This window comes from Belnapia sp. AC561 (assembly GCF_979252845.1).
In genome coordinates this window covers 165337-276204 of sequence record NZ_CEEDBP010000002.1, presented here as the reverse complement: position 1 = coordinate 276204, position 110868 = coordinate 165337, and the positions used below count along the sequence as shown (strand labels likewise).

The following is a 110868-nucleotide window of genomic DNA, read 5'->3' as shown; positions in this document are numbered from 1 at the left end:
AGATAGGCATCCTGGCTGATCTTGAGGACCAGCGTGTCGCTGCCGCTGCCGACGGTCTTGATCACCGGCGTCGTGTCGATGACGGGCACGGGGGTGACGACAGGCGGCGGGGCGACGGGGGGCTGCGGTGTGCCGCCGGTGCCGGTCCACTGCGACATCACCACGTTGTCGATATGCGTCGTCACGACGCCCGGGGTCGTGCTGTTCGGCCCACCACCTAGCCAGTTCTCACCGGCTGCGGCGACATAGCCCATTGCTCCGAAGCCCATGGCGGTATCGGGAATGACCGACTTGTCCGTCCATTCCGCAACGACCACGCCATCGATCTTGATGATCAGGTCATTCGGCAGCCAGGTCATGGAATAATGATGGGTCTTGCTCGGGTCGATGCTGCTGAAGATCGAGCTGTACTGGTGATTCCCGCTGCTGTCGGCCCAATGCACGCTGTGCATCGCCTCGCCCTTCGGCGCTTCCAGGATATCGATCTCGCCGTCCTGCGGCCAGATGTCGGACATCGGCCACATCAGGATGGCGGCCTGGGTTCCCTGTGCCTGCTCGACCCGGGCATCGAACTCCACGGTGCCATAGGTGATCGTGAGGCCTGCCTTGAGGCTGGAGAAACCACCCGCGGTCCAGGACCCATCCGAGTGCCTGGTATCGGTCACCTGCATTTCGCCGTTACGAACGTTGACGTCGTTGGAACTCCAGGTGAAGGCGCCGTTCCAATAAGAGCCGCCGTTGTAGGCAGAACCCCAGTTGGACGTTTGGTACCCGTTGCTGAAGTCGTCAGACAGCACGACTTTATAGGTATTGCCGTTCGCGTCCGTGGTGGTCGATCCGATCGAGGCAACCATGGGTGAATACTCCACATCACCGTGAGGCACGCGTTTGTGATCGCGCTGTGCGTGGAGGAGATATGTCGTATGCAACCTACGATAGCAATCACGGAATCGTGTTTCCGGATTTCACATATGATGTACGGATTCTTAACGGCATGAGCCGTGCTATTTAAATATTTGAAAATGCTGTGTTTTCAGGTTTGCAGCGAGCTGAGGCTGTCGCCGAGAGCCAATATGCTCAACAAAATGGGCCCGCTGCGCGGCACACAGCGGACTGATCCATCACCCTTTGGTTGATAAAGGCGAAAGCGCTGGCTCCTAGCCGGCACGCTTTGCGGTGATGGCATCCTGCAGCGCCCGCAATGCCTGAGGCACGCCTTCCCCGGTCACGCCCGACAGCAGCAGCACCGGGCGGCCCACCGCCCGCTCCAGCGCGCGCAGCCGGCTGGTCCGGCCCTGGGGAGTCATGGCGTCCAGCTTGTTCAGCGCCACCAACTCGGGCTTCTCGTCTAGGCCATGGCCATAACCGGCCAATTCCGCACGTACCGTGCGCCAGGCACCCACAGGGTCCGGTTGGCTGCCATCGACCAGATGCAGCAGCACCGCGCAGCGTTCGACATGGCCCAGGAAGCGATCACCCAATCCGGCCCCCTCATGGGCGCCCTCGATCAAGCCCGGGATATCGGCAAGGACGAATTCCTCGGTCGCATTCAACCGCACCACGCCGAGCTGCGGATGCAACGTGGTGAAGGGATAATCGGCAATCTTCGGCCGGGCCGCGCTGACTGCCGCCAGGAACGTGGATTTCCCCGCGTTCGGCAGCCCGACCAGCCCCGCATCGGCGATCAGCTTCAGCCGCAGCCAGAGCCAGAGCTCCTTGCCCGGCCAGCCCTTATCCGCCCGGCGCGGCGCACGGTTGGTGCTGGTCTTGAAATGCGCATTCCCATGGCCGCCGTCGCCACCCTCGGCGATCACCACACGGGCGCCCGGCGAGTCCAGATCGGCCAGCAGGGTTTCCTTGTCCTCGGCGAGGATCTGGGTCCCGACAGGCACCTTCAGCACCACGTCGTCGCTGCCGGCGCCGCTGCGATCCTGCCCCGCGCCGTTGCCGCCCTTGCGCGCCTTGAAGTGCTGGGCATAGCGATAGTCGATCAGCGTGTTCAGGCCTTCGACGGCCTCGACCACGATGCTGCCGCCGCGGCCGCCATTGCCGCCGTCAGGGCCACCGAACTCCATGAATTTCTCGCGCCGGAAGGCAATGACGCCATCGCCACCGTCGCCGGCTTTCACCCAGACCTTGGCTTCATCGAGAAATTTCATCGGGTGTCGGACCCTAAAAACAAGAACGGGGGCCGCAAGGCCCCCCTTCGGATACAAAAACGGGGGCCTGAGGCCCCCGCTGGATCACCCTCAGGGGTGAGGGTTATTCGGCTGCGAGGGCAACCGGCAGCACGGAGACATGGACCCGGCCCTCGGCCTTGCGGTCGAACTTCACCGTGCCATCGACCATCGCATGCAGCGAATGGGTGCGGCCGACGCTGACATTCGTACCGGCCTTCATCTTCGTGCCGCGCTGGGTCACGATGATATTGCCGGCGCGCACGACCTGCCCGCCATACAGCTTGACGCCAAGTCGCTTGCCGGCGCTGTCGCGCCCGTTGCGGGAGGAACCGCCCGCCTTCTTATGTGCCATGCTAAGTGCTCCCTCTCGCTCAGGCCGCGGCGATGTCGCCGATGCGCAGGACCGTCAGGTCCTGGCGGTGGCCACCCTTGCGGCGGCTGTTCTGCCGGCGGCGCTTCTTGAAGATGATGACCTTCTCGCCGCGTGCCTGCTTCACCACCGTCGCGGTGACGCTGGCGCCGGGGATGGTCGGCGCGCCGAGGGTCAGGCCGCTCTCGCCGCCCATGGCCAGCACGTCGTGGAAGGTGATGGTGGCGCCGGGCTCGGCTTCCAGCTTCTCAACCGTCAGGACGGCGTTCGGCGTCACCCGGTACTGCTTTCCGCCGGTGCGGATCACTGCGAAGGTCATCGTGCGGTCCCAACTGGTCGCGCCAGGTTTGTCTGCCGGGGTCGGCGCGGCCCCGGGCGAGGTGTTCGATATGAATGTCGGCCAAGCATGGCCGCCGTCGGCGCAAGCTGCACCCCCGGGAGGCGAGGCGTATAGCCGCGACTCACCGCCGCCGTCAACGTCACGCTCAAGACTTTCGGGTTTGGAACAGCAAGGCGAGGCCTGCCAGGGTCACCGCCCCGCCTGCCAGGTCGGTCCAGCCCAGCGTTTCGCGCAACAGCGCCCAGCCGAAGATGGCCGCCAGCGGTGGCGCCAGAAGCTGCAACGCCGCCGCGGTCGCCGGCGGCAACCGCTTCAGCATGGTGAAATACAGCGCATAGCCGCCAATCCCGACCACCACCACGCCATAGGCAAGGGACAGCACCGCGACCAGGCTCGGCGGCCCAGGCAGCCGGTGCTCCACCAGGCTGGCAAGCAGGATGAGCGTCAATGCCGCCACCGTGGCCTGCATGGCATTGGCGGTCCAGGCATCCACCCGGCCACGGGCCGGGGCGAAGACCAGGATGCCGGCCGCCTGGGAGAGCGCCCCACCCAGCGCCAGCAGGACGCCCCAGATCTCGAAGCCCACGGCGCCCCGTCCGGCCCCCAGCACCGCCACCCCCAACCATCCCAGCGCGAGCCCGGCCCAGGCCAGCGGCGCCACCCGACGGCCCAGGAAAGCCACTTCCCCCATCGCCACGAACAGGGGTGCGGTCGAGGAGAGCAGCGCCACCAGTCCAGAGGGGAGGGTCAGCGATGCCATCCAGGCGCCGGCGAGATAGCCCGCCGAGCCGAAGACCCCCATCGCTGCCAACCGCCAGCCATCGCCCCGGTCGGGCCATCGCACCCCGCGCCAGAACAGCACCCCCGCAAGGATGGCTCCGACGCAGCTGAAGCGCACCGCCAATGCCCAAACCGGCGGCCATTCCGGTACCAATCCCTTGATCGCGGTGAAGGCAGAGGCCCAGATCGCCACGAACAGCAACCCCAGGCCGAACCCCGCCATGCCGGGATTATCCGGCTGGAACGCCCCGGCGGGCCAAGGCCGCCTCCAGCGTATTCTCCAGCAGGCAGGCGATGGTCATGGGCCCGACCCCGCCCGGCACGGGCGTGATGGCGGCGGCGCGGGGCAATGCCTCGGCGAAGGCGACGTCGCCCACCAGCCTGCCCTCGGCATTGCGGTTGATGCCGACATCGATGACGGTCGCCCCTTCGGCGATCCAGTCGCCGCGGACCAGCTCAGCGCGGCCCACGGCGGCGACCAGGATCTCCGCCCGGCGGCACTCGGCCGCCAGGTCCCGTGTCCGCGAATGCACCACGGTCACCGTGCAATCGGCCGCAAGCAGCAATTGCAGCATCGGCCGGCCGACGATCTGGCTCCGCCCCAGAACCACGGCCCGGGCGCCGGACAGCGGCGTTCCCGCGGCCTGCAACAGATGCATCACCCCCTTCGGGGTGCAGGGCACCAGCCCGGGCTGCTGGGTTGCCAGCCGTCCTGCGTTGACCGGATGGAAGCCGTCCACGTCCTTGCCCGGATCGATCGCGGCGATGACCATGTCCGGGCGGATCTGCGGCGGCAGCGGCAGCTGCACCAGGATGCCATCCACGGTCGGGTTGATGTTCAGGTCCGCGATCAGCATCAGCAGGTCGGATTCGCGCGTCTCGACCGGCAGATGGATCGTGGCGCTGTCGAAGCCGGCCGCGGCGGCGGCGCGATCCTTGTTGCGGACATAGACTCCGCTGGCCGGATCATCCCCGACCCGTACCACGCGGAGGCCGGGGCGGAACGACAGGTCGGCGATGCGGCTGGCAAGGCGGCCGCGCAGCGCTTCCGCCACGGCCTTGCCATCGATGATGCGGGCGCTCATGCCAAATCCTTCAGCTTCGGGGCCAGCAGATCCGGATCCCCGGTCACCTGCAGCAGCTTTTCCCGCGATCCGGCCCCCTGGAGCACGGTGACGGCGGAACCGGCGACGCCAAGTGCCTCGGCCAGTGTGGCACAGATGGCGCGATTGGCCCGGCCATCCTCGGCCGCCTCGGTCACCGCCAGCCGGAGCCTGGGCCCATCAAGCCCGGGAGCGGTGCCGCCGAGACCCGGGCGCCGCGCCCTCGGCTGCGCCTTGACCCGAACGGTGACCCCACCCCGGATCGCCCGCCACCAGCCTTCGCTCAAAAATACAGGCCGTTCAGCAGCAATGCATTGCGTGTCGCATTCAGCAGCATCTGGCAGGCGGTGATGAGCAGCAGCACGACCAGGGGCGCAAGGTCCACCGGTCCGAAGCTTGGCAGTACCCGCCGGATCCGGCCGAACAGCGGCTCCGTTACCCGATAGAGGAAATCCGCCACCGTCCAGACGATCCGGTTGCGGGTATCGAGCACGTTGAAGCTGATCAGCAGTTGGACGATCACCGCCAGCAGCACCGCCCACCAGAGCAGGTCCAGCACCGCGCCGGCCAGGAAGAAGACCACATCCAGAAACATGCCTTTGACCTTGCCTGGCGGAACCGCTCCCGCTCGGAGCGCGGCCGCAACCTAGTGACGGCCCGGCCGCACGACAAGCAGGCTCGCCACCCCGCTTGACTTCCCGACGCGGCGAAGGCATCTAGCGCGCCCTGCGGGCCCCCAAGCCCGCGCGGTTGGCCAAGTGCCCGCCAGGAGGGGCTGTAGCTCAGTTGGGAGAGCGCGTCGTTCGCAATGACGAGGTCAGCGGTTCGATCCCGCTCAGCTCCACCACCTTTCCCCACAGCGTTGACAGCAGGCCGCCACTGCCTGCACCTGGGCACCGAACCCTCCCCCCGAGGTCCCCTCAGACTGTGACCGTTCTCCCCGGGTATCCCGCCGATTTCGCCCTTCTTCGCACCGAACGCCTCACCCTTCGCCCCCTCCGGGCCGAGGATGCGACGGCGCTGCATCGCCTGATCAACGACTGGGAAGTGGCCAAGACCCTGGCGAGGGTGCCTTTTCCTTATAAGCGGTCGCTGGCGGATGAATGGATTCTCTCGACCTGGGCGCAGATCGCCGCCGGAGAGGCTTGGCACCTGGCCGTCATCGGTGAGGAGCCTGGTCCCGATGGTCCGGTCGAAACGCTGGTCGGCTGCGTCGCCCTGACCCTGGATACGGATCGTCAGCAGGCCGAATTGGGATATTGGGTCGGACGCAAATACTGGGGCCATGGCGTGGCATCCGAGGCCGCCGGAAGGCTCTGTCGCTGGGCATTGGCCAATCTCGAGATCACCGGCATCCATGCCAGCGCCTTGCGGGACAATGCGCGTTCGGCCGCAGTACTGCGGCGGCTCGGCTTCCGTCCCGCCGGCGAATCGATGCAGACCTTCCTGTCGCGGGGCGGGCCGATGCCGGTGCAACTCTTCCGCGGCGGAAGGGAGGAACTCAGCGGCGATGCCGGCCCCATGGCGCAGGCCACGGAGCCGGTTGATGGCCTGCCCATCATGCTGGTCGCCGCCGTCGCCCTGGTCGATACCGATGGCCGCGTCCTGCTGGCCCGCCGGCCGGAGGGCAAGCCCTTGGCCGGGCTATGGGAATTTCCCGGCGGCAAGGTGAAGGCCGGGGAGACGCCGGAAGTCGCCCTCATCCGGGAACTGAAGGAGGAGCTGGACATCGATGTCAGCGCGAGCTGCCTCGCTCCCTTCACCTTCGCCTCCCATACCTATGAGAAGTTCCACCTGATGATGCCCCTGTATATCTGCCGCAAATGGGGCGGGACGCTTCGGGCAGTGGAGGCGCAGACCCTGGCCTGGGTTCGTCCGAAGCAATTCGGCGGTTATGCCATGCCCCCGGCGGACAAGCCGCTGGTCGCCATGCTCCAGGACTTCCTGTAGCGCCCTGGCAGTCCTGATGCCGCGGTCCGCGGCGACGGTTCCTGACGCGGTCGCAAGCCGTGACGCGGTTACGTCACGGCTGGACGGACGAGGCCGGATCAAAGGCCGGCACGTCCCAGTCCTCGGACCTAGGCCAGAAGCTGCATCAGCTCCGCCACATCCGGCGCCTCCTCCAGCGCCCAGGCCGCCGCGATCTGCGCCGTGGCGCGGTCGTCGAAGCCGCCGATCGCCGCATTGTCGCGGAACTTGGCTTCCAACTCGGCATCGGTCAGCGGCTGGCCGGCGCTGCCGCGCGGGTCCGTCACCAGCGCCTCCGCCTCCTGCCCGTCGAGCAGGATCACCCGCACCCGCGCAGCGCCACGCGGCAGGCTGACATCTTCCACCGCCACCACCCGGGCGCGGAAGGCGGCCAGTGCCGGGTCCTGCGCCGCGGCCTCCTCGAAATCCACCACCCCGGCCCGTCCACGGACGAAGCCGAGCGCGGCGCTATGGTGGATGCTGACCCGCGCATCCCGTGCCGTCCGCACCACGCGGTCGCCGCGTGCCAGCAGCAGCGCGTCGCCCGAGACGATGACCTGGGCAATGGCCTCCGGTTCCACCCCCAGTTCCAGGCGAAGCTGCAGGCAGGCATCGATCACGGCATGGAAGACGATGCCGGCCGGATAGGGCTTGTAGGTATTGGCCCCGATCTCCCAGCGCTGCCCCAATTCACCGGTGATGGCGGTCACATCCGCCACGTCGCCGGTCGCCCTTGCCCAGCCTAGCGGCCCCTCGAGCGCCAGCGGCGCCGCCTGATAGCCCTGCTCGGCAAACAGCGCCGCCAGCATCCCCAGCCGGGCGGCATTGCCGACGCCGACGTTCTTGGCCGCGGTCGGCAGGTTCTCGACGATGCCCGCCGCCTGGCTCGCGGCGATGCCGATCGCGTGGCCCGTTTGCGCCGCATCCAGCCCGAGCAGCTTGGCGCAGCCCGCCGCCGCGCCGAAGGCCCCGCAGGTCGAGGTGATGTGCCAGCCCCGCGCGTAATGTCCCGGCGAGACGGCATTGCCGATCCGGCATTCCACCTCGCCGCCGAGCAGGAAGGCGTGCAGCACCGCCGCACCCGGCAGCCCCCGCTGTTCCGCGAGCGCGAGGACCGCCGGCACCACCGGCGCCGCCGGATGGATCACCGTGTTCAGGTGGGTATCGTCGTAGTCCAGCAGGTTGGAAGCGATGGCATTGACGAAGGCCGCGCTCATCGGGTCCAGCTTCACGCCCTGGCCGACCACCGTCGCCACCGGCGCCCCGGCGAAGCCCTGCACAACCCGCAGCGCCGTGGTCACCGCCGGGTCCCGCGCCACGCCCAGCGCGCAGCCGAGGTGGTTGAGGATGGAGCGCTTGGCCTCATGCCGCAGTGCCGGCGGGATATCGGCCCATGCCGAGCCGGTGACGAACTGCCCCAGAATGGCGGCGGCACCCTTGGCCTCGTCGCGCATCGACTATCCTCCCGATCGGCTGCTTCCTCGATATCCCTGGCCTCCTGCCCGGACAAGCGGCGCTGCGCTATCCTGGGCGCCAAGGCAGGGGAACTCGGGATGACGCAGGGATTGCAAGGGCGGGTCGCGCTCATCACCGGCTCCACCGGCGGCATCGGCCTGGCGGTGGCCGAGGCTCTTGCCGCTGGTGGCGCCGAGATCATCCTGCATGGCCTGGCAACACCGGAGGAAGCCGCGCCGGTGGTGGCCGGGCTTGCTGCGCGCTACGGCGTGCCGGTACGCTTCCATCAGGCTGAATTGGCCCAGCCCGCCGCCATCGCCACCATGGTCGCCGCGGCCGGCGACATCGATATCCTAGTGAACAATGCCGCCGCCCGGCATTTCGCCCCGGTCGAGGCAATGCCGCCCGAGGCCTGGGACGAGGATATCGCGGTCAACCTTTCCGCCGCCTTTCACCTTGTCCGCCTGACCCTGCCAGGGATGCGCCGGCGCGGCTGGGGCCGCATCGTCAACATGGCCTCGATCTATGGGCTGATCGGCGCGAAGGACCGAATCGGCTACGTCACCACGAAAACCGCGCTGATCGGCCTGACCCGCGCCGTGGCGCTGGAGACCGCCGAGAGCGGCATCACCTGCAACGCGCTCTGTCCCGGCTCCACCCTCACGCCCAATATCGATGGCCGCATCCGCGCCGCCATGGCCACCGAGGGCACCGACCGCCCCGCGGCCGAGGCCCGGTTCCTCGCCGGCAAGCAGCCGACCGGCCGCTTTGTCGAGGCGGAGGCAATTGCTGCCATGGTGGCCATGCTCTGCGGCCCAGCCGGGCGGGACATCACCGGGGCGGTGCTGCCGATGGACGGCGGCTGGTCGGCCGCCTAGCCGCGTCTTCAGCCCCCTGGCACGCCCTGGGCCTCGACATACAGGGCATAGACCGACTGGCTCGCGGTCATGAACAGCCGGTTCCGCTTGCGCCCGCCGAAGGCGAGGTTGGCGCAGCGCTCCGGCAGCAGGATGCGGCCGATCAATGTGCCATCGGGGGCGAAGACCGCGACGCCGTCCTGCCCCGGCCCGCCGGTGAAGCCGCACCAGACATTGCCCTCGGTATCGCAGCGGATGCCATCGGCCCAGCCCGGCGAGGCATCGAAGAACAGCCGGCCATTCGCCGGCATCCCATCCACCATGTCGTAGACCCAGGTGGTCTTCGGCGCGGCCGGGGTATCGACCACATAAAGCCGGCTTTCGTCGGGGGAGAAGCACAACCCGTTCGGGCGTGCCATGTCGCCGACCGCGATGGTCAGCGCCCGCGTCTCCGGGTCCAGCCGGTAGACCCGGTAGGGCATCTCCTGCGGCGCCTTGTCGCCGAGGTAATTGCCGCGGATGCCGGCGCCGTTGTCGCTGAACCAGATGGATCCGTCCGACTTCACCACCACGTCGTTCGGCCCGGTCAGCCGGGTGCCCTCGAAGTGGCTGGCCAGCACGGTGAGGGTGCCGTCCAGCTCGGTCCGGGTCAGCGTGCGGCTGCCCAGCTCGCAGCTGATGAGGCGGCCCTGGCGGTCCCGGGTATTGCCGTCGATATTGCCGCAGGGGCTGCGCAGGGTCACCGTCTGGCCGGTGATCTCGTCCCAGCGCAGCAGCGCGTCGTTCGGGATATCGGCAAACAGCAACTGCCGCGTGTCGCCGTAGTAGGAGGGGCCCTCGGTGAAGCGGAAGCCGGTGGCGACGCGCTCGATCGCCGCATGGCCGAGGATGATCTTCTCGAAGCGTGGGTCGAGGGCGATCACGTCCGGGTCCGGGTAGCGGATCGGCCCCGCCTGTTCCCAGCGCGAGGCGCCTGCCATCCCGGAATTGCCTTGGCTCATCGTCGTTCCTCCCATCGCCTTGCCGACGATTGGACACCGATGCGCCACCGGCTGCAAACCCGGCCGGGCAGGGGCCCTTAGCTGAAGACCCGCAATTCGGGGATGGCCGTGGCGAAGCGGCCGCCCCAGGCGCGGATCACCGCCATCTCGGCCATCACCTCGGCGGTCAGGTTCCAGGGCAGGATCAGCACCACATCGGGCCGCATCGCCAGCAGTGCCTCAGGTGAGACCACCGGGATGCGGCTGCCCGGCAGCAGGCTGCCCTGCTTGGCCGGGCTGCGGTCCGCCACGACGCGGACCAGCTCCGGCCCGATGCCACAGTAATTCAGGAAGGTATTGCCCTTGGCGGCGGCGCCATAGCCGGCGACGACGCGCCCGGCCCGGCGTTCGCCGATGAGGAATTCCAGCGCGTCGCATTTGATGCGGACCACCGTCTCGGCGAAGCCGGCATAGCCGGTCGCCTCGAACAGCCCCGCCGCCCGCTCCCCCTCGATGACGCGCCCGGCCGCTGCCATCCCTTCGTGTGCCGCATCCTCGTGGCAGGCGAAGACCCGCAGCGAGCCGCCATGGGTCGGCAGTTCCTCGACGTCGAAGACCCGGAGCCCATGCCCCTGCAGCAGCCCCGCCACCACGCCGAGCGACAGGTAGGAGAAATGCTCATGGTAGATCGTGTCGAACTGGCTCTCTGCCAGCAGCCGCAGCAGATGCGGGAATTCGAAGGTGACGACGCCTTCCGGCGCCAGCAGGCTGGCGAAGCCGGCCAGGAAATCATGCAGGTCCGGCACATGCGCGAGCACGTTGTTGGCAACCATGAGATCGGCCGGCCCGCCTTCGGCCAGCAGCCGCGCCGCCGTGGCCTGCCCGAAGAAGGCGACCTCGGTCGGCACGCCCCGGCCGCGCGCCACTGCGGCCACATTCGCCGCCGGTTCCACCCCCAGCACCGGGATGCCGGCCCGGACAAAATATTGCAGCAGGTAGCCGTCGTTGCTGGCGACCTCCACCACGCGGGAGGCTGGGCCAAGCCCGAAGCGCCGGGTCATCGCCGCGGCATAGGCCTCTACATGGGCCAGCCAGGTCGAGGAGACGGAGGAGAAATAGGCATAGTCGGAGAAGATCGCCGCCGGCGCCTCGAAGGCCTCGAGCTGCACCAGATAGCAGTGGCCGCAGACCAGCGCATGCAGCGGATGGAAGACCTCGCCCTGCCGCATCCGCGCCGGGGGCACATAGGAATTGGACAGCGGCGAGAGGCCGAGATCGACCAGCGTCCGGCCCAGCGGTGCGCCGCAGCCGCGGCAGGGGGGAGGGGTCATCGCGCTGCAAGCTCCGCATAGGCGTCGATCTGCGCCAGGGCCAGGGTCCGTGCCGCTTCGCCCTTGGCCTGCCCCGCGTACCAGCCGATGGTCCAGCCGATCGCCTGATGGATATCGAGGCGCGGCCGCCAGCCCAGCCGGGCCCTTGCCTTGGCGGCATCGACCTGCAGCAGCATCGCCTCATGCGGCCCGCCGCCGCTGCCCGGGTGCAGTGTCATGCCGGGGCCCCAGGCCGCGGCCGCGGCGGCGGCGACTTCGCCGACCGGCAGGGCATCCGCCGCGGCCGGGCCGAAATTCCAGGCCTCGGCGAAACCGTGCCCAGCCTCGCCCGCTAGGCATTCGGCCAGTCGGAGATAGCCGGCCAGCGGTTCCAGCACATGCTGCCAGGGACGGGTCGCGCCGGGGTTCCGCAATTCCACCGGCTGCCCGGCGAGCGCGGCCCGCACCAGATCCGGCAGCAACCGGTCCGCCGCCCAGTCGCCGCCGCCGATCACGTTGCCGGCCCGGGCCGTGGCGATGGCGGCCGCCCCCGGCGCCGCGAAGAAGGATTGCCGCCAGGCTGCCGCCACCATCTCGGTCGCGGCTTTGGAAGCGCTGTAGGGGTCGTGCCCGCCCAGCGCCTCTTCCTCCCGGTAGGGCCAGACCCATTCGCGGTTCAGATAGGCCTTGTCGCTGGTCACCACGACGACCGCCCGCAGCCCGGGCACCGGTCGCAGCGCTTCCAGCAGATGCACGGTGCCCATGACATTGGTGGCGAAGGTTTCGACCGGCTCGGCATAGGACCGGCGCACCAGGGGCTGGGCGGCGAGGTGGAAGACCACCTCCGGTGCCGCCGCGGCGACGCAGCGCGTAACGGCCGCCGCATCCCGCAGGTCCAGCAAATGGGAAACCGCATCGGCCTCGGTGACGGCCTTGGCAAACAGGCTCGGCGTGGTGTCCGGCGGCAGGGCCAGCCCCTGGACCCGCGCCCCCAGCCGGGCCAGCCAGAGGGTCAGCCAGGCGCCCTTGAAGCCGGTATGGCCGGTGACCAGCACCCGCCGTCCAGCCCAGAAGCCGGGGGTCACCACAGCTTCCACGGCGCCTGTCCGCTGGCCCAGAGCGCCTCCAGCTGCCGCCGGTCCCGCAGCGTATCCATCGGCTGCCAGAAGCCGCCGTGCCGATAGGCCGTCAGCTGACCCTCCGCCGCCAGCCGTTCCATCGGCTCGCGCTCCCAGGTGGTCGCGTCACCCTCGATCAGCTCCAGCACCTTGGGCGAGAGCACGAAAAAGCCGCCATTGATCGCCGACCCATCACCCGCCGGCTTTTCCCGGAAGGCGGTCACCCGCGCATCGTCCAACTCGAGCGCGCCGAAGCGGCCGGAGGGCTGCACCGCGGTGACCGTGGCCAGCCGGCCCGCCGCCCGATGCGCCGCCAGCAGCGCCGCCAGGTCGATATCGGCGACGCCATCGCCATAGGTCATGAAGAAGTCCTGGTCCCCCAGGTAGTCCCGCACCCGCTTGAGCCGCCCGCCAGTCATGGTCTGTTCGCCGGTCTCGATCAGCGAGACCCGCCAGTCCTCGGCGCCGGAGCGATGCACCTCGACCGCGCCGGCCGCCAAGTCCACCGTGATATCGGCGACGTGGTGGCGGTAATTGACGAAGTATTCCTTGATCACATAGCCCTTGTAGCCAAGGCAGACGACGAAATCCCGGACCCCGTAATGGCCGAAGATCTTCATGATGTGCCAGAGGATGGGCCGCCCGCCGATCTCGACCATCGGCTTGGGGCGCAGCTCCGTCTCCTCCGCCAGCCGGGTGCCGAGGCCGCCCGCCAGGATCACTGCCTTCATGCCCGCAAGGCGCATGCCGCGAGGCCCCCATCAACCGCCCGCAGCTTTAGGCAGCCCCACCCGGCGCCGCAAGCAACTCCTCCCGCCAGAGCCGAGCAAGGTCGGCATCGAGGTCGCAGGCTTCGGTGAAGCCGACCTCCCGGCGCAGGCGCGCGGTCGCGGCGACCATGCTCGGCACCTCGTCCGGCCGGTCGGGCAGGGCGCCGAGCCGGACCAGCTCCGCCCGCCCGCTCAGCCGGCCGATCCGCCCGACCAGCGCCCCGATCGGCAGTCCTTCTCCCGCCGCCACATTCACCGCGCCCTGAACCTCGCTGGCCGCCAGCGCCGCCAAGGCCCGGCCGGTGAACCAGGTGCTGGCGAAATCCCGCACCGGGCGGCCGGAGGCGCAATCCGCCGGGCGTCCTGCCCGCAGCGCCGCCATCACCGATGGCACCAGCCGTCCCGGCGCTTCCCCCGGCCCGAACAGATGGAACAGCCGAGCCCAGGCGGTGCTGATCCCGGTCCCGGCCAACCGTGTGGCGAAGCTCGCCTTCGCCAGCCCATAAAGCGTTGCGGGGGCGAGCGCCCGCGTTTCTGACCAGGGCGCCGTACCGGCGGGCTCGGTCCCGTATTCGGCACAACTGCCGAGGCCGATGAAGCGCCGCCCGCCCGCCCGCACGAATTCATCGAGCAGCCCGGCCGAGGCTGCCGCCCAGGCCATGTTCTCCGGCGCCATCCAGAATCTGCCATGCGCCACATACCAGGCGGCATGCAGCACCGTATCCGGCGCCACGGCCAGGGCCGCCCTTCGCCCCGCCGCCGTCAGCAGGTCCGCGACATGCCAGGTCACCCCGGGCAGCGGTGCGCCTGCCCGGGACGTGACGGCATGCACCTCGAACCCCAGGGCCCGCAGCGGCTCCAGCACCTGGCGGCCGACGAAGCCACCGGCACCGGTCACCAGAATTCGCCTAGCCGGCACGGTCGGGCCAGGCACGGTCGCGCGCGGAGATCACCTCGGGCTGCGCCGGCCAGTCGATCCCAAAGGCCGGGTCATCCCAGCGCGCGCCCCGTGCCGCAGCCGGTTCATAGGCGGCGTCGATCAGGTACTCGACCAGCGCATCCTCGGTCAGGGTCAGGAAGCCATGGGCGAAGCCGGCCGGGATGAACAGGGCGTTGTGCGCCTCCGGCGCCAGCCGCAGCGCCGTCCAGTGCCGGTAGCTCGGCGAGGCCGGGCGGAGGTCCACCGCCACGTCGAAGACCGCGCCGCGCAGGCAGCGGACCAGCTTCTGCTCCGCGGCCGGCGCCGCCTGCCAATGCAGGCCCCGCAGGGTGTGCCGCTGCCGGTTATCGGAAAGGCTGGCCTGGCTCGGCTGGAAGAGGATACCGGCGGCGGCGAAGCTGTCCCGGCACCAGGTCCGGGCGAAGCTGCCGCGTTCGTCCACCACCGGCTCTCCTACCACCTGCATGACCCCGGGAAGGCTCGTCTCGCTGATCCGCATCGCCCTGCCGCCTCCACGCCGCCGCGGGCGCAGTCTCCCCATTCCCGCCGTCGGAGGCCAGCCGCCTTCCGCCGCACGGGGAGCTGGACTATCACCGCGCCGCTGCCGCCCATGCCGGGACCGCGCGGCGCGGGAATGTCCATGCTCGAACTCAAGGTGACCGGCGAAGCCGGCGCCCATCGATTGGCCCGGCGGGCTCTCCTCGCCACGGCACTGGCCGCGGTGGCGAGCCCGGCGGCCGCGGCGCCGTCCCGGCGCCTCCAACTGGTGCCTGGCCTGGCTCCCATTCCGGTGGTCGCCCGAATCCTGACCTCGGCCGACCAACGCAAGACCTTCGAATTCCGCGCCACCGGCCCCGGCGCGCCGGCTGGCCGCATCACCGCCCCGAGCTGGTATGGCGGCGCCCGTCTCCAGGGCGTGGTGCACATCGCCGGCCGCGATCTCGCCCTGCTGGCCTTCGAGGGCAATACCGGCACCGGGGTCTTCCAGGAGCTCCTGCTCATCGCCGGCGTGGACAATGGCGGAAGCTTTCGCATCCTGGGCATCGAGACCCTGTCGTCCCGCGAGAATGGTGATTGCGCCCTTGCCGAGACCCTGGCGGGCCGCATCCATGCCGCCCCGGGTGGTGGGGCGTTGCGGGTCCACTACCTCGGTGCCGGCACCCGGACCAACGCCTGCCCGGCACGGCCCGGCGGCCGGCGGCCCTGGCGCGAAGACTGGAGCCTTGCCTTGCCCTGGACCGGCGACGGCGTGCTGCCACCAGCCAGCGCCACCGGCCGCATCGGCAGCGTTGCCCGCCGTCTGGACGAAACCCGGGCTCGGACCGCCCGCTGGCTGGCCGAGGCCCCGCGCCAGGCGATCGCCGCCGAGGACATGGATCGGCTGCGCCTTTACGACACCTTTGCATCTACCCCGGCCTGACCGCATCTCTTGTGGAGACTTCCATGCCCATCATCACCCGCCGCGGCCTGACTTCGGGCCTTGCCGCTTGGCTGCTTGCGACCCCCGCCCTGGCGCAATCCTTTCCGGCCCGCCCGGTCACCGTGGTGGTGCCCTTCGCCGCCGGCGGCAGCACCGACGTGCTGACCCGTCTCATGGCGGAGCGGATGGCGGAGGTGCTGGGCAAGCCCGTGCAGGTGGACAACCGCCCTGGCGGCAATACCATCATCGGTGCCGAATATGCCGCCCGCGCGGCTCCGGATGGCCACACCATCCTGATGGCCGCCGGGACGACGCTCACCATCAATCCGGTGATCTACCGGACCCTGCCGTACAAGCTGGAGGATTTCGCTCCGGTCACCCTCTGCTCGACCTTCCCCTTCGCGGTCATCGCCCGGAACGACGGCCCGGCCGATATCGCCGCCATGGTCGCCGCGGCCAAGGCCCGGCCGGGGCAGGTGACCTACGGCACCAATGGCCCGACCACGCTGACCAATGTCGCCATGCTGATGGTGCTGGAGCGGCTGGGGATCACCATGCAGGATGTCACCTACCGGGGCGATGCGGCCCAGTTGAACGATTTCCTGGCCGGGAACCTGGATCTGCTGGTGGTCGCCGGCGGCACCGCCCTGCCGGTGGTCCGCAACGGCCAGGGCCGGATCCTGGGCTGGACCAGCGCCCGCCGGGTCGGTTCCACGCCGGAGGTGCCGACCTTCGCCGAAGGTTCGCCCGGGCTGGTGGCCGAAAGCTGGTTCGGCCTGCTTGCCCCCGCCCGTACGCCGCCCGAGGCCCTGCAGCGCCTGAACGCGGCCGCCATCCATGCCCTGCAGGACGCCCGCATCCGCGAGCGCCTGACCAATGACGGGCAATTCCCGGTGGGGAGCAGCGCCGAGGAATTCGGCGGCTTCCTGCGCAGCGAAGCATCCCGCTGGAAGCCGATCCTCAGCCGCCTGGAAGTGCCGCAGAACTGAGACCGGAAAGGATGGGCCGGGTGGAGCGGACGACGAGGTTCGAACTCGCGACATTCAGATTGGAAATCTGACGCTCTACCAGCTGAGCTACGTCCGCGTACCGGTCCCGTCGGCGTTGACCCGGAACAGTGTTCCTGATAGGGCCAGCCGCGCCGGCCGGCAAGGGTGACGGCTGGCGCGACGTGAATTTGTCCTGGCCTGGCGCCCTGAAACCGGCTTCCGGCCTGGGTTTGAGCAGTTTGCCTAACTTGGCTCCGGCCTCGCCGGACCAGGCCTTGGTGGCGCCGTAAGCGCCGCCGACCGGCAAGGCGGATCCGTCCCCAGGCCCGGCCATCAGGCGGGGACAGACAGGTCCGGCAGCCGGCACGACGAAACGGATCAGACGGGATAGCGGAGCCGGGCAATGGCGAAGGCGAAGTTTGAGCGGAACAAGCCGCACTGCAACATTGGCACGATTGGTCACGTTGATCATGGCAAGACGTCGCTGACCGCGGCGATCACCAAGGTTCTGGCCAAGACCGGTGGTGCGACGTTCACGGCGTACGACCAGATCGACAAGGCGCCGGAGGAGAAGGCGCGCGGGATCACGATCTCGACCGCGCATGTCGAGTACGAGACGCAGAACCGGCACTACGCCCACGTCGACTGCCCCGGCCACGCCGATTATGTGAAGAACATGATCACCGGCGCGGCGCAGATGGACGGCGCGATCCTGGTGGTCTCGGCGGCCGACGGCCCGATGCCGCAGACCCGCGAGCACATCCTGCTGGCGCGTCAGGTCGGCGTGCCGGCGCTGGTGGTCTTCCTGAACAAGATGGACCTGGCCGACCCGGATCTGGTCGAGCTGGTCGAGATGGAAGTCCGCGAGCTGCTCTCGGCCTACAAGTTCCCGGGCGACGACATCCCGATCATCAAGGGCTCGGCGGTGGCCGCCCTCGAGGACAAGACGCCGGAGATCGGCGAGAAGGCGATCCTCGAGCTGATGGCGGCGGTGGATGCCTATATCCCGCAGCCGGCGCGTGCGCTGGACCGGCCCTTCCTGATGCCGGTCGAGGACGTGTTCAGCATCTCGGGCCGCGGCACGGTGGTGACCGGGCGCGTCGAGCGCGGCATCGTCAAGGTGGGCGAGGAAGTCGAGATCGTCGGGCTGAAGACCACGGTGAAGACCGTCGTTACCGGCGTCGAGATGTTCCGCAAGCTGCTGGACAGCGGGCAGGCGGGCGACAACATCGGCGCGCTGCTGCGCGGCGTGAAGCGTGAGGACGTCGAGCGTGGCCAGGTTCTGGCCGCCCCCGGCTCGATCACCCCGCACACCGGCTTCAAGGCCGAGGCCTATATCCTGACGAAGGAAGAAGGTGGCCGGCACACGCCGTTCTTCACCAACTACCGGCCGCAGTTCTACTTCCGGACCACGGACGTCACGGGCATCGTCAAGCTGCCGGAAGGCGTCGAGATGGTGATGCCGGGCGACAACGTGTCGATGGACGTCGAGCTGATCGCGCCGATCGCCATGGACGAGGGCCTGCGCTTCGCCATCCGCGAGGGCGGCCGCACCGTCGGCGCCGGCGTCGTCGCCAGCATCGTGAAGTAGAGGCCTGCGCGGCCCGGTGGTGGCCGGGCCGTTTTTGGCATTTGGCTGCCGGATCGTGCCTTGCACGTCTGGACAGCCTCCGCCGGCTCGGCTATTCCCGCCGTCCTGGCTGCGGGCATAGGGGCGTAGCTCAATTGGCTAGAGTGCCGGTCTCCAAAACCGGAGGTTGTGGGTTCGAGACCCTCCGCCCCTGCCAAGCCCGCTGACTATCCGCCAAGACCGCAGTATTCGGTCGGGTGGTGCCCAGGGCGGGCGCCGCCCGCGCAGCATTCCACCCGAGCCCAGAGGTTCTTCGCGTTGGCCAAGTTCGATCCCGCACTCTATGTCCGGGAAGTGCGGACCGAGGTGGCCAAGGTCACCTGGCCGTCCCGCAAGGAGACCCTGATCACGACCGGGCTGGTACTCGCCATGTCGGCGCTGGCGGCCGTCTTCTTCCTGGTCGTCGATCAGTTGATCGCCTTGGCGATGCGCGGCCTATTCGGAATCGGGTGAGGGAACCGCACAGATATGGCCAAGCGCTGGTACGTGGTCCACGTCTACTCCGGCTTCGAGAAGAAGATCGCGCAGCAGATCAAGGAACAGGCCGCCCAGAAGGGGCTGGCCGACCAATTCGACGAGATCCTGGTCCCCGCCGAGGAAGTGACCGAGGTTCGTCGCGGCCAGAAGGTGAATTCCGAGCGTAAGTTCTTCCCCGGCTATGTCCTGGTGAAGATGGATATGTCGGACGACGCCTGGCACCTGGTGAAGGACACGCCCAAGGTCACCGGCTTCCTCGGCAACAAGAACAAGCCGAGCCCGATTACCGAGGCCGAGGCTCAGCGTATCGTCAACCAGGTCAAGGAAGGCGTGGACAAGCCGCGCAAGCCCGCCGTGGTCTTCGAGATCGGCGAGCAGGTCCGGGTTGCCGATGGTCCCTTCACCAGCTTCATGGGCACGGTCGAGGAAGTGGACGAGGAGCGCGGCCGGGTGAAGGTCTCGGTCAGCATCTTCGGGCGTTCGACCCCGGTCGAGCTCGAATATACCCAGGTCGAAAAGGTCTGAGACGAAGCGGGCGCCGTCTCCGGCGCCCGTCCCAGGTTCTACCGTCGTGGCCAGGCCTACCGTCGTGGCTGGCCCTGGCCGCCGAACAGGCTGCCCAGCAACCCGCCAAGACCGCCGCTGCCAAGGTCCGTGTCTCGCTCGGGCAACCGGCCCTGCGGCGTCAGCTTGTCAACGAATTCGGGCAGCAGGCGGCTGACCTCCTGCATCAGCCCGCCGCGGTCTGTCCCGGCCTCGCGGGCGGCTGCATCGATGTCCTTCGGATCGAAGGCGCGCGACAACTCATCAGCCGACACGCTTTGGTTCGGCCCCGGCTGGACCCAGCTGTTCACCTTGTCTTCCATGCCATGGCCACGCAGGCCACCGAGCAGGCCGCCGAGCCCGCCGAGGATCCCGCCGCCGGCGGAGGATCCGCCGCCCAGCAGGCCACCAAGGATACCGCCGCTGGCCGCCGCGCCGGCGCCCCCGCCAAGCAACCCGCCCAGGATGTCACCGAGGCCACCGCCCTGGGCAGGCACGGCCTGGGTCTCGCCCGTGGCAGGAGCTTCGGTCGCTGTTGTCCGAGAGTGCTTCATCAACTGCTGCACCAGGAGAGCGATCGCCGCCATCTGCAGTCCGCCCGACATGCCGCCGGCCAGCCCACCACCCGTTTTGCCGAATAGGTTCTCGCTCATCGTCCGCCATTCCCTGTGTTGTCCGGGCCACCAACGCCGAGGACCGTCCGAAGTGGCGGGCATGCGCAGGGAATTGCCCGTTCCGCCAAGGAACCGGAGGGCGCCCGCCGCCTTTACCCCGCGCATTGGAAAGGATCCTGTCATGGGTATCATCGGCACAATCGTGATCGGCTTCCTGGCCGGCCTGGTCGCAAAATTCCTCCACCCGGGGCGTGACCCGGCCGGCTTCATCATCACCACCCTGCTTGGCATCGTCGGCGCCGTCGTTGCCACCTACCTTGGCCAGGCGATCGGCTGGTACCGGGCCGGCGAAGGCGCGGGCTTCATTGGTGCGGTCGTCGGCGCCATCATCGTGCTCTTTATCTACAACATGGTGACCCGGCGCTCGGCCGGCAGCCGCCTCTAGCCTGCGGCCAACGGGTGCAGCGCGGAGAGGCTTGACTCTCCCGCCGGACCCGCCCATACGCCCCCGCTCACTCGACCGAGACGCGGGAGGCGCTTGGCCCATCAGGAATGATCCTGGTTGGCCATGCGCCGTAGGCACCGCGGCTCCCTGATCGCAGGGACCGATTATGGCCAAGAAGATCACCGGCTACATCAAGCTGCAGATTCCTGCCGGCAAGGCGAACCCCTCGCCGCCGGTCGGCCCGGCGCTGGGTCAGCGCGGCCTGAACATCATGCAGTTCGTGAAGGAATTCAACGCGGCGACCCAGGGCCTCGAGCCCGGCACGCCGACGCCGGTGGTCATCACCGCCTTCTCCGACCGTACCTTCGCCTTCATCACCAAGACCCCGCCGAACACGCACTTCCTGCTGCGCGCCGCCGCCATCACCAAGGGCAGCACCACGCCGGGCAAGGGCGGCTCGGTCGGCCGGGTCACCAAGACCCAGCTGCGCGAGATCGCGGCGACCAAGATGAAGGACATGAACGCCAACGACGTGGAGGCGGCTGTCAGCATGCTCGCAGGCTCGGCCCGTTCCATGGGTCTCACCGTGGTGGAGGCGTAAGTCATGGCGAAGCAGGGCAAGCGTCTCAAGGCGATCTACGCGTCCATCGACCGTGACGCCATCCTTCCGCTGACCCAGGCAATCAGCCTGGTGAAGGCCAATGCCAAGGCGAAGTTCGACGAGACGATCGAAATCTCGATGAACCTTGGCATCGATCCGCGGCATGCCGACCAGATGGTCCGCGGCGTGGTCGGCCTGCCGAACGGCACTGGCAAGGTGGTCCGCGTCGGCGTCTTCGCCCGTGGCCCCAAGGCCGAGGAGGCCCTGGCCGCCGGTGCCGATGTGGTCGGCGCCGATGACCTCGCCGCCGCCGTCCAGGAAGGCAAGATCGAGTTCGACCGCTGCATCGCCACCCCGGACATGATGGGTCTGGTCGGGCGCCTGGGTAAGATCCTCGGCCCGCGCGGGCTGATGCCGAACCCTCGCCTCGGCACCGTTACCATGGACGTCAAGGGCGCGGTCACCGCCGCCAAGGCCGGTCAGGTCGAGTTCCGCGCCGAGAAGGCCGGGATCGTCCATGCCGGGATCGGCAAGGTGAGCTTCGACGAGGAGAAGCTTCTCGAGAATGCCCGCGCCTTTGTGGATGCGATCCAGCGGGCCCGTCCGGCTGGCGCCAAGGGCACCTATGTGAAGAAGGTCTCCGTGGCCTCCTCCATGGGCCCGGGCGTGAAGGTGGACATCACCTCGCTCAGCGCCGCGACCTGAGGCCTTGAAATTCGCCCATCCTTGAGGATGGGCGCGCAGGGGTGGCCCGCAAGGCCATCTCGAAACCTGTCCGAGACCACGGGTAGCCCCCAACCCTGATCTGAAGGGAGGGGGCCTTAAGGGAACTTCGGTTCCGCCAGCGGTAGACGGGGTGCGAAACCATCCACGCCGCCCGGGATGTTTCCCGGCGGCGCAATGGCTTGGCAGTCCGGCTCAGACAGGCGAACCGGGATCTTCGGCATTCCGCCGGAGGTCCCCGTGTGAACCGGCCGTAGCCCCTCCACCAGGCGCCGGCCACCGACGGAGACGGGATTTGGACCGCACGGAAAAGCGCGAGTTCATCGCCCACCTCGCCACGGTGTTCGCCGATACTTCCTTCGTGCTCGTCGCCCAGAACAAGGGTCTGACGGTCGCCGAAGTGAGCAATCTGCGCCGCCGCATGCGCGATGCTGGTGCGACGTACAAGGTCGCGAAGAACCGGCTGGCCATGCTCGCCCTCGACGGCACCCGCTTCCAGGGCATCACGCCGCTGCTGAAGGGTCCGACCGCGCTTGCGTGGTCGACGGATCCGGTGGCCGTGGCAAAGACTGCCGTGGAGTTCGCCAAGGGTAACGACAAGTTCGTCATCCTGGGCGGCGCACTCGGAACCCAGGCCCTGAACCCCGATGGGATCAAGGCACTGTCCGAGCTGCCGTCGCTCGAGACGCTGCGGGCGCAGCTGCTGGGTCTGATCCAGACCCCGGCAACGCGCATCGCCGGGATCCTGCAGGCTCCTGGTTCGCAGCTGGCACGGGTGTTCGCGGCCTTCGCCAAGAAGGACGCAGAGGACGAGGCGGAAGCCGCCTGACCTGACTGACTGGATTGTAACCGGGTGGAATTGGCGGGCAGGGCCCGGCGATGCACCCGGGGTGTTGCAAACGGCAAGCCAAGCCATTAGATCAAAGGGTACACAGACATGGCCGATCTCGCAAAGCTGGTCGATGAGCTCTCCAGCCTGACCGTCCTGGAAGCCGCTGAGCTCTCCAAGATGCTGGAGGAGAAGTGGGGCGTCTCCGCTGCTGCTCCGGTTGCGGCTGCCGCGGCGCCTGCCGCTGCCGGTGCCGCCGCGGCGCCCGCCGAGGAGCAGACGGAGTTCACCGTCACCCTCGCCAAGGCCGGCGACAAGAAGATCAACATCATCAAGGAGATCCGCACGATCACCGGTCTGGGGCTGAAGGAAGCCAAGGATCTGGTCGAGGGCGCCCCGAAGGTGGTGAAGGAGGCTGCGTCGAAGGACGAGGCCGCCAAGATCAAGAAGGTGCTGGAAGAGAACGGGGCGACCGTCGAAGTCAAGTAAGGTCGCTTCTGCTGCAATCCCAGCCCTGGGCGTCCGTCGCCGGGGCTGGGGCCAGACTATCGGAGGTACGGGCGGGAACCCTTTGGGTTGCCGCCCGTGCTGCCGTTTCATCCTCCCGGCATGGGGATGGGGCGGCCGACGGGCAGGAACACGGCACGCACCGGGTCGCGCGCTGGGCGAGAGGGATACGGGACAGGCATGAACGCTATCACGAAGTCGTTCACCGGGCGCAAGCGCATCCGCAAGAGCTTTGGGCGCTTGCCCGAAGTGGCACCGATGCCGAACCTCATCGATGTGCAGCGCGCCTCCTACGAAGCCTTTTTGCAGATGGAGGTCAATCCTGACGCGCGGACCCATACCGGGTTGCAGGAAGTTTTCAAATCCGTCTTTCCGATCGATGATTTCGCCGGCCGCGGGCGCCTGGAATTCGTCCAGTACGAGCTCGAAGAGCCGAAATACGATGTCGAGGAATGCATCCAGCGCGGGCTGACCTTTGCCGCTCCGCTCAAGGTGCGCCTGCGCCTCATCGTCTGGGACGTGGATGAGGATACGGGCAGCCGTTCCGTCCGCGACATCAAGGAGCAGGACGTCTACATGGGCGACATGCCCCTGATGACGGACAACGGCACCTTCATCATCAACGGCACCGAGCGCGTCATCGTCTCCCAGATGCACCGCAGCCCGGGCGTGTTCTTCGACCACGACAAGGGCAAGACGCATAGCAGCGGCAAGTATCTCTTCGCCGCGCGTGTCATCCCCTATCGCGGTTCCTGGCTTGATTTCGAATTCGACGCCAAGGACATCTGCTACGTCCGCATCGACCGCAAGCGCAAGCTGCCGGCGAGCACCCTGCTGCTGGCGCTGGATAGCGAGCGGACCGAGGCGTTGCGGGTCGAGAAGGGCGCGACGGCGCTGGAGCCGAATGAGATCCGCGGCATGGATGCCGAGGAAATCCTCAACTGCTTCTATGGCCAGGTTGCCTTCACCCGCAGCCCGACCGGCTGGTCGCGTCCCTTCGACCCCGAGGCCTTCCGCGGCATCAAGCTGTCCGAGCCGCTGGTCGATGCGATGACCGGGCAGGTGGTGGCCGAGAAGGACGCCAAACTGACCCCGCGTGCGGCGCGGAAGATCGCCGAAGGCGGCACGACCGAGGTGCTCGTCGGCCGGGCAGATCTGCTCGGCCGTTTCGTGGCCGAAGACCTGGTCAACATGGAGACCGGCGAGATCTGGGCCGAGGCCGGTGAGGAACTGACCGAGCCGAAGCTGGCGGCGATCGAATCGGCCGGCCTCGACCGGCTGCCGACGCTGGCCATCGACCAGAGCGTGGGTCCCTGGATCCGCAACACGCTGACGGTGGACAAGAACACCAGCCGCGACGAAGCGCTGATGGACATCTACCGGGTGATGCGCCCGGGTGAGCCGCCGACGCCGGAGACCGCCGAGACCCTGTTCAAGGGCCTGTTCTTTGACGGCGAGCGCTACGACCTCTCCTCGGTCGGGCGGGTGAAGATGAACATGCGCCTCGGCTTCTCCGCCGAGGAAGTGGCGGACACCGTCCGCACCCTGCGCAAGCAGGACATCATTGCCACCATGCGCGTGCTGCTCGAGCTGAAGGACGGCCGCGGCCAGATCGACGACATCGACAACCTCGGCAACCGCCGGGTGCGTTCGGTCGGCGAGCTGATGGAGAACCAGTACCGCGTCGGCCTGCTGCGGATGGAGCGCGCGATCAAGGAGCGCATGGGGTCGGTTGATATCGACACCGTCATGCCGCATGACCTGATCAACGCCAAGCCGGCGGCGGCGGCGGTGCGGGAGTTCTTCGGCTCCAGCCAGCTCAGCCAGTTCATGGACCAGACCAACCCGCTCTCGGAAGTGACGCATAAGCGCCGCCTCTCCGCGCTCGGACCTGGCGGTCTGACCCGCGAGCGCGCCGGCTTCGAGGTGCGCGACGTGCACCCGACGCATTACGGCCGCATCTGCCCGATCGAGACGCCGGAAGGCCCGAATATCGGCCTGATCAACTCCCTGGCGACCTTCGCCAAGGTGAACAAGTACGGCTTCATCGAGACGCCGTACCGGCTGGTGCGGGATGGCAAGATCGTCGGCGAGCCGCGCTACCTCTCCGCCATGGAGGAGGAGCGGCTGGTCGTCGCCCAGGCCGATGCCGAGGTCGATGCGTCCACCGGCCAGTTCATGTCCGAGCTGGTCTCGGTCCGTCAGGGTGGTGACTTCCGGCTGGTGAAGCCGGAGGAAGTCACCGCGATCGACGTGTCGCCGAAGCAGCTCGTCTCGGTTGCCGCGGCGCTCATCCCCTTCCTCGAGAACGATGACGCCAACCGCGCGCTGATGGGCTCCAACATGCAGCGCCAGGCGGTGCCGCTGGTGCGGGCCGATGCGCCGCTGGTCGGAACGGGCATGGAATCGGCGGTGGCCCGGGATTCCGGCGCGACCATCGTGGCCAAGCGCGACGGCGTGGTGGACAGCATCGACGGTGCCCGCATCGTGGTGCGTGCGACCGGTGATGACGGCACCACCCGTGGCGTCGATATCTACCGGCTGCGCAAGTTCCAGCGCTCCAACCAGAGCACCTGCATCAACCAGCGCCCGCTGGTGAAGGTGGGCGACGGCGTGCGTGGCGGCGAGATCATCGCCGATGGGCCGAGCACCGAGCTGGGCGAGCTGGCGCTGGGGCGGAACGTCCTGGTCGCCTTCATGCCCTGGAACGGCTACAACTTCGAAGACAGCATCCTGATCTCCGAGCGGATCGCCAAGGACGACGTCTTCACCTCGATCCACATCGAGGAATTCGAAGTCATGGCCCGTGACACCAAGCTGGGCCAGGAAGAGATCACCCGGGACATCCCGAATGTCGGCGAGGAAGCGCTCCGCAACCTCGACGAGGCCGGCATCGTCTATATCGGCGCGGAAGTGCAGCCGGGTGACATCCTGATCGGCAAGGTGACGCCGAAGGGCGAAAGCCCGATGACGCCGGAGGAGAAGCTGCTCCGCGCCATCTTCGGCGAGAAGGCTAGCGATGTGCGCGACACCTCGCTCCGCCTGCCACCGGGTGTGGCCGGCACCATCGTCGACGTCCGCGTCTTCTCCCGCCGTGGCGTGGATAAGGACGAGCGCGCGATGGCGATCGAGCGCGCCGAGATCGAGCGGCTGGCCAAGGACCGCGACGACGAGAAGTCGATCCAGGAGCGGTCCTTCCATAGCCGGCTGCGCGAGCGGCTGCTGAACCGCAAGGCTTCGGGCGGCTTCCGTGGCGTGAAGGCCGGCACCACCATCACCGATGAGGTGCTGGACCAGTTCGCCAAGGCCACCTGGCGCCAGATCGGCGTGCAGGACGATGCCGCCATGGCCGACATCGAGGCGCTGAAGCGGGAGTTCGACGCGGCCGTCGAGCGCCTGCAGAAGCGGTTCGAATCGAAGGTCGAGAAGCTGCAGCGTGGCGACGAGCTGCCGCCCGGCGTGATGAAGATGGTCAAGGTCTTCGTCGCGGTGAAGCGGAAGCTGCAGCCTGGCGACAAGATGGCCGGTCGGCACGGCAACAAGGGCGTGGTCTCCCGCGTCGTTCCGGTGGAGGACATGCCCTTCCTCGAGGACGGTACGAGCGTCGACATCGTCCTGAATCCGCTGGGCGTGCCGTCGCGCATGAACGTCGGGCAGATCCTTGAGACCCATCTTGGCTGGGCCTGCGCCAATCTTGGCAAGCAGGTCGGCGAGTTGGTCGAAGAGTATCGCCGTTCCGGTGCCATGCGGCAGGAGCTGCTCGACCTGCTGAAGGATGTCTACCGCGACAGCAACAAGGCGAACCCGGACGAGATCTTCGACGAGCAGATCGCGCCGATGAGCGACGACCAGCTGATCGAGATGTCGGAGAACCTGAAGAAGGGCATCCCGATCGCCACGCCGGTCTTCGACGGCGCCCGCATGGCCGATATCGAGGGCATGCTGGCCCGAGCCGGGCTGGAGAGCTCCGGCCAGGTCTGGCTGACCGATGGGCGGACGGGGGAAATCTTCGAGCGGAAGGTGACGGTCGGCATCATCTACATGCTGAAGCTGCACCATCTGGTCGACGACAAGATCCACGCCCGCAGCATCGGCCCCTACTCGCTCGTCACGCAGCAGCCGCTGGGTGGCAAGGCGCAGTTCGGTGGTCAGCGCTTCGGTGAGATGGAGGTCTGGGCGCTTGAAGCCTATGGCGCCGCCTATACCTTGCAGGAGATGCTGACGGTGAAATCCGACGACGTCTCCGGCCGTACCAAGGTCTATGAGGCGATCGTCCGTGACCAGGACAATTTCGAGGCCGGCATCCCGGAAAGCTTCAACGTCCTGGTGAAGGAATTGAAGTCGCTCGGGCTGAACGTCGACCTTGAGACCCGCGGCAACTGAGCTTGCCGCAAACATCCTTTCTGCGCGGCCGCCCCGGGAAACCGGTGGCGGCAGGCTGGACCAAAAGGAAGGCCGCATGAACGAGCTGATGAAGATCCTGGGCCAAACCGGCCAGGCGATGACCTTCGACCAGATCAAGATCTCCATTGCCAGCCCGGAGCAGATCCGCTCCTGGAGCTATGGCGAGATCAAGAAGCCGGAGACCATCAACTACCGTACCTTCAAGCCGGAGCGGGACGGGCTGTTCTGCGCCCGCATCTTCGGCCCGATCAAGGACTACGAGTGCCTCTGCGGCAAGTACAAGCGGATGAAGTTCCGCGGTATCATCTGCGAGAAGTGCGGCGTCGAGGTGACTCTGGCGAAGGTGCGCCGCGAGCGCATGGGCCATATCGAGCTGGCCTCGCCTGTCGCGCATATCTGGTTCATGAAGTCCCTCCCGAGCCGCGTCGGCCTCATGGTCGACATGACGCTGAAGGAGCTGGAGAAGGTCCTCTACTTCGAATCCTACGTCGTGCTGGAGCCGGGCCTGACCGATCTGAAGCTGCATCAGCTGATGACTGAAGACCAGTACCAGACGAAGATGGATGAGTTCGGCGAGGATGCCTTCACGGTCGGCATCGGCGCGGAAGCGGTGAAGCAGATGCTGTCGGGGATCGACAGCGGCAAGGAAGCCGTGCGCCTGCGTGCCGACCTCAAGGAGACCACCTCCGAGGCGAAGCGCAAGAAGCTGGTCAAGCGGCTGAAGCTGATCGAGGCTTTTGCCGAAAGCGGTGCACGTCCGGACTGGATGATCCTGAACGTCGTGCCGGTCATTCCGCCTGAGCTGCGCCCGCTGGTGCCGCTGGACGGTGGTCGGTTCGCGACCTCGGATTTGAATGATCTGTACCGCCGCGTCATCAACCGCAACAACCGCCTGAAGCGGCTGATCGAGCTGCGCGCTCCGGACATCATCGTCCGCAACGAGAAGCGCATGCTGCAGGAAGCGGTGGATGCGCTGTTCGACAACGGCCGCCGCGGCCGCGCCATCACGGGGGCCAACAAGCGCCCGTTGAAGTCGCTGTCCGACATGCTGAAGGGCAAGCAGGGCCGGTTCCGGCAGAACCTGCTCGGCAAGCGCGTCGACTACTCCGGCCGTTCGGTCATCGTCGTCGGGCCGGAGATGAAGCTGCATCAGTGCGGGCTGCCGAAGAAGATGGCGCTCGAGCTGTTCAAGCCCTTCATCTACTCGAAGCTCGAGAAGTACGGCCACGCCACCACCATCAAGGCCGCGAAGCGGATGGTGGAAAAGGAGCGTCCCGAGGTCTGGGACATCCTCGAGGAGGTGATCCGCGAGCATCCCGTGATGCTGAACCGGGCGCCGACGCTCCACCGTCTCGGCATCCAGGCCTTCGAGCCGGTGCTGGTCGAGGGCAAGGCGATCCAGCTGCATCCGCTGGTCTGCACCGCCTTCAATGCGGATTTCGACGGCGACCAGATGGCGGTGCACGTGCCGCTGTCGCTGGAAGCGCAGCTCGAAGCCCGCGTGCTGATGATGTCGACCAACAACATCCTCAGCCCGGCCAATGGCAAGCCGATCATCGTGCCGAGCCAGGACATCGTGCTCGGCCTCTACTACCTCAGCCTGGAGACGCCGGAATACCGGGTCGCCGATGAGCAGAAGGCGCCTGCCTTCTCGACCATGGGCGAGATCGAGCAGGCGATGGCGGCCGGCGCGCTGCAGCTCCACACCAAGATCCGTATGCGGCGCCAGACCATGGACCGCGACGGCAAGCTGGTGATGGAGCGGGTGGTGACCACGCCGGGCCGGGTGATGATGGGCCAGCTGCTGCCGCTGCATCCGCAGCTGCCGTACAGCCTCATCAATCGCCAGCTGACGAAGAAGTCGATCTCCGACGTCATCGATGCGGTCTATCGGCATTGCGGCCAGAAGGAGAGCGTGATCTTCGCCGATCGGCTGATGGGCATCGGCTTCCGTCAGGCGGCGAAGGCGGGCATTTCCTTCGGCAAGGACGATATGATGATCCCGGCCGAGAAGACCGGGATGATCGCCAAGACCAAGACCGAGGTGAAGGAGTTCGAGCAGCAGTACCTCGACGGCCTGATCACCGCGGGCGAGCGCTACAACAAGGTGGTCGACGCCTGGTCGCGTTGCACCGAGGAAGTGGCGCAGGCGATGATGAAGGAGATTTCCCGTCAGGAGATCGGCCGGCCGACGAACAGCGTCTGGATGATGTCGCACTCCGGTGCGCGTGGGTCGCCGGCGCAGATGCGCCAGCTGGCCGGCATGCGCGGCCTGATGGCCAAGCCCTCGGGCGAGATCATCGAGCAGCCCATCATCTCCAACTTCAAGGAGGGGCTGACGGTCCTTGAGTACTTCAACTCGACCCACGGCGCCCGCAAGGGCCTCGCGGATACGGCGTTGAAGACGGCGAACTCCGGCTACCTCACCCGTCGTCTGGTGGACGTGGCGCAGGACTGCATCATCGTCATGAATGATTGCGGGACCGAGCGCGGCATCACCGTGCGGCCCGTGATGGACGGCGGTGAGGTCATCTCCTCGCTTTCCGAGAGGATCCTCGGCCGCGTCTCGCAGCGCGACGTGGTCGATCCCGCGACCGGCGAAGTGCTGATGGTCCGCAACAAGCTGATCGAAGAGCCGGATGCCGAGCGCATCGAGGCGGCGGGCGTGGAGGAGATGTACATCCGCTCCGTCCTCACCTGCGATGCCGGCGTCGGCGTCTGCGGCCATTGCTACGGCCGTGACCTGGCGCGTGGTACGCCGGTGAACGTCGGCGAGGCGGTCGGCGTCATCGCCGCGCAGTCCATCGGTGAGCCGGGTACGCAGCTGACCATGCGTACCTTCCACATCGGTGGCGCGGCGCAGCGTGGGGCCGAGCAGTCCGCCGTTGAGGCAACCAACGACGGCACGGTCAAGATCGCCAACCGCAACGTGGTGGCGAACAGCGCTGGCGCGCCGGTGGTGATGAGCCGCAACTGCGAGATCGTGCTCGCCGACGTGGCGGGGCGTGAGCGGGCACGGTATCGCGTGCCCTATGGCGCCCGGTTGCTGGTGGATGAGGGGGCGACGGTGGCCCGCGGCCAGAAGCTGGCCGAATGGGATCCCTTCACCCTTCCGATCATCACGGAGCGGTCCGGCCTGGTCGAGTTCGCTGATCTCATCGAGGCGGTGACGCTTTATGAGGAAACCGATCCGGTTACCGGACTCACCTCTAAGGTGGTTCGTGAGCCGATCGACAAGGCCCGTAACGCCAACCTGCGTCCGCGTCTGCTGCTAAAGTCCGAGGACGGGCAGGTGCAGCAGTACTTCCTGCAGCCGGCCTCGGTGTTGAACATCGAGAACCACGGCACGGTGAAGGCAGGTGACGTCCTGGCTCGTCTGCCGCGCGAATCCTCGAAGACGCGCGATATCACCGGCGGTCTGCCGCGAGTCGCGGAGCTCTTCGAGGCACGTCGCCCGAAGGACCACGCGATCATTTCGGAGATCGACGGCCGTGTCGAGTTCGGCAAGGACTACAAGGCGAAGCGTCGCATCGTGGTGGTGCCGGAGCAGCAGGGTGACGAGGCCCCCGTGCCGCGTGAATATCTGGTGCCCAAGGGCAAGCACGTCTCGGTGCAGGAAGGCGACTACGTGAAGGCCGGCGATCCGCTCGTCGACGGCCCGCGCGTGCCGCATGACATCCTGCGCGTGCTCGGCGTCGAGCAGTTGGCGAACTACCTGGTGAATGAAATCCAGGACGTCTATCGACTACAGGGCGTGAAGATCAACGATAAGCATATCGAAGTCATCGCGCGCCAGATGCTGCAGAAGGTCGAGATCCTCGAGGCCGGTGATACGACCTATCTGGTCGGCGAGCAGGTGGATCGGATCGAGTTCGAGGACGAGAACGAAAAGCGGCTTGCGGCAAAGGAGCGGCCCGCACGGGCCGAGCCGGTGCTGCAGGGCATCACCAAGGCGTCCCTGCAGACCACCAGCTTCATCTCCGCCGCCTCCTTCCAGGAGACGACGCGGGTGCTGACCGAGGCTGCCACGGCAGGCAAGGTCGACGTGCTGGCGGGCCTGAAGGAGAACGTCATCGTCGGCCGCCTCATCCCGGCCGGCACAGGCTCTGTGATGAACCGTCTGCGGGCCCTGGCTGCCCAACGGGACAAGGGGCGCCTACCGGCCTCCCAGCCCGCCTTGCCGGAGCCTGCGGGGCGTCAGGCCGCCGAGTAATCAGCAAGGCTGCAGAAGCGAATGGGCCGGGTTCCGCAAGGGACCCGGCCCTTTTCATTTAAGCAGGGTTTTTCACGTGACCGCGCCTGCTTCGCTTGACTCTCCCTCATCCCCCGCGTAGGTAACCGGCCCTTGGCAAGGCTGGGCGCTGTGGCGCCGGACTGCCAAGACTTTGGTCCACAACGCTGCGCGTTCGGCACCGCATCCCGACTTTGGGTTGCTTAGGCCGAGTGCCGGTCAGGGCGCCTGCCGGCGAGCATCTTGCTCTGCCCGTGCGGGCACCTTGTCCTTGCGCGGTCGCGGGGCTGACGGACGGTACACGAAGGGGCGTCATGCCGACGATCAACCAGCTCATCGCCCAAGGGCGCGAGCCGAATGCGAAGCGGAACAAGGTTCCGGCGCTTCAGGGCTGCCCGCAAAAGCGTGGCGTTTGCACGCGTGTCTATACGACCACACCGAAGAAGCCGAACTCGGCCCTTCGTAAGGTCGCCAAGGTGCGCCTGACCAATGGCTACGAGGTGGTGAGCTACATCCCGGGCGAAGGCCACAACCTGCAGGAACACTCCGTGGTCCTGATCCGTGGCGGCCGCGTGAAGGATTTGCCGGGCGTTCGCTACCATATCCTGCGCGGCGTGCTCGATACGCAGGGCCTGCCGAAGCGTCGCCAGCGTCGTTCGCTGTACGGCGCGAAGCGGCCAAAGTAGGAGAGAGCAGGAATGTCTCGCCGTCATAGCGCTGAAAAGCGCGAAGTGCTGCCGGACCCGAAGTTCGGGGATCTCGTTCTCAGCCGTTTTATGAACGTGCTGATGTACGATGGCAAGAAGAGCACTGCCGAACGTATCGTCTATGCAGCAATGGATACGCTGAAGCGTCGCGTGGGCCCCAATGGGGATCCGCTGCGCATGTTCCATGAAGCAATGGACAACGTGAAGCCGGCCGTGGAAGTGCGCAGCCGCCGTGTCGGTGGCGCCACGTACCAGGTTCCGGTCGAGGTTCGCCCCGAGCGCCGCCAGGCGCTGGCGATCCGCTGGCTGATCGAATCCGCGCGGAAGCGTGGTGAGAACACGATGGAAGAGCGCCTCTCGGGCGAGCTGATGGACGCGGCGAACAACCGTGGCACGGCTGTCAAGAAGCGCGAAGACACGCACCGGATGGCGGAGGCAAACAAAGCCTTCAGCCATTATCGTTGGTAACATCGCGCTGACGCGCGGGGCGCTGGCAACAGCACGCCCGATCGGGGACAAAGACGATGGGTAAGGCGAAGTTTGAGCGGAACAAGCCGCACTGCAACATTGGCACGATTGGTCACGTTGATCATGGCAAGACGTCGCTGACCGCGGCGATCACCAAGGTTCTGGCCAAGACCGGTGGTGCGACGTTCACGGCGTACGACCAGATCGACAAGGCGCCGGAGGAGAAGGCGCGCGGGATCACGATCTCGACCGCGCATGTCGAGTACGAGACGCAGAACCGGCACTACGCCCACGTCGACTGCCCCGGCCACGCCGATTATGTGAAGAACATGATCACCGGCGCGGCGCAGATGGACGGCGCGATCCTGGTGGTCTCGGCGGCCGACGGCCCGATGCCGCAGACCCGCGAGCACATCCTGCTGGCGCGTCAGGTCGGCGTGCCGGCGCTGGTGGTCTTCCTGAACAAGATGGACCTGGCCGACCCGGATCTGGTCGAGCTGGTCGAGATGGAAGTCCGCGAGCTGCTCTCGGCCTACAAGTTCCCGGGCGACGACATCCCGATCATCAAGGGCTCGGCGGTGGCCGCCCTCGAGGACAAGACGCCGGAGATCGGCGAGAAGGCGATCCTCGAGCTGATGGCGGCGGTGGATGCCTATATCCCGCAGCCGGCGCGTGCGCTGGACCGGCCCTTCCTGATGCCGGTCGAGGACGTGTTCAGCATCTCGGGCCGCGGCACGGTGGTGACCGGGCGCGTCGAGCGCGGCATCGTCAAGGTGGGCGAGGAAGTCGAGATCGTCGGGCTGAAGACCACGGTGAAGACCGTCGTTACCGGCGTCGAGATGTTCCGCAAGCTGCTGGACAGCGGGCAGGCGGGCGACAACATCGGCGCGCTGCTGCGCGGCGTGAAGCGTGAGGACGTCGAGCGTGGCCAGGTTCTGGCCGCCCCCGGCTCGATCACCCCGCACACCGGCTTCAAGGCCGAGGCCTATATCCTGACGAAGGAAGAAGGTGGCCGGCACACGCCGTTCTTCACCAACTACCGGCCGCAGTTCTACTTCCGGACCACGGACGTCACGGGCATCGTCAAGCTGCCGGAAGGCGTCGAGATGGTGATGCCGGGCGACAACGTGTCGATGGACGTCGAGCTGATCGCGCCGATCGCCATGGACGAGGGCCTGCGCTTCGCCATCCGCGAGGGCGGCCGCACCGTCGGCGCCGGCGTCGTCGCCAGCATCGTGAAGTAACGTCAGGCTCAGTCAAGGATCGGTCCGCTTACCATGGACAGCCAGAACATCCGCATCCGCCTCAAGGCGTTCGATCACCGCGTGCTCGATGGCAGCACGCGGGAGATCGTGAATACCGCGAAGCGGACGGGCGCCCGTGTACGCGGCCCGATTCCGCTGCCGACGGAGATCGAACGCTTCACCGTCAACCGCTCACCGCATATCGACAAGAAAAGCCGTGAGCAGTTCGAAATCCGCACGCATCGCCGCCTGCTTGATATCGTCGACCCCACTCCGCAGACCGTGGACGCGCTGATGAAGCTCGACCTGGCTGCCGGCGTGGACGTCGAGATCAAGCTGTAAGGCCAGGGGGAGTTTACTGCCATGGCCGCCAAAACCGGCCGCACCGGCCTGATCGCCAAGAAGCTGGGCATGACCCGGCTGTTCAACGAGGATGGCAGCACGGTCCCCGTGACCGTGCTCCACCTCGATGAGGTGCGCGTCATTGCCCGCCGTACCACCGAGACCGACGGCTATGATGCCGTGCAGCTCGGTATCGGCGTGGCGAAGCCGAAGAACGTGACCAAGGCCAACCGCGGACATTTCGCGAAGGCCGGGGTTGAGGCGCCGAAGAAGGTCGTTGAGTTCCGGGTCGGTGCCGATGCGGCGCTCGAGCCTGGCGCGAAGCTGACCGCGGCGCATTTCGTGAAGGGTCAGATCGTCGATGTGACCGGCATCTCGCAGGGCAAGGGTTTTGCCGGTGCGATGAAGCGCTGGAATTTCGCCGGCCTGGAAGCCTCGCACGGCGTGTCGATCAGCCATCGTTCTCCTGGCTCGACCGGTAACCGTCAGGATCCGGGCAAGACCTTCAAGAACAAGAAGATGGCGGGCCATCTGGGTGTGGAGCGTATCACCACCCAGAACCTCGAGATCGCGGGCTATGATCTCGACAAGGGCCTGTTGCTGGTGAAGGGCGCGGTGCCCGGCTCCAAGGGTGGCTATGTGCTGGTGCGGGACGCTGTGAAGCGCGCGCGTCATGCCGATGCTCCTTTCCCGACGGCCGCGGCGTAAGGATTGAGTTCGATGCAGGTTCCGGTCATCACGCTGGATAACGGCACGGCAGGCGATATCGATCTGCCGGAGGCGCTGTTCGCAGCGCAGCCGCGCGCTGATATCATGGCGCGCGTCGTTCACTGGCAGCTCGCCAAGCGGCGGGCAGGTACGCATAAGGTGAAGGGCCTCGGTGAGGTTTCTGGCACCACGAAGAAGCCTTATCGGCAGAAGGGCACGGGCAATGCCCGTCAGGGTTCGCTGCGGGCGCCGCAGTACCGCGGCGGTGGCATCGTCCACGGTCCGGTCGTGCGCGATCACGGCTACAGCCTGAACAAGAAGGTTCGCCGGCTCGGCCTGATCAGTGCGCTCAGCCAGAAGGTTGCCGAGGGCAAGCTGGTGGTGCTCGACACTGCCGCCTCTGCCGCCGATACCAAGACTGCGGTTCTCGCCAAGCAGCTCAAGCAGCTCGGCTGGACCAGCGCCCTGGTGGTCGATGCGCAGGTGGACGAGGGTTTCGGCCGCGGCATCCGCAACCTGCCCCATATGCATGTGCTGCCCACCATGGGCGCCAATGTCTATGACATTCTGAACCACGATGTCCTCGCGGTGACCCGTGCCGGCATCGCGGCCCTGGCGGAGCGCCTGGCATGAGCGCGAGCACGGCGAAGCCGGTGATTTCCAAGGAGCGGATGTATCAGACTATCCTCTCTCCGGTTGTCACCGAAAAGGCAACACTCCTGACCGAGCGTAGCCAAGTGGTCTTCAAGGTTGCGCTCGACGCGACCAAGCCGGAGATCAAGGCCTCGGTGGAAGCCCTGTTCGGGGTGAAGGTGCTGGCGGTCAACACCCTTGTGGTGAAGGGCAAGGCCAAGCGCTTCCGTAATCGGCCTGGTCAGCGTTCTGACTGGAAGAAGGCCGTCGTGCGCCTGGCCGAAGGCCAGAGCATCGACCTGACGACGGGGCTCGCGTAACGTCATGGCACTGAAGAGCTTTAATCCGGTCACGCCGAGCCTTCGCGGCACCATCCTGGTCAAGCGGGATGAGCTGTGGAAGGGCAAGCCGGTCAAGCAGCTGACGGAGGGCAAGTCCCATTCCGGCGGCCGCAACAATCATGGTCGTACCACCGTTCGGTTCCGGGGCGGCGGACACAAACAGACCTATCGCCACGTCGATTTCAAGCGGAACGCCAAGCTGGGCGTGACCGCGACTGTCGAGCGGCTGGAATACGATCCGAACCGCACGGCCTGGATCGCGCTGGTGAAGTACGCCGATGGCGAACTGTCCTACATTATCGCGCCGCAGCGCCTGAAGGCCGGTGACTCCGTCATCGCCGCTGAGCGCGCGGACATCAAGCCGGGCAATGCCATGCCGCTGGGGTCCATCCCGGTTGGTACCATTGTTCACAACGTCGAGCTGAAGCCCGGCGCTGGCGGCAAGATTGCCCGTTCGGCTGGCACCTATGTGCAGCTGGTCGGCAAGGATGCCGGCTATGCACAGGTGAAGCTGATGTCCGGCGAGGTCCGTACTGTCCGCGCCGAATGCATGGCGACGATCGGTGCTGTTTCGAACCCGGACAACTCCAACCAGCAGATCGGCAAGGCCGGTCGTTCGCGTTGGCTCGGCCGTCGTCCGCATCAGCGTGGCGTCGTGATGAACCCGGTCGACCACCCGCATGGTGGTGGTGAAGGCCGGACCAGCGGTGGCCGACACCCGGTTACCCCCTGGGGCAAGCCGACGAAGGGCGCCAAGACGCGCAACAACAAGCGGACGGACCGGCTCATTGTCCGTCGCCGCACCGCGACGAAGGGCTGAGGGCGATGCCGCGCAGCGTATGGAAGGGGCCGTTTGTCGACGGCTACCTGCTGAACAAGGCGGAGGCCGCCAAGGCTTCGACACGGAACGAGATCATCAAGATCTGGTCGCGTCGCAGCACGATCCTGCCGCAGTTCGTCGGGCTCACCTTCGGTGTCTACAACGGGAAGAAGTTCATTCCCGTGCAGGTTTCGGAGAACATGGTGGGCCACAAGTTCGGCGAGTTCTCGCCGACGCGGACCTTCACCGGGCATTCGTCCGACAAGAAGGCGAAGCGGGGCTGATCCGATGAGCAAGCCGAAGCACGAACGCGGTCTCCCGGAGACCGAGGCGCAGGCCATCACGAAGAACATTCGTGTCAGCCCGCGTAAGCTCAACTTGGTCGCCGCACTGATCCGCGGCCGCCGGGCCGATGATGCCGTCGCCACGCTGACCTTCAGCAAGCGCCGCATTGCCCAGACCGTGAAGAAGACGCTGGAGAGCGCCATCGCCAATGCGGAAAACAACCACCAGCTGGACGTCGATCAGCTGGTCGTTGCCCGTGCCGAGGTGGGCCGTTCCCAGGTGATGAAGCGTTTCTCCGCCCGCGGCCGTGGCCGTGCGGCGCGCGTCGAGAAGTGGTTCAGCCACCTGAAGATCGTGGTCGCCGAACAGCCCGCAGTCGCAGCGGCAGCGCAGGAGGCCGCGTAACATGGGTCACAAGGTCAATCCGATCGGCTTCCGGCTCGGTATCAACCGGACCTGGGACAGCCGCTGGTTCGCAGATGCCGACTACTCCCGGTTGCTGCATGAGGACCTGAAGCTGCGCGACATGCTGCGCACCCGCCTGAAGGGTGCCGGCGTCAGCCGCGTGGTCATCGAGCGTCCGGCGAAGAAGCCGCGCGTCACCATCCATGCCGCTCGCCCCGGTGTTGTCATCGGGAAGAAGGGCGCGGACATCGAGGTGCTGCGCAAGGATCTGGCGAAACTCGCCGGCGCCGAGGTCTCGCTGAACATCGTCGAGATCCGCAAGCCGGAGATCGACGCGACCCTGGTTGCCGAGAACATCGCCCAGCAGCTGGAGCGCCGCGTGGCCTTCCGCCGGGCGATGAAGCGGGCCGTCCAGTCGGCCATGCGCCTCGGCGCCGGCGGCATCCGGATCAATTGTTCCGGTCGCCTCGGCGGTGCCGAGATCGCCCGGATGGAATGGTACCGTGAAGGTCGCGTGCCGCTGCATACGCTGCGCGCCGACATTGACTTCGGCACGGCGACTGCGAAGACCACCTACGGCTCTTGCGGCGTGAAGGTCTGGATCTTCAAGGGTGAGATCCTGGCGCACGACCCGATGGCGCAGGACAAGCGCGCCGCCGAGCAGGCGCCGCAGCGCTAAGGGATGATGTGAGATGCTGCAGCCCAAGCGCACTAAGTTTCGGAAGGCCCACAAGGGTCGGATCAAGGGTCTCGCCAAGGGTGGGTTCTCGCTGAGCTTCGGCGGGTTCGGCCTGAAGGCGCTGGAGCCGGAGCGGGTGACCGCCCGGCAGATTGAAGCCGCTCGTCGCGCGATCACTCGTGCTATGAAGCGCCAGGGTCGCGTCTGGATCCGGATTTTTCCGGATGTTCCCGTGTCGACGAAGCCGGCCGAAGTCCGCATGGGCTCCGGCAAGGGCGCGCCGGAGTTCTGGGTGGCTCGGATCAAGCCGGGCCGCATCATGTTCGAGATCGATGGCGTGTCGCTTGACACCGCCAAGGAGGCGCTGACTCTCGGCGCCGCCAAGCTGCCGATCCGGACCAAGATCGTGTCGCGCCTCGGCGCGGCGGAGGCGTGAGGCGATGACGAAGATTGCGGACATCCGTGCCAAGACCCCGGATGAGCTGCAGACGCAGCTGCTCGATCTGCGGAAGGAGCAGTTCAACCTGCGCTTTCAGCGGGCCACCGGTCAGCTCGAGGCAACCGGCCGCGTCAAGGTGGTGCGGCGCGATATCGCGCGCATCAAGTTCGTAATGTCCGAGCGGAAGCGCTCGGCTCCCGTTCAACCCAAGAACTGAGAGGAGACCAGCGGCAATGCCGAAGCGCGTCCTCACGGGCCGGGTGGTCAGCGACAAGATGGACAAGACGGTTACCGTCCTTGTCGAACGTCGCGTGATGCATCCGCTCTATAAGAAGTTCATCCGGCGTTCGAAGAAGTACGCCGCGCATGACGAAGCCAACCTGTGCAAGGAAGGCGACCTGGTGCAAATCGAGGAATGCCCGCCGCTGTCGAAGCGGAAGGCGTGGCAGGTGGTTGTCCGCAATGGCAATCCTCTCGCGGCCCAGGCTGAAGCGGTGTCGGCATGATCGGCGTCGAAGCCAACCTCGAGGTTGCCGACAATTCCGGTGCGCGTCGCGTCCAGTGCATCAAGGTGCTCGGCGGCTCGAAGCGGAAAACAGCCAGCGTGGGCGACATCATCGTCGTCTCCGTGAAGGAAGCCATTCCGCGCGCCAAGGTGAAGAAGGGTGAGGTGCATCGCGCCGTCATCGTTCGCACCGCCTATCCGGTTCGCCGCATCGACGGCACGGCCATTCGCTTCGACAGCAATGCCGCCGTGCTGATCAACAAGCAGGGTGAACCGATCGGCACGCGTATTTTTGGACCGGTGGTGCGTGAGCTCCGGGCACGGAAGTACATGAAGATCATCTCCCTGGCGCCGGAGGTCCTCTGACCATGGCGGCCAAGATCCGCAAGGGTGACCGGGTTCAGATCCTGACCGGTCGTGACAAGGGCAAGAGCGGCGAGGTCCTCGCCGTGAACCCGACGGAAAAGCGTGCCCTGGTTCAGGGCGTGAACGTGGTGAAGCGTCACCAGAAGCCGCGCGGGATGAATGCCCCGGGCGGTATCCAGGAGAAGGAGGCACCGATCCACCTCTCGAACCTGGCGCTGCTCGACCCGAAGTCCGGCAAGCCGACCCGCGTTGGGTTCCGGGTGCTGGAAGACGGGAAGAAGGTGCGCGTGGCGCGGCCCTCGGGCGAGGTGCTTGACGCATGAGCGATTCGAAGAAGGGCGGCGCGGCCAAGAAGGGCGGCGCCAGCAAGAACAACAACGCTACCAACGCGAAGAAGCCCGAGGTTTCCAGCGAAGGCGGGCGCGCCGTCACGACGGTTGCCGCCAAGCCGGGCAAATCGGCTGCTTCGCCGGCTGAGAAGACGCGTCTCGCGGTCTTCTATGCCGAGGTGATCCGGCCGCAGCTGACCGAGGAGTTCGCCTACAAGAACCCCATGGAAGTGCCGAAGCTCGAGAAGATCGTCATCAACATGGGCGTCGGCGAAGCCGCGGCCGATGGCAAGAAGCTCGATGCGGCGGTCGCCGAGATGACGGCCATCGCCGGGCAGAAGCCGGTGCGCACCAAGGCGAAGAAGGCCATCGCGGGCTTCAAGATCCGCGAAGGCCAGGCGATCGGTTGTAAGGTGACGCTGCGTAAGGCGCGGATGTACGAGTTCCTCGACCGGCTCGTCACCATTGCCATGCCGCGCGTGCGGGATTTCCGTGGCCTGCCGGCCAACCGTGGCTTCGATGGTCGTGGCAACTTCGCCATGGGCCTGAAGGAGCAGATCGTGTTCCCCGAGATCAACTATGATCGGGTGGACACGGTCCGCGGCATGGACATCCAGTTCGTCACCACGGCGAAGACCGACAAGGAAGCCAAGGCGCTGTTGACGGCGTTCCAGCTTCCGTTTGCCAAGTAACTTTGGCACCAACATATCTTGGGAAAACCACCCGCTCGTAAGTGGGCAGGTTCCGGAGGATGAAGACCGCATGGCCAAGACTTCGGCAGTCCAGAAGAACAAGCGGCGCGAGAAGCTCTCGCAGACGCATGCCGCCAAGCGCGCCCTGCTGAAAAGCGTGGTGATGGACCGCACCCTGCCGGTTGAGGAGCGCTTCGAGGCGACCCTCAAGCTGGCGCAACTGCCGCGCAATGGCGCCGCCAACCGGGTTCGCCTGCGTTGCGAGCTGACCGGCCGCGCGCGTGGCAACTATCGTAAGTTCAAGCTCAGCCGAAACATGCTGCGGGAATTGGCCAATACGGGTCAGTTGCCTGGCGTGACCAAGGCCAGCTGGTAAGGGGGCGGGGATATGTCTTTGTCCGATCCGCTCGGGGATCTGTTGACCCGAATCCGCAACGCCCAGCGGGCCCGGCAGACGCGTTGCGTCGCCCCGGCCAGCCGGTTGCGGACCGATGTGCTCGATGTGCTGAAGCGCGAAGGCTATATCCGCGCCTGGCGCGTCGAGGCGGAGCGTCCTGGCATCAGCCGCATCGAGATCGAGCTGAAGTATTCGGAAGGTGAGCCCGCCATCAAGGAGATCATGCGTGTCTCCAAGCCTGGCCGGCGCGTCTATTCGAAGATCAAGGAACTGCCGAAGTTCTACAATGGCCTCGGCATCTCCATCCTCTCCACGCCGCGTGGCGTGATGAGCGACACCGAGGCCCGCGTCGCCAATGTTGGCGGCGAAGTCCTCTGCCGCGTGTTCTGAGGGAGGGATAGAGAATGTCGCGCGTCGGCAAGTATCCCGTTCCCGTTCCGGCTGGCGTCCAGGTGGCGCTGCAGGGTCGGACCGTGGTGGCCAAGGGCAAGAACGGTGAGCTCAAGCTTGACCTCACCGATTATGTGGATGTGGAGATCGGCAACGACCTCGTTGCGGTGAAGCCGCGCGGTGGCGATCGCCGGGCCCGCACCATGTGGGGCACCACTCGCAGCCTCATCAACAGCATGGTGACCGGCGTTTCCACGGGCTTCACCAAGTCCATGGAGATCCAGGGCACCGGCTACCGTGCCGCGGTGCAGGGCAGCGACCTCATTCTGAACCTTGGGTTCAGCCATGAAGTCCGCTATCCGGTGCCGGCCGGCATCAAGATCACCTGCGAGCGTCCGACGGCCATCAAGGTCGAAGGCGCGGACAAGCGCCAGGTTGGTCAGGTTGCCGCCGAAATCCGCGCCTGGCGTGGCCCGGAGCCCTACAAGGGCAAGGGTGTGCGCTACACCGATGAGCAGATCCTCCGTAAGGAGGGTAAGAAGAAGTAATGTCCGACAAGCTCGCATTGCAGACGCGGCGCCGGTCCCGGCTCCGCTACCAGCTCAAGATCAAAAGCGGGGGCCGTCCGCGGCTTTCCGTTTTCCGCTCGGGCCGGCACATCTACGCTCAGGTCATCGACGACGCGCAGGGCCGCACCCTTGCCGCTGCCTCCTCTCTGGAGAAGGCGATGCGCGAGGCGCTGAAGACCGGCGCGGACAAGGAAGCCGCGGCGACTGTCGGCAAGCTGGTGGCGGAACGCGCCCTGGCCGCTGGCGTCGAGAAGGTCGTCTTCGACCGCGGGCCTTACCTGTATCATGGCCGGGTCAAGGCCCTGGCCGACGCCGCCCGCGAGGGCGGGCTGTCGTTCTGAGGATGGCATAGATGGCACGTACCCCCCATAGCGGTGGCGGCGGCGAGCATGGTGGCGAGGGCGGTGACCGCCGTCGTCGCGGCCGCGGCCGTGAGAATGAGAACCGCCAGGAGCGCGGTGACGGCGACGAGCTGAAGGACAAGCTGGTCACCATCAACCGCGTCGCCAAGGTGGTGAAGGGCGGCCGTCGGTTCAGCTTCGCTGCGCTGGTGGTTGTCGGCGACCAGAAGGGTCGCGTTGGTTGGGGTGCCGGCAAGGCGCGCGAAGTCCCGGAAGCCATCCGCAAGGCGACCGAGCAGGCGAAGCGCACCATGATCCGCGTCCCGATGCGGGAAGGTCGGACCCTGCACCACGATGTCCTGGGTGAGTTCGGCGCTGGCCGGGTCATCCTGCGGGCAGCGCCCGCGGGTACCGGCATCATCGCCGGCGGCCCAATGCGTGCGGTGTTCGAGACGCTCGGCATGGGCGACGTCGTTGCCAAGTGCACCGGGTCGACCAACCCGCATAACATGATCAAGGCCACCTTCGCGGCCCTGACCCGCAGCACGAGTCCCCGTGCCGTCGCCTCCCGGCGTGGCAAGAAGGTCTCCGACCTGCTCGGCCCGCGCAAGGACCAGGCCCCGGCGGAAGCGCCGCAGGAGGCTGCCAGTGTCTGACGCAAGCAAGCCGACCGTGAAGGTGACCCAGATCGGGTCCCCCATCGGTCGCAAGCCTGGCCAGCGGGAGACGCTGATCGGGCTCGGGCTGAACAAGATGCACCGTTCGCGGGAGTTGGAGGATACTCCTTCGGTCCGCGGCATGATCCGTAAGGTCGCCCACCTGTTGAAGGTCGGGGACTGAGGACCGCGCCATGAAACTGAATGAACTGCGCGACAACGACGGCGCGCGCTACAAGTCGAAGCGCCTCGGCCGCGGCATCGGCTCCGGCAAGGGCAAGACTTCCGGCAAGGGTGTGAAGGGCCAGAAGGCCCGTTCGGGCGTGGCGCTCAACGGCTTCGAAGGCGGTCAGCTGCCGATCTATCGCCGGATGCCGAAGCGTGGGTTCGTGAACATCTTCCGCAAGGAATATGCCCCACTGAACCTGTCTGCACTGGAGAAGGCGATCGACGAAGGCCGGCTGCCGGCCGGTGAGCCGATCGACGAGGCCTCGCTGCGGGCTGCCGGCATCGTTCGTGCCGGTACCAAGCTGGCCGGCATCCGCTTGCTGGGCCACGGCACGCTGACCAAGGCGGTGACCATCACCGTCTCCGGCGCTTCCGCTTCGGCGGTGGCTGCGGTGCAGGCGGCAGGCGGGACCATTACCCTGCTGGTTGCGCCCAAGGTGGAAGAAGCTTCCGCCGAAGCATGATGCTTGCCGTCCGGAAGGCTTGTCGGGCCACCGGACGGTCGCTACCTAGGGAAAGGTTCGTGGCTGCGGCGCCAGGCCGAGGGGTTTCCTCTCGGTTGGGGGCGCCGCTGTCGTGAGGAGGGTATAGGGTCCATGGCCTCCGCAGCGGAACAGCTTGCGGCCAATCTCAATCTCGGTGTCCTGTCCAAGGCCACCGAATTGAAGAAGCGCCTCTGGTTCACCCTCGGTGCATTGATCGTCTATCGGATCGGTACTTATGTGCCGGTGCCCGGAGTCGATGCTGCCGTCATGGGCGAGATCCTTCGCCAGCACGGCGGTGGCATTCTCGGCATGTTCGATATGTTCACCGGTGGCGCGCTGGGCCGGATGACGGTCTTTGCCCTGAACATTATGCCGTATATCTCGGCCAGCATTATCATCCAGTTGATGACGGCGGCCGTTCCGGCACTCGAGACCTTGAAAAAGGAAGGCGAGTCGGGCCGGAAGAAGATCAACCAGTATACCCGTTACCTGACGGTGCTGATTGCCATCTTCCAGGCCTGGGGCATTGCGGTCGGCCTCGAGAGCATGCGGGGCAATTTCGGGCCCGCTGTGGGCGATCCCGGGATGTTCTTCCGCATCTCCTGCGTCATTACGCTGGTTGGTGGAACCATGTTCCTGATGTGGTTGGGTGAGCAGATCACCGCCCGCGGGGTCGGAAACGGCATTTCGTTGATCATCTTCGCCGGCATCGTCGCCAATCTGCCGCATGCCCTGGTGGCGACGCTCGAGCTTGGCCGGACCGGTGCGCTCTCGACCTTCTTCATCATCTTCTTCTTGCTGATCGCGCTCGGCGTCATCGCCCTGGTGGTCTTCGTGGAACGGGCGCAGCGGCGCATTCCGGTGCAGTATCCGAAGCGCCAGGTCGGCAACCGGATGTTCGGCGGCGAGAACACGCACTTGCCGCTGAAGTTGAATACCGCCGGCGTCATCCCGCCTATCTTCGCATCCTCCCTGCTGCTGCTGCCTGCGACGGTGGCCGGCTTCGCCGCGGACCCGAATGCGGAGGGTTGGCTCAGCACCATCACCAATGCCCTGGCCCATGGTCAGCCCCTGTACATGGCCTTGTACATGGCCCTGATCATCTTCTTCGCCTTCTTCTATACCGCCGTGGTCTTCAACCCGGTCGAGACGGCGGACAACCTGAAGAAATACGGCGGTTTCGTCCCGGGTATCCGGCCCGGCCAGCATACCGCGGATTATTTTGACCGGGTTCTGACGCGGCTGACCGGCGTCGGTGCCCTCTACCTCTGCCTCGTGTGCATCCTGCCCGAATTGCTCATCAGCAACTATGGCGTCCCTTTCTACTTCGGAGGGACCTCGCTGCTGATCATCGTTTCCGTTACGATGGATACGGTGGCGCAGGTGCAGTCGCATCTCTTCGCCCATCAGTATGAAGGCCTGATCCGCAAGGCGCGGCTGGGCGGTCGCGGTTCGCCGCGGCCACGTTGAGGCGCTGCAACGGGTTGAAGCAGCGGCGAAGGCCGCGACGTGCATGGGGGAACGACCGATGAACCTGATCCTGCTGGGTCCGCCAGGGGCCGGTAAAGGCACCCAGGCCAAACGTCTCGAGGACCGCTACGGTCTGAAGCAGATCTCCACCGGGGATATGCTGCGGGCCGAAGTGCGCTCCGGCAGCGAGATTGGCCAGCAGGCCAAGGCCATCATGGAACGTGGTGAGTTGGTCCCCGATGCCATCATCATCGCCATGCTGGCCGCCCGGGTGGCTCTGCCAGACGTCGCCCAGGGGTTCATCCTGGACGGCTTCCCCCGGACCGTGCCGCAGGCGGAAGCGCTGGACCTGGTGCTCAAGGGCAAATCCATGCCCTTGCATCATGTAATCGAGCTGCAGGTGGATGATGCGGCGCTGGTCGACCGGATCGCCGGACGCTTCACCTGCTCCAAGTGTGGCGAGGGCTACCACGACCACTTCAAGCCTCCAGCCAAGGCCGGGGTTTGCGATATCTGCGGCAGTGCCGGTTTCACCCGGCGTGCCGACGACAAGGCGGAGCTGGTGGCGGCGAGGCTTGATGCCTATCACCGCCAGACGGCACCCTTGCTGCCTTACTATGCCGCCCAGGGGATACTCCGGGTGGTGGACGGCATGGCTGAAATGAACGAGGTCGCGTCCCAGGTGGAAGCGATCCTCGGTCCGGTGCCGAAGACGGATTGATGCCAAGGGTTGACTCGCAAGGGGTCGCGGTATAGTCCGCACCCCTCGCGGTCAGCGGAAGCCTTCCGGGCATTCCCGGCTGCGCTTTCGTCTATGGCATCATTTGGGTTGATCATGTCGTCGCGGGTGGCTCACGCCACTTTCGGCGAGAGCAGGAGCGACAGGCTCCAGGAGCTGAGCAGTGGCGCGCATCGCCGGAGTGAATATCCCCACGAATAAGCGCGTGCAAATCTCGCTGCGCTATATCTACGGCATCGGCCCGAAGAACGCGGTCGAGATCTGCAGCAAGCTCGGCATCCCCGAGGACCGTCGCGTCAACCAGCTGACGGATGAGGAAATTCTCCGCATCCGTGAGCTGATCGACCGTGAGTACCGCGTCGAGGGTGACCTCCGTCGTGAAGTGGCGATGAACATCAAGCGGCTGATGGACATGGCCTGCTACCGCGGTCTGCGCCATCGTCGGGGCCTCCCGGTCCGTGGTCAGCGCACGCATACCAATGCCCGGACCCGCAAGGGCAAGGCGGTGGCGATTGCCGGCAAGAAGAAGGTGACGAAGTAATATGGCCCGCGATCCCAAGGGCGCCCGCGCGCCCCGCAAGAAGGAACGGAAGAACATCTCTTCCGGCGTGGCCCATGTGCTCGCCTCCTTCAACAATACCATCGTGACCATCACGGATGCCCAGGGCAATGCCATTGCCTGGTCGTCCTCCGGCAGCCAGGGCTTCAAGGGCAGCCGGAAGTCCACCCCCTATGCGGCGCAGGTCGCGGCCGAGGACGCTGGCCGCAAGGCCCGCGAACACGGGATGGAGCAGCTGGAGATCATGGTGAGCGGCCCCGGTTCGGGCCGTGAATCGGCGCTCCGCGCCCTGCAGGCGGTCGGTTTCTACGTCACCGCCATCCGGGACGTGACGCCCATTCCGCACAACGGCTGCCGCCCGCGCAAGCGTCGTCGCGTCTGACCTGACGCGTCTGGTGTTTCGTGTGGCTGGCCTAGGAGACTGCTCGTGATCGAGAGGAATTGGCGGTCGCTCATCCGGCCCGAGAAGCTGGGTGTGGAGGTCGGAGCCGACCCCGACCGCACGGCGACCATCGTCGCCGAACCGCTGGAGCGCGGCTTCGGCATGACGCTCGGCAATGCGATCCGTCGCGTGCTGCTGTCGTCCCTCCAGGGGGCGGCGGTCACGGCGCTGCGCATCGACGGCGTGCTGCATGAATTCAGCAGCATCCAGGGCGTCCGCGAGGACGTGACCGATCTCGTGCTGAACGTGAAGCAGCTGGCCATCCGGATGCAGGGCGAGGGGCCGAAGCGCCTCCAGCTCACTGCGACCGGCCCCGGCGAGGTCACCGCCGGCCAGATCCAGACGACCGGCGACATCGAGATCGCCAACCCCGATCTGGTGATCTGCACGCTCGACGACGGCGCCAAGCTGTCGATGGAATTCACCGTTGGCACCGGCAAGGGCTACGTCCCTGCCGTGATGAACCGGCCGGAAGATGCCCCGATCGGGCTGATCCCGATCGATGCCATCTACTCGCCGGTGCGCCGCGTGGCCTATCGCGTCGAGCCGACCCGCGTCGGCCAGGTGACGGACTACGACAAGCTCGTCATGACCGTCGAAACCGACGGCACGGTGGCGCCCGAGGATGCGGTGGCACTCGCCGCCCGTATCCTGCAGGACCAGCTGCAGCTCTTCATCAACTTCGACGAGCCGCGCGAGCGGAAGGTCGAGGAAGAGCGTGACGACCTGCCCTTCAACCGCAACCTGCTGCGCAAGGTCGACGAGCTCGAGCTCTCCGTCCGTTCCGCGAACTGCCTGAAGAACGACAACATCGTCTACATCGGCGATCTCGTTCAGAAGACCGAGCAGGAAATGCTGCGGACCCCGAACTTCGGCCGCAAGTCGCTGAACGAGATCAAGGAAGTGCTTGCTTCCATGGGCCTCGGGCTCGGCCTGACCGTGACCGGTTGGCCGCCGGAAAACATCGAAGATCTGGCGAAGAAGCTGGAAGAGCCGTTCTAGCCTCCTCGTCAACCCAGGGAAACCAGTACCATGCGTCACGGAATGGCGGGGCGGAAGCTCAACGTCACCTCTACCCACCGGCTCGCCATGTTCCGCAACATGGCGACCAGCCTGCTGAAGCACGAGCAGATCACCACCACCCTGCCCAAGGCGAAGGAACTGCGTCCCTACGTGGAGCGGATCATCACCCTCGGCAAGCGTGGCGGCCTGCATGCGCGGCGCCAGGCCTATGCCCAGATCATGGACGAGAAGGTGGTGGACAAGTTGTTCACGACCATCGCCGATCGCTACAAGACCCGGGCTGGCGGCTACACCCGCGTGCTCAAGGCCGGCATCCGCTATGGCGATGCCGCGACCATGGCGGTGATCGAGCTGATCGACCGTGACCCGGCCGCCAAGGGCCTGGACAGCGGCCCGAAGATGGAACGCGCCCCGGAAGCGGACGAAGCCGAAGCCGGCTGAGGCCGGCTCCACAGGCATCGGTGATCAGGCGGCAGGGCAACCTGCCGCCTTTTTCATGCCGTCAGCCCGGCTGTTGCCGGGCCATCACCACCTCTCCATGCGGCAGTCCCGGCAATGCCTCCACGGACACGGGGTCCAGCGCGCCCGCGCTGCCGATCCGCCAGAAGCTGAAGTCCAACTCCTCGTGCAGCCAGTGGACCAGCGCCTGCAGATCGCTGCGGACCGCCATCATGGGCGCCGACCATTCGGTAACGATGCGCAGATCGGGTGAGCGCATCAGCAGCGCCAGGGCACCACGCAGGATCTGCGGCTCCGATCCTTCCGCGTCCATCCGCAACAGGTCCAGCGCCGGGACCGCAGCCAATGCCCCGTCCAGCGTTACCGCCGGCACCCGGGCCCGGCGGGAGTAATTCGCGGTCTCACCCTCCAGGGCGAGATGGCCGCTGCCGATATGGTCGGGGTCGCTGGTGAACTCCACCAGCCCGGGCGCATCCAGGGCGGCCACCGGATGCAACGTGACCAGGCCAGCGAGCCCATTCACCGCCAGCGTCGCCCGCAGCAGCGGCAGCACCGCAGGATTGGCCTCGAAGCTGTCGATATGCCCGGCCGGACCGATGGCCTCGGCCATCGCCAGGGTATGGTAGCCCATATTGGCCCCCACCTCCGCGACGATATGCCCGGGCCTTAGCAGGCGTACCAGCACGGCTTCCACATCGGCTTCCCAGACGCCGTAGGTGGCGATATGCGGGGTCAGGCCGAGGTCGCGGGTATCCAGGAAGATCTTCTGCCCGCGATGGGTCAAGGCCACGGCGCGGCCGTCACCCAGGTAGCAATAGGCCTGGGGCTGACGGCCCGGGACCGGCGGGGCCAGCACTTGCGCCGCGGCTTCGGTCCCCTGCCGCATCCGGCGCAATATTCCGCGCCAGGGTGCCTTCCCGCGGCTCTCGATCGCCATGCCAGCCAGACCTCCGCTGCGCGACCCGCCGAGCGGCAGGGCGCCTTGCGCACATGTGCCCCAGCCCAAGGCGCGCCACAACCGCACTCGCTTGCGCCTCGGTAACGGCCGGCGGACACTCCCGCGCCGGATAAGGTTCGGGGGAGACATCAATCGTGAAACATCTGCTGCTGGCCGGCATCGCGGCCATCGCCTTGCAATCGGCCGCCGCCCAGGCCGAACTGCTGATCTCGGTCAACGACAACAAGGTAGTCTTGGACAATGGCAATGCCCGCACGGTGCGGGAGCCCGCGCCGGATACGCTGACGGTCATCGACCTAGCGGCCAGCCCGCCCAGGGTCCGCGCCGAGATCACCGTGCCCACCAGCGTGGTCGGCCCGCCGCTCTCGGTCGCCATCACGCCGGATGAACGCCTGGCCCTGGTGACGGCAAACCAGAAGGCGGACCCGGCCGATGCCGGCAAGCTGGTGCCCGGCACGACCATGGCCGTCGTCGACCTGACCGTGAGCCCGCCCCGCGTCACCGCCACCCTCCCGACCGGCGCCGGCCCCGCCGGGGTCTCGATCAACCGCGCCGGCACCATGGCCCTGGTCGCCAACCGCGCGGAGGGCACGGTCAGCATCTACCGCATCGCCAATGGCCAAGTGACCGGCCATGGCAAGGTCGAGATCGGCCCGGTGTCCTCGGAAGTCTCCCATGTCGCCTTCACGCCCGATGGCCGCCATGCCCTGGTCACCCGCTACGGGGACCATTCGATCAATGTCCTGCAGATCGACGGCGACCGCGTGGTGAAGCTGGACCGCGAGATCACCACCGGCGTGCGCCCCTATGGCCTCGCCATCACGCCCGATGGCCGCAATGCCGTGGTCGCCAATATCGGCCGCGGCACCGGGGATGCGGATACCGTCAGCCTCATCGACCTGACGCGGGAGCCGTTCCGCGTGGTGGATACCGTCAGCGTCGGGCAGACGCCCGAGGGCATCCAGGTCAGCCCGGACAACCGCCATGCCGCCGTCACGGTCATGAACGGTTCCAACAAGCCGGCCGGCTCGCCCTTTGCCGGCAATGGCCTGGTGAAGATGCTCCGCATCGAGAATGGCCGCCTCTCGGTCGTGTCCGAGGCCCAGGTCGGCACCTGGTCCCAGGGGGTGGCCTTCTCGGCCGATGGCCGGATGCTCTTCGTCGGCAACATGGTGGAGAAGGACATCTCCGTCTTCCGCGTCGCCGAGGATGGCAAGCTGGCCGAAGGTGGCCCGCGCATCCGCCTTTCCGGCGGCTCCGCCGCCCTCCGCACCGCGGACCGCGCGCGGTAGCGGCAATACCCGGCGTGCTGCTGCGGCTCGCGCCGGGCATCTTCGTGCTTCTCTGGTCGGGCGGCTATACGGCCATCCGGCTGGCGCTCGACCATGCCGAGCCGCTGACCCTGCAGGCGCTGCGCTACGGGATCGTGGTCGCCGGCCTGCTGCCGCTCTGGGCCCTGCTCCGCCCCGGCCTGCCGCCGGCGCGGGTGGTCTGGCACCTGCTGCGCATGGGGCTGCTGGTGCAATTCGCCTATTTCGCGGCCTGCAACCTCGCCCAGGCCCATGGCATGACGCCGGCCGGGCTGGCGCTCTGCCTGGCCCTGCAGCCGATCATCGTCGCCATCCTGGCGCCCTGGCTGACCGGGGAGGCCGTGGGCGCCCATAGCTGGGCCGGACTGCTCTGCGCCCTGGCCGGCTGCGGCGCGGTCATCCTCAGCGGCAGCGCCCTCGGGCCACAAGGCTGGCTCGGGCTGGTCTTCGGCCTGCTGGCCCTGGGCACCCTGACCGGCGGCGCCCTGCTGGAACGCCGGGGCGGGGCACCGGTGCATCCGGTGGTCTCCAACCTGGTGCTCTATACCGTCGGGCTGCTCGCCACCCTGCCGCTGGCGGCCGCGACCGAGACCATGCGGGTGGATTGGTCCGCCGGGCTGGTCTGGCCGCTGCTCTATCTCGTCGTCGCCAATTCCCTGGTGGCGACGACGCTGCTGCTGATGATGATCCGGGCGGGTGGTGCCGCCCGCGCCTCGGCCCTGCTGTTCCTGGTGCCGCCGCTGGCCGCGGCCATGGCCTGGGTGGTCCTCGGCCAGTCCATGGCGCCGCTCGCCTGGGCCGGGACCGGCCTCGCCGCACTCGGCGTCGCGCTCGCCCGGCGCAAACCGGCCGGTTGACCGTCGGCCCATCCGGTCCCTAGCCTGCTGGCAATACTCCGGTCCGAGACAAGAAAGGCACGCTTCCCATGGCCCATCGCGGTCTGCGCTTCGGCATCTTCCTGGCGCCTTTCCACCGGGTGGGCGACAACCCGACCCTGGCGCTGGGCCGCGACCTCGAGCTGATCTCCTGGCTCGACAGCCTGGGCTACGACGAGGCCTGGATCGGCGAGCACCATTCGGCCGGCTGGGAGATCATCGCCAGCCCGGAGATCTTCATCGCCGCCGCGGCCGAGCGCACCAAGCACATCATGCTCGGCTCCGGCGTGACCTCGCTGCCCTACCATCACCCCTTCCTGGTGGCGCAGCGCTTCGTTCAGCTCGACCACATGACGCGCGGCCGCGCCATGCTCGGCTGCGGCCCCGGCGCCCTGGTCTCCGATGCCTACATGATGGGCATCAAGGCGGAGGATCAGCGCCGGATGATGGATGAGAGCCTCGGCGCCATCATGAAGCTGCTGGCCTGCGAGGAGCCGGTGACGATGAAGACCGACTGGTTCGAGCTGAACCAGGCCCGCCTCCACCTCGCCCCCTATACCTATCCGCACTTCCCCATCGCCGTGGCCTCGGCCACCACGCCGTCGGGCGTGCAGACGGCGGGCAAGTACGGCGTCGGCCTGCTCTCGCTCGGCGCCGGGCTGCCCGGCGGCAATGCCAAGCTGGCCGACTACTGGCGCCAGGGCGAGGCCGAGGCCGAGAAGCACGGCAAGACCTTCAACCGCGACGGCTGGCGCCTGGTCATCAACATGCATTGCGCCGAGGAGGATGAGCGCGCCTTCCGCGACGTCGCCCGCGGCGAGCGGATGGAGACGCTGTCCTACTTCAGCGAGACCCTGGGCCGCCCGCCAATGCGCAGCGAGAATCCGCTCGGCGATGGGCTCAAGGCCGGCACCACCCTGGTCGGCAGCCCCGAGACCATCATCAAGGGCATCGAGCGCCTGCTGGAATACACCGAGGGAGGGGCCGGCGGGGTGCTGTTCCGCGCCCATGAATGGGCCAACCGCGAGGACACGCTGCGCAGCTTCGAGCTTTTCGCCCGCTGGGTCATGCCGCATTTCCAGGGCAGCCTGACCATGCCGCTGCAATCCCGCGAATGGTGCAGCGAGAACCGCCAGGGCATCTTCGGCCCCAGCATGAATGCGTTGCGTAAGGCCTTCGTCGATGCCGGGCAGGATGTGCCCGACCACATGCGGATGAAGCTGCACACCGGGAAGGTCGACCTCTAGCCGAAGGGCGGGGGGAGGGGCCTCCCTCCCCCTACCGCAGCGGCGCCACCACCAGCGCCTTCGCCCGTGACACGACCGCCCCGCTGACCATCCGCGCGCCCTCTGGCCCCGCTTCCAGCCGCAGCACCCGGTCGTGGTGCCGCGCCAGCCCATCCCGGTGGCCGATCGAGACCAGGGTCGAGCCCACCAGCTCCACCGCGAAGAGGCCCATCAGCGCCGCCTGGCCCACCTCGTCCAACGCCGAGGTCGCCTCGTCCAGCAGCACCCAGGCCGGACGGTGCAGCAGCAGCCGGGCGAAGCCGATCCGCTGCTGCTGGCCCAGGCTGAGGGTGCGGTCCCAGCGCCCCGCCTCGTCCAGCCGCCCGACCAGGGCCGGCAAGCCGCAGCGGATCAGCGCCGCCTGCACCGCCGCATCGGGAAAGACCCCGGCCGGTGCCGGATAGCTCACCGCCTCGCGCAGGGTGCCGAGCGGCAGGTAGGGCCGCTGCGGCAGGATCATCATGGCCTCCCGGGCCGGTGCCCGCACCCGGCCGCTGCCCCAGGGCCATAGCCCCGCCACCGCGCGGAACAGGGTGCTCTTGCCGGTGCCGCTCTCGCCCTGGATCAGCACCCGCTGCCCGGCGCGGATCACCGCGCTGGCCTCGGCCACCAGCACCGTCCCATCGGGGCCGCGCAGCGACAGCCCCTCGAAGGCCAGGACCTCCCCGCCTTCCTCGACCGCGATGCCGCCCGCGGCGCCCAGCGCCTCGGCCGCGTCGAGGCTGTCCTCGAGCGCCACGATCCGCTCCACATGGCTGCGCCAATCGGCCAGCCGCGGCCAGTTCTCCTGGAACCAGGACAGCGACTTCACCACCTCGACGAAGGCCTGGGCCAGTTGCATCAGCGTGCCGAGCGTCAGCGCCCCGGCGAAATAGACCGGGCTCGCCAGCAGCAGCGGCACCACCGCGGCGACCATCCCGTAGCCCGAGCCCAGCCACATCAGCTGCCGCTCGGTCCGCAGCAGCTGGTGCATCGTGCCGACCACCCGGGCGAAGGCGCCGCGCAGCCCGACCGCCTCATCCGGCCCGCCGCGGATCAGTGCCACCGCCTCGGCGCTTTCGCGCAGGCGCACCAGGGCGAAGCGATGGTCGGATTCGGTCTGGTTGCGGCGGATATTGATATCGACCAGCGGCCGGCCGATCAGCCAGGTCAGCACCCCGCCCGCCAGCGCATAGAACACCGCCACCAGCACCAGGCTGCCCGGCACCGCGACGCCGCCCAGCCGTACAACGCTCGACAATACCCAGAGCACGCCGGCGAAGGAGACCAGGGTCAGCACCGCATGCAGCAGCCCGGTCGCCAGATCGACCGCCATGACGGTCGCCCAGCGGGTATTCTCGCTGATCCGCTGGTCCGGATTGTCGGCGGCATCGGGCAGCAGCCCCATCCGGTAGTGACAGGCATCCGCCAGCCAGCGTTCCTGCAGATGGTGGACCAGCCAGCGGCGCCAGCGCAGCGCCAGCATCTGGCGGGCCCAGAGCTGCGACACCGCGATCGCCATGCTCAGCCCCGCCAGCAGCAGGAACAGCCCGACCTGACCGCTGCTCTGCACCGGGTCGCGCTGCTCCAGCGCATTGAAGAAGTCCCTGTGCCAGAGATTCAGCCGCAGCTGCGTGCCGATCTGCGCCAGGGTCAGGACCAGCGTGGCGGCGGTCAGCCCCCAGGCAACGCGACGCTCCTCGGAGGCGTACCAGCCGCGGGCCATGCGCCAAGTACGCCGGAAAGGGCCTTGGGAAGGAGGCGGTGCAGCCAAGCCAGGATCTCCCATGCGATGCGATATCGCATGGAATATACAAAATTTTGTGAGCGCCGCCATTCAAATGAGGCGGAAATGGGGCGCGCCCGCCCCACCTGTGACATTCGTGATGCTACATCGTGGCACCGAGAACCCAGGGCGCGAACTCCGCCGCACCGAAATCGAAGCTCTCGCTTTTCGTCCGCTCGCCGCTCGCGGTCCGCAGCATCTGCTGGAAGATCCGCTCGCCGACCTGCTGCACCGTCTCCTCGCCGGTGACGATGGTGCCGCAGTTGATGTCCATGTCGTCGGACATCCGTTCGTACATGACCGAATTGGTCGCCAGCTTGATCGAGGGTGTCGGCTTGCAGCCGAAGACGCTGCCCCGCCCGGTGGTGAAGCAGAGCAAATTGGCGCCGCCCGCCACCTGCCCGGTCGCCGCCACCGGGTCGTAGCCCGGCGTATCCATGAAGACGAAGCCCTTCGCGGTGACCGGCTCCGCATAGCGCACCACATCCACCAGGTTGGTCGAGCCACCCTTGGCCATGGCACCCAGCGACTTCTCGAGGATGGTCGTCAGCCCCCCCAGCTTGTTGCCCGGCGACGGATTGGCATCCATCTCCGCCCCCTCGCGCGCGCAATAGGCTTCCCACCAATGCATCACGTCGACCAGCTTCTGGCCGACCGCAGGGCTCACCGCCCGCCGCGTCAGCAGGTGCTCGGCGCCATAGGTCTCCGGGCTCTCGCTCAGGATCACCGTGCCGCCGTTCCGCACCACCAGGTCGCTGGCGACGCCGAGCGCCACATTCGCCGTGATCCCCGAATACCCATCCGAGCCACCGCATTGCAGCGCCACGCACAACTCGCTCACCGGCACCGTCGTGCGCTTCACTTGGTTCGCCTCGGCCACCACCTCGCGCACGAAGTCGATCCCGGCCTGCACGGTCTTCCGCGTGCCGCCCATCTCCTGGATATCCATGTTGCGGAGCCGGCCGGAGAGCTTCTGCTCATCCAGCAGCCCACCGATCTGGTTGACCTCGCAGCCCAGGCCGATGGCGATGACGTTGCTGAAATTGGCATGCCGGGCGAAGCCGCCGAGGGTCCGCCGCAGCAGGGTCAGCGGCTCGCCCTGGGTCATGCCGCAGCCGGTCTTGTGGGTCAGCGCCACCACGCCGTCGACGTTCGGCCATTCCGCCAGCGGGTCCTCACCGGTCAGCGGGTTGCGGCGGAAGGCCTGGGCGATCAGCTCCGCCACATGCGCCGAGCAATTCACGCTGGTGACGATGCCGATGTAATTCCGCGTGGCGACCCGCCCATCCGCCCGGCGGATGCCCTGGAAGGTCGCCGGCTCGGCGGCATAGTCGGTCGGCTTCGCATCCACGCCCCAGGCATAGTCGCGGGAAAAGTCGCCCATCGCCAGGTTGTGGGTATGCACCCACTGCCCGGGCGAGACCGGCTCCGTGGTGAAGCCGATGATCTGGCCGTAGCGCTTCACTGCCTCGCCCGGCGCATGGAAGCGCACCGCCACCTTGTGCCCGGCCGGGATGCGCGCGGTGGCGACCACGTTCGGCGCGACCGGCGTTCCCGGCGGCAGCACCTGCCGGGCGATGACGACGCCATCCTCGGGGTGCAGGGCGATGATAGGCGGCTGGGTGATGGCATCCATGGCTTGAGGCTCCCTTTGACGGGAGATTAGCAGCCCTCCGGTGCCCCCGCATCCTCCTCCGCCCCCACATCCTCGGCCAATGCCAGGCGGCTGGCCAGCAACTCCCCCCGGCGTTCCAGCAACGGATGCGCCACCACGGCCAGATGGCCGCCGACCCGCCGCAGGTCCCGCACCGCATCCAGCAGCAGCCCGGCCGCCCCGCCGCCCTCGGCCGCGCTCAACGCGCCATCCTCGGCCAGCCGCCGCGCCGCATCGCGCTCCGCCGCCCGCAGCCCTTCCTTGCCGCGCACCAGCCGCCGCGCCGCCTCGGCGTCCTCCATCATGAAGACCGCGATCGCCAGCCGGAGCTGGTCCAGCAAGGTCCCGTGCAGCGCCGCGATCTCCCGCGCCGGCTCCGCCCCCAGCGCCACGCCGCGCCGCAGCCGCTTGGCCGCATGCCGCACCAGGTCGCGCTCCACCACATCGGCGGCATGTTCCAGCGCGATGGCGAAGGCCTGCACCTCGGCCAGCCGCCGCCGCTCCTCCTCGCCCAGCGCCTCCTGCGGGATGCGGGCGAGGTAGCCATGCACCGCCCGGTGCAGCCGGTCGACCACGTCGTCCATCCGGCTGATGACCCGCGTCGCCTCCCGGTCATGCCCGCGGAAGGCTTCGGCCGAGCCCTTCAGCATCGCCTCCAGCTGGTCGGCCATCCGCAGTACCTCGCGTGCGCCATTGGCCAGGGCGACGGAGGGTGTCTCCAGCGCCGCCTCGTCCAGGTAGCGCGGCGCCGCCGCATCGGCCGCGGCATCGCGTTCCGGCAGCAGCCGCCGCACCAGGGCCGCAAGGCCCGGCAGCAGCGGCAGCGCCAGCACCCCGGTCGCCAGGTTGAAGGCGAGATGCGCATTGGCCACCAGCCGGGCCGGCGCGGCGTCCAGCGCCAGCAGCCAGCCCGTCGCCTGCGGCAGCAGCGCCAGCACCACCGCGCAGCCGACCAGACGGTTGATGAGATTGCCCGCCGGCACCCGCAGCCGCGCCGCATCCTCCCGGTCGCCACCCGCCTCCAGCAGCGGGTTCAGCGCGCTGCCGAGATTGGCCCCGAGCACCATGGCGATCGAGGCCTCCGGGGTCACCGCGCCGCTGCCGGCCAGCCCGGCGACGAACAATACCCCCGCCACGCTGGAGTGCGCCGCCCAGGCCACCACCGCGGCCAGCAGCAGGTTGGGCAGGGGCAACTCGGCCACCGCCTCCAGCAGCGCCCGCAGGGTGGGGGAAGCCTCCACCGGCGCCATCGTCTCCACCATCTGGTGCAGCGCCAGCAGCATCAGCCCAAGCCCGATGGCGACCCGCCCGAGGTCCCGCACCTGCTGCCGCTTGCCACGGCGAAAGGCCAGCACGCCGGCCAGCACCAGCGCCGGGAAGACCGCCGTCACATCGAAGGACAGCAGCTGCACGATCAGCGCGGTGCCGACATTGGCGCCCAGCATGGCCGCCAGCGCCGGCGCCAGCCCCACCGCCCCGGCCGCGGCGAAGGAGCCGACCATCAGCGCCGTCGCCGTGCTGGACTGCAGCGCCGCCGTCACCCCGAGCCCGGCCAGGAAGGCCCGCCCGCGGCTGCCCAGCGCCACCCCCAGCACCTGTCGCAACCGGCTGCCGAAGGCCCGCTGAACCCCGCTCTGGACCATATGCAGGCCCCAGAGCAGCAGTGCTGCCTCCCCCGCCAGTTCCAGCAGCAGCCGTGCCTCCGCCATGCCAAGCACCTCCGTCGTCGGCCGTCCCAACGACCCAGGATAGCGCAAAGCATCCGGATGTCTCGCCCCCCCCCCCGGCGTCAGCCGGCGGGTTGATCCATGTCAGCCCGCGGGTTGATCCATGTCAGCCGGCGAGGTCACCCGACCCGATGACGTGAACTCCCGCCGCCGCCAGCCGCGCCCGGGCCGCGCCGAGGCTATCCCCGCCGCCCGGCAGCGGCAGCCCGATCCCGCGGCAGGCATCCTCGATGACGAAGACCGCGAAGCCCAGCCGCGCCGCATCCTCGGCCGAGAAGGCCACGCAGTAATCCGTCGCCAGGCCGCAGAGGAACAGCCGCGCCACCCCACGCGCCCGCAGCCAGGCCTCGAGCCCGGTGCCGGTCACCCGGTCATTCTCGAAGAAGGCCGAGTAGCTATCGACCTCGCGGCGGAATCCCTTCCGCACCACCAGCTCGATCCGCCCCTGGTCGAGCCCCGGATGCAGCGCCGCCTCAATGGTGCCCTGGATGGCATGGTCCGGCCAAAGCGTCTGCGGGCCATAGGGCATGGCGATGGTCTCGAAGGCCTGCCGCCCCGGATGGGAACTGGCGAAGGAGGAGTGCCCGGGCGGATGCCAGTCCTGGGTGGCGAAGGCATGTCGGAAGGGCCCGGTCAGCAGCCGGTTCACCGCCGGCACCACCGCATCGCCATCGGCCACCGCCAGCGCCCCGCCCGGCATGAAGCAGGGCTGCACATCCACCACGCCGAGCATGTCGATCGCGGGATCGATCACCATCGCCATCACCTCCTCCTTGGCAGCAGCCCTCATGCCCGAGTGCCAACATACTGAAATACCACAATTTTGTTGCGGCCCCCCGGCATCCCCATGGCAAGCTCCGCGCTGCAACCACGGAGGAATCGCCCGCCGAACGGCGGTGCATCAGCGAGAGGCCAGCGAAAGGATAAGCGCGTGCTGCAGACCCTGGAACGCTTCGTCCAAATCCCGGATTGGCGGCTTACCACCGCCGAGATTCTCTATCACATGCCCGACCATCCCGGCGTGCTGCAGACCTTCGTCTGGCAGAAGATCGACCGGGCCCCGGTCTTCCCCGAGCTGTCCAAGTTCCTCGAGTTCTGGCGCCGCGAGATCGAGGGTCCGCTGCACTCCGTCCGCGTGGCTTCGCCGGCGCTGATCCGCCCGACCGAGCTGCGCTACGCCAACGGGCAGTTCGTGCTGCATTGAGGCCGGCGCGGGGCCGGCCTCACTCCTCCAGGGCCTGCCCCGCCCGGTGCCGCCGCAGCAGCCAGAAGCCGATCCCGACCGAACCCAGCAGCAGCACGGCCGAAAGCCCGAGCTGCCAGGCCCCATCGACCCGCACCCCTTTGCCCAGCAACGCGAAGACCAGCGTCTGCGGCAGGTAGCCGAAGGCCGAGGCGGCGAGGAAGGGCAGCAGCGGGATGCTCGCCATCCCGGCCAGCAGGTTCAGCGCCAGGTTGTTGCCCACCGGCAGAAGCCGCAGCGCGAGCGTGGCCCCGAAGGGACTGGCCGCCAGCGTATCCCGCAAGGGCCGCAGCCGCCGTCCGAAGCGCCCCGCCAGCCGGCGCTCCGCCCAGCCCCGCCCGACCAGCCGGGCCCAGCCGAAGGATAGGGCGCAGCCCAGCAACTGCCCGGCGAGCGCCAGCCCGGTGCCGGCCACCGCGCCGAAGGCATAGCCGCCGAGGAAGGCGATCCCCTGCCGCGGCGCGCCGACGGCGGTGGCTACCGTGCCGACCAGCAGGAAGATCGCCTCCCCCCAGAGCCCCTGGCCGCGGATGTTTTGGTCCACCCATTCGGTGCCGAGCGCCGCGCCCAGCCAACGCAGCAGCAGCCCCGCCACCACCAGCCCGGCCGCCAGCAGCAGCAGCTTGCCGAGCGCCCCGGCTTTGGCGCTCACTCCTCCAGCACCGGCCTCGAGCCCCGCCGCTGCAGCCAGGCGACGCCCATCAGGTCGAACAGGCTCACCGCCAACCGGTCCAAGGTGCCGTAGTTGGAAGCACCCCGCGTCCGCGGCCGGTGGTTCACCGGCTCGCTCACCACCTGCCCGCCCTGGCGCAGCACCAGCGCCGGCAGGAAGCGGTGCATGTGGTCGAAGTGCGGCAGTGCCAGGAACAGCGCGCGGGGAAAGACCTTCAGCCCGCAGCCGGTATCCGGCGTCGCATCGCCCAGCAGCCGGGCGCGGATCCGGTTGGCGGCCCGGCTGGAGCGCCGCTTGATCCAGCTGTCCCGCCGCGTCACCCGGTGCCCGGCGACCAGCATCGCCGCGCCGCCTTCCTGCGCCCGGGCCAGCAGCCGCGGAATATCCGCCGGGTCGTTCTGCCCATCCCCGTCGAGGGTGGCGATCCAGGTGCCGCGTGCCGCCTTCACTCCGGTGATGACGGCCGCCGATTGACCGCAACTGGTCCGATGCCGCAGGTGCCGCAGCGGCGCGGTCCGGGCCGCCTCCTGCAGCGCCGCCGGCGTCGCGTCCGAGGAGCCGTCGTCGACATAGACGATCTCATGCGCCACCCCGGCCAGCGCCGCCTCGATCTCGGCCACCAGGGGCGCGATATTCGGGGCCTCGTTGCGCACGGGGATCACCACCGAAATCAGGGGGGACGCGGCGGCGCCGGTCGCTTCGGGGTGCATGTGCATCGCGGCGACGCGGTAGCAGCCAGTGGCCCTGCCGGCAAGCATCTGCCCTGCAGCTTCGATTGGTGTCGGATTCGCCGAGGCTGCCTATACTCTTGCCCATGCCCTTCGATGCCCCCCCAAGCTCCCAGTCCCGCGCGCCCTCCAGCACGGGCGCCGCGCCCCGCGCGATCGCCCTCTGGCTGCTCGGCGTCGCCGGCATGGTCTGGGCCATGGTCGCCATCGGTGGTGCGACCAGGCTCACCGGCTCCGGCCTCTCGATCATGGAATGGGCGCCGCTCTCGGGGGCGCTGCCGCCGGTCTCGGATGCCGAGTGGAACCGGCTGTACCAGCTCTACCGCACGATTCCGCAATACGAGCTGGTCAACCAGGGCTTCGGGATCGAAGGCTTCAAGCAGATCTTCTGGCTGGAATGGATCCACCGCTTCTGGGGCCGGCTGATCGGCCTCGCCTATGCGCTGCCGCTGGCCTGGTTCTGGCTCCGCGGCCGCATCCCCGCCGGGCTCAAGCCCCGATTGCTCGGGCTGCTGGTGCTGGGCGGGCTGCAGGGCGCGGTCGGCTGGTTCATGGTCGCCTCGGGCTTCGAGGCCGACCGCACCGCCGTCTCCCCCTATCGCCTCGTCATGCATCTGGGCCTGGCGCTGCTGCTCTTCGCCGCGCTCACCTGGACCGGCCTCGGCCTGCTGCGGCCCCGCCCGGCCAGTGCCGAGCCGGGCTTCGCCGGGCTCCGCCGGCAGGTCAAGGCCGCGGCTTGGCTGCTGGTCGGCGCCATGCTCGCCGGCGGCTTCGTCGCCGGCAACCGGGCCGGTCTGGACTACAACACCTTTCCGCTGATGGCCGGTGCCGTGGTGCCGGACGGCTATTGGCGGCTATCCCCGGGCTGGACCAACCTCACCACCAATATCGCCACGGTGCAGTTCAACCACCGCCTGCTGGCGACCCTGGCCGGCCTCGCCGCGCTGGGCGCCGCCTTCACCGCGGCGCGGCGGCTCGCCCCGGGCTTCGCCCGCAGCGCCTGCCTCGGCCTCGGTGCCGCCGTGCTGCTGCAATACGCGCTCGGCGTCGCCACCCTGCTCGCGGTGGTGCCGGTCTGGCTGGGCACCCTGCACCAGGCCTGCGCCGTGCTGGTCCTCGGCATGGCCCTGCTCGCGCTGAACGGCCTCCGCCCGCCGGAAACCAGACTATGACCGAGCCGCCCGCCGCGCCACAGGCTGCCTCGGGGGAGGCCGTTATCGGGGAGGAGGGACTGGCCCAGCTCATGCTCGACAGCATGCGGCATGGGATCGCCCTCTTTGATTCCGAGGGCCGGCTGGTCATCGCCAACCGGCTCGCCAGCCGCATCGCCGGGCTCGACCCCGGCATGCTCCGCCGGGGGGAGCATATCGCCACGCTGATCCATGCCCAGGCAGCAAACGGCGAATTCGGCCAGGGCGAGGATGCGGCGGCCATCGTCAGCCGGGCCCTGGCCCTCGATCGCCGCCGGCCCTCGAGCCTTACCCGCCGGCGGCCGGATGGGACGGTGGTCGAAGTCGCCTCCACGCCCGCCCCCGGCGGCGGTTTCGTCGTCACCTTCAGCGACGTCACCGCGCATGCCGAGGCGGAGGCCGCCTTGCGCGACCAGGCCGAGATGCTGCACGCCACGCTCGACAACCTGCGCCACGGCATCCTGGTCTTCGGGCCGGATGCCAGGCTGCGCCTCGCCAATGCGCTGACCGCGGACCTGTCGGGCCTGCCCCCGGCCGCCCTGCAACTCGGACGCAGCCATGCCGAACTGGTCAGCGACCTGCTGGCCAGCGCCGAATTCGCCAGTCCCGAGGACCGTGCCACGGCGTTGCAGGCCCTCGGCACCGAAAGATCCCAGTCCAGCAGCTATACCCGGACCCGCCCGGATGGCCGCATCATCGAGGTCAGGTCTGACCCGACGCCGGATGGCGGCTTCATCATCACCCATGTCGAGGTGACCCGGCAGGCCCAGGCTGAGGCGGCCGCCCGCCGCCAGGCGGCGCAGATGCAGGCCATGCAGGACCACATGCGCCACGGCATCGCCTATTACGGGCCGGACCGCCGTCTGATCACGATGAACCGCCTGGCCGGGCGGCTCAGCGGGGTGCCGAAGCATTATCCGCTGTTCGGCGCCCTGTTCGAGGATGTCGTCGACTCCCAGGCCAGCGACGGCGTCTTCGGCGCCGGTGCCGCCGCCGCGGCGGAGGTCGCACGGATCAAGGCGCTCGATCGACGCCAGCCCATCCGCTACCAGCGCACCAACCCGGCCGGGAAGGTGATCGAGGTCACCTCCGACCCGACCCCGGATGGCGGCTTCGTCGTGACCTATACCGACATCACCGCCCGGGCGCGCGCCGAGGCGGCAGCCGAGGAACGCACCGCCACGCTGACCGCGGCGCTGGAAGCGATGCGGCACGGCTGCCTGATCTATGGCCCCGATGGACGCCTGCTGATCGCCAATGCCCAGGCTGCTGACATCTGTGGCCAGCCGCCCGATGAACTCGCCCCCGGCCGCACGCGGGAGGAATTGCTGCGGCTGCAACTGGCGCGCGGGAGCCTCGGTCCGGGCGAGGCCGGCGAGGCGCGGCTGCAGGAACTGATGCGCCGCGACCCCCGCATTCCCACCCGGGAACGCCGGCGACTGGCCAACGACCGTATCGTGGAAATCGTGGCGGAGCCGACCCGTCAGGGTGGCCGGGTGATCACCTTCACCGACATCACCGCCCTGGTCACCGCCGAGGCGGAGGCGCGGGATCGTGCGGCATTGCTGCAGACCATGCAGGACACGATGCGGCACGGCATCGCCTTTTTCGGCTCGGACCATCGACTCATCATGGCGAATGCCCTGGCGACCGACCTGGCCGGGCTGCAACCGGGCGACGGCAGGCCGGGCATGTCCGTCACCGAGCTGAATGCCATCCGGCTCCGCCGCGGCGTCTTCGAGTCGAGTGATGCGGAGATCCACGCCAGCGGCCGGGACCGCAGCCGGCCGCACCAATCCCGTCGCACCTTGCCGGATGGCCGGGTGGTCGAGGCCCTCTCCGATCCGACGCCGGATGGCGGCTTCGTCATGTCCTGGACGGATGTCACCGCCCTTGCCCGGGCCGAGGCCGCAGCCGAGCAAAGGGCCGCCACGCTCCAGGCGATGATCGAGAACATGGGGACCGGCGTGGCGCTGTTTGGGGCGGACCACCGGCTGATGGCGGCCAACCGGCTGGTCGAGGACCTGGCCGGCTATGCCCCCGGAGAATTGCAGCCGGGCAGCAGCCTCGAGGAATTGCTGGCGACCCAGGCGCCCGGCGCGGCGACCGGCGACATCAACCTCGACCGCGAATACCGGGCGCTGGCGCTGGGGGCGGACCGGAGCCGTCCGCTGCGCTATATCCGCCCCGCCCCGGCTGGCCGGATGGTGGAAGTCGCCTCCGCTCCCATGCCCGATGGCGGCTTCGTCATCACCCTGTCCGATATCACCGCCCTGGCCCGGGCCGAGGCCGAGGCCAAGCAGCAGGCCCAGATCCAGGCGGTGATGCTCAGCACCATCCGCCACGGCATCGCGCTCTATGGCCCGGACCACCGGCTCATCGCGGTGAACCGCCTCACCACGGTCATCAGCGGCACCACCGAGGAGCAGGTCCGTCCGGGCGTCAGCTTCGCGGAGGTGGTGCGGCACCAGGCGGCGATGGGCGGCCTGGGCAGGAATCCGGAAGCCGAGGTCGAGCGCCTGCTGTCGCTCGACCGGCGCCAGCCGCAGCACTACCGCCGGGAAGCCTCGGACGGCCGGATGATCGAGGTGCATTCGGACCCGACGCCGGATGGCGGCTTCGCCATCACCTTCAGCGACATCACCGCCCTCGTCGCCGCCGAGACGGCGGCACGAAGCCGCGCCGCGATGCTGCAGGCCGCGCTCGATACCATGCGGCATGGCATCATGCTCTTTGGCCCGGATCACCGGCTGCTCGCCGCCAATGCCCTGGCAACCGAGATCGGCGGCCTCAGCGCCGAGGAGTTGCGGCCGGGCATCCTGCTGGAGGAGCAGGTGCGGGAGCACCATGCCCGCGGCATGTACGGGCCGGAGCCGGAGGCCTCGGCGACGCGCGATCACCTGCTCGCCGCCGATCGCAGCCTGTGCTGGCGGCGTACCCGGAAGATGCCGGACGGCCGGGTGGTCGAGGTCTTCAGCGACCCGACGCCGGAAGGCGGCTTCGTCGTCACCTTCACCGATGTCACCGCCCAGGCGCAGGCGGAGGCTGAAGCCAGGCAGCGCGCGGCGACGCTGCAGGTCACCATGGACAATGTGCATCACGGCATCGCCATGTATGGCCCGGACCGCCGGTTGGTCGTCGCCAATCGCCTCGCCGGGCCGCAGCATGGCCTGCCGAACCTGCATGAGCGGCCGGGCGTGCTGTTCGAGGATCTGGTCTGCGAGCAGCGCGTCCTCGGCTTCTTCGGCCCCGACCCGGAGGCGGCCCGGATCGCCGCCGAAGTCATCGGCCTCGATCGCCGCAAGGCCATCCGCTACCAGCGCCGGCTGCCAGACGGGCGGATGCTCGATATCGGTTCCGACCCCACGCCGGATGGCGGCTTCGTCGTCACCCATACCGACGTCACCGACCTGGAAGCCGCCAAGGCGGAAGCCTCCACCCGTGCCGGCGTGCTGCAGGTCATGCTCGACAACCTGCGGCATGGCATCCGCTACTTCGGCCCGGACCACCGCCTCATCGCCTTCAACAACCTGGTCGATGACCTGACCGAGAATGCGCCGCTGGTGGTGAAGATCGGCGTGACCTTCGAGGAATTGCTGCAGCGGCAGGCCACCCAGGGCAGCTTCGGCGATGCCGAGGCAACCGCGGCCGCCCTGCGGCTTGGCCGCACCCTCTGCCAGGGCGAGCCGGCGCGCTACATCCGCCGCACCCCGAAGGGCCGCATCCTCGAGGTCTCCTCCAGCCCCACGCCCGATGGCGGCTTCATCGTCATCCATTCCGATGTGACCGAGCTGCTGGAGGCGCAGGGCGCCGCAGCCGATCGCGCCGCCCTGCTGCAGCTCATGCTCGACAGCATGCGGCATGGCATCGCTCTGTTCGACCGCGACCGCAGGCTCGTCACCGCCAATGCGCTGACGGCGGAATTCAACGGCGTGTCCGCAGCCGCGCTGGTGCCGGGCCGGGCCCTGGCGGATATCGCCGCCGACATCGTCGCGGCCGGGGCCTTCCCGGCCGAGGCGATGCGGGCGGCGGTCGAGGACGACTACTCCCGGCCCTTGCGGCGCAGCCGGCAAGGCCCGGATGGCCGGGTCATCGAGATCATCGCCGATCCCACCCCGGATGGCGGCTTCGTCGCCACCTACAGCGATGTCACCGCCCTGACCCGGGCCGAGGCCGAGGCCCGCGAAAGGGCCGATGTCCTGCAGGTGATGCTCGACAATATCCGGCACGGCATCTGCTACTACGGGCCGGACCGCCGGGTGATCGCGGCCAATGCCCTGGCTGCGGAATTCGGCGGCCATGCCCCTGGCGACCTGCGCAGGGGCCGCTCGCTCGAGGCCTTGATCGACGAGCAGATGGCGCTCGGCGCCATCGGCGGCGATGCGCAGGCGGTCGGGCGCATGGCGCGCGAGATGGATCGCAGCCGGCCGGCCCGCTACATCCGGCAGAATGCCGATGGCCGCATCCTCGAGATCACCTCGGACCCGACGCCGGACGGCGGCTTCGTCGTCACCTCGGCCGATATCTCCGCGCTGGTGGACGCGGAACAGGCGCTGCGGCACCGCGCCGGCATCCTCCAGGCCATGCTGGACAACAGCCGCCAGGGCATCGTGCTCTTCGATGCCGATGGCATGGTGCTGGCGGCCAACGGCAATGCCGCAGCATTGAACGGCCTGCCGAACGAGGCGCTGCGTCCGGGCCGCCATATCCAGGCCATCATCGCCGACCAGGCCGCGGCCGGCTATTTTGATGCCGAGACGCTGGCCGATGCCCTCACCCTGGTGCCGAACGACCGGCCCTGGCCCGTGCCCTGCGTGCGGCAACGGAGGCTGGCGGGCAACCGGATCATCGAGATCACCACCGACCGTGCCGGCGACGCCGGCTATATCCGCAGCTACCGGGACATCAGCGATGAGCAGCGCGCCCGCGCCGAGCTGGAGCGCGCGCGCGATGCGGCGGAGGCGGCGAACAAGGCCAAGTCCCGCTTCCTGGCGACGATGAGCCATGAGCTGCGGACGCCGCTGAACGCCGTCATCGGCTTCTCCGAGGCCTTCATGGTGGACCGCGACCCGGTGCGCGGCCGGGAATACGTGCAGTCCATCCATGAGGCGGGGCGCCACCTGCTGTCCCTCATCGACGACATCCTGGACGTGACCCGGTCCGAGACCACCGGCTTCGCCATCACCGAGGGCCGGGTCGATATCGGCGGCGTGGCCGAAGGGGTCATGCGGGTGATGCAGGCGACCGCGGCAACCGCCGGCGTCACCATCCAGGCCCAGCTGCCGCCCATCCTGCCGCTGGTCCGGGCGGATGAGCTGCGGCTACGCCAGGTGCTGCTGAACCTGGTCGCCAATGCGGTGAAGTTCACGCCCAGCGGCGGTTCCGTCACCCTGGGGGCGGCGGTGGAGCCGGAAGGCGACCTGGTGATGCGGGTGACCGATACCGGCATCGGCATGGCGCCTGCCGATATCCCCCGCGCCTTCGAAGCCTTCACCCAATTGGATTCATCGCTGTCCCGCCGCTTCCCCGGCTCGGGCCTCGGCCTATATCTGTCCCGGGCGCTGGCGGAGGCCCAAGGGGCCACGCTGGGCCTGGAAAGCGCCCCCGGCGCCGGCACGACCGCGGTCCTGCGTATCCCGAAAGCCCGCCTGCTGGCCGATTGATTGGAGCCATACCATGCCGCTCGACACGCCGCTTTCGGTCACCGACCGCCTGTTCTTCGCCGATGACCAGCTCGACCGCGCCGCGACCGAAACCCTGGTGCAGTCCGCCCTGGCCGGAGCCGAGGATGGGGAGCTCTTCCTCGAATACCGCGAGAGCGAGGGCATCTCGCTCGATGATGGCCGCATCCGCTCCGCCACCTTCGATGCGACGCGGGGCTTCGGCCTGCGCGCGGTCGCCGGCGAGGCGGCCGGCTATGCCCATTCCGGCGAGATGACCGAGGCCGCCCTGAAACGGGCGGCGGAAACCGTGGGCGCCGTGCGGCAGGGCTATTCCGGCACGCTGGACCTGGCCCCCCGCGCCACCAATGCGCGCCTCTATGGCGACGGCAACCCGCTGACCCTGCTCGACTTCGGCGCCAAGACCGCGCTGCTCGGCGAGATCGATGCCTTCGCCCGGGCCCGCGACCCGCGGGTGAAGCAGGTCATGGCCTCGATCTTCGGGGAATGGCAGGCTGTGCAGATCCTCCGCGCCGACGGCACCCGCGTCGCCGATATCCGCCCGCTGGTCCGCCTCAACGTGGCGGTGGTGGTCGAGCAGGACGGCCGGCGGGAGACCGGCAGCCACGGTCTCGGCGGCCGCTTCGAATACGGCCGCATCCTCACCGAGCAGGTCTGGCACGGCGCGGTCGACGAGGCGCTGCGCCAGGCGCTGGTCAACCTCGACAGCGTCCCGGCCCCGGCCGGGGAGATGGAGGTGGTGCTCGGCCCGGGCTGGCCCGGGATCCTGCTGCACGAGGCGATCGGGCATGGGTTGGAGGGCGACTTCAACCGCAAGAAGACCAGCGCCTTCGCCGGCCTGCTGGGCCAGCGCGTCGCCTCGCCCGGCGTCACGGTGATCGACGACGGCACCATGCCGGACCGCCGCGGTTCGCTCACCGTGGACGACGAGGGCACGCCGAGCCACCGCACCGTGCTGATCGAGGACGGCATCCTGGTCGGCTTCCTGCAGGACCGGCAGAATGCCCGGCTCATGGGCATGGACCCGACCGGCAACGGTCGGCGTCAGAGCTATGCCCATATCCCGATGCCGCGCATGACCAATACCGTCATGCTCGGCGGTGCCCATGCGCCGGAGGAGATCCTGCGCGGGGTCAAGAAGGGTCTCTACGCCGTGAATTTCGGCGGCGGGCAGGTCGACATCACCTCGGGCAAGTTCGTCTTCTCGGCGTCGGAGGCCTACCTGATCGAGGACGGCAAGCTCGGCGCCCCGGTGAAGGGCGCGACCCTGATCGGCAACGGGCCGGACAGCCTGACCAAGGTGACCATGGTCGGCAACGACATGGCGCTGGATGCCGGCATCGGCACCTGCGGCAAGCAGGGCCAGGGCGTCCCGGTCGGCGTCGGCCAGCCGACCCTGAAGCTGGCCGGGCTGACGGTGGGCGGGACGGCGGTGTGAGCATCCGCCCGGCGCGGCCCGAGGAAGCCCCCCGCCTCGCCGCCATCGTCGAGGCCGCCTATGGGCCCTGGGTGCCGATCGTCGGGCGGCGGCCCTTCCCGATGCAGGACGACTACGCCGCCCGCATCGCCGCCGGCCAAGCCTGGGTGCTGGAGGCCGAGGGCACCATCGCTGGCCTGGTCGTGCTCGAACAGGACGCCGACCACCTCATGCTCGACAACATCGCCATCGACCCGGCGCGGCAGGGGAAGGGCGACGGCCGGGTCCTGCTGGATTTCGTCGAAGCCGAGGCCCGCAGGCGCGGCCTGGCGGAGGTCCGGCTCTATACCAACGTGCTGATGGAACGGAACATCGCGCTCTATGCCCGCCGCGGCTATGCCGAAACCGGGCGGCGGCAGGAAAAGGGCTTCGCCCGGGTCTTCATGACGAAGACCCTCAGCGGTTCCGCCGCCACAACTCCTCGCTGAGCAGCGCCGCGAAGCCGATCCAGGCGGCATAGGGCACCGCCAGGGCCGCCGCCGGCGGGTCGATGCGCCGGGCGGTCGCCACATAGGCAACCGCATTGGCCACCGTCACCACCGCTTCCACGGTGGCCGCGCCACGCCGGCGCTGGCCGAAGCCCAGCCACATCCACAGGGCGTTCAGCGCCTGGATGCCGAACCAATGACCCAGCGCCCGGTCCCGCACCGCAAGCCGCGGCGAATTCCAGATGCGCCAGCCCGAAAGGGTCAGGGCACCATAGAGCGGCAACCAGACCACGAAGGCCTTGTCGGGCGGGTTGAAGGGCGGCTTCTCCAGCCGCTCGTAATCAGAGCGGATGCGCGGATGATGCGGGGCAGGCGAATACCGCGCCGACACCAGGGCCGACGCAAGCACCGCACCCGCCGTCACCGCCAGGCCCAGCCCCAGGTTCCGGTCGCTGATGCGGCCGCGATAGGCCGGTTTGGCGATGGTCTCGACCAGGGTTCCGGACATGCTCTTCTCCGCCAGGACGCTGCGATGATCCCTGGCGGAGAGCGCGGCGGCCGGGCGTCGGTTCCCGTATCCTCAGCCCGGCGCCTCGGCCTTCCCCTTCGAGGATCGCTCCAGCGGCCCCAGCGGCTGATGCGGGATGTCGATTCCCAGCTCCTCGAACTTCCGCTTCACCCGCCGCAGCAGCTCCCGCTGCACCGGCCAGCGCTGGGTCGGCTCGGTCCGCACCCGGCCGCGCAGCAGCACGCCGACCTGGCCGAGGTTGTCCACCCCCCAGAAGTCGAATTCGTCGCGGATCGCCCGCTCGAAGCGCGGCTCGGTCCGCATCTCGGCCACGATCGCCTTGATCGCCGCCCCTGCCTCGTCGGTATTGGTCTCGTAGGAGACCAGGACATCCGCCATGGCGAAGGCGAAGTCGCGGGTGCTGTTGGTCACCGTCGTCACGGTCGAGAAGGGCACGATATGGATCGAGCCGTCGCCGTCCCGCAGCTTGATCGAGCGGATCGACAGATGCTCGACCACGCCGCCCTTGCCACCGACATTCACCGAATCGCCAACCGCGACCGCATCCTCCAGCAGCAGGAAGACGCCGGTGATGATGTCCTTCACCAGGGTCTGCGAGCCGAAACCGATGGCCAGGCCGACCACGCCGGCACCGGCCAGCAGCGGCGCCACGTTCACCCCGAGCTGCGACAGCGCATTCAGCACCACGAAGACCAGGATGAAGACCCCGATCACCGTCCGCAGCATCGGCAGCAGGGTCCGCACCCGGGCGCTGCGCGCCGCATGGCTGTCCCGCGACAGGCGTGAGAGCCGCAGCTGGATGGAGGAATTCGCCACCTCCCAGATCACCAGCCCCAGCACCAGGGTGCAGAGGATGTTGAACAGCGTTTCCACCAACCGGTTGCCGAGGGTGCCCCGGGCGAACCAGTCCAGCGAATGCAGCCCCCAGGTCTCCAGCAGCAGCACCAGCACCGCGAGGCCCAGCAGGACCGAAACACCCGCCCGCACCGGCGGCACATAGGTCGCCGCCCGGGACGGCAGCCCCGGCCAGCGCTTGGCCAGGTCCGGGCTCGGGTTCAGCAGGTGGTCGGTCAGCCGGATGAAGCCCTCGTCCAGCGCCTTTGCCAGACCGACCACCAGCAGGGTCAGGACCGTGCCCCAGAGCAGCCGCTGGAAGCCGTTCTCCAGCGCCAGCGCCCAGACCACCCAGGATGCCACAAGCCAGAGGATGACGAGGACGTGCCAGATCTCGGCCAGCCGGTCCCGTGCCCCGCGGAGCATCAGGCGGGTCTGGTCCGGAACCTCATCCGGGCCCAGCGGACTGGCCCGGAGGAAATCGGCCACCGCCTCCCGCTGCTGCAGCACCAGCCGTACCAGAAGCAGCGAGATCACCAGCAGGGTGACGTTCAGGATGGCGTCATAGGCGGCCCAGGGCAGGCCGAGGAACAGCCCCGCTTCCGCCAGGGTATAGCCGCCGACGCCCACCAGCATCAGCCGCCGCAGCCAGCCGATGCTGGCCGCCGCCGCCGCATCCGAGCAGGGGATCAGCCGCAGGTGGTTCGAGGCCGGCGAGAGCAGCACCCGGGCCAGGACGAAGGCCGCCCGCGCGCCCATGTAGGCATGGGCCATCATCAGCCCGACCAGCCGGGTGGTCGGCAAGGGATTAACCAGCCCGAACAGCCCGTAGACCGCCACGGCGAAGCCGGCGATCGGCACCAGGTCCAGCAGCAGCCGGCCGAGCAGCAGCGGCAGCCGCTTCAGCCAGGTCAGCGGCGCGACGCCGCCTTCCGCATCCACCGGCGGCGCCACCGCATCGAGCCAGCGCCGGGTCCGGGCGAGGGCCCGCACCAGCACCGCCTCCACCGCCAGGCCGAAGCCGATCAGCAGCAGCAGCTTCCAGGCGGCATCCAGCAGGCGGGTCCGCGCCACCGGGTCCTGCGCCAGCTGCGTCGTCGCCTCCCAGAGCGCGGGGAGGTCGGCCATGGATTGCACGGCCTTGAGCATCGTATCGGAGATGATGCCGATCCGCCCGGACAGGCCGCTGAGCAACTGGGCCCCGAGGGTATTGGGGGCGATCAGGGGATCGGCCGCCGGTGCCTCCGCCGCCGGGGCAGGGGCTGCCGGTGCGGCGGCCGGGGCTGGAGCGGGGGCCGCAGGGGCGGATGCAGCACCCGCCGCCGGGGCAGGTGCCGAGGCAGGTGCCGGGGCAGCGGCAGGCGCCGGAGCGGCCGCCGCCCGAGCCGGTGGCGGCGGGCTGGCTTCCGCGCCCTCGGCCGCGGCGCTGACAACCGGTGCCGGCGCGGCAGTCGCCGGAGCGGCCGCGACCGGCATCGGCGGCACCGATCCCTCGCCGGCGGTGCCCGCCTGCGCCCGGCTGGCCTCCGCCAGGGCTTCCAGCGTCCGCAGGAATTCGGCCCGCCGCGCCTCATTCTGCAGCAGCGAGGTCAGCCTTTCGATATCGGCCGAATTCAGGCTGCTGACCGGTCTTTGCTGGCCGCCTGGTCCAGCCGGCTGCGCCCGTGTCGGGCCAGGACCGGCCAGGCCGGCGATCAGGATCAGCAGGGCGGGCAGGGTGCGAAACAAGCTCATGGCTCCGGCAGCAACCCCATCGCCTGCCTTGGGTCAAGCACCGAGCCCCTCCGCGCGCGGGATTGCAACTTCCCGCCATGCGTCTAAGTGGAGGAAATGAAGACCATCCTGACCGTTCTGGTCGCGCTCGGCATGCTCGCCACGTTGGGAACCCTGTTCGGCGGCATGCTGGGCCTCGCCAAAGGCGATGGCAGCGGGGAACGATCCAACCTGCTCATGCGCTGGCGCGTCGTCATCCAGGGCATCACCCTGCTGCTCTTCGCCCTGCTGCTGGCCGTGTCCCGCGGCTGACGACGGCGCGGGGCTGCTTTGACAGGGGTGCGTGGCCCGACCTATTTTGCCGCGCCATTTCCCAGGGGTAACCCTGGGCAGTATCGAGGGAGACCGGCAGCAAGGGGCATGATCGTGCCGCCCCCCTGGGCCGGCCCCGGCGCCCGCAAGGGGCGCCTGGGGAAACAGCAACAGCACGCAGGAAACGGCAGAGGCGATGAAGCTGCTCGTCCCCGTCAAGCGGGTCGTCGATTACAACGTGAAGGTTCGCGTCAAGGCGGACCATACCGGCGTCGAGACGGCCAACGTCAAGATGTCCATGAACCCCTTCGACGAGATTGCGGTCGAGGAAGCGGTGCGCCTGAAGGAAAAGGGCATCGCCACCGAGATCATCGCCGTCTCCGCCGGTCCCGCCGCCTGTGCCGAGCAGATCCGCACGGCGCTGGCCATGGGCGCCGATCGCGGCATCCTGATCGAGCATGACGGCATCCTGGAACCGCTCGCGGTCGCCAAGCTGCTGAAGGCGGTGATCGAGAAGGAGAGCCCGCAGCTCGTCATCCTCGGCAAGCAGGCCATCGACGACGACATGAATGCCACCGGCCAGATGCTGGCGGCGCTGATGGGCTGGCCCCAGGGCACCTATGCCAGCAAGGTCGAGTCCGAGGACGGCGGCCTGAAGGTGACGCGCGAGGTCGATGGCGGCCTCGAGCGCCTGCAGCTCAAGCTGCCGGCCATCGTGACCACCGACCTGCGGCTGAACGAGCCCCGCTACGCCTCGCTGCCGAACATCATGAAGGCGCGGAAGAAGCCGATCGAGAACATGAAGCCGGGCGATCTCGGCGTCGACGTGACGCCGCGGCTGACCGTGCTGAAGGTCGAGGAGCCGCCGAAGCGCCAGGCCGGCAAGAAGGTCGGCTCGGTGACCGAACTGGTCGACAAGCTCCGCAACGAAGCGAAGGTGATCTGAGGATGGCCGTTCTCATTCTTGCCGACCATGATGGATCGGCCGTCACCCAGCCGACCCGCAGCGCCGTCGCCGCCGCGGCGAAGCTCGGCGATGTCACGGTGCTGGTGCTGGGCAGCGCCGCCGCCGCCGAAAGCGCCGCCAAGGTCGCCGGCGTCGCCAAGGTGCTGCTGAGCGAGGATGCGCTCTATGCCAATGGTCTGGCGGAGCCGGTTTCGGCCCTGCTGGTCTCGATGGCGCCCGAGTATTCCCACCTGCTGGCCCCGGCCTCGGCCGCCGGCAAGAACGTCATGCCGCGCGTCGCCGCGCTGCTCGACGTGCAGGTGATCTCGGACATCTCCGGCGTGGTCGATGCCGATACCTTCGTGCGGCCGATCTATGCCGGCAATGCGATGGCGACGGTGAAGTCGGCCGATGCCAAGAAGGTCATCACCGTCCGCGCCGCCAGCTTCGACCCGGCACCCGCGACGGGCGGCAGCGCCTCCGTCGAGGCCGCGCCGAAGGGCGATGACCCGGCGCTCTCGACCTTCCTCGGCGCCGAGATCGCCAAGTCCGAGCGGCCCGAGCTGACGGCCGCGAAGATTGTCGTCTCCGGCGGCCGCGCCATGGGCAGCTCGGAGAATTTCCACATCATCGAGAGCGTCGCCGACAAGCTCGGCGCCGCCGTCGGTGCCTCGCGCGCCGCGGTCGATGCCGGCTATGCGCCGAACGACCACCAGGTCGGCCAGACCGGCAAGATCGTGGCGCCGGACCTCTACATCGCGGTCGGCATCTCGGGCGCCATCCAGCATCTGGCGGGCATGAAGGACAGCAAGGTCATCGTCGCCATCAACAAGGACGAGGAGGCGCCGATCTTCTCGGTGGCCGACTACGGCCTGGTCGGCGACCTGTTCAAGGTGATGCCGGAATTCGAGGCCGAGCTGGCCAAGAAGTAGGGCTTTCGACGCAGACGAACGGGCCGTCCGACGCCACTAGGTGCGTCGGGCGGCCCTTTTCATATGGGGATGGTGGCAATGGCGGATGTGAAGACGCTGGGCGTGATCGGCGCCGGGCTGATGGGCAATGGCATCGCCCATGTGGCGGCGCTCTCGGGCGTGCCGGTGGTGCTGGTGGATGTGAACCCGGCGGCGCTGGAGAAGGCGCTGGCGACCATCGGCAAGAACCTGGACCGCCAGGCATCGAAGGGCGGCATCCCCGCCGGCGCCAAGGAAGCCGCGCTGGCCCGCATCACCACCGGCACCGATTTCTCGGGCTTCGCCGATTGCGACCTCGTCATCGAGGCGGCGACCGAGAACGAGGAGATCAAGAAGAAGATCTTTGCCAGCCTCTGCCCGGTGCTGAAGCCGGATGCGATCCTCGCCTCCAACACCTCCTCCATTCCCATCACCCGGCTCGGCGCCGCGACCGACCGGCCGGGCCGCTTCGTCGGGATGCACTTCTTCAACCCGGTGCCGATGATGAAGCTGGTCGAGGTCATCCGCGGCCTCGCCACCGAGGATGCGACGGTCGGCGTGGTGAAGGCCCTGGCGGAAAAGATGGGCAAGACAGTGGTCGAGGCCGCCGACTATCCCGCCTTCGTCGTCAACCGCGTGCTCTGCCCCATGCTGAACGAGGCGGTCTTCGCGCTGATGGAAGGCGTGGGCGATGTGGTCGCCATCGACAACGGCATGAAGCTCGGTGCCAACCATCCGATGGGGCCGCTGGAACTGGCCGATTTCGTCGGCCTCGATACGCTCTATTCCGTGCTGAAGGTGCTGCACGAAGGCCTGGGCGACCCGAAGTACCGGCCCTGTCCGTTGCTGGCGAAATACGTCGAGGCCGGCTGGCTTGGTCGCAAGTCCGGCAAGGGCTTCTACGACTACAGCACCACGCCGCCGACGCCGACGCGCTGAGGCGGCAAGGCCGGGCGCGGATCGCGCCCGGCCAGATACCTCAGCCGGCCTTCTTGCTGAAGTCGACCTTGTCGTTCTCGCCCGGATGCGGCGGCTCGCCCGTGGTCACCGCCTTCAGGTAGCCATAGGCATGAACCAGCGTGCTGGAGGGGCTGTCCCAGTATTCCGCACCCTCGCACTCGACCCGGATCAGCTCGATCTTGGGGTCTTCCGCACCGCCGGGGAACCAGACGCGCATCGGCTCGCTCCAGAGCGACTTCTGCTTGGCCTGATCGCGTACGACCGTGGCGGTACCGCTGATCGAGACGTAGTTCTGGCTGGACGGATCGGAATAGGCCAGCAGCACGCGGCCATCGGCGCGGGTCTCGTCGGTCACCGCGCTGCCGGCGCTGGCGAAGAACCACAGCACGCCGTCGAATTCCTTGTTCACCGCGCGCATCGGCCGGCCGCGCAGATGACCGTCGCCGCCTTCGGTGACCATCATCGTCACCTCGACGTCCTTGACCATCTCCCAGACCTTGCGCTTGGCCTCGGCGTCGCTGCGTGTCTCCGGCATCATGCTCTCCCGTTGCGGTGTCGCCGGGTCCAACGACAGGCGGGGCAGACGGTTGCAGCCCTGGCGGCACGGCAGGCCAGCGGGGCAGGCCAATGAGGCAAGCCCGAGGGGCAGGCCCTAGGGGCAGGATTGATCCGCGGCGCCACAGGGATTACCCCAAACCAGAATATCCGATGGGAAACGCCGCGTGAGCGAAACAACCGAGCCGACGATCATCGCCCGCATCGAGGGCGCCGCCGCCACCCTGCTGATGAACCGCCCGAAGACGCTGAATGCCCTCGACCTGGCGATGATCCGCGGCTTCCAGTCGGCGCTGGATGCCTGGGCCACCGACCCGGCGGTGAAGCTCTTCATCGTCGAGGGCGCTGGCGGCAAGGCCTTCTGCGCCGGCGGCGACGTCCGCCGGGTGCGCGAGCAGGCCATCGCCGGCGACGAGGCCAGCATCGAGGCCTTCTTCGCCGAGGAATACCGGGTCAACCGCGGCATCGCCACGCTCGGTAAGCCCTGGGTCTCGCTCATCGACGGCGTCTGCATGGGCGGCGGCATCGGCGTCTCGGTCCATGGCCGCCCCGTCGTCGTCACCGAGACGGCGCTGCTGGCCATGCCGGAGACCGCCATCGCGCTCTTCCCCGATGTCGGCACCAGCTACATCCTGCCGAAGCTGCCCGGCGCCATGGGCAACTGGCTGGCCCTGACCGGTGCCCGGTTGCGCGGCGCCGATTCCGTCCACGCCGGCCTCGCCAGCCACTTCGTCCCCAAGGCGAAGCTGCTCGCCCTGCGGGAGGCCCTGTTGACTGGCGACGCCGGCGCGGTCGACCGCTTCGCCGAGACGCCACCCGAGGCCAGCTTCGCCCCGCATCGCGCCGCCATCGACCGCTGCTTCGGCCAGGCGAGCCTGCCCGCCATCCTCGCGGCGCTCGCCGCCGAGGGCACCGACTGGGCGGCGGAGCAGACCAAGATCCTCCGCCGCATGTCGCCGACCAGCCTCTGCGCCTCGCTGGAGCTGCTCCAGCGCGGCGCCAGGGCGAGCCTCGACGAATGCCTGGAGATGGAGCTCGCGCTCGGCCGCAACGTGGTCAACCGCCACCCGGACTTCCGCGAGGGCGTCCGCAGCGTGCTGGTGGACAAGGGCAGCACCCCGAGCTGGAGCCCGGCGACCATCGAGGCGGTGGACCCCGCCGCGATCAAGGCGCTGTTCGAGGCCTGACCGGGGCGTGCTGGCGGGGCGCGTCAGCGCCCCGCCAGCACCAGCACCACGCCCAGCACCACCGTCAGCGCCCCCAGCACCTCGGCCCGGCTGGGCGATTCCTTCAGGTAGAAGCGGCTGAACAGCAGGGTCATCAGGATTTCCACCTGCCCCACGGCCCGCACCAGCGCGACCGGGGCCAGCGCGAAGGCGCTGAACCAGCAGGCCGAGCCGCAGGCGGACAGCGCGCCGACCTGCGCGCTGGTCCGCCAGGTCGTGAAGACCGCCCGCAGCTGCGCCGGCTCCCGCGCCAGCAGCCAGCCGCCCTGCATGATAGTCTGCAGGATATTGGCCACCACCAGGGTCACCAGTGCCCGCAGGATCGGGTCCTCCCCGGGCAGGGACAGGTTGGCGGCCTTCACCAGCACGCTCGTCAGCGCGAAGAAGAAGCCTGCGGCCAGGCCGCAGACCGCCGCCGGCTGCACCGTCGCCCGCGCCAGCTCCCGGAAGGACGCGGCCCGCCCCGCGAGCGACAGCCACAGCACCCCGCAGACCCCGATGGCGATGCCGAGCCAGGCCAGCGCCGAGATCCTCTCCCCCAGCAGCACCAGGGCGAGGATGGCGCCCTGCACCGCCTCGGTCTTGGCATAGGCGGTGCCGACGGCGAAGCCGCGATGCCCGAAGGCCATGATCAGCAGGTTGGTGCCGAGGATCTGCCCCAGCCCGCCGGCCGCGCAGAGCAGCAGGAACTGGCCGTTGAAGGCCGGCACTGTCCCGCCGGCGGCCGCCATATAGGCCACCAGCAGCGCCGCCCCCACCGGCACGCCATAGAGATAGCGCACCACCGCCGCCGCATTCACCGAAAGCTGGCCGCGCAGCTTCTGCTGCATCGCGGTCCGCCAGCATTGGAACAGCGCGGCGGTCAAGGTCACCAGCACCCAGAGTTGCATCGAGCCCGCCCGCCACCTATGAGCGCCGAGCCTAGGCGGAGCGCCGAGACCGTGCCAATCCCGCGTTTCCGCCGCCCAGGGTTGCTCCTGCTGCTCGGCCTGCTGCTGCCGCTACTCGTCTCCCTGGCGTTGAACGCGCGCTTCCGCACCGTGGCGGAGCATAGCGGCGACAGCCAGACCTATCTGCTGGCCGCGCATGGCCTCGCCCGGCACGGCAGCTATGGCCTGACCGGCGATGCCACCGCCGCGCTGAGCCGCGAACCCGGCTATCCCCTGCTGCTGGCCGGGCTGATGCGCCTGGGCACGCCGCTCGCCGCCTTCACCCCGGCCTGCCTCGCCGCGCCCGGCGCCTGCCCCGATGCGCTCTACCGCCCCGCACGCTGGGCCAATCTGGCGATGGTCCTGGCCAGTGCGCTGGTGCTCGCCTGGGTCGCGCTGCGGCTCACCGGCTCCGCCGTCGCCGCCGTCGTCGCCTGCGCCTATGTCGCGCTGAACCAGCAGATGCTGAAAGGCCGGTGGGAGGTGATCTCGGACTACCTCGCCCTGCTGCTGGTCACGCTGCTGCTGGCCGCGCTGCTGCACTGGATCCGCCGGCCGGGGGCCGGCCGGGCCATCGCCGCCGGCCTCGCCGCCGCGGCGCTGGTCCTCACCAAGGCCATCTTCCTGCCGCTGCTGCTGCTGACCGCGCCCCTGCTCCCGGCCCTCGCCTGGCCACCGCTGCGCCGCCGTCTGCCGAAACATGCCGCCTTGCTGCTGCTGGCCGCGCTGCTGCCGGTGCTGGGCTGGATGCTGCGCAACCTCCTGGTTGCCGATGCCTTCGTGCTGACCGATGCCCGTTCCGGCATCGCCCTGTCGACGCGGGAGGTCTACCTCGGCATGCAGGCCCGGGAGATCGCCTGCGCCTTCGTCTTCTGGACCCGCGGCATGGGCGATGGCCTCGCCCGGATGCTGTTCGCGCCCGAGGTCTGGCAGCCCTTCCAGATCGATATCCCCGGCGGCTACTACGACATCGGCCAGAACCGCTACCTGCCCTGGGTCGCCCGCGTCGCCGCGGAGCAGGGCCTGACGGAGGCCGCCGCCCGCGCGGTGGTGGACCGCAGCCTGCGCGACGCCTTCCTCGGCAATCCGCTCGGCTGGCTGGCCAGCTTCCCGCCGCTGGTCTGGCGCGGGCTCTGGATCGATGAATTCATCGTCCTCGGCCTGCCCGCCCTGGTCGCGGCCAGCGCCTGGGCCCTGCGGCGGCGGCGCTGGGCCTGGCTGCTGCTGCTGACGCCCGGCTGGTACAACCTGCTGGCCTATCCGGCCGTCAGCCTCAACATGCCGCGCTACCAGGTCACGGCGGTCCCGGCCTTCGCCCTTGCCGCCGCCCTGGTCGCCCTATGGCTGGCCGCGCGCCTCAGCTCGCGTCGAGCTGCAGGCCTTCCTTCTGGATGACGCCGCGCCACTTGGCGATCTCGCCGGTGATGAAGCGGTCGAACTCCGCCGGCGTCACCTTGAAGGGCACGCCACCCAGTTCGTCGAAGCGCTTCCGGGTTTCCGCTTGGTCGATGTAGGCATTCACCTCGGCATTCAGGGCCGCGGTGATCTCGGCCGGGAGCCCGGCCGGGCCGAACAGGCCGAACCAGGTATTCACCTCGTAGCTCGCCAGTTCCGGCAGCGTCTCCCGCATGGTCGGCACATCCGGGAGCTGGGCATTGCGCTCCGCCCCGGTCACCGCCAGCGCCCGCACCCTTCCGCCGCGGATATGCTCGATCACCCCGGTCAGGTTGTCGATCATGAAGCCGATGTTGCCAGAGAGCAGCTCGGTCTGCGCCGGGGCGCTGCCGCGGAAGGGCACGTGGATCGCCTCCACCTGCAGCAGCTGCAGCATCCACACCGGCGAGAGATGCGTCGATTGCCCGACGCCGGTGGAGCCATAGCTGATCTTCCCGGGGTTGGCCCGCAGCCAGGCGACGAATTCCGCCATGGTGCGCACCGGCGTGTCGCTGTTCACCACCAGCACGTTCGGGCCGCGGATGGTCCCGGCGATATTGGTCAGCTGCGCCGGCGTATAGGGCAGGTTGCGGAACAGCGAATAGGTGATCGCCTGCGGCCCGATATTGCCCTTGAACAGGGTCAGCCCATCCGGCTTGGCGCGGACCACCTCCATGGTGCCGATCGTGCCGCCGGCCCCGGTACGGTTCTCAACCACCACCGGCGTGCCCCAGCGCGCCTGAAGGTGCTGCGCCACCAGCCGCGCCATCACGTCGGTGGTGCCGCCGGCGGCCGCGCCGACCACGATCCGCACTTGGGTCCGCGGCCGCCACGTGCTCTGCGCACGCGCCGAGACCGGCAGGAGTAGCGGCAGCGCCAAGGCCGAGCGGCGGGTGAGGGCGCTCATCAGCTCAGATCCATCTGCAGGCCCTCCTGGCGGATGACATTGCCCCATTTCTCGCCCTCGGCGCGGACGAAGGCGGCAAACTCCTCCAGCGTGCCGTGCAGCGAGACGCCACCCATCTGCCGCCAGCGCGCCTTCACCTCCTCGGTGTCCTGCCAGGTCTTCATCGCGCTGTTGATGGATTGCGCGATCGGCCGCGGCGTCACCGCCGGCAGGAAGATGCCGAACCAGGTATTCACGTCGAACTGCGCCAGCTCCGGGATCGTCTCCCGCGCCGCCGGCACGTCCGGCAGCTGCGGGTTGCGCTCGGCGCTGCTGACCGCCAGCGCCCTCACGCTGCCGTCGCGCACCTGCTGGATGCCGCTGGTCAGGTTGTCCCACATGTAGTCGATGTTGCCGGCGACCAGCTCCATCATCGCCGGGCCGGCGCCGCGGAAGGGCACGTGGATCGCCTCGGTCTTCGTCGCCTGGTTGAACCAGACTCCGGTGAGATGCGGCGACTGCCCGACGCCGGGGGAGCCGAAGCTGAGCTTGCCCGGATTGGCCTTCAGATAGGCGACCAGCTCCGCCACCGATTGCGCCGGGATACCCTTGCGCACCACCAGCACATTCGGCCCGCGCACCGTGCCGGAGACGGGCAGCAGCGCATCCTTGCCATAGGGCAGGCTCCGGTACAGCGAGAGGCCGATGGCCTGCGGCCCGATATTGCCGAGCAGCAGGGTCTGGCCATCCGGCGCGGCGCGGACGACCTCGGCGGTGCCGATGACGCCGCCGGCGCCGGAGCGGTTCTCCACCACGCAATTCTGGCCGAAATGGCCCTGCAGGAAGGGCGCCAGCAGCCGGGCGCTGATATCCGCCGTGCCGCCCGGCGCCGCCGGGACCACCAGGCGGATGGGCTGGTTCGGCCGCCACTCCGAAGCTTGAGCCTGGGCGAGCATTGGCGTGGCGAGCAGGCTGGCGAGCGTGGCCCGCCGCGTGATCCTGGACATGATGTTTCCCCGGGGTGGCCTATTGCCCCGGAGAATGCCCCGGAACGGTTCAGCCGACCAGCCCGAGCCCGTTCAATCCTCCCAGCATTTCCGGCCAGCGCCGCGCCTCGGCCGATTGCCGCAGGATGCGCGCCCAGGCGACCCAGCCGGACCAGGCGATGCGCTTGTCCCAGGCGGTGCCCCAATCCGACAGGAGCGCCAGCCCCGCCTCGGCATGGTCCCGCGCCGCCGCCCAATCCCCCGCCGCCAGCGCGAGCTGCGCCAGCAGCAGCCGGGGCTCGGCGACATAGGGGTTGTGCGCCGCCGCCCCTTCGAGCGCCCGCCGGGTCGGGTCCGGGCTGCCGATCGGCAGCGCCCGCGTCACCGCCTGCCAGTACAGCGTGGCGGCCGCCATCTCGTCCGCCGGGTCCAGCACCGCGGTGCAGCGGGCAAAGACGGGCGGCACCGGCAGCCCCCACTCCGGCGGCATGTCGCCCAGCGGCTTGGCGAGGCGGGAGAGCATCGACAGCGCGCTGGCCGTCGGCTTCAGCGGCCCCGGCCAGAGCGCCGCCGCCCAATGCTCGGCCACCCGGCGCGGCTTCTGCGGCCCGGGGAAGCCCGTGAAGATCTCGTCCTGCCAGGAATGCCATTGCTCCGCGATATCGGCGAGCGTGGCGATGGCAAACACCGCCACGTCCTTCATGCTGAGCAGCACGTCGGGCTTGCCCTCCCGCTCCAGCGCCATGCCTTCCTCCGGCAGGTCGCCGTCTTCCAGCAGCCGCCGCATGAAGAGGCTGCGGGGCATGACGCAGAAGGTATGGATCAGCCGCTCGGCTTCCTCCCCGACGGCCGCCGCCAGCTCCGCCCGGTTGCCCGAGGCATCGAAGAGCTTCAGGTCGACGTATTCGTTGGAATAGACGCTGTGGAACAGGCCGAGCAGCCGCACCTCCCGCGGCTGGTCCCACAGGGCGAGCGTCCGGTAGACGCCCAGCAGATGGTCCTTGAAGGTCCCCGCCTTGTGCCAGTCCTCCCCGGCGGCGCGGGAGAAGAGCAGCTCCAGCAGCTTCGGCAGCCCGGGGTCGATGGCGGCCCAGTCGTCGGCCAGCAGCGGTTTCAGCAGGGGATGGAGGTATTCGGACATGGTGGGGCCTTCCGGCAGGATGGCCCCAGCTTGTAGCCTTCGCCAGTCCCAGGAAAGACCCGGCCATGGCCACCACGCTCATCCGCAGCCGCGCCATGATCACCCGCACCCTCTCGGCGACGGAGTGGGAGGAGGTGGCCGATGGCGCCATCCTGCAGGAGGACGGCATCATCGCCGCCACCGGCACCTACGACGACCTGCACCGCCGCCACCCCACCGCCCCGGTGGTGGGCACGGGGCGGGAGGTGATGCTGCCCGGCTTCGTCAACGGCCACCACCATGTCGGGCTGACGCCCTTGCAGCTCGGCTCGCCCGACATGCCGCTGGAGCTGTGGTTCGTGACGCGGATGGTGGCCCGCACCCTGAACGTCTACCTCGACACGCTCTATTCAGCCTTCGAGATGATCGGCTCCGGCATCACCACCGTGCAGCACCTGCACGGCTGGTCCCCCGGCCGGCTGCCGGAGGTCGAGGCCCGCTCCGCCGAGCTGATCCGCGCCTATGAGGACATCGGCATGCGGGTCTCCTACTGCCTGGCGCTGCGCGACCAGAACCGGCTGGTCTATGGCGCCGACCAGGACCTCGTGGCCAGCCTGCCGCCCGAGCTGCGCGGCCCGATGCAGCGCTGGTTCGACCGCTTCCAGCTCTCGCTGGAGGACAACCTCGACCTCTTCCGCAACCTCCACCGCAGCCATGATGCCAAGCGCCGGGTGAAGGTGCAGCTGGCACCGGCCAACCTCCACTGGTGCTCGGATCAGGCGCTGGCGGCGCTCGGCGACCTGTCGCGCGAGTACGACGCGCCGATGCACATGCATCTGGTCGAGACCGCCTACCAGAAGGAATACGCCCGCCGGCGCGGCGGCGGTACCGCGGTGGAGTATCTCGACCGCTTCGGCCTGCTCGGCCCCAATCTGACCATCGGCCACGGCACCTGGCTGAACGCGCGGGACATCGACCGGCTGGCCGAAACCGGCAGCTGCGTCTGCCACAACTGCTCCTCCAACTTCCGGCTGCGCTCCGGCGTCGCGCCGCTGAACCGGCTGGAGGCGGTCGGCATCAATACCGCCATCGGCCTGGACGAGGCCGGGATCAACGACGACCGCGACATGCTGCAGGAGATGCGGCTGGTGCTGCGGGCGCATCGGGTGCCGGGCATGGACCCGGCCGCGGTGCCGCGGATGGCCCAGGTGCTGCGCATGGCGACCACCGGCGGCGCCCGCACCACATCCTGGCGGGACAGCCTCGGCACGCTGGAGGTGGGCAAGGGCTGCGACCTGTCCCTGATCGACTGGGACAGCATCGCCTATCCCTACCTCGACCCGCTGACGCCCTTGCTCGATGCCGTCATCCAGCGCGCCAAGTCGAGCGCGGTGCGGACCGTCGTCTGCGACGGCGAGGTCATCTACCAGGACGGCCGCTTCACCCGCGTCGACCGCGACAGCGCCCTGAAGCAGCTGCACGACGAGCTCTCGCACGCCCTCTCGGACGACGAGGTGGAGCGGCGGAAGCTGTCCAAGGCGCTGCTGCCGCATGTGCAGCGCTTCTACGCCGGCTACATCGACCCGGCGCGGCACGAACCCTTCTACCGGCCGAGCTCGCGGGTCTAGTCCTCGACCTTGTAGCGGAAGTCGCAATGCGTGGCCCCACCCATCAGGGTCTGGGTGCGGGTCAGCTTCAGCTTGTCGCTATACCCCTCGCAGAAGGCGCCGTCGCGGTTGCAGGACAGCACGCCGCCCAGCTCCGCCAGCCCCATCTCCCGGTACATCTCGGAATACTTGCAGCGGGTCACGTTGAAGCCGTAGCGGTCGGCCTCCTGCTCCACCACCTCGATCCGCAGCGCATCGCCGCGGGTCCAGCGCTCCTGCTGGCTGATGAAGTAGTCCAGCGTCGGCCCCTCCGGCGAGTCCGCCGCCATCTCCGCCGCCGCCTGCTTCGCCAGCTTCACCACCGCGCGCGTCAGGATCGCCTTGGCCTGCTCGGCGCCCAGTTCGGCCGCCATCTCCTCATAGATGCCCTTGGCGAAAGCCGCCTCGATGCGGCGCTGTTCCAGGATCCCGATGCTCATGCTTGCCCCCATGCCGTTGCGGCCGGACTATCGCCGCATCAGGGGAGGAAAGCACATGGAGATCCGCAGCGTCTGCGTCGCCGGGGGCGGGGTCATGGGCCTCGGCATCCTGCGCGGCTTCGCCAGCCGGGGCGTCGAGACCTGGCTGCTCAGCCGCGACCCCGCCACCCCCAAGCCCGGTCTGCCCGAGGCGACCCGCCGCATCGGCACCGCGGAAGGCCCGCCGCCCGACCTCTTCATCGAGAGCATCCCGGAGGACATGGCGCTCAAGCAGGAATTCCTCGCCGGGATCGAATCCGCCTGGGGCGGCCGGACGCTGATCGCCTCCAATACCTCCGTCCTGCCGCTGCAGGACCTGGCCGACGGCCTCCGCTTCCCGGAAGCCTTCTGCGGCCTGCACTACATGATGCCGGCCGATACCTTCGCCTTCGTCGAGCTGGTCGCCGTCCGGCAATCGGCACCGGCCATGCTGGACGCCATCGCCGACCTGCTCACCCGCTGCGGCCGCACCGCGCTGCGGCTGAACAAGCCCATCCCCGGCGCCCTCATCAACCGCCTGCAGCATGCCATGGCGAACGAGGCCTACCAGATGGTCGCCGAGGGCGCGGTCGATATCGCCACGGTCGACCTCGTCATCCGCCGGTTGCTCGGCCCGCGCATGGCCGTCACCGGGCTGGTCGAGCAGAAGGACCTCTCCGGCCTCGGGACCCACGCCGCCTCGCAGGCCGGGCTGGTGCCGGCGCTGCACCACGAGGGCCATGCCGCCGACTGGATGCTGGCACTGCCCCGCCGCGGCGAGACCGGCGCCGATTCCGGCCTCGGCTTCTACGACTGGCGCGGGACCGACCCGGCCGCCTACCGCGCCTTCGCCGCGGACTACGTGGCCCGATTCCTCGCCCTGCAGGCCGAGGCGGAGGCGGCCCGCGCCCTGGTTGCCCCGAGGCCGCGCCAGCATCCCGCCACGGATTGACCCTTCGGCGAAGGGCTGGATAGGCTCACCCGTCCCGGCGGAGATCAGCGCGCATGAGCAGCAGCTTCGAGTTCCAATCCCCCCTGCCGGGCGCCAGCTTCGGCGGTAGCATCCGCCATGCCGGCGATGCCGCCGCCTTCGTCGCCGCCGCCGAGGCCGAGCCGGATACCCTGCCGCACCTGCTGGGGAAGGCGCATGGCCTGCTGCTGGTCCCCGGCATGGGCGCCATGGCCGATGACCCCGGCCTGCTGCTCCGCCTCAGCCGGTTGTTCGGCCCCGAGGTCGAGAATTACCGGGAAACCGGCATGGCCGCGAACATGGTCCATCCGGAGGTGCCGGAGATCTTCGTCGTCTCCAACACGCCCCCCGCGCTGCGCCAGCCTCCCGCCATGCCCAACCCGCCGCTGACCGCCGAGGGCAGGCTGCCGGTCCAATTCCCGCATCGCCGCGGCTGGCATACCGACCAGAGCTACCGCCGCCCGCCGCCGGATGTCTCGCTGTTCCTCGGCGTGCTGCCGGTGCCGCAGGGCCAGGGCCAGACCCTCTTCGCCGATGGCACCGCCGCCTACGACGCGCTTTCGCCCGAGATGCAGGCGCGGATCGCGCATCTCGACGGCCTGCACGTTTCCTCCAACTTCGGCCGCAAGCGGGATGCGGTGCTGGCCGGGGAGACGCCGAAGCCGCTCGCCCCGCATCAGGCGCCGCAGCGCCAGCCGCTGGTCCGCATCCATCCCGTCACCGGCCAGCGTGCCCTCTACATGTGCGAATACGGCCAGATGGATTGGCTGGACGGCCCGATCGCCGGCATGGAGCCCGGCCCGCATGGCGCCGGCGGGGCGCTGCTCTGCGAGTTGATGACCCATATGACCCAGCCGCGCTTCGTGTATGCGCATGAATGGACCGCCGGCGACCTGGTCATCTGGGACAACCGCTGCACCGTCCATGCCGCGACCTGGTTCGACGCCGACAAGGAACGCCGCATCATGTGGCGCACCACCGTCAGCGGCAATCCGGGGGCCGCCTATGCCGGGGAGGCGAAGAGCTGGATCGCGGCATAGCCGCCGGGCCCGGAAGTCGTCCGGCGCGACCATAGGACGGCGATCGCCCGAACCCGCGGAAGGCTGTCGCGCCTCCGCCCTCATCCTCCGGCTGCGGGCCAGCATGCCGGCACGGAACAGTGAGATTTATTCACGCACCGACGCGTGGCGAATACCGTATTTTCCACGTCGCAGCAGCGACATGGGGATGCCAGGCAATGGCCAATCTCTTTGAGGAATTCACTGCCTCGATCGGCTCGATTGCGATGTACTTCGAGGAAGTGGCCGCCAGGGTCGACAAGAATCCGGTCAGCAATCCGCCGACCGAGGGTGATTGGATCGTGGTTTCCGAGGATCGCCACGTCATCGTCCTCTACAAGGACGGTGCCATCGTGAAGACCATCACGAGCTTTTCCACGGGCGGCACCTGGCATGGAAAGCCGCATCCGACGCCCACGGGAAAAGGCTTCAAGGTGATCCAGAAGGATGCCGACCACGAAAGCTCGCTCTACAAGAATCCGAAGACCGGCAGGCCCGCGAAGATGCCGCTGTATGTCCAATTCGCACCTGCGGTCGGCTTCCATGTCGGCGATCCCGGCACCGCCTCCCATGGCTGCATCCATCTGACCCAGTCGGATGCGCAATTCGTATTCGACTGGTCGCATGTCGGGACGACCCATGTCTGGGTCATCCCGAGGCAGCAGCAGCACAAGAAGGATGCGAAGGACGAGTGACGGCTGGGCGGCCTGGCCCAGGGCTGCCACGGCGCTCCCCGGATTTGTTCTTGCTCCGCCGAGCCTGCGCCCACACATCCACCGGGCAACGCCCGGAGCCACCATGGGTCTCGAGACCGACCTGCTGATCGACCGCCGCCGGCTCAAGCGCCGCCTGGCGCTGTGGCGCGGCTTTGCCGTGCTGGTGGTGGCCGGTGCCGCCATGCTCTGGCTGGCCCGCGGCACCGACCTGCCCGGCCTCGGCGCCGGCCATGTCACCCGCCTCACCGTCGCCGGCTTCATCTCCGACGACCGCAAACTGCATGAGGCGATCGACAAGCTGGCCAAGGACGGCAGCGTCCGCGCCGTGCTCGTCGCCATCGACAGCCCCGGCGGCAGCGTCGGCGGCGGGGAGGCGCTGCATGCCGCGCTCACCCGGCTGCGCGCCGCCAAGCCGGTGGTCGCCGTCATGCGCGGCACCGCCGCCTCCGCCGGCTACATGACCGCCGTCGCCGCGGAGCGCATCTATGCCCGCGAATCGACCCTGACCGGCTCCATCGGCGTCATCCTGCAGACCATCGACCCCTCGGAGCTGCTCGCCCGCCTCGGCGTGCGCGGGGAAGCGCTGGTCTCCGGCCCGCTGAAGGACCAGCCCAATCCCTTCCACCCCCTCTCGCCCGAGGGCCGCGCGGCGCTCCAGGGCGTGATCGGCGACATGTACGACCAGTTCGTCGCCAAGGTGGTCGCCGGCCGCCACCTGCCGGAAGCCCAGGTCCGCGCCCTGGCCGATGGCCGCGTCTTCACCGGCCGCCAGGCTCTCGCCGCCGGCCTGGTCGATGCCATCGGCGGGGAGGCCGAGGCCCGCGCCTGGCTGGCTGCCGAGAAGCAGGTGCCGGAGGCCTTGCCGGTCGAGGATCTCGACATTCGTGGCCCGGCGGAACGGATTTTCGGCGCAACCTTCCAGGGCTTCGTAAAAACCTTGGTTTCAGAATGGCTTGGCGTTGACGGACCCGGCCTGCTCTGGCAGCTTCCGCCACAGGCAACGGTGAGGTAGTAAGCCTCCCCCGCACCCGGGAAAGGCGGCGATGACCAAAAGCGAGCTGATCGCGCATCTGGCGACGGAAAATCCGCATCTGCGCCAACCCGATATCGAGCTGATCGTGGCGACGGTCTTCGAGGAAATCACCGCGGCCCTGGCCCGGGGAGACCGGGTGGAGCTGCGCGGCTTCGGCGCCTTCTCCGCCAAGCAGCGGGATGCCCGCACCGGCCGCAACCCACGCACCGGTGCCGCCGTTCCGGTGGAGGGCAAGGCCGTGCCCTATTTCAAGCCGGGCAAGGAATTGCGGGAAAGGGTGAATGGCGGCACGCCGCAACCCGCCCCCCGCAGTGCCCGTTCCCCGGCCACTTCGTGAGGCTGTGATGCTGCGCTGGATTCTGCTTACCCCCCTGCTGGTCCTGCTGATCCTGTTCGGCCTCTCGAACCGGCAGGAGGTCTATCTCTATCTCTGGCCCTTCGATCTGGCCTGGGCCGCGCCGCTCTCGGTCGCCATCCTGGTGATCGGGGCGCTGTTCTTCATCCTCGGCGCTGCCGTCACCTGGGCCGCCGGGCTGGTCCATCGCGGCCGGGCCCGCAAGGCGGAGGATGCCGCCCGCGTCCTCTCGGCCGAGCTGGCGGAATACCGCGCGGCGGCGGCCCGCAACATCGGCCCGGTGCCGCCCCCGGCCGGTGCCAACCTCGCCCGGTTGCAGCGGCCGGCCGCCTAGGCGTGCTGCAACGCCCGACGACGCCGGCGGCCCGGATCATCCCGGCGCTCGATACCCCGGATCTCGACCGCGCCGCCGCCCTGGCCACTGCCCTGGCGCCGGGCTGCGGCCCGGTGAAGCTCGGGCTGGAACTCTTCACCGCCCAGGGGCCGGCGGCCATGCACCGCGTCACCCCGCTGGCGCCGGTCTTCCTCGACCTGAAGCTGCATGACATCCCGAATACCGTGGCCGGCGCCGTCAGGTCGCTGCTGCCGCTGCGCCCGGCGATGCTGACGCTGCATGCGGGTGGTGGCGCGCCGATGATCGCCGCCGCCCGCGCCGCCGCCGAAGCCGCCGGCGCCGAGCGCCCCATCCTGCTGGCCGTGACCGTCCTGACCAGCCTCGATGCCGCCACCCTGGCCGCCACCGGCGTCGCCGGCAGCCCGGCCGAGCAGGTGCTGCGCCTCGCCCGCTTGGCCCATGAGGCCGGTGCCGATGGCCTGGTCTGCTCCCCGCAGGAGGTCGCCGCCATCCGCGCCGCCCTGGGTCCTGGGCCGCTGCTGGTGGTCCCCGGCGTCCGCCCCGCCGGCAGCGCCGCGGATGACCAGTCCCGCACCGCCACCCCCGCCGAGGCCGTCGCCGCCGGGGCCGACTGGATCGTCGTCGGCCGCCCTATCACAGGCGCGGCGGATCCGTCTGCCGCGATGCGCGCCATCGCTGCTGGCCTGCCGCAATGACCCTCGTGAAAATCTGCGGCATCAACGATGCCCCCGGCTTCGACGCGGTGGCCGAGGCCGGCGCCGACATGGTCGGGCTGGTCTTCTACCCGCCGTCCCCCCGCGCGGTGACGGCGGCCGAGGCCGCCACCCTCTCCGCCCGGGTCGAGGGCGGCCCCCTGCGCGTCGGCCTCTTCGTGGACCCGACCGATGCCGAGCTGGATGAGGTGCTGGCCGCCCTGCCGCTCGGGATGATCCAGCTGCATGGCTCGGAAAGCCCCGCCCGTTGCAGCGCCATCCGCGCCCGCACCGGCCTGCCGGTGATGAAGGCGGTCGGCGTCGGCGACCCGCGCGACCTGGAGGGCCTGGCCTTCTACACGCCGACGGTCGACCGCTTCCTGCTGGATGCCAAGCCCCCCGTCGGGGCCGAGCTGCCCGGCGGCAATGCCGCGCCCTTCGACTGGAGCCTGACCGCCGGCCGCACCATCCCCCGTCCCTGGCTGCTGGCCGGGGGGCTGACGCCGGAGACGGTGGTGGAAGCCATCCGCCAATCCGGCGCCATGGGGGTGGATGTCTCCTCCGGCGTGGAGCGGGCGAGGGGGGTCAAGGACCCGGCCCGGATCGCCGCCTTCGTCGCCGCGGTGCGCGGGGCAGGGGTCTAGCCGCCTTTCCCCAACTGTCCGGCTGCTCTATGACGGCCGCCAGATCAGGGGAAAGCTCGTGAACAAGCCGCTGGCCAATTCCTTACGCCCCAATTCCTTCAAGCAGGGCCCGGACAATCGTGGCCGCTTCGGCCAATTCGGCGGCCGCTTCGTTGCCGAAACGCTCATGCCGCTCATCCTCGAGGTCGAGCAGGCCTATGAATCGGCCAAGCGCGACCCGGCCTTCGATGCCGAATGGCGCCGCCTGCTGAAGGACTACGTCGGCCGCCCCAGCCCCCTTTGGTACGCCGGCCGGCTGACCGAGCACCTGCGCGCGGAGGCCAAGGACCCCAACCTCGGCGCCAAGGTCTATTTCAAGCGCGACGAGCTCAACCATACCGGCGCCCACAAGATCAACGCCGTGCTCGGCCAGATCCTGCTGGCCAAGCGCATGGGCAAGACCCGCATCATCGCGGAAACGGGCGCCGGCCAGCATGGCGTGGCGACCGCGACCGCCTGCGCCCTGTTCGACCTGCCCTGCACGGTCTTCATGGGCGCGACCGACGTCGAGCGGCAGCAGCCCAACGTCTTCCGCATGAAGCTGCTCGGCGCCGAGGTGATCCCGGTCACCTCCGGCGCCGCGACGCTGAAGGATGCGATGAACGAGGCGCTGCGCTACTGGGTCGCCAATATCGCGGATACCTACTACTGCATCGGCACCGTCGCCGGCCCGCACCCCTATCCGGTGATGGTCCGCGACTTCCAGTCGGTGATCGGCGAGGAAGCCAAGGTGCAGATGCAGGAGGCCGAGGGCCGGCTGCCGGATGCGCTGGTCGCGGCGATCGGCGGCGGCTCCAATGCCATGGGCCTGTTCTACCCCTTCCTCGACGACCCCTCGGTCGAGATGTTTGGCGTCGAGGCTGCCGGCCATGGCGTCGAGACCGAGCAGCATGCGGCCTCCCTCACCAAGGGCCGCCCCGGCGTGCTGCACGGCAACCGCACCTACCTGCTGCAGGATGGCGACGGCCAGATCACCGAGGCGCATTCGATCAGCGCCGGCCTCGACTACCCCGGCGTCGGCCCGGAGCATTCCTGGCTGCACGAACTCGGCCGGGTGCAATACGTCCATGCGACGGATGACGACGCGCTGGCCGCCTTCCAGCTCTGCTCGAAGCTCGAGGGCATCATCCCGGCGCTGGAACCGGCGCATGCCCTGGCCCATGTCATCCGCCAGGCGCCGACCCTGCCGCGCGACAAGATCATCCTGATGAATCTCTGCGGCCGGGGCGACAAGGACATCTTCACCGTGGCCCGCCATCTGGGAGTCGAGATGTGAGCCGCATCGCTTCGAAGTTCGCGGCGCTGAAGGCGGCGGGCCGCGGCGCGCTGGTCACCTACCTCCAGGGCTACGACCCGGATGGCGCGACCTCGCTCGCCATCCTGCGCGGCCTGCCCGGCGCCGGCGCCGACCTGATCGAGGTCGGCGTGCCCTTCACCGACCCGATGGCCGATGGCCCCTCCATCCAGCGGGCCGCCCAGCGGGCGCTGAAGGCCGGCGCCACGCTCGCCGGCGTGCTGGCCCTGGTGCGGGACTTCCGCCGCGACGACGACACCACGCCGATCATCCTGATGGGCTACTACAACCCCATCCTCGCCTTCGGCGTCGACCGCTTCTGCACCGAGGCGGCCAATAGCGGCGTCGATGGCCTGATCGTCGTCGATGTCCCGCCGGAGGAAGCCGACGAGATCGAGCCCCAGGCGAAGGCCGCCGGCCTCGACCTGATCCGGCTGGTGGCGCCGACCACCGACGACGAACGCCTGCCGCGCGTTCTCGCCGCGACCAGCGGCTTCGTCTACTACGTCTCGATCACCGGCATCACCGGCACCCGCAGCGCCTCCGCCGCCTCGCTGGAAGCCGCCATCCCCCGCATCCGCCAGCATACCGGCCTGCCGATCGCCATCGGCTTCGGCATCCGCACCCCGATGCAGGCCGCCGAAGCCGCGAAGCTGGCCGATGGCGCCGTGGTCGGCACCGCCCTGGTCGATACCCTGGCCGCCAGCCTGAACGAGGACGGCAGCGCCCGGCCCGAGACGGTGCGGCTGGTGCTGGACCAGGTGCGGGCGCTGGCGGAAGCGGTGCACGGATAGGGCTGCAACCAGCGCCTACCGTCCTTTTTCGCGCCGCCAAGCCCCGGAGACCCGCATGAACTGGATCAGCGAATGGGCGCTGCCGAAGATCAAGACGCTCTTCGGCGCCCCGCGCGAGGTGCCGGAGAACCTCTGGCACAAATGCCCCGCCTGCGAGCAGATGATCTTCCACCGCGACCTCGAGCGGAACCTGCACGTCTGCACCCATTGCGGCCACCACATGCGGGTCGGCGCCCGGCAGCGGCTCGACTACACGCTGGATGCCGGCTGGTCGCGGATCGAGCTGCCGAAGGCGCCGCAGGACCCGCTGCGCTTCCGCGACCAGCGCCGCTACGTCGACCGGCTGCGGGAAACCCAGACCAAGACCGCGCAGGAAGATGCCGTGGTGGTCGCCCATGGCAGCATCGAGGGCAGCAAGGTCGTCGCCGCCGCCTTCGAGTTCAGCTTCATGGGCGGCTCCATGGGCGCCGGGGTGGGGGAGGCGCTGGTCACCGCCGCCCGCCTCGCCGTGCTGCAGGATGCGCCGCTGGTCGTCTTCACCGCCTCGGGTGGCGCCCGCATGCAGGAAGGCGCCATCAGCCTGATGCAGATGCCGCGCACCGTCATCGCGACGCGCATGGTGAAGGAGGCCGGCCTTCCCTATATCGTCGTCCTCTGCGACCCGACCACGGGCGGCGTCACCGCCAGCTTCGCCATGCTGGGCGATATCCAGATCGCCGAGCCCAATGCCCTCATCGGCTTCGCCGGCGCCCGGGTCATCGAGCAGACGGTGCGGGAGAAGCTGCCCGAAGGCTTCCAGCGCGCCGAATACCTGCTGGAGCACGGCATCCTCGACATGGTGGTGAAGCGCGGCGACATGCGCGCCACCCTGGCCCGGCTGATCGGCCTGCTGCGGGTGCCGGAACGCCTGGTGGAACCCGCGCCGGAAGCCATGCTCGCCCTGGCGGCCCCGGCCGAGGCGGAGCCCGCGGCGCCGCCGGCGTGAGCCGCCTCCAATGAGCCGCTCGGAGGCGATCCTCGATCGCCTGCACTTGCTCCACCCCGTCCTCATCGACCTGAGCCTGGACCGCCTCCAGGCGCTGCTCGTCAAACTCGGCCATCCGGAGCGCCGGCTGCCGCCGGTGATCCATGTCGCCGGCACCAATGGCAAGGGCTCCACCTGCGCCTTCCTGCGTGCCATCGCGGAAGCCGCCGGGCAGCGGGTGCATGTCTTCACCTCGCCGCATCTGGTCCGCTTCCACGAACGCATCCGCCTCGCCGGCACGCTGGTGGACGAAGCCATGCTGGCCGCGGCGCTGGAGGAGGTGGAGGCGGTGAACGACGCCGCCCCGATCACCGTCTTCGAGGTGATCGCCGCCGTCGCCTTCCTGCTCTTCGCCCGTATCCCCGCCGACCTGCTGGTACTGGAAGTCGGCCTCGGCGGCCGCTTCGATGCGACCAACGTCATCGCCGACCCGGTCGCCACCGCCATCACCAGCATCTCCATGGACCACATGGAATTCCTCGGCGACAGCATCGGCAAGATCGCCTTCGAGAAGGCCGGGATCATCAAGCCCGGCATTCCCTGCGTCACCGGCCGGCAGGACCCTGCGGCGCTGGCCGTCGTCGCCGATTGCGCCGCCGCCGCCGGCGCCCCGCTGCTGGCCCGCGACGCCGATTGGACCATGGCGCCGCGCGACGGCGGCCTGCGCTTCGCCGATGCCGCCGGCCCGCTGGACCTGCCGCCGCCCGGGCTGCTCGGCCCGCATCAGGCGGACAACGCCGGCATCGCCATCGCCGCGCTGCGCGCCTGGGCGCCGCCCTGGCTGACGCCGGCCGCCATCGCCACCGGCATCGCCGCCGCCGAATGGCCCGGCCGGCTGCAACGCCTGCGGGGCCGCCTCGCCGCCACCCTGCCGCCGGGCTGGGAGCTCTGGCTGGATGGCGGCCACAATGCCGGCGGCGGCGCGGCGCTTGCGGCGCAGGCGGCGCTGTGGCGGGACCGGCCGCTGCACCTCGTCGTCGGCATGAAGGGCACCAAGGTCGTCGCCGACTTCCTCCGCCCGCTGCTGCCGCATGCCGCCAGCCTCTGGGCCGTCGCCGAACCCGGCCAGCATCTGGCGACGCCGGTGGAGCGCATCATCGAAGCCAGTGCCAGCCTGGGGGGCGAGCCCGCCCGTCCCGGCCCCACCGTCGCCGCGGCCCTCGCAGCCCTGCCCACCACCGGCCCGGCCGCCCGGGTATTGGTTTGCGGCAGCCTCTACCTAGCCGGCGAGGTCCTCAAGCTGGACGTGGAAGCCTGACCCGAAGGGCTTCCCCCGGGGCCTAAACGCCCACCCCCAGCTCCCGCAGCCGCCGCCGCAGCGCATAGACCTGGTCGAGCAGCGACAGCACCACCGGCAGCGCCGTCTCATCCACCGCCAGCCGGTCCCGCAGCTCGAGGATCAGCCGCACCCGCTCCACGTCGATCTCGTGGAAGACCAGCGCCTCCGCCTCGGCATCGGGCCGCACATAGCCCTCGGCGATCCAGCGCTGCAGGTCATCCGGCTCCAGCCCCTCGACGCGGGTGAGGAGGATATCGAAGGTGATCATGTCTCCGCCTCCAGCCCGGCGCGCGGATCGGCGGGGTGCTCGGGCTTCCACTCCCGCAGGAAGGCCTCCAGCGCCGGGTCGGGCCGGCCGATGACGACCCGCAGCGTCAGGAACAGGTCGCCCGCCGGCCGCGCGCCGAAGGCCGCCACGCCCTTGCCGCGCAGCCGGATCTGCCGGCCCGTGTCGCTGCCCGCCGGCAGGGTCACGCGCAGGGTGCCCGAGGGCGTCGGCACCTCCACCGCGCCGCCCAGCACCGCCTCCTGCAGCGTCACCGGCAGCTCCAGCCGCAGGTCCATCCCGTCGCGGCGGTAGTGCGGATGCTCCGCCACCTCCAGCTCGATCAGCGCATCCCCGGCCGGGCCGCCGTTGCGCCCGGCCCCGCCCTGGCCGCGCAGCCGCAATACCTGGCCGGTGACCACGCCGGGCGGGATCTTCACGTCCAGCACCTGCCCATCCGGCAGGGTCAGCCGCTCCGTCGCGCCCTGGACCGAGGCCTGGAAGGGCACGTCCAGCCGGTAGCTGGCATCCCGGCCGCGCCGCGGGCCGGAAGCGGCGCGCCCCCGCGCCTCGAACATCTCGGCGAAGATATCCTCGAAGCCGCCCGCATTCGCGTAGCGCTCGCCCTCGGCCGCCTCGGCATGCTGGCGATAGGCCCCCTCCCGATAAGCCCCGGCCGGGCGCTGCTCCTGCCCCTCGGCATCGATCTCGCCGCGGTCGAAGCGGGCGCGCCGTTCGGGGTCCGACAGCAGGTCATGCGCCGCCGAGACCGCCTTGAACTTCGCCTCCGCCTCCGGCTTGCCCGGGTTGAGGTCCGGGTGATGCTGCCGGGCCAGCTTGCGATAGGCGGATTTGATCGCCTCCGGAGTCGCGTCGCGCGCGACGCCAAGCACTGTGTAAGGATTGTCCGCCATGCCGGTATCCTTCAGGCCGGACGGCGTGGTGGGGCCGTCCCGGCAAGCCACAAGATTGCGCGCCGCACCCGCCCGGGTCCAGCGCGCGACCGTTCAAAAGCCGTCGGTCAAAAGCCCTCGGCCAAAAGCCGCCGGTCAGAAGCTGATCCGGGTCCCGACGTACACGCTCCGCCCGTCGCCCGGATAGAAGACGGCGGTATTCGCCCCCGCGGCCCGGGCATTCTGGATGGTGCCGAGATCGCTGACATAGCGCTTGTTGGTCAGGTTCCGCGCATCGAGGAAGACCGAGACGCCCGGCGCCACCGTCACCCCCGCCTCCAGCCCCACCTTCATGTAGGCATTGGCCCGCAGCGTATTGGCGTAGTCCGCCCAGGCCCCCTGCGGCACCCAGTCCAGGACCGGGGAGACGAAGCCGCGTCCCTCCGGCGCCGCATAGGTCAGCGCCGTGCGCAGCACATGCGGCGGCAGCCCGGCGACGCGGTTGTCGCCATATTGCCGGTCGTGGCGGAAGCGGAAGTCGTTCCAGGTCCAGACCTGCCGCAGGGTCAGCCTGTCCCCCGGCGCGGCCAGGCCCCGCGCCAGGTCGACATGCCCGGCGAATTCGACGCCCTGGTTCACCGTGGCGCCGGCATTGAAGGTGCTCGCCGGGATGCTGGGGTCCACCGTGAATTGCAGCAGCTGCCCCCGCAGGTTGGAGCGGAACAGGGTCAGGTCCCAGCCATAGCCCTCGAAGCGCCCGCGGGTCCCGGCCTCCACCGTCCAGGCGCGCTGGGCCTGCAGCGGGGTCCAGAAGGGCCGGTTGTTCACCGTCTGCAACTGGTCGGAGAAATCGGGCACGTCCTGGCTGCGGGTGATGTTGCCGAACACCTGCACCTGCGGCCGCGGCTGCCACAGCAGGCCGAGCTTCGGGTTCAGCCCGTCGTAGCTGCGGCTGAAGCGCTGGCCGCTCAGCCGGTTCTCGTAGTCCCGCTCGTCGTGCAGCACCTTCGCCCCGGCGACGATCGCGACGGTCGGCAGCACCCAGAGCCGGTTTTCGGCGAAGCCCTCGTAATTCGCCGCCCGCTGCACGCCATTGGCGGTCAGCCCGTTCCTCGATCCGCGCAGGTTGTTGTACTGCAGGGCATCATTGGTGCCGGCGAAGTACCGCCCGCCGATGACCAGGTCGTTGGCCAGCCCGGCCACGGTGAAGCGGCCGGTCCAGCGCGGCGCCACGCCCCAGGTCAGCCCATCCTGGTCGATCACCTGGAAGATCGGGTGATAGAGCCGCTTGTGGATCACCCAGCTATCGACATCTATCTGCCCCGCATCCAGCCGGATGGTGGTGCGGTTGGCGAAGCGCTCGGACCAGACGTTCCGCGCCTGGTTCTGCGCCAGCGCCGAGGCCGTGGCGGTCTGCGGCCGGCCCAGCGCATCGCCGAGGCTGAGCGAGCCGGGCAATTGCTGCCGGATGATATAGGCCCCGGCGTAGAAGCGGGTCTCGACCCGGTCCGAGATGCGGTAGCCGACATTGGCGTTGAACTGCTCGTACTGGCTGCGGCTATGCGCCCGCCAGCCGTCCGAATGCGCCACGCTGCCGGCCGCCAGCGCATCCCAGTCACCGGCGATCGCCGAGGCCTGGCCGGACAGCCGCCAGGTCCCATGGCTGCCGCCCTCGACGCGCAGCGTATTCGCCTCCGTCGCGGTCCGCGCCGTGGGGGTGATGAAATTCACCGCCCCGCCCAGGGTCGAACTGCCGAAGGGCAGCGCATTGCCGCCGGGATAGACCGCGGCGGCGCGAACGGCCGTGGGGTCGATCTGGTAGAAGTCGCCGCTGCCATCGGCGAGGTTCACCGGGACGCCGTCCTGCAGCACCTCCACCCCGCGCAGGTGGAAGCCGCGGGCGATGCCGGAGCCGCGGATCGACAGCCGCAGCTCCTGCCCATAGCGGTTCTGCACGAAGACGCCGGGCGTATCGGCCAGCACGTCGCGCAGGGTGAAGGCGTAGCGATTGGCGAATTCGGTGCCATCGACGAAGCGGGCGGCAGCCGGCGTCTGCTCCACCGCCTCCCGCTGGGCAGCGATGGAGGGCGCGGTGAGCGAGCCCGGCTGCCGCCCGGTGACCACGAGGTCGGGCAGGCTGACCGCCGGCGCGGCGGGTTGCGCCAGGGCCTGGCCGAAGGGGAAGGGGGCGATGCCGGCGAGCAGCAGGGCGCGCCATGGGGCACGCAAAGTTCGGGACATGGAAGACGCTTTCCTGACGACGGGACGATCGCGCCGGCGGGGCCGGCGCGGGCGGGCGCATGCGTCAGGCGGTCGGCGGGGCTCTCGGCTGCTGCGGCGGCGCGCGGGCGGGTGCCGGCGGCATCCCCGCCACCAGCCGCGGGACCGCCACCGCATAGGCGAAGCGGGCGGCCGGCAGCTCCGGGCCATCGGGCAGCGCGGCGGTGGCACCGGGGCAGAGCGGGCAGCTGTCGTGGTTTGCGGCACCCGGCGCGGCGGGCTGGCCCTCGGCATCCAGGTGCAGGGTGCGGATGCCGTCGGTGGTGCAGATTTCCACCGCCTGGCCGGCCCCGAGCGCCCCGATGCAATGTGCGAAGGCGCCGCCCCACTGCATCACCAGCAGCAGGGCCAGCACCACCGTCAGCAGGGGCGAACGCCGGACCATGCCGTTGCTATGGCGCATCCGCCCGGGGCTGTCACCCTTGCCCGAGGCAGTCAGGAATGCTCAGGTCGCCGCCAGGGCAGGAAAGACACAAGCGCCATGATCGAAACGCAGCAGGTCGAAACCGGCCCGGGCCTCGTCTTCGATGTTTCGGTCGCCGGCGATCCGGCGGCGCCGCTGGTGCTGCTGCTGCATGGCTTCGGCGTCTCCCGCCACCTCTACGACGCCCAGCTTCCGGCCCTGGCGGCGGCCGGCTTCCGCGCCGCGGCGCCCAACCAGCGCGGCTATTCCCCCGGCGCCCGGCCGGACCCGGCGGATTTCGCCCGCTACGACATCGAGTTGCTCATCGCCGATGCGCTCGACCTAGCCGAGGCGCTGGGCCGGCAGGACCGCTTCCACCTGGTCGGCCACGACTGGGGCGGCAGCCTCTCCTGGGAGATCGCGGCGCGCTACCCGGACCGCCTCGGCTCGCTGACCATGCTGTCCCGCCCGCATCCCGGCGCCTTCGCCCGGGCGCTCGCCGAGGACCCGGAGCAGCCGCACCGCTCCCGCCACCACAAGGCCTTCCTCGAGGCCGATGCGGTGCCGAAGCTGCTGGCCGAGGACGCCGCCTGGCTCCGCACCCGTCACGCGGCGCAGGGCATCCCGGCGGCGGCGACGGCGAAGCACCTCAGCGTCATCGGCAACCCGGAGGCCATGGCCGCGGCGCTCGCCTGGTACCGCGCCCGCGGCACCGTCCATCGCCCGATCCGCCCCATCGCCGTCCCGACGCTGTTCATCTGGGGCGATGCGGACGACACCGTGGGCCGCATGGCCGCCGAGGGCACCGGCGGTTTCATCGAGGCGCCCTATCAATTCGAGATCCTGCCCGGCGTCGGCCACTACGCCCCGGACCAGCAGCCGGAGGTGGTCAACCGGCTCCTCCTGGCCCATCTGTCCCGCAACCCGCTGTAATTGACCTGGTCGTCCATCCGCAGGATTTTGCGCCATGCCCGATATCCAGACCCCGCTCCTAGACCGCCTCGCCGCGATCCTCGGCCCGCGTGGCATCCTGACCGACCCGGCCGACCTGGCGCCGCACCTCTCCGACTGGCGGATGCTCTATACCGGCCGCACCCCCTGCGTGCTGCGCCCCGCCTCCACCGCCGAACTGGCCGAGGTGGTGAAGCTCTGCGCCGCCGCCGGCACCCCGCTGGTCCCCCAGGGCGGCAATACCTCCATGGTCGGCGGCGGCATTCCGGATGAGAGCGGCCGGCAGATGGTCGTCTCGCTCGCCCGGATGAACCGGGTGCGCGACATCGACCCGCTGGACATGACCATGACTGCCGAGGCCGGCGTCATCGTCAAGGCGGCGCAGGACGTGGCGGCCAATGCCGGCTGCCTGTTCCCGCTGAGCTTCGGCGGGGAGGGGACCGCGACCATCGGCGGCGTGCTGAGCACCAATGCCGGCGGCAATACCACCGTCCGCTACGGCAATGCCCGCGAACTCATGCTCGGCCTGGAGGTCGTGCTGCCGGACGGGCAGATCTGGAACGGCCTGCGCCGGCTGCGCAAGGACAATACCGGCTATGCCCTGCGCCACCTCTTCGTCGGCGCCGAGGGCACCCTCGGCTTCATCACCGCCGCCGTCCTCCGGCTGTTTGCCCGCCCCCGCGAATCCGAGGTTGCGCTCTGTGCGGTGCGCGACGAGGAGGCGGCCCTGGCGCTGTTCCGCCGCTTCCGCGACCGGGACGAGACCGCCGTCCGCGCCTTCGAATACATGTCCGGCACCGGCGTCGGCTTCTATGCTCGCTTCATCGAGGGTGGCAGCGTCCCGCTGGCCGAGCCGGGAGACCATGTCGTGCTGGTCGACCTCGCCTCCTCCCGGCCGGATGCCGGCCTGCGCGCCCTGATGGAGGCGGTGCTGGAGGAGGCGCTGGAGACCGGAGAGGTGCTGGATGCCGCGATCGGCGAAAGCGAGGCCCAGCGCGCCACCATCTGGCGCATCCGGGAGGAGCACCCGGAAGCCCAGAAGCGCGAAGGCGCCTCGGTCAAGAACGACGTCTCCGTCCCGGTCAGCAAGACGCCCGAGCTGATCCGCCGCGCCTCCGAGGCCTGCCGCCAGCTCATCCCCGGCATCCGCCCGGTGCCCTTCGGCCATATGGGCGACGGCAATATCCACATGAACCTGCAGCAGCCGCTGGGCATGGACCCCGCCGCCTTCCTCGCCCGCAGCCACGACATCATGGATACGGTGAACGCGGTCGTCCGCGACCTCGGCGGCAGCTTCAGCGCCGAACACGGCATCGGCCGGCTGAAGACCGACATGATGGAGGATTGGCGCGGCGGGGCCGAGCTGGACGTCATGCAGCGGATCAAGGCGGCGATCGACCCGCGCGGCCTCATGAACCCGGGCAAGGTCCTGCCCTAGCAGGCCTGGTCGGCCAGGGGACGCGACGGGGGGCGCGCCACGGGGGCCGCCATGGCAGCCCTGCATCAGCCCGCAACCCTTTCGCCGACGGACCGCCGCCCCGGCCCGCCGGCGCTTGGACCCGGGGCCGCCAGCGGCTAGGGTGCCGGCCGCAGCAGCATGACCCTGGAATGACCCGCCTAGACCGTTACATCTTCCGGCAACTGACCGTCGCGCTGCTGGCCGTCACCATCGGGTTGGCGGCGCTCGTCTGGCTGACCCAGTCGCTGCGCTTCATCGAGCTGGTGCTGGACCGCGGCCTGTCCTTCACCGTCTTCATCGAGCTGACCGGCCTGCTGCTGCCCAGCTTCTTCGCCGTCATCCTGCCGATCACCACCTTCGTGGTCTGCCTCTTCGTCTATGTGCGGCTGGATTCGGACCGGGAATTGGTGGTGATGCGCGCCGCCGGCCTGTCCCAGTGGCGGCTGGCGCGGCCGGCGCTGGCGCTGGCCGGCATCGTGGTGGTGCTCTGCTATGCCCTCAACCTCTGGCTGGTCCCGGCCAGCCAGGCCGCCTTCCGCGCCTGGCAGTTCGAGATCCGCAACCAGCTCGCCGCCGTGCTGCTGCAGGAAGGCGTCTTCAGCTCCGTAGGCGATGACCTGACGGTCTATGCCCGCTACCGCGACCGCGACGGCACCCTCCGCGGCATCCTGGTGCATGACGCGCGGGAGGCCGGCGCCCCCGTCACCATCCTGGCCGAGGCCGGCCGCATCGCCCCCGGCCCCAACGGCCCCCGCGTGACGCTCGAGAACGGCCAGCGCCAGCAGGTCGAACGGGTGCCGCCGCCGCCCGGCTCGCCACCCGGCACCCCGGCCGGCAGCCGGCTCACCGTGCTCTCCTTCAGCGAGAACAGCGTCGACCTCGCCCGTGCCTCCCGCACCGAGGAGAACCGCTACCGCAACGCGCAGGAACGCACCCTGGACGAGCTCTTCCACCCCGACCCGGCGGAGCGGATCCCCGACCGTGACCTCAAGCGCTTCCTGGCGGAGGCGCATCAGCGCCTGGCCGGTCCGCTGAATGCCCTGACCTTCGGGCTGGTGGCGCTGGCGACGGCGCTCACCGGTCAGTTCCGCCGCCATGGCGGCGGCCTGCGGCTCTTCACCGGCATCGCCGTGGTGGTGACGCTGCTGGCGGTCGGGCTCACCATCGGCAATCTCGCGGCCCGGCAGACGCGGATGATCCCGCTGATCTGGGTGAACGCGGTGCTGCCCGGCATCCTGGCCATCTGGGTCATCGCCGGCATGCCCGGCTGGGTCTTCGGCCGCCGGCCGCGGCAGCCGGCCTCCCCCTCGGACCCGGCGGCCAGCACCCCATGATCCTCGCCGCCACCTTGGCGCGCTACGTCGCCCGGCGTTTCCTCGGAGCCACGCTTGCCATGCTGACGGGGCTGACCCTGCTCGTCAGCCTGTTCGACTTCATCGAGCTGCTGCGGCGCGCGGCGACCCGGCCGGATGCCGGCTTCGCCCTGGTGGCGCAGATCGCCGGGCTGCGGCTGCCCTTCGTCGCCCTGCAGATCCTGCCCTTCGCCATCCTGCTCGGCGGGTTGCTGGCCTTCTGGCGGCTGACCCGCTCCTCCGAGCTGGTGGTCGCCCGCGCCGCCGGCATCTCCGCCTGGGGCTTCCTTTCCGGCCCGGTGGTGGTGGCGCTGCTCTTCGGCGGGCTCGGCACCGCCGCCATCTCGCCGCTCTCCTCCGCCATGCTCGCCCGCGCCGAACGGCTGGACTATGCCTATCTCCGGGCCAGCGCCGGCCTCACGGCGCTGGCCGGCGGCCGGCTCTGGCTGCGCCAGGCCGATCGGGGGCTGGAGGACCAGGGCGTCGCCATCCTCTCGGGCCGGCCGGTCTCCGAGCGGGGCCTGTCCCGCGGCGTCGGCTTCAGCATGACCGACGTGACCCTCTGGCGCCTGTCGGATGCCGACCGGCCGCTGGCCCGGATCGAATCGCCGGATGCGCGGCTGCTGCCCGGCCGCTGGGTGCTCGCCGATGCCGTCACCTTCAACGCCGACCGCAGCGCCGGGCCGAAGCAGACCCTGACCTTCCCGACCGACCTGACCCCCGACCGGATCGAGGACAGCTTCGCCTCCCCCGATACCCTCTCGGTCTGGGCGCTGCCCGGCTTCATCGACGTGCTGGAGGCCGCCGGCTTCTCCGCCGTGCGGCACCGGCTGCATTTCCAGAGTTTGCTGTCCCTGCCGGTGCTGGCCGCCGCCATGGCGCTTTTGGCCGCGGCCTTTTCCATGCGATCCTCCCGCCGCGGCGGTGTCGCGCAGATGATCGGGGCTGGCGTCGCGGCCGGCTTCGCGCTCTTCGTGCTCGACAAGGTCGCCAATGAATTCGGGGAAGCCGGCACCCTGCCGGTCTATCTTGCCGCCTGGGCGCCGACCATTGCCGGTCTCATGCTGGCCCTCGCCCTGCTGCTGCATCTGGAGGATGGATGACCGACCGGACCCAGCGGCCCCAAGGACACTCCGGGATGACTGCGAGACCCGCCCGCCCGGCCCGTCGCTGGCGGCTGCCCGCCACCATGGCCGGGGCCACGCTGGTCCTGCTCCTGGCCTCCGCGGCCCAGCCCCGCGCCCAGGGCGAACAGCCCACGGTGACGCCGCTGGAGCCGACGCCGATGCGCTCGCTCGCCGCGCCGGACCGGCCGGCCGGCCCGGCCAGCAGCTTCGGCGGCCTGGCCGGGGGGGGCAGCACCCCGATCGACCGCAATGCCCCCGTCACCTTCACCGCCGAGGAGGTGGAATACGACCGCGAGCGCGGCCTGGTCGTCGCCCGCGGCCGGGTCGAGGCCTGGCAGGGCGAGCGGCTGCTGCGCGCCGATGAATTCACCTATGACCGCAATACCGGCGTCGCCACCGCCCGCGGCAATGTCCAATTGCTGGAACCCGACGGCACGGTGATGTTCGCCGAGCAGGCCGAGCTGAAGGACCGCTTCCGCGACGGCGTGCTGGAGGGGGTTCGCGGCCTGCTCGCCGCCAATGGGCGGATGGCCGCCAATGGCGCCCGCCGCACCGGCGGCACGGTGAACGAGCTTTCCCGCGTCGTCTATTCCTCCTGCGACCTCTGCCCGGAGGATCCCAACCGCCCGCCGCTCTGGCAGGTGGAGGCCCGCCGCGCGACGCAGGACAAGGACAGCCAGCGCATCACCTACCGGGATGCGACGGTGCGCCTCGGCGGCTGGCCGGTGCTCTACACGCCCTATCTCTCGCATCCGGATCCCGCGGCGCCACGCGCCTCCGGCTTCCTCTTCCCGACCGCCGGCTATACCCGCTTCCTCGGCGCCTTCCTCGAGACGCCCTATTTCTGGGCGATCGACGACAGTTCCGACCTCACCATCGTGCCCATCGTCTCGTCCCGGCAATATCCCAACCTCGGGCTCGAATACCGCAAGCTCTTCAACTTCGGCGAGATCCTGGGCACCGCCTCGGTCGGCGGCTTCAACGGCACCGATACCGGCGGGCGGCGCGACCTCGCCGGCCATATCTTCCTCAAGGGCCGCTTCACCCTCGACGAGCATTGGCGCGCCGGCTTCGACCTGAACCGCGCCAGCAGCGAGCTCTACCTGCGGACCTTCCGCTACGAATACCGCCGGGTGCTGACCAGCCAGGCCTATCTCGAAGGCTTCTGGGACACCACCACCTATGCCCGGATCGATGGCCGGGCCTACCAGGGGCTCCGCAGCCTCGATGACACGCGGCAGATTCCCTATGTGCTGCCCAATGCCTATGTGGAGCATGCGCCGCGCGGGAAATACCTCGGCGGCTTCCTGACCATGGATGCCGGGCTGCTCGGCATCTCCCGCGACATCGGCAGCTCGACCCAGCGGCTGGCCACCCGCGCCAGCTGGCAGCGGCCGGAGACGGATCGCCTCGGCGGGCTCTGGACCTTCAAGCTGCAGGGCGATGCCCTGGGCTACCGGTCGCAGGGCCTGCAGGAACCGCCGACCTTCCTGCCGGATGCCAATGGCAGCCAGGCGATCGGCAATATCCGCGCCGCGGTGGATTGGCGGATGCCCTTCGTCCGCTCCGCCGGCAGCTGGGGCAGCCAGACGATCGAGCCGCGCGTCCAGCTCGTCACCGGCCCGCGCGTCGGCCCGCAGTCGCATGTCCCCAACGAGGACAGCATCGATTTCGAATTCACCGATGCCAACCTCTTCTCGCTGAACCGCTACACCGGGCGGGACCGCCAGGAAGGCGGGACCCGGGTGGATACCGCGCTGCGCGGCGCCTGGGACTTCCCCAACGGCGGGCAGGTGGAAGGGCTGATCGGCCGGTCCTTCCGGCTGGATGACCAGATCAGCAGCCCCTATCTCGGCTCCGGCCTCGAACGCCGCGCCTCGGACTATGTCGCGCGGGTGCGCCTGTCGCCCACCTCCTGGTTCAACACCACCGGCCGCATCCGGCTGGATGGCGAGAACATCACCGAACGCCGGATGGTCGATACCACCGCCAACCTCAGCCTCGGCAAGGTGACGCTGACGGCGGGCTATCTCTTCTCCCCGCCGCTGCCCTATCTGACGCCGCTGCGGTCACGGGACGAGGTGGGCGCCGGCTTCTCCGCGAAGATCGGCGAATACTGGCGTGCCTCCCTGCACGGGAAATACGACCTCAGCCTGGGCCGTGCCGTGCTGCTGCAGGGCTCGGCCGGCTACGAGGACGAGTGCTTTATCTTCGAAGGCCGCTTCGTCAAGCGCTTCGCCCAGGACCCGGCGACGAACAGCCTTTATGCGGCGAATACGGTCGTGCTGTTCCGCGTCGGCTTCAAGACGCTGGGCGAGTACTTCTTCCGGGCGATCTGACGGCAAGGGCGGCCGTTCAGGCCGCCCGCAGCCCCTGCAGCAATTCCTGCAGCTCCCCGCGCAGGGCATGGCCCTGCTGGGTCACCTGCCCGGTGGTCTCGCGCATCGCCTGCAGGGCGGCGGTGGTGGCTTCCATCCCGCTGCTGACATGGGTGATGTTGACCGAAACCGCCTCCGTGCCGCGCGCCGCCTCGGCCACGTTGCGGGCGATCTCCTGCGTGGCGGCGCCCTGTTCCTCGACCGCCGCGGCGATGGCGGCGGCGATCTGATCCACCTGGCCCACCACCCCGGCGATGCCGCGGATGGACTGCACGGCCTGCTCCGTCGCGCCCTGGATGGCGCCGATCTGCGCGCCGATCTCCTCCGTCGCCCGGGCGGTCTGCCCGGCCAGCGCCTTCACCTCGCTCGCCACCACCGCGAAGCCCTTGCCGGCCTCCCCGGCCCGGGCCGCCTCGATCGTCGCATTCAGGGCCAGCAGATTGGTCTGGCCGGCAATATCGCCGATCAGCCGCACCACGTCGCCGATCCGGCTGGCCGCCTCGTTCAGGCTGGCGACCGTCGCATCCGCGGCGCCGGCTTCCTGCACCGCCTGCCGCGCCACGCCGGAGGCCTGGGCCACCTGCCGGGTGATCTCGCCGACCGAGGCGGCGAGCTGATCCGCCGCCGCCGCCACGGTCTGCACGTTGTCGGTCGCCTGGCCGGCGGCCCCGGCGACCGAGGCGGCGCGCTGCGTGGTATCCGCCGCGGTGCCGGCGAGGGCCCCGATATTGGCCTCCAGGGTTCGCGCCGAGCCGGACAAGGTTTCCACCACGGCGCCGAGCTGGGCCTCCACCCGCCCCGCCAGGGCCAGCCGGCTCTGGCTCCGCTCGGCCGCCGCCACCTCCCGTTGCGCCGCCGCCGCCGCTTCCAGGCTGCGGGCCAGCAGGGCCGCGCCCCGCAGCGCTTCGAGCCCGCGGGCGATGGCGCCCACCTCGTCGCGGCGGCCGAGCTCCGGGCTGGCCTCGTCGATCCGCCCGGCGGCCATGGCATCGGCGGTCGCGCTCAATCGCCGCAAGGGCCCGGTGACGCCACACAGCACGATGAACAGGGCCAGCCCGACCGAAACCAGGATGCCGCCCGTGGCGACCAGCGTCAGCCAGAGCCGGGCATCGGTCGCCGCTTGGTCGGATTCCATCTTCTGGGTCGCCATCGCCGCGGTGATCCGGTCCTCCACCCCGCGCAGCTTCAGCCGCATCTGCTGCACCAGCGGCGCCGCGGCGGTCGCGGTCGCACCTGCCGCATCCAGCAGGCCGGCGCGCGACTGTGCCAGCACCTCGGCATAGCGTGGCCTGTACAGGGCCAGCAGCGACTGCACGGTGACGACATCGGCCCGGTTGGCCGGGGTGATGAGCAGGGTTTCGAAGCTCTGCAACCGCCGTTCCAGCATCGCCAGCTCTTCCACCGCCGAATCCTCCCACCGCTGCCGCTGCTCCGGCGTCAGCTCCATCGGCAGGAATTCCACGCCCCGGGCGAAGGCGAGCAGGTTCGAGGTGGCGCGCCCCACGGCATTCAGCCGGCTGCCGCGCTGCTCGATCAGCAGCAGGCGGTCATGTTCGGCGGCCAACTGCCGGTCGGCCATGAAGCCCAGCGCGACGGCGACACCGGCCAGCAGCGCGACCACCGCCAGCAGCCGTGGCGCGAGGCCACGCCAGCCAGGGCCAACCCCAGGGCCGGCCTTGTCGGATGCGGCCAGCAGAGACGATTTGGGCATGCGCAGGTCCAGTTCAGCGACGGAGAGGCGCTCGAAATCAGTCATCGGGGTTAAGGAACCGCTAAACGGCCGTTCCGCGGCGCGGCGTCCTGGCTACACTGGACGGGCACAACCGGCCGGAAAGGCCGGATACGGGAGAACGCCCAGCCATGACCCATCGCTTCGGCCGCCGCGCCGCACTCAGCGCCGCGCTCGCCCTGCCGCTGCCCGCCATCGCCCAAGCCGGCTTCCCCAACCGGCCCATCCGCATGCTGGTGCCCTGGCTGCCCGGCGGCTCCTCCGATACCCATCTCCGCGTCCTCAGCGAGATCGCCGGGCGCAAGCTCGGCCAGCCCGTGGTGATCGAGAACAAGCCCGGCGCCTCCGGCACCCTCGGCGCCCTGGCCATGTCCCAGGAAGCCAAGGCGGATGGCCATATGCTGGGCCAGCTGCCGATCACCGTCTTCCGCCTGCCGGCGATGACGCGCCGCCCGACCTTCGATCCGATGACGGATTTCAGCTACGTGCTGCACCTCACCGGCTATGTCTTCGGCGTGGTGGTGCGGGCCGACCAGCCCTGGCAGACATGGGCGGAATTCATCGCCTTCGCCAAGGCCAATCCCGGCAAGGTCACCTACGGCACCCCCGGCGTCGGCAGCACCCTGCACATCACCATGGAACGCATCGGCGAGATGCTGGGCATCGAATGGCTGCATGTCCCCTTCCGCGGCGGCGCCGACAACATCCAGGCGGTGCTCTCGGGCCAGACCATGGTGAATACCGACAGCACCGGCTGGGCGCCGCTGGTCGAGGACGGCAAGCTCCGCCTGCTGGTGGTCTGGACCGCCGAGCGCGCCAAGCGCTTCCCCGACGTGCCGACGCTCCGCGAAGTCGGCATCGACATCGTCGCCGACAGCCCCTTCGGCCTCGGCGGCCCGCGGAACATGGATCCCGGCATCAAGCGGGTGCTGCACGACGCCTTCAAGGAGGCGCTGTTCGACCCGCAGCATGTCGCCACGCTGGACCGCTTCGACATGCCGCTGCGCTACATGGACAGCGACGCCTATGCCGCCTTCGCCCGCAAGCTTTTCGATGAGGAGGGCGCCATCATCCGCAAGATCGGCCTGAAGATGGATTAGGCCGTGATCGCCCGCGGTGGGATCACCGACAGGCGTCGCTCACGCGCCACACCATCGGGCCACAGCATCGGGCCACAGCATGGGCCGTGCCTTGTCAGCACGGACCATGCTCCAGGCCTCAGGCCAGAATGAAGTCCGCCGCGACGAGATGGTGGCAGCCGGCGAGCTCGATCTCGCCCGTCGGCCCGTTGGGCAGCGTCGGCTCCACGCCGTCGGGCGGCTGTCCCAGGGGGGCGGCGAATTGCACCACCGTATGGCCGTCCTCGACGAAGCTGCGCACCTGCAGCGCGAAGCTCGCGGTGAAGTCGCCGCCGCCGAGGAAGACCGCAGGCGGCGGCCCGCCGGGGCCGGCGAAGAAATTCAGGTAGCCAGTCAGGTCGATCCGGTCCTGGCCGTGGTGGAAATCGAGCACGAGGTCCCGCAGCCCGGCACCGACGCCGTCGTCCACCGTCGGTGCCGGCGAACCGCGGCCGAAGACGAAGACATCCGCGCCGCTGCCGCCGACCAGCGTGTCCACGCCCGCCCCGCCCGATAGCCGGTCGTCGCCGGCCCCGCCGAACAGGTGGTCCGCGCCGCCGCTGCCGAGGATCAGATCCGCTCCGGCGCCGCCGTACAGCCAGTCCGCGCCATCGACCCTGCCGATCGCCTGCCCGCCGCTCGGGCTGCCGCCGAAGACGCCGAAGCCGTTGATGGTGTCGTTGCCGGCACCGCCGAAAACCGTATCCGCCCCGTAGCCGGCATAGACCAGGTCATCCCCGGCCCCGGCGAGGATCAGGTTGTTGCCGAGCCCCTCGCCACTGCCGTAGGGCGGCGGGAAGGGGCCGCCGAAGCTGCCGCCGCCCAGGAAATTATCGCCGAAGATCGTGTCGTTGCCGCTGCCCGCCAGGATCAGGTCACCGGCCTCGCGGCCCTCGATCCGGTCGTCGCCGCCCCGGGCCAGGATCAGGTCGGGCTCCGCCGTTCCCACCAGGCTGTCGCTGCCCGGCGTACCGATGCGTGTCGCCATCGCCTTGTTTCCTTCCCTTACCGTTCGTGCGGTTCTTTTTCCCGGGCAGGGCAAGGCTAGTCCCGGCGGCGGATCGCTGGCGAAGGATGCCGGCTCACACCTGCGCGATGCCGCGCGCGGCGTGCGGTTGGACAGCGGGCCGCCGAGCGGCTATGGCGCCGCCGGAAACGCAGCCACGCCAAGGGAGAAACGCCGAATGACCATCCGCCACGGCCGGCGCGCCATGCTCGCGCTCGGCGCCGGGGCGCTTGCCGCGCCCGCCATCGCCCAGCCCGCCTGGCCCGCCCGTCCCATCCGCATGTACGTCCCCTGGGCACCCGGCGGCACCACTGACGTGCAGATGCGCGCCCTCTGCGAGGCCGCCTCCCGCCGCATCGGCCAGACCGTGGTGCCGGAGAACAAGTCGGGCGCCGGCGGCATCCTCGGCGCCCAGGCCATGCTCACCGACCGGCCGGACGGCTATACGCTGGGCCAGATGCCGGTTAGCGTCTTCCGCACACCGCTCATGTCCTCCCGCCCGATGTTCGATCCGGTGGCGGACTTCACCTATATCGTCCATCTCACCGGCTATCTTTTCGGCGTCGTGGTCCGCGCCGATGCGCCCTGGAATACCTTCGCCGAATTCCTCGACCATGCCCGCCGCAACCCCGGCAAGGTTAACTACGGCACCCCCGGCGTCGGCACCTCGCTCCACATCACCATGGAGCGCATCGCCGCCGAGAAGGGCCTCGACTGGACCCATATCCCCTTCCGCGGCGTGGCCGAGAACATGGCCGCCCTGCTCGGCGGCCAGATCGACGCGACGGCCGACAGCAGCGGCTGGTCGCAGCTCGTGCAGGACGGCAAGCTGAAGCTCCTCGTCACCTGGGGCGAGACCCGCGCCAAGCG

At 69.1% G+C, this 110868-nt stretch carries 115 protein-coding genes and 3 tRNA genes (1 of these 118 only partly in view); 80 read left to right on the top strand and 38 right to left on the bottom strand.

Translation table 11 applies throughout. The features are described 5' to 3' along the window. From AC0IW9_RS03075 to AC0IW9_RS03040, 8 genes are all read right to left on the bottom strand, one after another. The coding region (locus AC0IW9_RS03075) for a glycoside hydrolase family 16 protein (RefSeq protein WP_471646720.1) at nt 1-854 on the bottom strand (854 nt) is incomplete at its 3' end. A 303-nt stretch (nt 855-1157) separates the two neighbouring features. After that, complete coding sequence (gene obgE / locus AC0IW9_RS03070; protein ID WP_471646719.1) at nt 1158-2159, bottom strand: GTPase ObgE; 1002 nt, start codon at nt 2157-2159, stop codon at nt 1158-1160. Nucleotides 2160-2262: 103 nt separating this feature from the next. Further along, nucleotides 2263-2532 carry a 50S ribosomal protein L27 gene (rpmA, locus tag AC0IW9_RS03065; protein WP_290316637.1) on the bottom strand — a complete coding sequence of 90 codons (270 nt, stop codon included), beginning with the start codon at nt 2530-2532 and terminating at the stop codon, nt 2263-2265. A 19-nt stretch (nt 2533-2551) separates the two neighbouring features. Next, nucleotides 2552-2869, bottom strand: a complete 318-nt coding sequence (rplU, locus tag AC0IW9_RS03060; RefSeq protein WP_290316639.1) for a 50S ribosomal protein L21 — start codon at nt 2867-2869, stop codon at nt 2552-2554. Between the two features lie 166 nt (nt 2870-3035). Beyond that, nucleotides 3036-3893, bottom strand: coding sequence for a DMT family transporter (locus AC0IW9_RS03055; protein ID WP_471646718.1), 858 nt, complete (start codon nt 3891-3893; stop codon nt 3036-3038). Between the two features lie 7 nt (nt 3894-3900). Then, entirely contained in the window at nt 3901-4755 is an 855-nt protein-coding gene (folD, locus tag AC0IW9_RS03050; RefSeq protein ID WP_471646717.1) for a bifunctional methylenetetrahydrofolate dehydrogenase/methenyltetrahydrofolate cyclohydrolase FolD, read from the bottom strand. Continuing rightward, the gene (locus AC0IW9_RS03045; protein ID WP_471646716.1) at nt 4752-5060 is read right to left on the bottom strand and encodes a DUF167 domain-containing protein; all 309 of its coding nucleotides are present in this window, start codon (nt 5058-5060) and stop codon (nt 4752-4754) included. The genes folD and AC0IW9_RS03045 overlap by 4 nt, the downstream gene beginning before the upstream one ends. Next, nucleotides 5057-5368 carry a YggT family protein gene (locus AC0IW9_RS03040; protein WP_471646715.1) on the bottom strand — a complete coding sequence of 104 codons (312 nt, stop codon included), beginning with the start codon at nt 5366-5368 and terminating at the stop codon, nt 5057-5059. The genes AC0IW9_RS03045 and AC0IW9_RS03040 overlap by 4 nt, the downstream gene beginning before the upstream one ends. Before the next feature lie 176 nt (nt 5369-5544). Between AC0IW9_RS03040 and AC0IW9_RS03035 the strand changes: the two genes are divergently transcribed. Beyond that, nucleotides 5545-5620 (top strand) — tRNA-Ala (locus AC0IW9_RS03035). An 80-nt stretch (nt 5621-5700) separates the two neighbouring features. After that, on the top strand, nt 5701-6723 hold the full coding sequence (locus AC0IW9_RS03030) for a GNAT family N-acetyltransferase (RefSeq protein ID WP_471646714.1): 1023 nt from the start codon (nt 5701-5703) through the stop codon (nt 6721-6723). 128 nt (nt 6724-6851) lie between these two features. On the opposite strand, the gene AC0IW9_RS03025 is transcribed toward AC0IW9_RS03030, so the two are convergent. Continuing rightward, nucleotides 6852-8195, bottom strand: a complete 1344-nt coding sequence (locus AC0IW9_RS03025) for an MmgE/PrpD family protein (protein WP_471646713.1) — start codon at nt 8193-8195, stop codon at nt 6852-6854. Nucleotides 8196-8294: 99 nt separating this feature from the next. Between AC0IW9_RS03025 and AC0IW9_RS03020 the strand changes: the two genes are divergently transcribed. Continuing rightward, complete coding sequence (locus AC0IW9_RS03020; protein WP_471646712.1) at nt 8295-9074, top strand: SDR family NAD(P)-dependent oxidoreductase; 780 nt, start codon at nt 8295-8297, stop codon at nt 9072-9074. Between the two features lie 8 nt (nt 9075-9082). Here AC0IW9_RS03020 and AC0IW9_RS03015 read toward each other — a convergent pair whose 3' ends face one another. From AC0IW9_RS03015 to rfbC, 6 genes are all read right to left on the bottom strand, one after another. Next, complete coding sequence (locus AC0IW9_RS03015) at nt 9083-10054, bottom strand: SMP-30/gluconolactonase/LRE family protein (RefSeq protein WP_471646711.1); 972 nt, start codon at nt 10052-10054, stop codon at nt 9083-9085. 77 nt (nt 10055-10131) lie between these two features. Beyond that, nucleotides 10132-11364, bottom strand: a complete 1233-nt coding sequence (locus tag AC0IW9_RS03010) for a methyltransferase domain-containing protein (RefSeq protein WP_471646710.1) — start codon at nt 11362-11364, stop codon at nt 10132-10134. After that, entirely contained in the window at nt 11361-12440 is a 1080-nt protein-coding gene (gene rfbG / locus AC0IW9_RS03005) for a CDP-glucose 4,6-dehydratase (protein WP_471646709.1), read from the bottom strand. Before rfbG ends, AC0IW9_RS03010 begins: the two co-directional genes overlap by 4 nt. Further along, the gene (gene rfbF / locus AC0IW9_RS03000) at nt 12425-13192 is read right to left on the bottom strand and encodes a glucose-1-phosphate cytidylyltransferase (RefSeq protein ID WP_471646708.1); all 768 of its coding nucleotides are present in this window, start codon (nt 13190-13192) and stop codon (nt 12425-12427) included. The genes rfbG and rfbF overlap by 16 nt, the downstream gene beginning before the upstream one ends. 46 nt (nt 13193-13238) lie before the next feature. Next, nucleotides 13239-14129, bottom strand: coding sequence for an NAD-dependent epimerase/dehydratase family protein (locus AC0IW9_RS02995; RefSeq protein ID WP_471646707.1), 891 nt, complete (start codon nt 14127-14129; stop codon nt 13239-13241). A 10-nt stretch (nt 14130-14139) separates the two neighbouring features. Then, nucleotides 14140-14670 carry a dTDP-4-dehydrorhamnose 3,5-epimerase gene (gene rfbC, locus AC0IW9_RS02990; RefSeq protein WP_471646706.1) on the bottom strand — a complete coding sequence of 177 codons (531 nt, stop codon included), beginning with the start codon at nt 14668-14670 and terminating at the stop codon, nt 14140-14142. A 141-nt stretch (nt 14671-14811) separates the two neighbouring features. Here rfbC and AC0IW9_RS02985 point away from each other — a divergent pair, with 141 nt between their 5' ends. Continuing rightward, nucleotides 14812-15591 (top strand): hypothetical protein, encoded by a 780-nt coding sequence (locus tag AC0IW9_RS02985; RefSeq protein ID WP_471646705.1) that lies wholly within the window; start codon nt 14812-14814, stop codon nt 15589-15591. 23 nt (nt 15592-15614) lie between these two features. Beyond that, nucleotides 15615-16580: a Bug family tripartite tricarboxylate transporter substrate binding protein gene (locus tag AC0IW9_RS02980; RefSeq protein ID WP_471646704.1), complete on the top strand. Its 966-nt coding sequence runs from the start codon at nt 15615-15617 to the stop codon at nt 16578-16580. Nucleotides 16581-16601: 21 nt separating this feature from the next. Here AC0IW9_RS02980 and AC0IW9_RS02975 read toward each other — a convergent pair. Continuing rightward, nucleotides 16602-16677 (bottom strand) — tRNA-Gly (locus AC0IW9_RS02975). A 306-nt stretch (nt 16678-16983) separates the two neighbouring features. Here AC0IW9_RS02975 and tuf (AC0IW9_RS02970) point away from each other — a divergent pair. From tuf (AC0IW9_RS02970) to nusG, 4 genes are all read left to right on the top strand, one after another. Continuing rightward, on the top strand, nt 16984-18171 hold the full coding sequence (gene tuf, locus AC0IW9_RS02970; protein WP_471646703.1) for an elongation factor Tu: 1188 nt from the start codon (nt 16984-16986) through the stop codon (nt 18169-18171). A 119-nt stretch (nt 18172-18290) separates the two neighbouring features. Then, a tRNA-Trp gene (locus AC0IW9_RS02965) sits at nt 18291-18367 on the top strand. Nucleotides 18368-18468: 101 nt separating this feature from the next. Beyond that, nucleotides 18469-18663: a preprotein translocase subunit SecE gene (gene secE / locus AC0IW9_RS02960; RefSeq protein WP_290320738.1), complete on the top strand. Its 195-nt coding sequence runs from the start codon at nt 18469-18471 to the stop codon at nt 18661-18663. Nucleotides 18664-18678: 15 nt separating this feature from the next. Further along, nucleotides 18679-19212, top strand: coding sequence for a transcription termination/antitermination protein NusG (nusG, locus tag AC0IW9_RS02955; protein ID WP_471646702.1), 534 nt, complete (start codon nt 18679-18681; stop codon nt 19210-19212). Nucleotides 19213-19268: 56 nt separating this feature from the next. Here nusG and AC0IW9_RS02950 read toward each other — a convergent pair whose 3' ends face one another. After that, entirely contained in the window at nt 19269-20009 is a 741-nt protein-coding gene (locus AC0IW9_RS02950) for a YidB family protein (protein WP_471646701.1), read from the bottom strand. Nucleotides 20010-20025: 16 nt separating this feature from the next. Between AC0IW9_RS02950 and AC0IW9_RS02945 the strand changes: the two genes are divergently transcribed. The 37 genes from AC0IW9_RS02945 (at nt 20026) to rplQ (ending at nt 48287) form a co-directional block, all read left to right on the top strand. Next, nucleotides 20026-20289: a GlsB/YeaQ/YmgE family stress response membrane protein gene (locus AC0IW9_RS02945; protein ID WP_471646700.1), complete on the top strand. Its 264-nt coding sequence runs from the start codon at nt 20026-20028 to the stop codon at nt 20287-20289. Between the two features lie 166 nt (nt 20290-20455). Beyond that, a complete protein-coding gene (gene rplK, locus AC0IW9_RS02940; protein WP_471646699.1) occupies nt 20456-20890 on the top strand; it encodes a 50S ribosomal protein L11 in 435 nt (144 codons plus the stop codon). A gap of 3 nt (nt 20891-20893) precedes the next feature. After that, nucleotides 20894-21595, top strand: coding sequence for a 50S ribosomal protein L1 (gene rplA / locus AC0IW9_RS02935; protein WP_471646698.1), 702 nt, complete (start codon nt 20894-20896; stop codon nt 21593-21595). 313 nt (nt 21596-21908) lie between these two features. Beyond that, nucleotides 21909-22442 (top strand): 50S ribosomal protein L10, encoded by a 534-nt coding sequence (gene rplJ, locus AC0IW9_RS02930; protein ID WP_471646697.1) that lies wholly within the window; start codon nt 21909-21911, stop codon nt 22440-22442. A gap of 108 nt (nt 22443-22550) precedes the next feature. Further along, on the top strand, nt 22551-22931 hold the full coding sequence (gene rplL, locus AC0IW9_RS02925; protein ID WP_290320730.1) for a 50S ribosomal protein L7/L12: 381 nt from the start codon (nt 22551-22553) through the stop codon (nt 22929-22931). Nucleotides 22932-23129: 198 nt separating this feature from the next. Then, nucleotides 23130-27332: a DNA-directed RNA polymerase subunit beta gene (gene rpoB / locus AC0IW9_RS02920; RefSeq protein ID WP_471646696.1), complete on the top strand. Its 4203-nt coding sequence runs from the start codon at nt 23130-23132 to the stop codon at nt 27330-27332. Nucleotides 27333-27408: 76 nt separating this feature from the next. Beyond that, nucleotides 27409-31566 carry a DNA-directed RNA polymerase subunit beta' gene (gene rpoC, locus AC0IW9_RS02915; RefSeq protein WP_471646695.1) on the top strand — a complete coding sequence of 1386 codons (4158 nt, stop codon included), beginning with the start codon at nt 27409-27411 and terminating at the stop codon, nt 31564-31566. Nucleotides 31567-31898: 332 nt separating this feature from the next. Next, on the top strand, nt 31899-32270 hold the full coding sequence (rpsL, locus tag AC0IW9_RS02910) for a 30S ribosomal protein S12 (RefSeq protein ID WP_043337543.1): 372 nt from the start codon (nt 31899-31901) through the stop codon (nt 32268-32270). A gap of 12 nt (nt 32271-32282) precedes the next feature. Next, nucleotides 32283-32759 (top strand): 30S ribosomal protein S7, encoded by a 477-nt coding sequence (rpsG, locus tag AC0IW9_RS02905; protein ID WP_290320727.1) that lies wholly within the window; start codon nt 32283-32285, stop codon nt 32757-32759. Between the two features lie 56 nt (nt 32760-32815). Further along, nucleotides 32816-34003 carry an elongation factor Tu gene (gene tuf, locus AC0IW9_RS02900; protein WP_471646694.1) on the top strand — a complete coding sequence of 396 codons (1188 nt, stop codon included), beginning with the start codon at nt 32816-32818 and terminating at the stop codon, nt 34001-34003. 33 nt (nt 34004-34036) lie between these two features. Continuing rightward, on the top strand, nt 34037-34345 hold the full coding sequence (gene rpsJ / locus AC0IW9_RS02895; RefSeq protein ID WP_186773380.1) for a 30S ribosomal protein S10: 309 nt from the start codon (nt 34037-34039) through the stop codon (nt 34343-34345). 21 nt (nt 34346-34366) lie between these two features. Further along, nucleotides 34367-35053 (top strand): 50S ribosomal protein L3, encoded by a 687-nt coding sequence (gene rplC / locus AC0IW9_RS02890; RefSeq protein WP_471646693.1) that lies wholly within the window; start codon nt 34367-34369, stop codon nt 35051-35053. Between the two features lie 12 nt (nt 35054-35065). Continuing rightward, nucleotides 35066-35686: a 50S ribosomal protein L4 gene (rplD, locus tag AC0IW9_RS02885; protein WP_471646692.1), complete on the top strand. Its 621-nt coding sequence runs from the start codon at nt 35066-35068 to the stop codon at nt 35684-35686. A gap of 23 nt (nt 35687-35709) precedes the next feature. Continuing rightward, nucleotides 35710-36006, top strand: coding sequence for a 50S ribosomal protein L23 (locus AC0IW9_RS02880; protein WP_471646729.1), 297 nt, complete (start codon nt 35710-35712; stop codon nt 36004-36006). A gap of 4 nt (nt 36007-36010) precedes the next feature. After that, nucleotides 36011-36847, top strand: coding sequence for a 50S ribosomal protein L2 (rplB, locus tag AC0IW9_RS02875; protein WP_471646691.1), 837 nt, complete (start codon nt 36011-36013; stop codon nt 36845-36847). Nucleotides 36848-36852: 5 nt separating this feature from the next. Beyond that, on the top strand, nt 36853-37131 hold the full coding sequence (gene rpsS / locus AC0IW9_RS02870) for a 30S ribosomal protein S19 (protein WP_290317009.1): 279 nt from the start codon (nt 36853-36855) through the stop codon (nt 37129-37131). Nucleotides 37132-37135: 4 nt separating this feature from the next. Continuing rightward, nucleotides 37136-37537, top strand: a complete 402-nt coding sequence (rplV, locus tag AC0IW9_RS02865) for a 50S ribosomal protein L22 (RefSeq protein ID WP_290317010.1) — start codon at nt 37136-37138, stop codon at nt 37535-37537. 1 nt (nt 37538) lies between these two features. Further along, on the top strand, nt 37539-38216 hold the full coding sequence (rpsC, locus tag AC0IW9_RS02860; protein ID WP_471646690.1) for a 30S ribosomal protein S3: 678 nt from the start codon (nt 37539-37541) through the stop codon (nt 38214-38216). A gap of 13 nt (nt 38217-38229) precedes the next feature. After that, entirely contained in the window at nt 38230-38652 is a 423-nt protein-coding gene (rplP, locus tag AC0IW9_RS02855; protein ID WP_290317012.1) for a 50S ribosomal protein L16, read from the top strand. 4 nt (nt 38653-38656) lie between these two features. Next, on the top strand, nt 38657-38872 hold the full coding sequence (rpmC, locus tag AC0IW9_RS02850) for a 50S ribosomal protein L29 (protein WP_290317013.1): 216 nt from the start codon (nt 38657-38659) through the stop codon (nt 38870-38872). 16 nt (nt 38873-38888) lie between these two features. Beyond that, nucleotides 38889-39161, top strand: coding sequence for a 30S ribosomal protein S17 (gene rpsQ / locus AC0IW9_RS02845; protein WP_471646689.1), 273 nt, complete (start codon nt 38889-38891; stop codon nt 39159-39161). Further along, a complete protein-coding gene (gene rplN / locus AC0IW9_RS02840; protein ID WP_290317015.1) occupies nt 39158-39526 on the top strand; it encodes a 50S ribosomal protein L14 in 369 nt (122 codons plus the stop codon). The genes rpsQ and rplN overlap by 4 nt, the downstream gene beginning before the upstream one ends. A gap of 2 nt (nt 39527-39528) precedes the next feature. Beyond that, entirely contained in the window at nt 39529-39849 is a 321-nt protein-coding gene (gene rplX / locus AC0IW9_RS02835; RefSeq protein WP_471646688.1) for a 50S ribosomal protein L24, read from the top strand. Further along, nucleotides 39846-40547, top strand: a complete 702-nt coding sequence (gene rplE, locus AC0IW9_RS02830) for a 50S ribosomal protein L5 (protein ID WP_471646687.1) — start codon at nt 39846-39848, stop codon at nt 40545-40547. Before rplX ends, rplE begins: the two co-directional genes overlap by 4 nt. Nucleotides 40548-40617: 70 nt before the next feature. Continuing rightward, nucleotides 40618-40923, top strand: a complete 306-nt coding sequence (gene rpsN / locus AC0IW9_RS02825) for a 30S ribosomal protein S14 (RefSeq protein WP_471646686.1) — start codon at nt 40618-40620, stop codon at nt 40921-40923. A 12-nt stretch (nt 40924-40935) separates the two neighbouring features. Then, nucleotides 40936-41334 (top strand): 30S ribosomal protein S8, encoded by a 399-nt coding sequence (gene rpsH, locus AC0IW9_RS02820; RefSeq protein ID WP_471646685.1) that lies wholly within the window; start codon nt 40936-40938, stop codon nt 41332-41334. 14 nt (nt 41335-41348) lie between these two features. Beyond that, on the top strand, nt 41349-41882 hold the full coding sequence (gene rplF, locus AC0IW9_RS02815) for a 50S ribosomal protein L6 (protein ID WP_471646684.1): 534 nt from the start codon (nt 41349-41351) through the stop codon (nt 41880-41882). After that, nucleotides 41882-42244 (top strand): 50S ribosomal protein L18, encoded by a 363-nt coding sequence (gene rplR / locus AC0IW9_RS02810; RefSeq protein WP_471646683.1) that lies wholly within the window; start codon nt 41882-41884, stop codon nt 42242-42244. The genes rplF and rplR overlap by 1 nt, the downstream gene beginning before the upstream one ends. A gap of 11 nt (nt 42245-42255) precedes the next feature. Then, nucleotides 42256-42900, top strand: a complete 645-nt coding sequence (gene rpsE / locus AC0IW9_RS02805; protein WP_471646682.1) for a 30S ribosomal protein S5 — start codon at nt 42256-42258, stop codon at nt 42898-42900. After that, nucleotides 42893-43084 carry a 50S ribosomal protein L30 gene (gene rpmD, locus AC0IW9_RS02800; protein ID WP_290317023.1) on the top strand — a complete coding sequence of 64 codons (192 nt, stop codon included), beginning with the start codon at nt 42893-42895 and terminating at the stop codon, nt 43082-43084. Before rpsE ends, rpmD begins: the two co-directional genes overlap by 8 nt. Nucleotides 43085-43094: 10 nt before the next feature. Next, nucleotides 43095-43592: a 50S ribosomal protein L15 gene (gene rplO / locus AC0IW9_RS02795; RefSeq protein WP_471646681.1), complete on the top strand. Its 498-nt coding sequence runs from the start codon at nt 43095-43097 to the stop codon at nt 43590-43592. 132 nt (nt 43593-43724) lie between these two features. Beyond that, nucleotides 43725-45083, top strand: a complete 1359-nt coding sequence (gene secY, locus AC0IW9_RS02790) for a preprotein translocase subunit SecY (RefSeq protein WP_471646680.1) — start codon at nt 43725-43727, stop codon at nt 45081-45083. A gap of 58 nt (nt 45084-45141) precedes the next feature. Further along, nucleotides 45142-45804, top strand: a complete 663-nt coding sequence (locus AC0IW9_RS02785) for an adenylate kinase (RefSeq protein WP_471646679.1) — start codon at nt 45142-45144, stop codon at nt 45802-45804. A 181-nt stretch (nt 45805-45985) separates the two neighbouring features. Then, nucleotides 45986-46363, top strand: a complete 378-nt coding sequence (gene rpsM, locus AC0IW9_RS02780) for a 30S ribosomal protein S13 (RefSeq protein ID WP_290317027.1) — start codon at nt 45986-45988, stop codon at nt 46361-46363. Between the two features lies 1 nt (nt 46364). After that, entirely contained in the window at nt 46365-46763 is a 399-nt protein-coding gene (gene rpsK / locus AC0IW9_RS02775) for a 30S ribosomal protein S11 (protein ID WP_471646678.1), read from the top strand. A gap of 39 nt (nt 46764-46802) precedes the next feature. Beyond that, nucleotides 46803-47825, top strand: a complete 1023-nt coding sequence (locus AC0IW9_RS02770) for a DNA-directed RNA polymerase subunit alpha (protein WP_377754817.1) — start codon at nt 46803-46805, stop codon at nt 47823-47825. Nucleotides 47826-47855: 30 nt separating this feature from the next. Beyond that, nucleotides 47856-48287 (top strand): 50S ribosomal protein L17, encoded by a 432-nt coding sequence (gene rplQ / locus AC0IW9_RS02765; protein ID WP_471646677.1) that lies wholly within the window; start codon nt 47856-47858, stop codon nt 48285-48287. 61 nt (nt 48288-48348) lie between these two features. Here rplQ and AC0IW9_RS02760 read toward each other — a convergent pair whose 3' ends face one another. Continuing rightward, the gene (locus AC0IW9_RS02760) at nt 48349-49242 is read right to left on the bottom strand and encodes an FkbM family methyltransferase (protein WP_471646676.1); all 894 of its coding nucleotides are present in this window, start codon (nt 49240-49242) and stop codon (nt 48349-48351) included. A gap of 155 nt (nt 49243-49397) precedes the next feature. Between AC0IW9_RS02760 and AC0IW9_RS02755 the strand changes: the two genes are divergently transcribed. From AC0IW9_RS02755 to AC0IW9_RS02745, 3 genes are all read left to right on the top strand, one after another. After that, a complete protein-coding gene (locus AC0IW9_RS02755) occupies nt 49398-50555 on the top strand; it encodes a lactonase family protein (RefSeq protein WP_471646675.1) in 1158 nt (385 codons plus the stop codon). A gap of 14 nt (nt 50556-50569) precedes the next feature. Then, nucleotides 50570-51430, top strand: coding sequence for a DMT family transporter (locus tag AC0IW9_RS02750; RefSeq protein ID WP_471646674.1), 861 nt, complete (start codon nt 50570-50572; stop codon nt 51428-51430). A gap of 68 nt (nt 51431-51498) precedes the next feature. Beyond that, the gene (locus AC0IW9_RS02745; protein WP_471646673.1) at nt 51499-52695 is read left to right on the top strand and encodes an LLM class flavin-dependent oxidoreductase; all 1197 of its coding nucleotides are present in this window, start codon (nt 51499-51501) and stop codon (nt 52693-52695) included. 31 nt (nt 52696-52726) lie between these two features. Here the strand turns inward: AC0IW9_RS02745 and AC0IW9_RS02740 are convergent, their stop codons facing one another. From AC0IW9_RS02740 to pncA, 4 genes are all read right to left on the bottom strand, one after another. Further along, entirely contained in the window at nt 52727-54439 is a 1713-nt protein-coding gene (locus AC0IW9_RS02740) for an ABC transporter ATP-binding protein/permease (protein WP_471646672.1), read from the bottom strand. 163 nt (nt 54440-54602) lie between these two features. Continuing rightward, a complete protein-coding gene (locus AC0IW9_RS02735; protein ID WP_471646671.1) occupies nt 54603-56135 on the bottom strand; it encodes a UxaA family hydrolase in 1533 nt (510 codons plus the stop codon). A gap of 26 nt (nt 56136-56161) precedes the next feature. Then, a complete protein-coding gene (locus tag AC0IW9_RS02730; RefSeq protein ID WP_471646670.1) occupies nt 56162-57862 on the bottom strand; it encodes a Na/Pi cotransporter family protein in 1701 nt (566 codons plus the stop codon). A gap of 124 nt (nt 57863-57986) precedes the next feature. Continuing rightward, nucleotides 57987-58670: a bifunctional nicotinamidase/pyrazinamidase gene (pncA, locus tag AC0IW9_RS02725; RefSeq protein ID WP_471646669.1), complete on the bottom strand. Its 684-nt coding sequence runs from the start codon at nt 58668-58670 to the stop codon at nt 57987-57989. A gap of 141 nt (nt 58671-58811) precedes the next feature. Between pncA and AC0IW9_RS02720 the strand changes: the two genes are divergently transcribed. Continuing rightward, complete coding sequence (locus tag AC0IW9_RS02720; protein ID WP_471646668.1) at nt 58812-59084, top strand: usg protein; 273 nt, start codon at nt 58812-58814, stop codon at nt 59082-59084. A gap of 19 nt (nt 59085-59103) precedes the next feature. Here the strand turns inward: AC0IW9_RS02720 and AC0IW9_RS02715 are convergent, their stop codons facing one another. Then, nucleotides 59104-59775 carry a TVP38/TMEM64 family protein gene (locus AC0IW9_RS02715; RefSeq protein WP_471646667.1) on the bottom strand — a complete coding sequence of 224 codons (672 nt, stop codon included), beginning with the start codon at nt 59773-59775 and terminating at the stop codon, nt 59104-59106. Beyond that, a complete protein-coding gene (locus AC0IW9_RS02710; protein ID WP_471646728.1) occupies nt 59772-60512 on the bottom strand; it encodes a glycosyltransferase family 2 protein in 741 nt (246 codons plus the stop codon). The genes AC0IW9_RS02715 and AC0IW9_RS02710 overlap by 4 nt, the downstream gene beginning before the upstream one ends. Before the next feature lie 98 nt (nt 60513-60610). Between AC0IW9_RS02710 and AC0IW9_RS02705 the strand changes: the two genes are divergently transcribed. From AC0IW9_RS02705 to AC0IW9_RS02690, 4 genes are read left to right on the top strand one after another with little or no spacing between them, the layout of a single operon-like run. Continuing rightward, nucleotides 60611-61696 (top strand): COX15/CtaA family protein, encoded by a 1086-nt coding sequence (locus AC0IW9_RS02705; RefSeq protein WP_471646666.1) that lies wholly within the window; start codon nt 60611-60613, stop codon nt 61694-61696. Continuing rightward, nucleotides 61693-67377, top strand: coding sequence for a PAS-domain containing protein (locus AC0IW9_RS02700; RefSeq protein WP_471646665.1), 5685 nt, complete (start codon nt 61693-61695; stop codon nt 67375-67377). The genes AC0IW9_RS02705 and AC0IW9_RS02700 overlap by 4 nt, the downstream gene beginning before the upstream one ends. A gap of 13 nt (nt 67378-67390) precedes the next feature. Next, a complete protein-coding gene (tldD, locus tag AC0IW9_RS02695) occupies nt 67391-68833 on the top strand; it encodes a metalloprotease TldD (protein WP_471646664.1) in 1443 nt (480 codons plus the stop codon). Then, nucleotides 68830-69300, top strand: a complete 471-nt coding sequence (locus tag AC0IW9_RS02690; protein WP_471646663.1) for a GNAT family N-acetyltransferase — start codon at nt 68830-68832, stop codon at nt 69298-69300. The genes tldD and AC0IW9_RS02690 overlap by 4 nt, the downstream gene beginning before the upstream one ends. On the opposite strand, the gene AC0IW9_RS02685 is transcribed toward AC0IW9_RS02690, so the two are convergent. Continuing rightward, complete coding sequence (locus tag AC0IW9_RS02685; RefSeq protein ID WP_471646662.1) at nt 69269-69808, bottom strand: TspO/MBR family protein; 540 nt, start codon at nt 69806-69808, stop codon at nt 69269-69271. The two genes, AC0IW9_RS02690 and AC0IW9_RS02685, sit on opposite strands and share 32 nt — an antisense overlap. Before the next feature lie 72 nt (nt 69809-69880). Next, nucleotides 69881-72391 carry a mechanosensitive ion channel domain-containing protein gene (locus AC0IW9_RS02680; protein ID WP_471646661.1) on the bottom strand — a complete coding sequence of 837 codons (2511 nt, stop codon included), beginning with the start codon at nt 72389-72391 and terminating at the stop codon, nt 69881-69883. Nucleotides 72392-72493: 102 nt separating this feature from the next. On the opposite strand from AC0IW9_RS02680, the gene AC0IW9_RS02675 reads away from it, so the two are divergent. The 4 genes from AC0IW9_RS02675 to AC0IW9_RS02660 all read left to right on the top strand — a co-directional run bounded on the left by AC0IW9_RS02675 (nt 72494) and on the right by AC0IW9_RS02660 (nt 75523). Beyond that, a complete protein-coding gene (locus tag AC0IW9_RS02675) occupies nt 72494-72688 on the top strand; it encodes a twin transmembrane helix small protein (protein WP_471646660.1) in 195 nt (64 codons plus the stop codon). Between the two features lie 196 nt (nt 72689-72884). Next, nucleotides 72885-73634 (top strand): electron transfer flavoprotein subunit beta/FixA family protein, encoded by a 750-nt coding sequence (locus AC0IW9_RS02670; RefSeq protein WP_471646659.1) that lies wholly within the window; start codon nt 72885-72887, stop codon nt 73632-73634. Nucleotides 73635-73636: 2 nt separating this feature from the next. Continuing rightward, nucleotides 73637-74566 (top strand): electron transfer flavoprotein subunit alpha/FixB family protein, encoded by a 930-nt coding sequence (locus AC0IW9_RS02665; protein WP_471646658.1) that lies wholly within the window; start codon nt 73637-73639, stop codon nt 74564-74566. Nucleotides 74567-74644: 78 nt separating this feature from the next. Beyond that, a complete protein-coding gene (locus AC0IW9_RS02660) occupies nt 74645-75523 on the top strand; it encodes a 3-hydroxybutyryl-CoA dehydrogenase (protein WP_471646657.1) in 879 nt (292 codons plus the stop codon). A 40-nt stretch (nt 75524-75563) separates the two neighbouring features. Here AC0IW9_RS02660 and AC0IW9_RS02655 read toward each other — a convergent pair whose 3' ends face one another. Beyond that, on the bottom strand, nt 75564-76079 hold the full coding sequence (locus AC0IW9_RS02655) for a pyridoxamine 5'-phosphate oxidase family protein (protein ID WP_471646656.1): 516 nt from the start codon (nt 76077-76079) through the stop codon (nt 75564-75566). A 187-nt stretch (nt 76080-76266) separates the two neighbouring features. Between AC0IW9_RS02655 and AC0IW9_RS02650 the strand changes: the two genes are divergently transcribed. Continuing rightward, complete coding sequence (locus AC0IW9_RS02650) at nt 76267-77286, top strand: enoyl-CoA hydratase/isomerase family protein (protein ID WP_471646655.1); 1020 nt, start codon at nt 76267-76269, stop codon at nt 77284-77286. 23 nt (nt 77287-77309) lie between these two features. Here AC0IW9_RS02650 and AC0IW9_RS02645 read toward each other — a convergent pair whose 3' ends face one another. Beyond that, a complete protein-coding gene (locus AC0IW9_RS02645; RefSeq protein WP_471646654.1) occupies nt 77310-78215 on the bottom strand; it encodes an EamA family transporter in 906 nt (301 codons plus the stop codon). Between the two features lie 51 nt (nt 78216-78266). Between AC0IW9_RS02645 and AC0IW9_RS02640 the strand changes: the two genes are divergently transcribed. Continuing rightward, nucleotides 78267-79649 carry a hypothetical protein gene (locus tag AC0IW9_RS02640; protein WP_471646653.1) on the top strand — a complete coding sequence of 461 codons (1383 nt, stop codon included), beginning with the start codon at nt 78267-78269 and terminating at the stop codon, nt 79647-79649. Here the strand turns inward: AC0IW9_RS02640 and AC0IW9_RS02635 are convergent. From AC0IW9_RS02635 to AC0IW9_RS02625, 3 genes are read right to left on the bottom strand one after another with little or no spacing between them, the layout of a single operon-like run. After that, complete coding sequence (locus AC0IW9_RS02635; RefSeq protein ID WP_471646652.1) at nt 79612-80595, bottom strand: Bug family tripartite tricarboxylate transporter substrate binding protein; 984 nt, start codon at nt 80593-80595, stop codon at nt 79612-79614. The two genes, AC0IW9_RS02640 and AC0IW9_RS02635, sit on opposite strands and share 38 nt — an antisense overlap. Then, nucleotides 80595-81581 (bottom strand): Bug family tripartite tricarboxylate transporter substrate binding protein, encoded by a 987-nt coding sequence (locus AC0IW9_RS02630; protein WP_471646651.1) that lies wholly within the window; start codon nt 81579-81581, stop codon nt 80595-80597. Before AC0IW9_RS02630 ends, AC0IW9_RS02635 begins: the two co-directional genes overlap by 1 nt. A 49-nt stretch (nt 81582-81630) precedes the next feature. Beyond that, nucleotides 81631-82701: a DUF6817 domain-containing protein gene (locus tag AC0IW9_RS02625; RefSeq protein WP_471646650.1), complete on the bottom strand. Its 1071-nt coding sequence runs from the start codon at nt 82699-82701 to the stop codon at nt 81631-81633. A 65-nt stretch (nt 82702-82766) separates the two neighbouring features. On the opposite strand from AC0IW9_RS02625, the gene AC0IW9_RS02620 reads away from it, so the two are divergent. Then, the gene (locus tag AC0IW9_RS02620) at nt 82767-84308 is read left to right on the top strand and encodes an amidohydrolase family protein (protein WP_471646649.1); all 1542 of its coding nucleotides are present in this window, start codon (nt 82767-82769) and stop codon (nt 84306-84308) included. Here AC0IW9_RS02620 and AC0IW9_RS02615 read toward each other — a convergent pair. Next, on the bottom strand, nt 84305-84766 hold the full coding sequence (locus tag AC0IW9_RS02615) for an L-2-amino-thiazoline-4-carboxylic acid hydrolase (RefSeq protein ID WP_471646648.1): 462 nt from the start codon (nt 84764-84766) through the stop codon (nt 84305-84307). The genes AC0IW9_RS02620 and AC0IW9_RS02615 overlap by 4 nt on opposite strands. A gap of 55 nt (nt 84767-84821) precedes the next feature. Between AC0IW9_RS02615 and AC0IW9_RS02610 the strand changes: the two genes are divergently transcribed. The 12 genes from AC0IW9_RS02610 (at nt 84822) to AC0IW9_RS02555 (ending at nt 95016) form a co-directional block, all read left to right on the top strand. After that, complete coding sequence (locus tag AC0IW9_RS02610; protein ID WP_471646647.1) at nt 84822-85736, top strand: 3-hydroxyacyl-CoA dehydrogenase family protein; 915 nt, start codon at nt 84822-84824, stop codon at nt 85734-85736. A 53-nt stretch (nt 85737-85789) separates the two neighbouring features. Further along, nucleotides 85790-86794, top strand: coding sequence for a TauD/TfdA dioxygenase family protein (locus tag AC0IW9_RS02605; protein WP_471646646.1), 1005 nt, complete (start codon nt 85790-85792; stop codon nt 86792-86794). A 197-nt stretch (nt 86795-86991) separates the two neighbouring features. After that, the gene (locus AC0IW9_RS02600) at nt 86992-87507 is read left to right on the top strand and encodes a L,D-transpeptidase family protein (protein ID WP_471646645.1); all 516 of its coding nucleotides are present in this window, start codon (nt 86992-86994) and stop codon (nt 87505-87507) included. Between the two features lie 103 nt (nt 87508-87610). Continuing rightward, entirely contained in the window at nt 87611-88540 is a 930-nt protein-coding gene (gene sppA, locus AC0IW9_RS02595) for a signal peptide peptidase SppA (RefSeq protein ID WP_471646644.1), read from the top strand. Between the two features lie 31 nt (nt 88541-88571). Continuing rightward, complete coding sequence (ihfB, locus tag AC0IW9_RS02590) at nt 88572-88898, top strand: integration host factor subunit beta (protein ID WP_471646643.1); 327 nt, start codon at nt 88572-88574, stop codon at nt 88896-88898. A 7-nt stretch (nt 88899-88905) separates the two neighbouring features. Further along, the gene (locus AC0IW9_RS02585; RefSeq protein ID WP_471646642.1) at nt 88906-89250 is read left to right on the top strand and encodes a LapA family protein; all 345 of its coding nucleotides are present in this window, start codon (nt 88906-88908) and stop codon (nt 89248-89250) included. Between the two features lie 2 nt (nt 89251-89252). Further along, nucleotides 89253-89966, top strand: a complete 714-nt coding sequence (pyrF, locus tag AC0IW9_RS02580; RefSeq protein WP_471646641.1) for an orotidine-5'-phosphate decarboxylase — start codon at nt 89253-89255, stop codon at nt 89964-89966. Then, the gene (locus AC0IW9_RS02575; RefSeq protein WP_471646640.1) at nt 89963-90607 is read left to right on the top strand and encodes a phosphoribosylanthranilate isomerase; all 645 of its coding nucleotides are present in this window, start codon (nt 89963-89965) and stop codon (nt 90605-90607) included. The genes pyrF and AC0IW9_RS02575 overlap by 4 nt, the downstream gene beginning before the upstream one ends. A 58-nt stretch (nt 90608-90665) precedes the next feature. After that, a complete protein-coding gene (trpB, locus tag AC0IW9_RS02570) occupies nt 90666-91922 on the top strand; it encodes a tryptophan synthase subunit beta (RefSeq protein ID WP_471646639.1) in 1257 nt (418 codons plus the stop codon). Continuing rightward, complete coding sequence (trpA, locus tag AC0IW9_RS02565) at nt 91919-92734, top strand: tryptophan synthase subunit alpha (RefSeq protein WP_471646638.1); 816 nt, start codon at nt 91919-91921, stop codon at nt 92732-92734. The genes trpB and trpA overlap by 4 nt, the downstream gene beginning before the upstream one ends. 55 nt (nt 92735-92789) lie before the next feature. Beyond that, nucleotides 92790-93719: an acetyl-CoA carboxylase, carboxyltransferase subunit beta gene (accD, locus tag AC0IW9_RS02560; RefSeq protein ID WP_471646637.1), complete on the top strand. Its 930-nt coding sequence runs from the start codon at nt 92790-92792 to the stop codon at nt 93717-93719. Between the two features lie 10 nt (nt 93720-93729). Continuing rightward, nucleotides 93730-95016: a bifunctional folylpolyglutamate synthase/dihydrofolate synthase gene (locus tag AC0IW9_RS02555; RefSeq protein ID WP_471646636.1), complete on the top strand. Its 1287-nt coding sequence runs from the start codon at nt 93730-93732 to the stop codon at nt 95014-95016. A gap of 22 nt (nt 95017-95038) precedes the next feature. Here the strand turns inward: AC0IW9_RS02555 and AC0IW9_RS02550 are convergent, their stop codons facing one another. The 4 genes from AC0IW9_RS02550 to AC0IW9_RS02535 form a co-directional block, all read right to left on the bottom strand. Beyond that, entirely contained in the window at nt 95039-95305 is a 267-nt protein-coding gene (locus tag AC0IW9_RS02550) for a chaperone modulator CbpM (protein WP_471646635.1), read from the bottom strand. Continuing rightward, nucleotides 95302-96216, bottom strand: coding sequence for a DnaJ C-terminal domain-containing protein (locus AC0IW9_RS02545; RefSeq protein WP_471646634.1), 915 nt, complete (start codon nt 96214-96216; stop codon nt 95302-95304). Before AC0IW9_RS02545 ends, AC0IW9_RS02550 begins: the two co-directional genes overlap by 4 nt. Before the next feature lie 135 nt (nt 96217-96351). Then, nucleotides 96352-98436 carry a TonB-dependent receptor family protein gene (locus AC0IW9_RS02540; protein WP_471646633.1) on the bottom strand — a complete coding sequence of 695 codons (2085 nt, stop codon included), beginning with the start codon at nt 98434-98436 and terminating at the stop codon, nt 96352-96354. Between the two features lie 64 nt (nt 98437-98500). Next, complete coding sequence (locus AC0IW9_RS02535; protein ID WP_471646632.1) at nt 98501-98878, bottom strand: DUF2946 family protein; 378 nt, start codon at nt 98876-98878, stop codon at nt 98501-98503. A gap of 78 nt (nt 98879-98956) precedes the next feature. On the opposite strand from AC0IW9_RS02535, the gene AC0IW9_RS02530 reads away from it, so the two are divergent. The 5 genes from AC0IW9_RS02530 to AC0IW9_RS02510 all read left to right on the top strand — a co-directional run bounded on the left by AC0IW9_RS02530 (nt 98957) and on the right by AC0IW9_RS02510 (nt 106106). Further along, on the top strand, nt 98957-99811 hold the full coding sequence (locus AC0IW9_RS02530; RefSeq protein WP_471646631.1) for an alpha/beta fold hydrolase: 855 nt from the start codon (nt 98957-98959) through the stop codon (nt 99809-99811). Nucleotides 99812-99845: 34 nt separating this feature from the next. After that, entirely contained in the window at nt 99846-101267 is a 1422-nt protein-coding gene (locus AC0IW9_RS02525; protein ID WP_471646630.1) for an FAD-binding oxidoreductase, read from the top strand. A gap of 170 nt (nt 101268-101437) precedes the next feature. Beyond that, nucleotides 101438-102622 (top strand): LPS export ABC transporter permease LptF, encoded by a 1185-nt coding sequence (gene lptF, locus AC0IW9_RS02520; protein ID WP_471646629.1) that lies wholly within the window; start codon nt 101438-101440, stop codon nt 102620-102622. Further along, entirely contained in the window at nt 102619-103743 is a 1125-nt protein-coding gene (gene lptG, locus AC0IW9_RS02515; RefSeq protein WP_471646628.1) for an LPS export ABC transporter permease LptG, read from the top strand. Before lptF ends, lptG begins: the two co-directional genes overlap by 4 nt. Before the next feature lie 35 nt (nt 103744-103778). Then, the gene (locus AC0IW9_RS02510) at nt 103779-106106 is read left to right on the top strand and encodes an LPS-assembly protein LptD (protein ID WP_471646627.1); all 2328 of its coding nucleotides are present in this window, start codon (nt 103779-103781) and stop codon (nt 106104-106106) included. Nucleotides 106107-106122: 16 nt separating this feature from the next. Here the strand turns inward: AC0IW9_RS02510 and AC0IW9_RS02505 are convergent, their stop codons facing one another. After that, the gene (locus AC0IW9_RS02505) at nt 106123-107856 is read right to left on the bottom strand and encodes a methyl-accepting chemotaxis protein (RefSeq protein WP_471646626.1); all 1734 of its coding nucleotides are present in this window, start codon (nt 107854-107856) and stop codon (nt 106123-106125) included. A 149-nt stretch (nt 107857-108005) separates the two neighbouring features. Between AC0IW9_RS02505 and AC0IW9_RS02500 the strand changes: the two genes are divergently transcribed. Then, complete coding sequence (locus AC0IW9_RS02500; protein ID WP_471646625.1) at nt 108006-108974, top strand: tripartite tricarboxylate transporter substrate binding protein; 969 nt, start codon at nt 108006-108008, stop codon at nt 108972-108974. 118 nt (nt 108975-109092) lie between these two features. Here AC0IW9_RS02500 and AC0IW9_RS02495 read toward each other — a convergent pair whose 3' ends face one another. Further along, entirely contained in the window at nt 109093-109980 is an 888-nt protein-coding gene (locus tag AC0IW9_RS02495; protein ID WP_471646624.1) for a calcium-binding protein, read from the bottom strand. A 196-nt stretch (nt 109981-110176) separates the two neighbouring features. Here AC0IW9_RS02495 and AC0IW9_RS02490 point away from each other — a divergent pair, with 196 nt between their 5' ends. Beyond that, nucleotides 110177-110868: the 5' portion of a tripartite tricarboxylate transporter substrate binding protein gene (locus AC0IW9_RS02490; protein WP_471646623.1), read on the top strand. Its footprint extends 277 nt past the window's final position; only the first 692 of its 969 coding nucleotides appear in the window; the start codon lies at nt 110177-110179; its stop codon lies beyond the right edge, outside the window.

What these genes read in the sequence shown, in the direction of transcription:
- rpsL (WP_043337543.1), top strand. Translation starts at nt 31,899, where the DNA reads ATGCCGACGATCAACCAGCTCATCGCCCAAGGGCGCGAGCCGAATGCG.
- rplO (WP_471646681.1), top strand. Translation starts at nt 43,095, where the DNA reads ATGAAACTGAATGAACTGCGCGACAACGACGGCGCGCGCTACAAGTCG.
- rplU (WP_290316639.1), bottom strand. Translation starts at nt 2,869, where the DNA reads ATGACCTTCGCAGTGATCCGCACCGGCGGAAAGCAGTACCGGGTGACG.
- rpsC (WP_471646690.1), top strand. Translation starts at nt 37,539, where the DNA reads ATGGGTCACAAGGTCAATCCGATCGGCTTCCGGCTCGGTATCAACCGG.
- AC0IW9_RS02660 (WP_471646657.1), top strand. Translation starts at nt 74,645, where the DNA reads ATGGCGGATGTGAAGACGCTGGGCGTGATCGGCGCCGGGCTGATGGGC.
- lptG (WP_471646628.1), top strand. Translation starts at nt 102,619, where the DNA reads ATGATCCTCGCCGCCACCTTGGCGCGCTACGTCGCCCGGCGTTTCCTC.
- rpsQ (WP_471646689.1), top strand. Translation starts at nt 38,889, where the DNA reads ATGCCGAAGCGCGTCCTCACGGGCCGGGTGGTCAGCGACAAGATGGAC.
- rplN (WP_290317015.1), top strand. Translation starts at nt 39,158, where the DNA reads ATGATCGGCGTCGAAGCCAACCTCGAGGTTGCCGACAATTCCGGTGCG.
- tuf (WP_471646694.1), top strand. Translation starts at nt 32,816, where the DNA reads ATGGGTAAGGCGAAGTTTGAGCGGAACAAGCCGCACTGCAACATTGGC.
- AC0IW9_RS02670 (WP_471646659.1), top strand. Translation starts at nt 72,885, where the DNA reads ATGAAGCTGCTCGTCCCCGTCAAGCGGGTCGTCGATTACAACGTGAAG.
- rplF (WP_471646684.1), top strand. Translation starts at nt 41,349, where the DNA reads ATGTCGCGCGTCGGCAAGTATCCCGTTCCCGTTCCGGCTGGCGTCCAG.
- rplV (WP_290317010.1), top strand. Translation starts at nt 37,136, where the DNA reads ATGAGCAAGCCGAAGCACGAACGCGGTCTCCCGGAGACCGAGGCGCAG.
- rfbF (WP_471646708.1), bottom strand. Translation starts at nt 13,192, where the DNA reads ATGAAGGCAGTGATCCTGGCGGGCGGCCTCGGCACCCGGCTGGCGGAG.
- AC0IW9_RS02730 (WP_471646670.1), bottom strand. Translation starts at nt 57,862, where the DNA reads ATGGCGGAGGCACGGCTGCTGCTGGAACTGGCGGGGGAGGCAGCACTG.
- obgE (WP_471646719.1), bottom strand. Translation starts at nt 2,159, where the DNA reads ATGAAATTTCTCGATGAAGCCAAGGTCTGGGTGAAAGCCGGCGACGGT.
- AC0IW9_RS02525 (WP_471646630.1), top strand. Translation starts at nt 99,846, where the DNA reads ATGCCCGATATCCAGACCCCGCTCCTAGACCGCCTCGCCGCGATCCTC.
- rplX (WP_471646688.1), top strand. Translation starts at nt 39,529, where the DNA reads ATGGCGGCCAAGATCCGCAAGGGTGACCGGGTTCAGATCCTGACCGGT.
- AC0IW9_RS03055 (WP_471646718.1), bottom strand. Translation starts at nt 3,893, where the DNA reads ATGGCGGGGTTCGGCCTGGGGTTGCTGTTCGTGGCGATCTGGGCCTCT.
- AC0IW9_RS02735 (WP_471646671.1), bottom strand. Translation starts at nt 56,135, where the DNA reads ATGGATGCCATCACCCAGCCGCCTATCATCGCCCTGCACCCCGAGGAT.
- AC0IW9_RS02615 (WP_471646648.1), bottom strand. Translation starts at nt 84,766, where the DNA reads ATGAGCATCGGGATCCTGGAACAGCGCCGCATCGAGGCGGCTTTCGCC.
- rplR (WP_471646683.1), top strand. Translation starts at nt 41,882, where the DNA reads ATGTCCGACAAGCTCGCATTGCAGACGCGGCGCCGGTCCCGGCTCCGC.
- rplC (WP_471646693.1), top strand. Translation starts at nt 34,367, where the DNA reads ATGGCCGCCAAAACCGGCCGCACCGGCCTGATCGCCAAGAAGCTGGGC.
- AC0IW9_RS02620 (WP_471646649.1), top strand. Translation starts at nt 82,767, where the DNA reads ATGGCCACCACGCTCATCCGCAGCCGCGCCATGATCACCCGCACCCTC.
- pncA (WP_471646669.1), bottom strand. Translation starts at nt 58,670, where the DNA reads ATGAGGGCTGCTGCCAAGGAGGAGGTGATGGCGATGGTGATCGATCCC.
- rpsJ (WP_186773380.1), top strand. Translation starts at nt 34,037, where the DNA reads ATGGACAGCCAGAACATCCGCATCCGCCTCAAGGCGTTCGATCACCGC.
- ihfB (WP_471646643.1), top strand. Translation starts at nt 88,572, where the DNA reads ATGACCAAAAGCGAGCTGATCGCGCATCTGGCGACGGAAAATCCGCAT.
- AC0IW9_RS02575 (WP_471646640.1), top strand. Translation starts at nt 89,963, where the DNA reads ATGACCCTCGTGAAAATCTGCGGCATCAACGATGCCCCCGGCTTCGAC.
- AC0IW9_RS02535 (WP_471646632.1), bottom strand. Translation starts at nt 98,878, where the DNA reads ATGCGCCATAGCAACGGCATGGTCCGGCGTTCGCCCCTGCTGACGGTG.
- AC0IW9_RS02530 (WP_471646631.1), top strand. Translation starts at nt 98,957, where the DNA reads ATGATCGAAACGCAGCAGGTCGAAACCGGCCCGGGCCTCGTCTTCGAT.
- AC0IW9_RS02745 (WP_471646673.1), top strand. Translation starts at nt 51,499, where the DNA reads ATGGCCCATCGCGGTCTGCGCTTCGGCATCTTCCTGGCGCCTTTCCAC.
- tuf (WP_471646703.1), top strand. Translation starts at nt 16,984, where the DNA reads ATGGCGAAGGCGAAGTTTGAGCGGAACAAGCCGCACTGCAACATTGGC.
- AC0IW9_RS02665 (WP_471646658.1), top strand. Translation starts at nt 73,637, where the DNA reads ATGGCCGTTCTCATTCTTGCCGACCATGATGGATCGGCCGTCACCCAG.
- AC0IW9_RS02635 (WP_471646652.1), bottom strand. Translation starts at nt 80,595, where the DNA reads ATGAGCGCCCTCACCCGCCGCTCGGCCTTGGCGCTGCCGCTACTCCTG.
- rpoB (WP_471646696.1), top strand. Translation starts at nt 23,130, where the DNA reads ATGAACGCTATCACGAAGTCGTTCACCGGGCGCAAGCGCATCCGCAAG.
- tldD (WP_471646664.1), top strand. Translation starts at nt 67,391, where the DNA reads ATGCCGCTCGACACGCCGCTTTCGGTCACCGACCGCCTGTTCTTCGCC.
- rplB (WP_471646691.1), top strand. Translation starts at nt 36,011, where the DNA reads ATGGCACTGAAGAGCTTTAATCCGGTCACGCCGAGCCTTCGCGGCACC.
- AC0IW9_RS03020 (WP_471646712.1), top strand. Translation starts at nt 8,295, where the DNA reads ATGACGCAGGGATTGCAAGGGCGGGTCGCGCTCATCACCGGCTCCACC.
- rplA (WP_471646698.1), top strand. Translation starts at nt 20,894, where the DNA reads ATGGCGAAGCAGGGCAAGCGTCTCAAGGCGATCTACGCGTCCATCGAC.
- AC0IW9_RS02740 (WP_471646672.1), bottom strand. Translation starts at nt 54,439, where the DNA reads ATGGCCCGCGGCTGGTACGCCTCCGAGGAGCGTCGCGTTGCCTGGGGG.
- AC0IW9_RS03025 (WP_471646713.1), bottom strand. Translation starts at nt 8,195, where the DNA reads ATGCGCGACGAGGCCAAGGGTGCCGCCGCCATTCTGGGGCAGTTCGTC.
- lptF (WP_471646629.1), top strand. Translation starts at nt 101,438, where the DNA reads ATGACCCGCCTAGACCGTTACATCTTCCGGCAACTGACCGTCGCGCTG.
- AC0IW9_RS02980 (WP_471646704.1), top strand. Translation starts at nt 15,615, where the DNA reads ATGCCCATCATCACCCGCCGCGGCCTGACTTCGGGCCTTGCCGCTTGG.
- rpsG (WP_290320727.1), top strand. Translation starts at nt 32,283, where the DNA reads ATGTCTCGCCGTCATAGCGCTGAAAAGCGCGAAGTGCTGCCGGACCCG.
- rpsN (WP_471646686.1), top strand. Translation starts at nt 40,618, where the DNA reads ATGGCCAAGACTTCGGCAGTCCAGAAGAACAAGCGGCGCGAGAAGCTC.
- AC0IW9_RS02505 (WP_471646626.1), bottom strand. Translation starts at nt 107,856, where the DNA reads ATGCCCAAATCGTCTCTGCTGGCCGCATCCGACAAGGCCGGCCCTGGG.
- AC0IW9_RS03015 (WP_471646711.1), bottom strand. Translation starts at nt 10,054, where the DNA reads ATGAGCCAAGGCAATTCCGGGATGGCAGGCGCCTCGCGCTGGGAACAG.
- AC0IW9_RS02550 (WP_471646635.1), bottom strand. Translation starts at nt 95,305, where the DNA reads ATGATCACCTTCGATATCCTCCTCACCCGCGTCGAGGGGCTGGAGCCG.
- AC0IW9_RS02600 (WP_471646645.1), top strand. Translation starts at nt 86,992, where the DNA reads ATGGCCAATCTCTTTGAGGAATTCACTGCCTCGATCGGCTCGATTGCG.
- AC0IW9_RS02625 (WP_471646650.1), bottom strand. Translation starts at nt 82,701, where the DNA reads ATGTCCGAATACCTCCATCCCCTGCTGAAACCGCTGCTGGCCGACGAC.
- AC0IW9_RS03010 (WP_471646710.1), bottom strand. Translation starts at nt 11,364, where the DNA reads ATGACCCCTCCCCCCTGCCGCGGCTGCGGCGCACCGCTGGGCCGGACG.
- AC0IW9_RS02785 (WP_471646679.1), top strand. Translation starts at nt 45,142, where the DNA reads ATGAACCTGATCCTGCTGGGTCCGCCAGGGGCCGGTAAAGGCACCCAG.
- AC0IW9_RS02495 (WP_471646624.1), bottom strand. Translation starts at nt 109,980, where the DNA reads ATGGCGACACGCATCGGTACGCCGGGCAGCGACAGCCTGGTGGGAACG.
- rplP (WP_290317012.1), top strand. Translation starts at nt 38,230, where the DNA reads ATGCTGCAGCCCAAGCGCACTAAGTTTCGGAAGGCCCACAAGGGTCGG.
- rplL (WP_290320730.1), top strand. Translation starts at nt 22,551, where the DNA reads ATGGCCGATCTCGCAAAGCTGGTCGATGAGCTCTCCAGCCTGACCGTC.
- AC0IW9_RS02710 (WP_471646728.1), bottom strand. Translation starts at nt 60,512, where the DNA reads ATGCACATGCACCCCGAAGCGACCGGCGCCGCCGCGTCCCCCCTGATT.
- rplD (WP_471646692.1), top strand. Translation starts at nt 35,066, where the DNA reads ATGCAGGTTCCGGTCATCACGCTGGATAACGGCACGGCAGGCGATATC.
- rpsK (WP_471646678.1), top strand. Translation starts at nt 46,365, where the DNA reads ATGGCCCGCGATCCCAAGGGCGCCCGCGCGCCCCGCAAGAAGGAACGG.
- AC0IW9_RS02685 (WP_471646662.1), bottom strand. Translation starts at nt 69,808, where the DNA reads ATGTCCGGAACCCTGGTCGAGACCATCGCCAAACCGGCCTATCGCGGC.
- rplE (WP_471646687.1), top strand. Translation starts at nt 39,846, where the DNA reads ATGAGCGATTCGAAGAAGGGCGGCGCGGCCAAGAAGGGCGGCGCCAGC.
- AC0IW9_RS02605 (WP_471646646.1), top strand. Translation starts at nt 85,790, where the DNA reads ATGAGCAGCAGCTTCGAGTTCCAATCCCCCCTGCCGGGCGCCAGCTTC.
- AC0IW9_RS02945 (WP_471646700.1), top strand. Translation starts at nt 20,026, where the DNA reads ATGGGTATCATCGGCACAATCGTGATCGGCTTCCTGGCCGGCCTGGTC.
- AC0IW9_RS02510 (WP_471646627.1), top strand. Translation starts at nt 103,779, where the DNA reads ATGACTGCGAGACCCGCCCGCCCGGCCCGTCGCTGGCGGCTGCCCGCC.
- AC0IW9_RS02630 (WP_471646651.1), bottom strand. Translation starts at nt 81,581, where the DNA reads ATGTCCAGGATCACGCGGCGGGCCACGCTCGCCAGCCTGCTCGCCACG.
- AC0IW9_RS02500 (WP_471646625.1), top strand. Translation starts at nt 108,006, where the DNA reads ATGACCCATCGCTTCGGCCGCCGCGCCGCACTCAGCGCCGCGCTCGCC.
- rpsH (WP_471646685.1), top strand. Translation starts at nt 40,936, where the DNA reads ATGTCTTTGTCCGATCCGCTCGGGGATCTGTTGACCCGAATCCGCAAC.
- AC0IW9_RS02705 (WP_471646666.1), top strand. Translation starts at nt 60,611, where the DNA reads ATGCCCTTCGATGCCCCCCCAAGCTCCCAGTCCCGCGCGCCCTCCAGC.
- AC0IW9_RS02555 (WP_471646636.1), top strand. Translation starts at nt 93,730, where the DNA reads ATGAGCCGCTCGGAGGCGATCCTCGATCGCCTGCACTTGCTCCACCCC.
- rfbC (WP_471646706.1), bottom strand. Translation starts at nt 14,670, where the DNA reads ATGCGGATCAGCGAGACGAGCCTTCCCGGGGTCATGCAGGTGGTAGGA.
- secY (WP_471646680.1), top strand. Translation starts at nt 43,725, where the DNA reads ATGGCCTCCGCAGCGGAACAGCTTGCGGCCAATCTCAATCTCGGTGTC.
- AC0IW9_RS02760 (WP_471646676.1), bottom strand. Translation starts at nt 49,242, where the DNA reads ATGGCGATCGAGAGCCGCGGGAAGGCACCCTGGCGCGGAATATTGCGC.
- accD (WP_471646637.1), top strand. Translation starts at nt 92,790, where the DNA reads ATGAACTGGATCAGCGAATGGGCGCTGCCGAAGATCAAGACGCTCTTC.
- folD (WP_471646717.1), bottom strand. Translation starts at nt 4,755, where the DNA reads ATGAGCGCCCGCATCATCGATGGCAAGGCCGTGGCGGAAGCGCTGCGC.
- AC0IW9_RS02675 (WP_471646660.1), top strand. Translation starts at nt 72,494, where the DNA reads ATGAAGACCATCCTGACCGTTCTGGTCGCGCTCGGCATGCTCGCCACG.
- nusG (WP_471646702.1), top strand. Translation starts at nt 18,679, where the DNA reads ATGGCCAAGCGCTGGTACGTGGTCCACGTCTACTCCGGCTTCGAGAAG.
- AC0IW9_RS02950 (WP_471646701.1), bottom strand. Translation starts at nt 20,009, where the DNA reads ATGCGCGGGGTAAAGGCGGCGGGCGCCCTCCGGTTCCTTGGCGGAACG.
- sppA (WP_471646644.1), top strand. Translation starts at nt 87,611, where the DNA reads ATGGGTCTCGAGACCGACCTGCTGATCGACCGCCGCCGGCTCAAGCGC.
- AC0IW9_RS02645 (WP_471646654.1), bottom strand. Translation starts at nt 78,215, where the DNA reads ATGCAACTCTGGGTGCTGGTGACCTTGACCGCCGCGCTGTTCCAATGC.
- AC0IW9_RS02545 (WP_471646634.1), bottom strand. Translation starts at nt 96,216, where the DNA reads ATGGCGGACAATCCTTACACAGTGCTTGGCGTCGCGCGCGACGCGACT.
- rpsS (WP_290317009.1), top strand. Translation starts at nt 36,853, where the DNA reads ATGCCGCGCAGCGTATGGAAGGGGCCGTTTGTCGACGGCTACCTGCTG.
- AC0IW9_RS02985 (WP_471646705.1), top strand. Translation starts at nt 14,812, where the DNA reads ATGCTCGAACTCAAGGTGACCGGCGAAGCCGGCGCCCATCGATTGGCC.
- rplQ (WP_471646677.1), top strand. Translation starts at nt 47,856, where the DNA reads ATGCGTCACGGAATGGCGGGGCGGAAGCTCAACGTCACCTCTACCCAC.
- AC0IW9_RS02610 (WP_471646647.1), top strand. Translation starts at nt 84,822, where the DNA reads ATGGAGATCCGCAGCGTCTGCGTCGCCGGGGGCGGGGTCATGGGCCTC.
- AC0IW9_RS03040 (WP_471646715.1), bottom strand. Translation starts at nt 5,368, where the DNA reads ATGTTTCTGGATGTGGTCTTCTTCCTGGCCGGCGCGGTGCTGGACCTG.
- rpmC (WP_290317013.1), top strand. Translation starts at nt 38,657, where the DNA reads ATGACGAAGATTGCGGACATCCGTGCCAAGACCCCGGATGAGCTGCAG.
- AC0IW9_RS02700 (WP_471646665.1), top strand. Translation starts at nt 61,693, where the DNA reads ATGACCGAGCCGCCCGCCGCGCCACAGGCTGCCTCGGGGGAGGCCGTT.
- AC0IW9_RS02585 (WP_471646642.1), top strand. Translation starts at nt 88,906, where the DNA reads ATGCTGCGCTGGATTCTGCTTACCCCCCTGCTGGTCCTGCTGATCCTG.
- AC0IW9_RS02655 (WP_471646656.1), bottom strand. Translation starts at nt 76,079, where the DNA reads ATGCCGGAGACACGCAGCGACGCCGAGGCCAAGCGCAAGGTCTGGGAG.
- rpoC (WP_471646695.1), top strand. Translation starts at nt 27,409, where the DNA reads ATGAACGAGCTGATGAAGATCCTGGGCCAAACCGGCCAGGCGATGACC.
- rplK (WP_471646699.1), top strand. Translation starts at nt 20,456, where the DNA reads ATGGCCAAGAAGATCACCGGCTACATCAAGCTGCAGATTCCTGCCGGC.
- AC0IW9_RS02540 (WP_471646633.1), bottom strand. Translation starts at nt 98,436, where the DNA reads ATGTCCCGAACTTTGCGTGCCCCATGGCGCGCCCTGCTGCTCGCCGGC.
- rpsE (WP_471646682.1), top strand. Translation starts at nt 42,256, where the DNA reads ATGGCACGTACCCCCCATAGCGGTGGCGGCGGCGAGCATGGTGGCGAG.
- rpmA (WP_290316637.1), bottom strand. Translation starts at nt 2,532, where the DNA reads ATGGCACATAAGAAGGCGGGCGGTTCCTCCCGCAACGGGCGCGACAGC.